This is a genomic window from Pseudoalteromonas luteoviolacea (genome assembly GCF_001696455.1).
Lineage (GTDB): Bacteria > Pseudomonadota > Gammaproteobacteria > Enterobacterales > Alteromonadaceae > Pseudoalteromonas > Pseudoalteromonas luteoviolacea_C.
On record NZ_MAUJ01000001.1, the window covers coordinates 57,672 to 173,014 of the forward strand.

Genomic DNA, 115,343 nt, shown 5'->3' on the forward strand with positions numbered 1-115,343 from the left:
AATTGCCCCAGTACTGTTTGGTCATCTTGCTCATAGAGGCTCATAAGTTCTCTTTGACAGCTCTCTACGAGTGTTTGCGAATGGCTTAATCGATTGTGTTCGGCCTCGATTTGCTCGTACTCACCTTCTTGTAAGGCAAATTCATCAAGCTCTTCAACTTGATACTCTAATAACTGTTTCTTCGCTGCTTGAGCTTGCTGTTGTTTAATTAATTGAGCGTGTTCTTTTTGCAGCTTTTGATAATGGTTATACTGAGCTCTAACAGCATTGAGAAGATTATTGTGGCCTGCATAAGCATCTAACAACCCGAGTTGGTGCTCAGGTTTAAGCAGCAATTGATGAGCGTGTTGGCCGTGAATCGCAATAAGCATTTGCCCAAGTTCTTTTAATTGAGCAGCAGTGACTGAAGAGCCGTTAATGAAGCTTTTACTGCGGCCATTTCGCGTAATTACTCTTCGCAATATGCAGTTTTGCTCATCATCATCCAGCAATAGCTCAGAGAGGAACTTTTGTGCTTGGGGTAAGTTTCGAATATCAAACTGTGCTGAGATTTCAGCTTTATTACTTTGCGGGCGAATGGCATTGGCATCCGCTCTTTCACCCAGACATAAAGACAGGGCGTCAATAGCAATGGATTTACCGGCACCGGTTTCACCGGTAATTGCGGTCATTCCAGATCGCCAATCAATGTTGAGTTCACTGACAATCGCAAAGTTTTTAATTTGCAAACTCGTAAGCATGCTGTATATCCAAACAGTATTTTACTGTTAATTTATACAGCATTCTTTAAAAAAGCAACTTTTTAATTGACAATGTCAGCGGCGTGACGCTGTACCGGAGGGTTATCCTGATCTGAATTTACCTCTTCAATATCCGTTTCATCTTCTTGAGCATCAGCATTTTGATTCGCTGAGTCTGCATCATAGGTGTCGGGTGTTTGAATACGTGAAATTAGTGCAGGTAAGACTTCAGCATAGAAAGTTTTATTATAAGCGATACCCGTGGAAGGCAGTTCTGCTGCAAATAAAAACAGTTGCTCAGACAACAGCTCAAGGTTATCGTTGTTTCTACACTTATTGAGTTCCGATCCAATTTGCATCAGCAAAAGTTCACTTACTTTTTCTAGTCTATCTAGGTTTTCATCATTATGAGACTGGACGACAAAAAAGTTGCTTACAATTGCATTGAACTTAGGCGCATGTTTAGGCCTAATCAGTTTGCAATCGACATATTCAGATATTTTTCGTTTGTATAGACCGGTAATATCTTTAACGCGCTCATTGAAAATGCGTTTCTCGGCATCCCTTGCTTTTTGTCGATTGTTTTCAATAACCATGTAGACGCCAAGGATAGTGATGAGCAACACTATCGACACAATCACTATGTAAGTCATGTTGTATTACTTTTCCCTAATATAGAAAATAAATCAGCCCTATTCTGCTTAACAAATTCGCTTTAGTAAAGCCTACTGCCCCAATTTAGTTTTTCTCTAAGAACATGGTAGTAGGAATAGCTTGTAGGATGAATAAGACGAAGCTTTTGTGACGCTTTTTTGACCACCACTTCGTCGCCAGGCAATAAAGCCAATACGACATGACTATCACAGCTAACTTGTAAGCTCGCGGTATTTTCAGGGCTCAATTTCAATGTAATTTGCTTGTTAGCATCTACAACTAGTGGGCGGCTGGATAAGGTATGCGGAAACATCGGAACCAAGGCGACAGCATTAAGCTCAGGGGTTAAAATAGGGCCTCCTCCTGATAGCGAGTAGGCTGTGGACCCGGTAGGGGTTGTGACGATGAGGCCATCGGAACGCTGAGAGAACACAAACTGATCGTCAATGAAGGCTTCAAATTCGATCATATGTGCCACCTTATCAGCGTGTAAAACCGCTTCATTGACCGCCAAGTTTGCACTTTTCAACTGGGCGTGTCGATACACTTCAACCTCTAATAAAAAGCGGTGTTCCTCAACAAACTTGCCACTTAATACTTGCTCAAGCTCGGGTTCGAAGTCGTGGGGGTTAAGATCAGTTAAAAAGCCAAGATTGCCTCGGTTTACTCCAATGACAGCAACGTCAAATCTAGCGAGCACACGTGCTGCGCCCAACATATTTCCATCGCCACCAACTACAACGGCCAAATCACACTTTTCGCCCAATTCAACAAGCTCTAAAAGTTGGCCATCTTTCAAGCCTGTTAGCTGTTTGCCTGCCCGGCGCTCGACAAAAACTTCATATCCGAGAGCTTGCAAAAATGTATAAAGGCGATGTAAGGTCTGAGCGGCACCGTCATGGTTTGGTTTTCCAATAAGGCCGATGGTGTTAAATGGAGTGCTCATTTTTAACGCATATCCTTGGTATTTAAACTTTCCCAAGATTATCTTAAATTTGAGGCGCTTGAAACTTTGAAATTTGCCCCAACATAAATAATTATGAAATTAAGTGCCCGCGACAAACAAGTTTTTTCAGCTGTGATGAGCCTTTACTGTAATGGTGAAGGGGTGCCTGTAGCGTCCAGTAAAATTGCCAAAATGAAAGGAATGGCGATTTGTTCTGCCACTGTGCGCAATGCAATGGCGCGATTAGAAAACCAAGGTTTGTTGTTTTCACCACATACTTCAGCTGGACGTGTTCCATCAGATATTGGCATAAAGTATTGGCTACAAGAATATTTTGAATTAGACAATATCGCTTCTTATTGGCAACCGGAGCAGGAGCATCTCGTGACGTTGGCGCACTCTTTAAGCCAACAATATCAAGTGTGCTGTGTAGTTGGATTACCTCAAGTCAGCAGCCAAAAGGTATTTAGAGTTGAAGTTTTAGACTTTGATAGAAAGCACTGGCTGGTCTTACTGATTGATAAAGCGGGGCAGTCACAAAATATTTGCATTAATAAACCTGCTGATAATTCGGACGAAATACGTTATCAATTTGCATTGTGGATGAACACAGTATTTAGTCAGCAAACGCTTAAAGAAGGGTTGCACCGGATGCGAGCGATGGCTAATAGCGCCATGCCTAATTGCAGAGAGCTGTTGAAGCAGTGGACACGAGAGCTGAGTTTACAACTGGGAACTGACAACAGTATCGTGGTAGGTGAACGACACATATATAATCGTTTAGAGCAGTCGAATGACTTAAGCCTAGGTGTACCATTTTTACATCAAGTAGAAGATAGACTGGCATTTCGGGATGGGCTGTCTGTTTTATTAGGTTCCGAGGTGGACGAAGCGAACCTGTCACGTTATGTGATATTAAGTGTGCCTTATTTTATGGATCAGGAGTACCAAAGTCGTTTTTGTGTCGTATGTCCGGCGGAGGCGCCAATTGAATCAATAATTGAGGAATTTACTCGAATCGAGCAAAAAGGCCCTTGAAACTAAAAAATCCATCCCCATAATTACGGCAGTTGTAAAGAATCGGAGATATACTTTCATGTCTGAGCAGACAAAAGCACCAGAGCAGGAATTAGAAACTGCACAAGAAGAAGTAGTAGAACAAGCTGCTGAAGCGCAAGCACAAGAAGAAGCGCCACAGGCTGAACAGGCTGAGTTAAGCCCTGAAGAGGAAATTGCTGGTTTATACGCTGAGCTTGAAGCTGCAAAGCAAACAATTGAAGGTCAAAAAGACGGTGTTGTTCGCGCTGCTGCTGAAGTAGAGAACATGCGTCGCCGTGCAGCGCAAGATGTTGAAAAAGCACATAAGCTAGCACTTAAGAAGTTTGCCAACGACTTATTACCAGTAATTGATAACCTAGAGCGTGCAGTAGAGTTTGCAGATAAAGAAAATGAAGCAACTAAATCAGTTCTAGAAGGTGTTGAAATGACGCTTAAAAGCTTCTCAGATGCACTGAACAAATACGGTGTAGAAGCGGTAAACCCGCAAGGCGAGGCTTTTTCTCCTGAATTCCATCAGGCGATGTCTATTCAACCTAGCAATGATGTAGCGCCAAATACAGTGTTAGCTGTTATGCAAAAAGGCTATACATTAAATGGTCACTTACTAAGACCTGCGATGGTGATGGTTTCGAAAGCCGCAGAATAATCTAATTTATGTTTAAAAAGCCCGCTTTGTAGCGGGCTTTTTTGTTATCACTGGTCAAGCTTTAATAATGTAGTTTATTATTTACATATAATCAGCAATAAAAATTGCAAGTCAACAATACGTGGGAAGTATGATGAAAAAAGTAGTAGCGTGTATGTTAGTTGCTTTGGCACTGAGTGGTTGTAAAACATCTCCAACAGGTCGAACTCAAATAATGCTTTACCCAGAGCAGAAAATGGATGAGATGGGCGTCGCGAGCTTTGATCAATTAAAATCAGAACAGACTATTGAAGGCGAAGCGAACAGTAATCAGTATGTGAGTTGCATTGCAGATGCGCTGATTGCCCAGCTGCCAAATAAATACGCCTCACAGAAGTGGGAAGTTGTTGTCTTCAAAGATGACAGTGCAAATGCATTTGCGCTGCCTGGTGGGAAAATCGGCGTGCATACGGGCTTACTGAAAGTGGCAAAAAATCAGCACCAACTGGCGGCTGTAATGGGTCATGAAGTGGGTCATGTTATTGCACAACATGCCAATGAACGTGTTTCTCAAAGCACCTTATTGCAAGCTGGACTCCAAGTAAGTAATGTGGTGATGGAGATGAATAACATCGAATATCGCAACGCAATCATGCAAGGACTTGGCGTTGGTGCCCAAGTAGGTATTGCTTTGCCGTTTAGTCGCAGTCATGAGACTGAGGCTGATATAATTGGGTTAGAGTTGATGGCTAAAGCCGGATTTAAACCAGCTGGCGCTGTGGAGCTTTGGCAAAACATGGAGAAGCTCGGTGGTGAAAGGCCGATGGAGTTTTTATCGACTCACCCATCGCCAGACAACCGTAGTCAGCGGCTAACTGACAAAATGCCAGCGGCCAATAGCCTTTATCAAGCAGCTAAGCAAAAAGGCCTGAACCCTGACTGCAAAATTTGATGATATAAAGATAAGGCAGTGCACTTTTGTGACTGCCTCATGGTTCTTTCAAAAGTGCGAGGGTCTTATAGTTCTTTATAAAAGTTGAGTGCACGCTCATCTAATACAATAAAAAGCCGTAGGTCTAACTCTAGCTGATGATAGTCGGGCTCCATATGGCAGCATAAATTGTAAAACGCTTTATTATGGTCCGCATGCTTAAAGTGTGCGAGTTCATGTACGATCAAGGCCCTAAGAATAGCCTCAGGTGCATACTTTAGTTGATTGTTAAGTGCAATGTCATACCGCGCTTTTAGTTTTTTACCGTGTACTTTTTGTTGATGGGTATGCGTGCCTAGGGTGCCTTTCACCATGTCAGTGTGTTTGTTAAAACTGACGGAATTTAACCGTGGCGTATTCTTGAGAAAGCGCTGTTTTATTTCGGTACTGTATTGATATAAATCTTGTTGATTTTGCAGTTGATGTCCAATTGGGTATTTGCGCTTGAAATACGTTTGCAATTGATTGGTCGTAATTAGTTGGCTAACTTGATCCTGTAGGTTTTCAGGATAGTGCTGAAAGTATTTCAATTCTTGCATTGCGGTCTTTTTTTGAAGTCGTTTCTCGCGTAATCTCTAAGTGGGATTATAACGCAAGGAAAAAGTATATGTACAAGGCAAGCTGTCTATGTAAAGGGGTGGAGTTAGAAATTCATGGACCAATTGAAAGCATTATTCATTGTCATTGCTCACTGTGCAGAAAATCAAGTGGTACAGCGTACGCGACTAATGGTTTTATCGCAACGGATTCGATGAAGATTATCAAAGGTGAAGCACTCATTAAATCTTATGCTTTCAAACCCGGTCGATTGCGTCACTTTTGTAGCAATTGCGCCTCACCATTATTCAGTTCAAATGCAGATTTACCAGAAAAACTTAGGCTACGGTTAGGTTTATTGGACTCTGAAATAGAAGAGCGTCCGATGTCTCATAATTTTATCACGTCTAAAGCGAATTGGGATGATTTAGATGCTGACCTACCTAGATATGATACTTTTGAGCCGAGCCGTCTAAAGAACTGCTTAAAATAATTGTTGAGTGTGAGTGCGTGCACTCACACTGTAGTGCTTATTTTGTTTCCATTGCACAGCAATCAGATGCTCTAGAGTTACCACCAAAAACTTCTTGGTGCGGCAGGTTACAGCAATCAGAAGCACGAGAATTACCACCTGTTCCGCCACCGGCAATGTGCTTTGTTTGTGCTCCAGGCAAACGCGCCGTGTCTTGTGAGAGAGTTTTTACTTGTTTTTTATATAGTTTTAATTTCATTTTTATTCCTTCATTTATATTAAACCCACCACAACACTGTATTAAATTACTATTTTTGTCAAATGCTTACAGAAGACTTCCTTGCTTTGGCTGTTGTTCAGCAGGAAAAGGGTGTAACACTTTGTGGTCAACGCCTAGGTCTTGAGTAAACTGCCGTGCGAGCAGGGGTGAGTCGTAATTATCGGCAGTGTGAAAGAATACCAAGGGTTCCTTGCCCTCCTTTAACCAACCACGGATTTTGTTGAGCCAAGGGTCGTAAAATTGCCTATTCTCTTGAAGGTTAGAGCAGCCAACAAATCTGACCATTGGGCGATTGCCAGTGGCAATGACATTGACCGGGACGCGTGGCTTTTTACGCTGGGCATCTATGATGGCAGGTGTGCTGGCGGGCTCACTAAATAATGGACGAGTGTCCATGATGATACGGTTGATGTTATTTTGCATTAGGTATTGATTGAATCGTTTTTCATTTTCATCTTTTTGAAAAAAGCCTAAATTGCGTACCTCAATACCTACACATAGCTCCTTGGGCAACATCGTCATGAACGCTTCAATACGATTCAAGTGCTCGGGGCCGCAATTAGCGGGTAACTGAACCATAATCATGGCCATTTTGTCGAAGAGGGGAGCAAACAGCTTACACCATTCAAGCGTCTCTTTTTGACAGTTTTGCAGCGCCAGCTCGTGCGTTATGTATTTGGAAACTTTAAATGTGAATCGAAAGTCCGCAGGCACAGCATCTCGCCACTGTAAAATTGTCTCAGGCTTAGGGTTTGCATAAAAGCTAGTGTTGCCTTCAACGCTATTGAAAATACCCGCGTATTCTTTGAGCATGTCTGAGCTTTGACAATGTTGACTAAAAAAGCGGCCCTTCCAGTGAGTAGAGCTCCATTGTGGACAACCTAAATACAGCATAATGACTTTCGTTGATGTTTTTTATAAGTCTAACAAACTGAGAGTACCTAAAAAAACCAACTTTACACATAATGATCATGATTGGAGGATGACAAAGCGGCCTATTTTTATATAATTGGCGATTATTTTTGTTAATTACGATAGCCCGTAGGCGAAACTGCACTTTGAAATGTAAAAGCCTAGGCAAATAGGAACGATATGCGCTCTATATACTGCGGAAAATTAAATAAGGACCACGTAGGTCAGGAAGTCGAACTATGTGGTTGGATCAACAAGCGCCGTGACTTAGGTGGATTAATTTTCGTCGACTTAAGAGATCGCGAAGGCCTAGTACAAGTTGTATTTGACCCTGAAGTAGAAGGGTTAATGGATGTTGCAAACACATTGCGTCAAGAGTTTTGTGTAAAAGTAACTGGTAGTGTGCGTGCAAGGCCTGAAAGCCAAGTAAACAAAGACATGGCAACGGGTGAAGTGGAAATCTTAGGCACTGGCCTTGAGATCATCAACCGTTCTGAGCCGCTACCATTGGACTTCAATCAGCAAAACTCGGAAGAACGTCGCCTTAAGTACCGTTACTTAGATCTTAGACGCTTAGAGATGAGTGACCGTATCAAGCTACGTGCTAAAGCATCAAGTTTTGTTCGTCGCTTCCTAGATACTAATGACTTCCTAGACATTGAAACGCCAGTTTTAACCAAAGCGACTCCGGAAGGCGCACGTGATTACTTAGTGCCTAGTCGTGTACATAAAGGCAGTTTTTACGCTTTGCCTCAGTCTCCACAGTTGTTCAAGCAATTGCTCATGATGTCAGGCTTTGATCGTTACTATCAAATCGTTAAGTGCTTCCGTGATGAAGACTTGCGAGCTGATAGACAACCTGAATTTACACAAATTGATATCGAAACGTCTTTCATGACGTCTGATCAAGTGCGTGAAGTAACGGAGCGTCTGATCCGTGAAATGTGGCAAGACCTGCTAAACGTTGATTTGGGCGAGTTCCCTGCAATGCCATACTCAGAAGCAATGCGTCGTTTTGGTTCTGATAAGCCAGATCTACGTAACCCGCTAGAGCTTGTAGACGTTGCTGATATCGTAAAAGATGTAGAGTTTAAAGTACTAGCCGGACCTGCGAACGATGAAAAAGGTCGTGTCGCAGTACTGACAGTACCGGGTGGTGCAGAGCTATCTCGTAAGCAGATTGATGAATACACGAAGTTTGTTGGCATTTATGGTGCGAAAGGGCTTGCTTGGATGAAGGTTAACGACCGCGATGCAGGTATGGAAGGTGTTCAGTCTCCGATTGCTAAATTCCTTAACGAAGAGGTGATTACTGCACTGCTTGAGCGCACAAACGCGCAAACAGGCGACATCATTCTATTTGGTGCAGATAAGCGTAACGTTGTAAACGAAGCAATGGGTGCGCTTCGTCTTAAAGTTGGCTTGGATAGAGAGATCACTGACCTGAACAAGTGGGCGCCACTTTGGGTTGTTGACTTCCCGATGTTTGAAGAAGACGATGAAGGCAATTTGCATGCAGTACACCACCCGTTCACAGCACCAAAAGACATCAGTGCACAAGAGCTTGAGGCAAACCCAGCTGCAGCAATTTCAGATGCCTACGATATGGTACTGAATGGTTATGAAGTGGGCGGTGGCTCTGTTCGTATCCATAACAACGAAATGCAACAAGCGGCTTTCAGAATCTTGGGTATTGAAGAGCAAGAACAGCAAGACAAGTTTGGTTTCTTGTTAGATGCGCTTAAGTACGGTACACCTCCGCATGCCGGTTTAGCATTTGGCCTAGATCGTCTAGTAATGCTACTGTGCGGCACTGATAATATTCGTGACGTTATTGCATTCCCGAAAACAACACAAGCTTCTTGTCTAATGACAAATGCCCCAAGTGTTGCAAACCCAGATGCATTAACTGAACTTGCAATTGCTGTACAACAGGCACAAAGCGAAGAGCAGTAATTCAAGAACATGATTGAAAAGGCGGCCTTTATGGCCGCCTTTTTTGTTTTGATACTGGTAATCTATACAGTATTTTGGCATGATGTGGAAAAAATTAAGAGAGTAATGCCTTGGCAGTTTTATTGGGTATAGACCCAGGTTCCAGATTTACCGGTTACGGTGTTATTCAACATCAAGGTGCAAAATTCCAGTACCTTGGCAGTGGTTGTATTAAGCTTGCCGATCATGACTTTCCCACGCGATTAAAAATGATCTATCAAGGGGTGAGTCAATTAATCGAGCAGTTTTCGCCAGATAGCTTTGCGATTGAACAAGTTTTTATGGCGCACAACCCCGATTCTGCGTTAAAACTGGGTCAGGCACGAGGTGCAGCGATAGTTGCTGCAACCATGCAAGACATCCCTGTTCATGAATACTCAGCGCGGCAAATAAAGCAGGCGGTAGTTGGAACAGGCGGTGCAAACAAATCTCAAGTACAAGAAATGGTTAAGCGAATTTTAAAGCTACCAGGTACTCCACAGGCTGATGCTGCTGATGCGTTAGCCATTGCGATTTGTCATGCGCACTCTGAACAAAATTTAATTCGATTGGCAGGCAATGCTAAAAAAACAGTTCGTGGAAGGTTAAGATAATTATGATAGGCAAATTAAGCGGAACTTTATTAGAAAAACAACCTCCTGAGATCTTAATTGATGTCAACGGGGTAGGCTATGAAGTGCAAATGCCAATGACTTGCTTTTATGAGCTGCCAAATGTTGGCCAAGCTACGGCAATTTTCACTCATTTTGTTGTTCGCGAAGATGCGCAATTACTGTTTGGCTTTAATCACAAGACCGAACGTGCATTATTTAGAGAATTAATCAAAGCAAATGGTGTTGGACCTAAGTTGGCCTTGGCGATTTTGTCGGGTATGTCTGCCGAGCAATTTGTCCACTGTGTGAATAATGGTGATGCGTCTACGCTAGTTAAAATACCCGGTGTAGGCAAAAAAACGGCGGAACGACTAGTCTTAGAAATGAAAGATAAACTTAAAGACTTTGGCCATGATTTATTTACACCCTATAGTGATAATGCCGTGTTGCCGCCGCAGGAAGATCCAACAGTGGGTGCAGTACCTGCTGATGATGCAATCGCGGCTTTGATGGCGTTGGGCTATAAAGCTGCGCAAGCGCAAAAAGCTGTGAAAGGTGTTAAAGGTGAAGGCTTAGACGCAGAAACCTTAATCAAAGAAGCTCTTAAATCCATGATGTAATTATGATAGAAGCAGATAGACTAATTGAGCCCGAAGTACAGGGCAATGAAGAGCAAATAGACCGTGCTATTCGCCCAAAATTATTAAATGACTATACGGGACAACCTCATGTTAAACAGCAGATGGAGATATTTATTGAAGCTGCGCGTTCACGTGGGGAGGCGCTTGACCATCTATTGATATTTGGCCCGCCAGGGTTGGGTAAAACCACACTTGCTAATATTGTGGCAAATGAGCTCGGTGTAAATATAAAAACCACGTCAGGACCTGTGCTTGAAAAAGCAGGCGATTTGGCAGCAATGCTGACAAACTTGGAAGAAGGTGACGTTTTATTTATTGACGAGATTCATCGCCTCAGCCCTCAGGTAGAAGAAATTCTCTATCCAGCAATGGAAGACTATCAGCTTGATATTATGATAGGTGAGGGACCTGCTGCGCGTTCAATTAAATTGGACTTGCCTCCATTTACTTTAGTCGGCGCTACTACCAGAGCTGGTTCTTTGACTTCACCATTGCGTGATCGGTTTGGTATTGTGCAACGCTTGGAGTTTTATTCTGTAGATGATTTGGCGACAATTGTGAGTCGTTCTGCACATTTTTTGAATCTTGAATCAACAGATGAAGGTGCGAGAGAAGTTGCTAAAAGGGCGAGAGGGACGCCTCGTATTGCGAATCGACTACTACGTCGTGTAAGAGATTTTGCCGATGTGAAAGGTGACGGCAGTGTAGATGCAAATATTGCAAGCCAAGCGCTAGATATGGTCGATGTCGATAAATGTGGCTTTGACTATATGGACAGAAAGTATCTCTTGGCCATTATTGAAAAGTTCACAGGTGGCCCTGTCGGCCTTGATAACCTTGCCGCTGCCATCGGTGAAGAAAAAGAAACCATTGAAGACGTCATCGAGCCTTTCCTAATTCAACAAGGGTTCATTCAACGTACGCCTAGGGGACGTATTGTCTCTGACCGCGCTTATATGCATTTTGACCTAAGTAAAGAAGACTAACCCCTTTTTGCCACAGCTTCCACGGCTGTGGCTTTTCTATTCCTTTTCCCTTCACCTTAAACGTTCTTTGTTAGTCAAAATCTTGCGTGGCAGCGAATTACAGGCAAAAAAAAGCCCGCACATATGTGCGGGCGAAAACAACAAGTTGAAGGAAGTAATCCAGGGAACTGATGAGTCTGTTAAGGTTTTATCCAAAAGTTTCTCATCAAAGTAATAGAACAATCAGACATCTATTACTTAGGTAACTGGCTTTTGCATTGCGTTAAGCAGTGCGCTCAGTACAGGGTGTATATTAAAGACATCCGCCGGCTTTATCAAACTAGAAAAATTATATCTTTCGGATTAAAAAAACTAATGGCAAAGCTTGTTTGTTATTTTTTAATGGTTAATTAATGACTCTATTTACATTGTTATCTGTATGTTTTTATTGGGTTTGTACTAATTATGCGCAGATTGTGAATATTAGATAAATTGTTGTTAATTGGTATTACCAATGGGTTTTTGAGCATTTATTCGTGCAAAGTGAATAAATTCCGTGTTTTATGCATGTTGAGTAAATATTTAGGCTGCTACTGAAGTTGTGGAATAAAAATGTTAATTGCAGATAGGGCACGATAAATAAAATGATTCAATTATTGATATATCCTTAAAGGTCAATAAATAAAGTACATACTGATGATTGTGTCATTTATCGACATTTAAGCTAATTTTATAGCTTTGACGTTGTAAGCCACTATTTGTGTGGTTAAACTACCTGAACCTTTTGTCGTGCTTGAAGTCTATCAGTTGAAAGGCGCCATGCCGGGTACACAATATTATTAGGAGTGTTAAAACGTGGAATCGGGTCTAAATTTCATTGATCTAATCTTAGAAGCCAGTGTGCTTGTTCAACTTGTTATGTTGACTTTAGTGGGTATGTCGATCGCATCTTGGGCGATCATATTCCAGCGTCGTGCGGTAATCGCTGAAGCACAGAGCGATGCAAGAAAGTTTGAGCAGCAGTTTTGGTCAGGAATGGATCTTGGAAAGTTATATAACGAAATCACTGCGCGTTCAGGTAGTTCAAAAGGTCTAGAAGCTTTATTTGTGGCTGGCTTTAAAGAATTTGCCAGACATAAAAAGAACAACACCGGCTCTGCAAACATGATTTTGGATGGGACGCACCGCTCAATGCGTGTTGCGCTATCGCGCGAAGTAGAAAAACTAGAGTCTAGCCTTTCATTTCTTGCAACGGTTGGCTCAATTAGTCCATACATCGGCCTATTTGGTACGGTTTGGGGGATTATGACAGCATTTATTGCGCTTGGTAATGTGAAACAAGCAACACTCCAAATGGTAGCACCCGGTATCGCTGAAGCGTTGATTGCGACAGCAATGGGTCTGTTTGCTGCCATTCCTGCTGTTATGGCGTACAACCGCTTTGCCAAACATGTTGAAAAGCTGGAAGTGAACTATGCCAATTTTATGGAAGAGTTCGCCAATATTTTACATCGTCAAGCTGCCACGTTAGTAGAGGCGAAAAATAATGTATCAGCCTAAGAAAAGACGTCCTGTTGCAGAGATAAACGTCGTACCCTACATCGATGTGATGCTGGTGCTGCTAATTATCTTTATGGCAACAGCACCATTAATTACACATGGTGTAAAAGTTGATCTGCCTCAGATGCAAGAATCAGATTTGGTAGAGACAAAAGATGCGCCGCCTATTATTGCCAGCATTGATGCTGAAGGCCGTTACTTTGTATCGGTAGGAACTGATCCTGAAGCGCCCATGGATGCTGTTGAGGTTGCAGCGGTTATTAAACTTAAATTGCAGCAAAACCCGGATACGCCGGTATTGATTAAGGGCTCTGGTCGCGTGTCATATCAAGAAGTCTTACTGCTGATGGACTTTTTGAAAAATGCGGGTGTGCCCTCTGTAGGACTAATGACTAAATCGTTTGAGGATAACTAATGGATGCGTTGACAAGCGGAATTATCAAGTCGTTTCTGCTTCATTTCGCGTTAGCTGGAATGTTGTTCGCCTCTGCTAATTTGCAGATGTCAAAACCTACCGTGATGCAGGTGCAGCTTAATCCAATCAGTGAGTCTATTGAAGAAGAGAAAGTCGTGTCTGCCATTTCGGTTGATCAACAAGCCGTTGAGCGCAAAGTTGCCGAGTTGAAAAGACAAGAAGATGCCAAAAAGCGAGCAGAAGAAAAGCGCATTCGCGATTTAGAGCGCCGAGCACTTCAAGCTCGTAAAGACCGAGAAGCGGAGGCCAGACGCATCAAAAAGCTTGAGCAACAGCGACAAGCAAAACTTGCTGAAAAACGCAAAGCAGAAGCGCAAGCTAAAAAAGCCCGTGAAGTTGAGAAGAAACAACGTGCCGACGCAGAAAAAGCACGTAAAGAAAAGCTACAAGCAGAGCGAGCGGCAAAAGCAGCAGCGCAAAAGCGTAAGTCAGAAGAAGATCGTTTAAAAGAAGCTGAAGCCAAGCGTAAGCATCAAGAAGAGGAAGCTAAACGTAAAGCCGAAGCAGCTGAGCAGGCGCGTCAAAAAGCACTACAAGAGCAATTGTTACAAGAGCAACTTGCTCAAGAGCAGGCTGCAAGAGCCAAAGTACGCCAACAACAAGTGTTAGGGGAAGTAGATAAGTACAGAGCACTCATTATGCAGCGTATTCAGTCAAACTTACTTATCGATGAGAAAATGAAAGGCAAACAATGCCGCTTGAATATTCGTCTCGGGTTCAATGGACTCGTGACACAAGCAAAATCTCTTGGGGGCGACAAGTTGGTGTGTGAAGCGGCGCTTAGAGCTGTACGTATGGCAGATACCTTACCTGTTTCAAAAGATAAAGATGTCTTTGAACAGCTTAAAAATATTAATTTAACGATTAAACCAAACCTTTAAAGGAAAACCATGTTAAAGCATTTTAAAAACATATTGTTGGTTTTTGCTTTCGGAATGACAGCCCTCGCTAACGCGGCGCTTGAAATTGTCATCACCGAAGGGGTAGACAGTGCAAGACCGATTGGGGTTGTGCCATTTAAATACATAGGTAATGGAGAAGTGCCCTCTGAGATCAGCTCGGTTATCGCAGCTGATTTGATGAGAAGTGGTAAATTTAAGCCCGTAGCAGAGGAACAAATGCCTCAATTGCCCACGACTGATGAAGAAGTGGATTACGATGCTTGGGTTAGCTTAGGTGTCGAAGCGATTCTTGTTGGAACAGTGACGCAGCAGCCCGCCAATCGCTATTTGGTGAAATACGAGCTTATCGACGTATTGCGCGCGCAAATCACTGGCGGCGAAACACGCATGATGAGTAATGGTAAGTTAATGAAGAGTCAGGATCACATTCTAGAGAGTCGTCAGAGTGTAATTGACAGTGATTCATTCCGTTACTATTCACACCAAATCAGTGATGTGGTTTACGAGGCGCTCACTGGTGAACGTGGCGCATTTAGAACCAAGATTGCTTATGTTATCGTTCGTGAAGAGCAAGACAAGCCATATCAGCTTGTTGTAGCGGACTATGACGGCTTTAACGAGCAAGTGTTACTGCGCTCTAAAGAGCCTCTCATGTCACCTGCGTGGTCGCCTGATGGGAATAAATTAGCGTATGTAACATTTGAAAATCGTCAATCTCAGATCTATGTACAAGACATCTATACAGGAAAGCGAGAAAAGATCACCAGCTATAAAGGCATCAATGGAGCACCACAGTTTTCGCCTGATGGCACACAAATGTTAGTGGTGTTGTCAAAAGACAAAGGCGGAGCGACAGAAGTGTACGTTATCGACCTCGAAACTCGCAGCGAAAAGCGCTTAACTAAGCACAGAAGTATAGATACTGAGCCAAGTTGGCATCCAAATGGCAGAGAAATTGTTTATACGTCTGAAAGGGGTGGTAATGCCCAGATATATAAGTTAAATTTAGATACTGGTAGATCTAGACGTGTGACCTTTGATGGCGATATGAACTTAGCGGGTTCTATTACACCAGATGGTAAACAATTAGTAATGGTAAATCGCACGTTAGGTCAGTACCATATTGCTAAGAAAGAATTTGATTCAGGGCTGTTTCAGGTGCTAACTCGTACGAGACTCGACGAATCCCCGAGTATTGCGCCGAACGGCTCTATGATTATTTACAGTACCCTGCATAATAATAAGCAGGTTTTGGCCCTGGTGTCGATGGACGGTCGCTTTAAAGCGAGATTGCCAGTACTTGACGGGCAAGTGAAGGCACCGGCCTGGTCGCCGTTTTTACAGTAAAATTTACTGGTTAGACTTATAAAGATATAGGAATATACTCGATGCAACTTAACAAAACTTTAAAGGCTTTATTGGTAGCGTTGCCTGTAATGACTTTAGCTGCATGTAGCTCATCATCTGGTGATGTTGATGGTGGTGAAGGTCAGCAAACCAATGCTTCTTCTAACAGCAACAACGACGGCGTTGATGTAAACACAATTGATCGTCCAAAAACTGCTGAAGAAAAACTTCAGGAGAAGTATGAAGCGTTGCGTCAAGAGCAGATCGTATACTTCGATTTTGACCGCTCTACTGTTCGCAGCGAGTACGTTGAGTTACTACAAGCACACGCTGACTTCCTAGTTAAAAACCCAAGCGTTAAAGTACTGATTGAAGGTCACGCAGATGAGCGTGGTACGCCTGAGTACAACATCGCACTAGGTGAGAGCCGTGGTAAGTCAGTTGCTAAGTACCTTGAGAGCCTAGGTGTTTCTGATAGCCAAATCTCTGTAGTGAGCTACGGTGAAGAAAAGCCAATGGTTAAGTCGCGCACTGAAGAAGCTTTTGCTAAGAACCGTCGCGCGGTATTGGTATACTAATTTAGACAAGAGATGTTATGAAGCCGAAAACTATTTTGGCAGCCATCATCTTTCTTAGCGGGAGCTCCCAAGTTTGGGCAGCTCCCGCTACTGTTTATGATGCTGCAAATTCACAGAAAACGCTTGAACAGCGCGTTGCTGAACTCGAAAACATGATGAACAATCGCAATCGTGTTCAGGCAGACTTACAATTACAATTGCAGCAATTGCAAGACGAAGTGAGCCAAGTTCGTGGTTTTACCGACGAGCAAAGCTACAAGCTTGAAAAAGTCTTACAACGCCAACGCGAGTTATATCAAGAGATTGAAAATCGCGTCACGCAAGTTTATGAGCAAACTAAATCAGATATTGCAGCAACGACTATCCCCAGTGTTGGAGAGCAGGCTGTAAGTACTAACTTATCTGAAAACGAAGCGTATGATCGCGCTGTGGCACTTATTATGAAAGATAAGCGCTATGATGCGGCAATTCCTGAATTTCAAAACTTTTTGAAGCAGTTCCCCGAATCTGTTTATATTCCAAATGCGCATTATTGGCTAGGCCAGCTACAATCTATTAAGAGTCAGCCAGCAGAAGCAATAAAGCATTTCACCGTGGTTGTTGATCAATTCCCTGACTCCAACAAGCGCCCTGATGCAATGCTCAAGCTGGGTACATTGGCTGCAAACGCTGGCGATAAAGAAAAAGCTAAGCAGTTGTTCAATGACTTGATCAAAGAGTACCCAAGTACAACTGCTGCAAAATTGGCAACAGAGCGCTTAGCTAAGTTATAGTTAGCTGCTTTGTGTACACAGTGGTCTAAAAATAGGCGCTTAGACATAAAATTTAAAAAAAACAGCGTAATTCAGTTGCACTAGAAATTTAAATAAGTATTATAAGCGCCCGCAGCAGGCGATACGGTATCGACTTCTTGCTGCAATGAGTGGGTCATTAGCTCAGTTGGTAGAGCAGTGGACTTTTAATCCATTGGTCGATGGTTCGAGTCCATCATGACCCACCATTCCAAGCGTATTCTTTTATTATTAAATATTCTTTCCTAATCTTGTCATTTACTAGGATTATCTCTGTATTTTTCGTATAATTCGCCTCAATTATGCAATGTGGACTATGTGGTCGAGAGAATGAGTCTAGCAGAACAAATCATGCCCGAGGATTATATATTTCCTCCAAAACCCGCTCCGTTAAATGATGAAGAAAAGGCGCAGTACAAAGCGCGTATTAAGTCATTGTTAAAAGAGAAAAATGCCGTATTGGTTGCCCATTATTACACGGATCCAGAGATCCAAGCATTGGCAGAAGAGACCGGTGGTTGTGTCGCGGACTCACTTGAAATGGCGCGCTTTGGTGCTAAACAAGAAGATGCAGACATTATCATTGTTGCTGGTGTACGTTTCATGGGTGAGACAGCTAAAATCCTCACACCTGAAAAAACAGTTGTGATGCCAACGCTGGCAGCCACGTGTTCACTGGATGTAGGTTGTCCAATCGAAGAGTTTTCTAAATTCTGTGATCAGCACCCAGAAAGAAAGGTTGTTGTATACGCAAATACGTCTACTGCGGTTAAAGCCCGTGCCGATTGGATTGTGACTTCTTCATGTGCACTTGAAATCGTTGAGCACTTAGACTCTGAAGGCGAAACCATCATTTGGGGCCCAGATAAGCATTTAGGGTCATACATCCAGAAGAAAACTGGTGCTGATATGATCATGTGGAATGGTGCGTGTATCGTTCATGATGAATTCAAGACGAAAGCATTGAAAGACATGAAAGCGTTGCATCCAGATGCTGCGGTACTTGTACACCCAGAGTCGCCAGCAGAGATTGTAGATCTTGCTGACGCTGTTGGTTCTACAAGCCAGCTAATCAAAGCAGCGCAAGAGATGGATAATCAAAAGTTCATCGTGGCAACAGATCGCGGTATTTTCTACAAAATGCAGCAACTTTGCCCTGAAAAAGAATTCTTTGAAGCGCCAACTGCAGGCGAAGGTGCAACCTGCCGAAGCTGTGCCCATTGCCCTTGGATGGCGATGAACGGCTTGCAGGCGATTGAAGAAGCGCTGATCAATCCTGAAGGCAAAGAAGTCTTTGTCGATATGGAGCTACGTAAAGGCGCGTTACGTTCACTTAATCGTATGTTAGATTTTTCAGCGAGCTTAAAAGGTTAATACAATATTGACTGTAATCTAGCCAGTTGAGTGAGATTACAAAAAAAGTACTTGCTAAAAGGCGGGGGTTTTCATAGTATTAGCCCCGCATTCAGTGCGGAGAGATGGCTGAGTGGCTTAAGGCGCACGACTGGAACTCGTGTATACGTTTATAGCGTATCGAGGGTTCGACTCCCTCTCTCTCCGCCATTCCTTTCCCTTTAAAATCAATCATTTATAAATTACTTACTCAATTTTGGGGCGATTTTGGGGCGGTCTTCGCCAAATCCTAATTGTTCACTAACGCGTTTTGACATGTCTGGTACTTCGTTGTGCATCCATTTTAAAAAGTACGATACAGCTTTAATGCTTGTTGCCAAACCTTCAAAATAATCATTTTATCGTACTTCCAAAGCATTTTTCGCTGTGGTCTATCAATTCATAGGCTGAGCAAGCGTGGATTTTATCGAAGGGTTATTTAAACCAGTAAATTGACCTTCTATCTACATTCCTTATTATTAATTATATAAATAAGATACAGTATCAGCAGTTTGCATGTATTCTCTTTTTCCAAGGCAGGTTGGCTAAATGGATATTGATAGGTGTTTCTCAAACACATACTTAGAGCCATTAAGGCATATTGCATCCGGCGGAATGGGGGATATTTATCTTGCCAAAGATACCCGCTTAGATAGAGAAGTCGCCGTCAAAGTACTGAAAAGACAGCATGATAATGGTGATGACAAAGAGTTTGATAAAATGTTGAGCGAAGCGCGCCTTATGGCTCGAGTCAATCACCCTAATATAGTGCAACTCTATGACATAATTGAAACAGACGATGGCGTATTACTCGTTATGGAGTATGTCAAAGGACGAACACTGGCGCAGTACCTGAAAGAATCTTTGATATCCTTTAATGACAAAATTGAGCTGCTACGTCAGGTAGCCATCGCAATTCACTACTCCCATCAACAATCCATCGTACACAGTGATATAAAAGCGGGCAATATCCTTATTACTGAACAAAAGGCAGTTAAGATCATCGATTTTGGCATTGCGAGCCTATTTAGCCAGAAGCGCTTAAACGGTGCCGAAGAAGCCCGTAGTTACGGCAGTTATGGTGCTATGTCGCCAGAGCAAATAAGAGGGGAACAACTCACGCAAGCAAGCGATGTATTTTCGTTCGGGATCCTAGCTTATAGGTTTATCTATCTCAAACACCCTTTTGGCGCTGTTAAGGGACCAGAACTCGCTGATGCTATCTTGAATAATAAAGCATTACCGGCTCATAAAATTGAAGGGGATGTGTCAGAGCAATGTCGTGACTTAATCAACGACATGTTAATGAAAGCGCCTCAAGACAGGCCCCAAAATATGCAGCATGTACTTTGTGTTCTAGAGAACGTGTTACAGCAATTGGAGCAAGACCTATCAGAAGAAACTCAGCCGCTGGGCGCTAACCTGCCTGACAAACGAGCAAACTCAATTCGTCCGCTCCGGTGGGGAGTGATCATTACATCCATCTTATTATTGTGTGTTGTATATCCGTTTTCCCTTGTTTTGGAAAACCATGAACGAATTAGATATGTGATTGTTTTGGAGCCTGAAATAGAGACAGAACAAGGTGTAAATGAACATAGCAGACTTACCAAGTTAGCCATCGATAATGTCGTTAGACAGACGGTAATTAACAGCGACAAATTCGAGCTCATAGCACATTCAGAGTACGAGTCCGAAGGTATCAGGCTACCCGACTTGGTTAAGGTGACTGGTGCCGATATTGTGCTTTTACCTGAAGCCAGATGTGAAGGAAAGTACTGTGATGTGAGATTATCTTTTTTAAATAGCGATAAGCTCGTCGTAGAAAAACAGCTATCAGGCAGTGTTCAAAGCAATGATTATGTGGCCATGGATACCATATTCCGCTCGCTTGCAGCCCATGTTCTTGGCAATGACGTACGTGAAGAAATGAGTCAAAGTAATGTAGATCCCATTGCGTACCAACGCTTTATTTCGTTATATGATGAAGTAAGTTTTAATGGCCGATATACCGTTGAAAACTTCAACAAAGCTGTAAATCTACTCGAACAAAACCCGAATCTGTTTTCTCTATATTCATTGCTCAGGGAGTTAGGCCTGGAGCTATACCATGCAAGTTCGGACAAGAATATTTTGACGCGCCTCAACCGACTTTTTCAGTATGCGCCCTCTAGTTATAGGAATTCAAAGGCTTACACTGTTGATATTGCTTACATCGCCATTGAAAGTGGTGATTACCAATTTGCCGATGAACTCATTGCTAAATTGTCCTCGTATGGTGAGTCAGCGTTAAGCTTTCATTTAAAGGGCAATTTAGCATATCAACAGCATAAACTACCGCAGGCTATCGCTCATTATCAAAAAGCTTTGCAGCAAAACCCGAGCTTGATATCAGGCTACAACTTGGCAATCGCACTGTATGACCATTCTCAAATCCAAGCCGCTCAGCAACAGTTTGAGTCACTTATTTCGCGATACCCTTGGTATCTCGAGAGTCATAGATTACTGGCTGATATCTATATGCTTGATGGCAATATTAGTGGTGCAATAGAGTTGTATGAAATGATTGGTTTCGAGAATATGAGTGCGATTGATCACAATAACCTTGCTTTAGGATTTCTGGTTATTGGAGACACTCAAAAAGCATTGAATCATGCAGGAAAAGCAGTCGCCATGAGCCCCGAAAATACGGCGTTCTTGCTCAATCTGGCGGATATCAATCAATTACTCAATAATAGTGATTCAGCCAATGACAACTATGCGAAAGTCATTGCGTTAAACTCAGGAAAGGAAGAACTCACGAAGTATCTTGAAAGCGGTCAGGCTTATGCTCAATTGGGGCATCATAAAAAGGCGCTAGAAGCTTTATACAGTGGTATAAAGTTGTCGACAGACAGTATCAGTTATTCCTACAGTGCTGCTTTGATTTATACCCTCTCTGGAGAGATAAAATCCGGTCTATTACATTTTAAAGACTCAAAAGCAGGTGGTTATACCGCTCAGTGGTTTAATCTACCTTGGTTTATACCTCTCTGTGTTTATGAAGAATTTAGAAAGCCGCTTTTGGAATTAGAGAAGGCAAATATCTGTCAATCTAAACCACGATGACAGTTGCCTTCAATTATTATTTGGCGAGCACTTTAGCCCCTAGTGGGAGGCGAGTGCAAAAGGCCACTACTTTGGTCTTCTCACCACAATAATAGGGTCAATAGCAAAAGAGAATGTATCTAGAGCCATGTTATTGGCTAATGTCGTTGGACGAGCAAAAAAGTTAAAACTCGCTCTAGCATCTTCTTTTGATTCAGTGACTTTTCTGCTGATGGTCAACTCACATGTTTTGTTATTGTTGAGCAACTTATAGCTAAAGTTCATCAGCGGATTTATTATAAGGTCAAATATTGGCGTGGATTCTGAAAAAGATAAGTGAGTGTGTTCGTCAAAAGTAAAGAGTAGCTTGTACTCCCCCGCGTCCGTCGGCTGAATGATAATGGGCGTTTCTACGAAGTTATTCTTTACATTGCCATCCTCTAAATGGATTGTTAACTCTTCTTCACCCCCTGGGGTAGGTAATCCATTTTGAAATACTGGTCTTTCAACAACTTGTTGTGTAATAGTAAATTTTAGCTCATTGGTTGTGTTCATAATGGCGTCCTCTATGAAGCCGTTAGACATGTAAAGTAGCCTATCATAGGTTTTCATTACACAGTATTACACCGTGTTTTAACTTGCCTTTAGAAATAAATGTCGCCTGCTATACTTGGATAAACTACCCTTGTGAATAGCTCAAGAATGAAGTCTTTAACCATTCCTTCTGAACAAATAGGTTCTATACCTCGTTCTGCACAGCTCATTAACGCCTACCAGAGCTATTGTGAAGGCAAGCTTGCATATAGTGTGTTGAATGAAATGGCTGAACATGAAACCTCACAGGTAATGGACGATTTAGAAGCTCTAGGCTGTGAGGTACTGAGTGATGGAGAGCAAAGAAAATTTGATGGGTTTGCCCATTACTGCCTGCATCATTCTCAGCGATTCGGTAAAGAGGGGCTTGTCGTCGACTTCTCTGATGGCCATAAACGTTTGTTTGCGCCTCATCTTAGTAAGCCACCTTTTAAGTATGAGCACACTGCCGATGAGTTTTTGGCCTTTGCACTCAAGCAAACTTCTAAACCAGTTAAACAAGCGGTGATTTCTCCATCTATGCTAAGTTTGGTTTATCCTCCTAAAGGGCTTGAAGGATATAACCATCAACAGTTCATAAATGACCTAATTAAAGAGCATGTTTCAGAGGTAAAGCGGTGTTTAGCACTCGGGGCATATAAAGTGCAGATTGATTTTACTGAAGCGAGACTATCGCTCAAGTTAGATCCCTCGGGGGGCATGCTGCATTCATTTGTTGAACTGATTAATACCTGTCTTGCAGAGTTTAGTGAGCAGGAACGTGAGCGGATTGGTGTGCACACATGCCCAGGTGCCGATATAGACGCGACACATAGTGCAGAAATAGATTATAAACATTTATTGCCCACTTTGTTCAATATTCAGGCTGGTTGCTTTTACGTTGCATTAAAAGGTGAGCGGGAGCCTAAAAAAGTGTTGCGACTCATCGGTAGTATCATTAAACCTTCTCAGCAAGTTTTTATTGGCGTTACGAATCCAATTAACCCTAATATAGAAACTCCAGAAGAAGTCCGAGATCTCATATTGATGGCCACAAATTTCATTCCATTGTCACAGTTAGGAACAACTGATGATTGCGGCTTTTCACCATTCGCTGATGATGTTTCTACAGCTCGAGACATCGCTTATAAAAAAATCAGTGCGCGACTGGCGGGTACTAAGTTGGCTGAACAGACTCTATTGGGTGGGTAATTGACTTGAAAGTGTTGGCTTTTTCGAAAGTTATGGGGGAGGACGAAATTTTGGAGAGCGCTATGTCATATTCGGTGCCAGTTTCCTTCTGTGGTGTCTATGAGTGAATCATTGTTAAGACAACAAATTGAGCGGCTAGAGCAACAGCTGTTAGATTTGGAGATGGAGAACCACGCACTGATGCAAAGGGTCTCCGCTTCAAAGCTTGAAAACTATAAATTGAGAGAGATTCAAAAATTAGCCAAAGTAGGTACGTGGAGTTTAAATCATCTAAGTTACAGCCTGTTTTTATCAAAGGAACTACAATCGCTGCTGTTTGGTGACGTTACCCAGAATAAAGCACTCAGTTGGAATGATTTTCTGGATTTGATTAGCAGTGATAGCGATAAAAATATTGCGCAATCTATCACTGAAGAGGTCGTCTTAGGTGGCAAGAAAAAGGCCTTTGAGCACAGTATTAAAACATCAGATGGGCAGATTAAACATATTCGACACTATTGTGAGACTTTTTACAACTCAATAGGGCAGCCGTTGAATTCGGTTGGCCTTATGCAGGACATCACAGAAGAGAAAGAAAATGCGATGCAGTTGGAATTGTTATCTATTACAGATGATTTGACAGGCCTTTATAACAGGCGAAAGATGAATGAGGTATTAGTCAGCCAGCATGACATTGTTCAGCGCTATCAAAGTGATTGCTCCGTTATTTTATTAGACTTGGATTGTTTTAAATTATTCAATGACTTGTTCGGTCATCAAATGGGAGACATTGTATTGACTACGATTGCCAATACAATGCGCAGCTGCTTGCGCAATGCGGACATTTGCGGTCGCTGGGGAGGCGAAGAGTTTTTAATTGTTTGCCAGAACACAGCTTGTGAATCCGCCGCTGTTGCAGCAGAAAAACTAAGAAGTGCATTTTCAGCTATTGAATTGTCATGTGCGAGAACCGTCACTGCGAGTTTTGGTGTTGCACAACTTGTCAAAGGGGAGGCACTTGGCGCTTTTTTGCAGAGGTTAGATAAGGCTTTGTACCAATCCAAACATGACGGGCGCAACAAAGTCAGCGTTTCTAATTAACCCAGCCAAGCATAAACATATCTGAGATTTCGAGTAACTTTAAGCGATATAGAATTTTCAATTGCCGAACGTTAAAAACTGGCCAATAATTAAGCATGGCGCGGTAAGCGTGATGTTTCACTGAAGCCAGAAGGGCTGGGCAAAGTACATCTTACTTCTGGTTTCGTTTGAGTGCAGACTAGTGGTGTTGAGACTCTGGTTGCGTAAGAGAACAAGTACCTTATGGGCGTGTGATGCAAGAAGAGTTATTAAATTCAGTAATTAGAATTACAAAAACGCGAGATATTGACTCGCTAGAATATAGCTTATTGTCGACGATACAAGAGTTTATAGTGTGTCAAAGTATCTCCGTGTACAAGACTATCAGTGGTAATGGGCCGTGCAATGTAGAGCGCAGCTTGTCTTTGAATGTCCGAGACGTGGGTGAATATGAGTGGCTAGATAGAGAAGTCATCGATATGCCACATGCAGAGTTAAGCTCCTGTTTACAATCCGCGTGTAGCATTACAATGCAAGAGCCCTCAGGTACAGAGCGGCGCTGGTTACCTATTGTGATCCATGATAATCCTGTGGGTGCCATTGAAGTGAAGTGTGAAGGGTTAGACAGTGCACAGCAAGTGATGCTAAATGCCTTTGTGCGTATTTATGAGAACTACTTAACTATCCTTCGTGAAAATGAAAGAGATAAGCTAACGGGGTTATTAAATCGGCAAACTTTTGATAAAAAGCTCAAACAACTGTTAGAAAAGCAAATGATAGAGCAAAATCGCGCGATTAGAGATGGCGCAGATCTGCGCTCTCAACATCAGGGCGCAACGTCTTGGTTAGCAATGATTGACATCGATCACTTCAAAAATGTGAATGACACCTATGGGCATGTATGTGGTGACGAAGTACTTTTGATTTTGGCGCAGCGTATGCAAGACTTTTTTCGTTCTACGGATCTCTTGTTTCGATTTGGTGGAGAGGAGTTTGTTATCGTTTTTGAACCGGCAGATTATGATTCAATCAAAGACAAAATGAGCAAATTTCTTAATTTGATACGCCAAACGCAGTTTCCTTTTGTTAAGAGGTTAACGGTCAGTGTGGGGTTGGCTCGAATAAGCCCTTATGATTTTCCTATTAACGTCTTAGAGAATGCCGATAAGGCACTTTATTTTGCTAAAGAGCATGGTCGGGATCAAGTGAGTTTTTACGAGGAGCTCGTTTCTCGCAAGCAGGTTACAAACCACATAGAGAGCAGTGATATCGACTTGTTCTAATGCGTCGATATCACACTACCCAATACGGGTTATTTGATTATTTTGCTGTTCTATCTTAGACATTTTTTTTAAACTGTTGATCCTTGTCTATTTCCAGCTAAGTTCTTATGTTGCATATAATTCAGTCTAACCGTATGGAAGCGCTGCAAAGTCAATTTAATACGGTAATGAAAACAGCGCCGCTCGACGATCCATTTCAACAAGAGATAGTGCTGGTACAATCGCCCGGTATGTCCCAATGGCTTAAAAATGGCTTGAGCAAAAGCGTGGGCGTTGCTGCACAAATAGACTTTCCTCTACCGCTCAGTTTTATTTGGCGTCTTTATCAGCAGTTTTTACCAGATGTACCTGCAGAATCTCCTTACAACAAAGCGAATATGACGTGGAAGCTGTTTAATGTTCTTCCTACTAAGCTTCAAGAGCCAGATTATTACTCACTGGCCAGTTATTTAGAACTGGACTCAAAAAATGTGCTTGAGTGTGGTAGCGACGAGTTAGATAGCCTAAAGCTGTTTACGCTGTGCGAGAAAATTGCCGATGTTTATGACCAATACTTGATGTATCGGCCTGACTGGCTCGCAATTTGGGAATCAGGAGAGGATAAATTAACCGACGTTGATGTAACCGTTGCAAGTTGGCAGCCCGATCTATGGCGAGCGCTGGTTTTTCACACTCAGCAGTTGGGGCAGAGCACCTACAATCGAGCCAACATGCATGAACAGCTACTTACTGCGCTGACAAATGCGAAAGCTGAAGACTTACCAGAGCGCATTTCAATTTTTGGCTTGTCTGCCATGCCAACCAGTCAACTTGAAGTTTTTCAGGCGCTTGGCTGTAAAACAGAAGTATTGCTGTTCTTCTTTAATCCCAGTGAACATTATTGGGGCGACTTGGTCGATGAGAAAACACAGGCAAAGATAAATGCAAAGTATGCGAAGCGCCCGTCTATAGAAGCTCAAAACGATGAAGAACAAGACTATTATAATATTGGTAACCCGCTGTTATCTTCATGGGGGAAACTAGGGCGAGATTACCTAGAGCAATTGCTACAATTGGACGCGCGATGGCTCGACGGGTTTGTGGAGGACTTTGCAGACAACCTGCTGTCTAAAATACACGATGAAGTGTATCAATTGGCATTTAAGGGGGAGTCTTTACAGGCAGATCCAAACTGGTTTGTTAATGATGAAGGCAAAATTGCCATTGATTTAGAAGACAATAGTATCAGGTTGCAAGATTGCCATACGCCTTTAAGAGAAGTTGAGTGTTTGCACGACCATTTACTAGGGCTGTTCAATCAGCACCCTGACTTAACGCCCAAAGATGTGATTGTAATGATGCCAGATGTTGGGCGTTATAGTCCTTATATTGAGGCGGTATTTGGTAGCGCACAAGAGGCGCGAAAAATCCCATTTGCTTTGGCCGATATGGCAATTGAACAAGAAAAACCTGTATTAACCTCTTTTGTCACGCTGGTTAATTTGCCTTTTAGCCGCTTTGGTGTATCGGATATTTTGGATCTACTTGGTGTCGAGGCTATCGCGAATCGCTTTGAAGTGGAAGATCGAGAATTTGAGCAAATTAAATTTTGGCTTGAGCAGGTCGCGATTAGGTGGGGGCTAGACGCAAAAAATAAAGCGGAGCATGGTTTACCTGAAATACCGCTAAACACATGGTTACACGGTCTGAATCGTTTACTGTTGGGTATTGCAAGTGAGCGAGAAGATATTGCCTATTCCGACGTTTACCCAGCTGACTTAGTCGAGGGAATGGCAATCAATACTTTGAGTAAGCTGATTGCATTTGTTGAAGCACTCAATACGGCTAAAGTAAGCCTGAATAGGCCCGCGAATTTAGCGCAAAAAGCTGAGCTATTAAATCAGCTGATAGGGGAGTTTTATCATCAAGAAGCCGAACAAAGCTGGGATTTAATGTTACTGACGAAACTAACGGAGATATTACAAAAACACTTTGACAACGGTGATATGTTAGGCGATGTAGAACCACGAGTTGTCGCTTATCTGATAAAGCAAGGGATTGGTGAAAAAGGGGTTGGGCAGCGATTTTTAGCCGGAGCTGTCAATTTTTGCACATTGATGCCAATGCGCGCAGTGCCTTTTAAGGTTGTTTGCTTACTTGGTATGAATGATGCCGACTATCCGCGCCAAGTTCAGCCCATTGGCTTTGATCTGGTGCCAAACTCAACACGCCGAAAAGGTGACCGATCACGTAAATTAGATGACAGATATTTGTTTTTAGAAGCGTTGCTCAGTGCGAGATTGCACTTTTACGTGAGCTTTATTGGCAGGTCATGCTTTAATAATGAGATACAAGTGCCTTCAGTATTAGTGAGTGAACTCTTCGAGTATATTGACCGAAGCTTTTACTACCCAGACAGTCATATTAAACCCAGTATACAGCTCAAGCAGAGCGCGCCGCTGCAGCCTTTTAATCCCATTCATTACCAAACGGGCGCACAGCATAGCTATAACCCGAATTGGTTATTACCATTTGACGCGCAAGCAAATTCTTCAGCATCGCCAATTGATTGCATATTACCTGATGAATTAGAAGTTACTCAGTTGATGCGTGCTTGTACCGCGCCTCAAAACTACTTTTATTTGCATTGCTTGGGGGTCAAAATCAATCCTGTAACAGAATATCAGGATGATTCTGAGCCTTTTGCTTTAGATCCACTGACACGCTATCAGTATTTACAGGAAATCGTCGAGTGTAGTTTAAACGGCACACAGATGAAGGTTGAACAAGTGCTTCAAAGAGGTGAGCTTGGACAAGCCTTTATCGGTGAAATCCAGCTAGAGTCGTTACAGCAGCGTGTATTACCTATGATTGGGGTATTGAAGTCGCACTTGATAGGGGTGCGAGAACCTGTTGAAATCGCTTTGGAGATTAATGACGTAAAGTTAGTCGGCTGGTTGGATAAGCTCACCGCCAGTGAACAAGTGTTTTATCGTCCGGCAAGTATAAAAGCAAAAGATAAAATCAGGGCGTTTATTTGTCATTTGTTGGCGAATTTAACTGTCTGTACAATGCCAACAGTGGTTATTGGATTGGATGAGCAGGTCACCTTCGAGCCGATTGATGCCCAAAATGCCGAACAACTTCTTTGTGTGTGGGTGGAGTTCTATAAACAAATTATCACACGCCCTGTTCCTTTTTTCCCAGCCACGAGTTATGCATTTGCCAGCACTGAAGATTTAAGCAAGGCACAAAATAAATTTGCTGGTGGGCAATATATTGGTATTGGTGAGTCAGAAGACCCTTACGTGGCCCTTAACTTTAATACCCTCGAATCATGTTTGGAAGAGTTTATGTCCTTAAGTAAATCTATTTTGGGCCCTATGATTGCACTTGAAAAGGAGTCTCAGCATGGAGATGCTTAATCCGCTTACCATGCCTCTTCACGGTCATAACCTAATTGAAGCAAGTGCCGGTACGGGTAAAACCTATACCATTACAGCGCTGTATTTGCGTTATTTGCTTGGCCTTACTGGAAATAACCAAGATACGATCCTTGGGGTGGAGCAAATTCTGGTCGTGACGTTTACAGAGGCTGCAACGCAGGAAATAAAAGACAGGGTAAGGGCGAGAATCATCGACGCCCGAGACGCTTTGTTGGGGTCTCCTTGTGAAGATCCGATAATCTCAGCGGTGTTATCGCAAGTAGAAGATCCGCAAAAAGCCTTTATGCTTCTTGACGCAGCAGCTAAGTCTATGGATGAGGCGGCTATTTTTACCATACATGGCTTTTGTCAAAGGATGCTAAAGCAACATGCATTTGAGTCTAGGTTGAGCTTTAACTTGGAGTTTATTCTAGATGAAACTGAGCTGATAAAAATGGCCATTGAAGATTATTGGCGTAAGTTTTTATACACCTTGGATAAGGAACAAACAGCACTTGTCTTGGAACAATTTGCTCATCCGCAGAGCTTAATGAAAAAGCTATTGCCACTTTTGAGCAAGTCTAATGCAGTGCTGACGCCACAAGTTAAATTGGAAGATGTCTTAGCAGCCAGAGCGCAATACCAACAGCGTGCGCTACAGTTCAAACTTGCGCTGCGAGAATCAGATTTTATCGGCTGTTTAGAGCAATCGGCACTTGCCAAAAATAAAGCGCCGGGACGAAAAGGCAATATTCAGGCGTTGGCAGATTATATTGCGTCGGATCACTGGTATTTTGAATTTGGGAGCAGTGGCCATTCGTTTGCTTTGTGGGGCAGTGCCCAATTGAGTGACCCTAAAAACTACAAAAAGAATGCGGCGCTTATCAGTCATTCGATGACTGTCCAATTTGATGAGATGGCCAGCTTGCACCACAAAGTTAAGCATCTATTTCCGATAGCGTTGTTACAGCATGCGCTAGAACATGTGAAGGTCATTTTACTAAACCACAAGCAGTTACAAAGTTCGATATCGCCCGATGACTTATTGAGCAATTTATACCAAGCATTACAATCAGAGGTAGGCGAAGATCTCGCGAACAAAATTATTCAGCAATATCCCGTTGCACTGATTGATGAATTTCAGGATACAGACCCAATTCAATACGGCATTTTTAGCTCTATTTATAAAAATGATGAAAGTTGTGGGTTGACGATGATAGGTGATCCAAAGCAAGCAATATACGGCTTTCGAGGCGCGGATATTTTCACCTATATCGGCGCAAAGGGCGCTGTTGCGCAAAATCGACAATTTACATTGGCGAAAAACTATCGTTCCGCTAAAACAGTTGTAGCAAGCGTGAATGCCATTTTTTCTCAGCATGAGAATAGTTTTATCTTTAATGATGCGATTCCATTTTATGCTGTAGATGCGCAGGGAAAACCATCAGAAAAGAGCTTATCAATCGAGGGTGAGGCAGAGAGTGTTTTGCGCTTTTGTGTCTATGGCAACGAGGGGGAAACGGCTAGCAAGGCGCATGCATATCCAGTCTTAGCAGACATATTTGCAAATAAAGTTGCGACCTTGCTCGCAAAATCAAAGCAAGGTCTAGCGTGCATTGGCGACTCGCCTGTTAAGGCCGCTGATATTTGTGTTCTGGTGCGAGATAGAGCAGAAGCTAGAGTGATGAAGCAGGCATTGAAAGCCTGTGGCATAAGCGCTGTGTATTTGGCTAGAGATAGCGTATTTGGGCAACCTATCGCAAGGGCTCTTAGCCAATTTTTACAAGTGCTACATGGTCCTTATGATGAAGCAGCATTGCGAGGTGTGCTCGCAGCGCCACTCTTCTCGCTCGATTATGAGCAAATATTTACTTTGTCTCAAGACGAGGTCCAATGGCAAAGCTATTTGGATTTATTCGCCGAACTGAAACAGATTTGGTACCGCAGTGGGGCGATGGCAATGCTAGAAAAACTGTTAGTACATAATCAGTTAGCAGATACATGGCAGCGATGTGGCCATGAAGTAGAGCGCTGGTTAACTGATTATCGACATTTAGCGGAGCTGTTACAGCACAAGCAAATTGAGTTAGAAGGTACTCAGCGGGTACTAAGATGGCTGAGTATTCAGTGTTCCGAGTTAACGTTAGACGGTGCACAGCTACGCTTGGAAAGTGACGCAAACCTAGTAAAAATTGTCACTATGCATGCATCTAAAGGGCTTGAATATCCGATTGTTTACATGCCATTTGCTACGGGGTATCGAGAGCCTAATGAAACAGTTTACCACTCGAACAATACTTTGGTGGTTGACTTGGAAGCTGATCAAGCCGCACAAGAAAAAGCAGCCAAAGAGCGCTTGGCAGAAGATATTCGCCTATTGTATGTAGCGCTTACACGAGCCGTACATTTTTGTGAATTGGGTATGTACAATTTACCTCTTGGTAGAAGCAAAAAGCTTGGGATAAACCAAACATCGCTAGGTTTTGCTTTGTTTGCCAATACGCAGTTTAAAGATGCACGAGAATGGCATGACGCACTGCACGCTATTTGTGACGCGAATGTTGCTATGTCTGCAGAAATCGTAAATGAAGCCGAGCTGAGCCATTTTCAATCCGATGAGGATGAAAAGGCTGGTGAGCTTTCAGTTAAAACGCAACCTGCGCAGATTGAGTGTGATTGGCGTACAACGAGTTTCAGTCAATTGAGTTACTTATCGCACCATGATGAACGGCCATCTGGTGCTCTGGATGAGCATCATGAACTTGATTTACCAACGCTTAAAAAAACGACCGTTAAGTCGCCTTATACATTTGTAAAGGGGGCTAAAGCAGGTAGTTGCCTACATGAAATATATGAACAAATTGACTTTACCAGTGCACATTCTCCGTTAAGCTCAGACAAGCTACCGCTTCAAGAGTCAGTGACTGCTTGCCTAGAAAAATATCAGCTAGATCAGGCGTGGCTAGAGTCGGTGTGTCATTGGGTTGAGCATAGCCTTAGCACCCCTTTGTCACCCTGTGGTGAACTATCGTTGAGTGTATTAAAACCTCAAGATTGTCTCGTAGAAATGGAGTTTTTCCTGCCACTTAAAAAACTGCAAGCGAGTAGGCTCAATAAAGTCGTGAGTGAAATCACAGGACAGCCCAGCTTTTTGAGATTTGAGGACGTTCAAGGCATGCTCAAAGGTTTCATTGACCTTATTTTTAGATGGCAGGATAAGTATTACATTCTTGATTACAAATCGAATTATTTAGGTGATAAAGCGGATGATTATGATGACGAAAATTTACAATCAGCGATGTCTTCTCACCAATATCATTTGCAATATTTAATCTATACGGTTGCGCTGCATAGACTACTAAAATATCGCCTAAAGAACTACCAGCCACAAACTCACCTCGGGGGCGTGTTTTATTTATTCCTAAGGGCGCTGCCCGATGGAGAGGGAATTTATTTTAATCAGTTAACAGAGTCGCAGTTACTCATGTTAGATAGCTTGTTCGAACAGGAGGGGGAATAATGTCTCAGTTTTCCCTAGACTTCAGCCAAGGTGTATTTGACGATAAGTTGTTTCAAGCAACTTTATTGGAACAAAATAAGGTTAGAGAGGTTGATATTGCACTGGCAAAATTGCTTTGTCAGGGGAATGCGGGGGATGTTTTCTACTTAGTTTTGCTTTTACTACAAGCAGAGCAGAGCCAGCATAGTTGCTTGGTTTTGGCTGAGGTAGATTGGTTTAATCCCTATGGTTTACAAAGTGAGTTACTAGCAGAAGGCGTTGAGTTGACGCCTTTTAAAGACCAAGAACAGACAATAGCGACGCTCCAACGCCACCCGGCTGTCGGGGAAGATAAACCTTTAGTACTTTTTGAAGAGCGACTCTATCTTGCCCGTCTGGCACACTATGAAGCCTACTTGGCGCAGCGTTTCACCGCATTATCAAACCGACCTATTGCGATCGAACAAGAAAAGCTACGCGACTTACTTAACCGCTACTTTCCTGAACAAAGTTCGGAAGATATCGATTGGCAGAAGGTGGCCTGTGCAATCGCCGCTTTAAGTGCCTTTTGCGTAATTACCGGGGGCCCAGGTACAGGTAAAACAACGACGGTGACAAAACTTTTGGCGATTTTACAGTCTTTGTACCAAAGTGCCCCTCTAACAATTAAATTGGTGGCACCGACGGGAAAGGCCGCGGCGCGATTGAGCGAATCTATTATTGGGGCAAAAGGGCGCTTGTCGTTGGACCCCGAGCTCGCAGCTCGTATACCTGAACAGGCTCAAACTATTCACCGCTTGCTAGGCGTGATCCCAAACAGCAATAAGTATAAACATAATGCAGATAATCCATTGCATCTCGATTTGCTGATCGTAGACGAGGCGTCGATGGTGGATCTCTCCTTGATGGCAAAACTGGTTGCTGCGTTGCCTGAAGGTGCAAGGCTGTATTTACTAGGAGACAAGGATCAGCTTGCTTCAGTTGATACCGGGTGTATCCTCAATGATTTATGTGCTGATCTGGTACTCGGGAAAAATCCTACCTATTCACAACCGCGAGCGCAGCTACTCAATGAGGTATGCTTTGATGGATGCTCGCTGCTGAGCGGTGCTAAAAGCGCTTATAAGCTTCAAGATGCGATGGCATTCTTACAAAAAAGCCATCGCTTCAAAAGCGACAGCGGAATCGGCCAATTGGCTTTGGCGGTGAATAATAATGACCAATCGCATTTAGACTGGGTGCTGCAACGTGGCTTTAATGAGTTGAGTATGTTCAACTTGTCGAACGAGGCCTATTTAGATATGGTGGAACGCGCAGCATCCCATTACAGCCGCTATATTCAAGCAATGCAGGCACACCAAAGCCCAGAAGTGATCCATGGTCTTTTCTCCGAGTACCAATTGTTGGCGGCAGTAAGAGAAGGCCCTTACGGAGTGAATGAGCTAAATAAACGAGTAGAGCGCCAATTAGCGCAGCACGGCTTAATATACCCTTATAGTCGCTATTATGCGGGCATGCCCATTATGATCACGCAAAATGATTACCAGCTAAAACTTTTTAATGGGGATATTGGCATAATATTGCCTAGTGAAGGGGGACAATTACAGGCCACTTTTATTGATGAGCAGGGCTTTTTAAGAGTTTTCAATCCGGCTCGATTACCGAGCCATGAGCTTGTTTATGTGATGACAATACACAAATCTCAAGGCTCTGAATTTAACCACACAGCAATGATATTACCCCCAATACAAAGAGCCAGACAGGGTGTCAATAGGCAGCTGGTCTATACGGGTATCACGCGGGCTAAAAATCACTTTGAGCTTGTTTGCCAACCTCAAGTTTTGAGATTGGCTATGAAAAAATCGGTGGGGCGAAGTTCTGGATTAAAAATGAGGCTAAATTAAAGTAAATAACTTGTTTTTTATTTGTTTCATTTTGATATTGGGCTATTGTTATGTGTGAAGCAGGCAGACGACAATTTAACTGCTTTAATATTGCCCAGTGAATGTGCCGCCTAAAGCAGTATGGCGGCCTTTTTTATTGAAATCATTATAGATTACACATTGGCTTGATGCGCTACCCGCTCCTACCGTGGGGTCCTACTCTGATGCATATCCTCCGTACATTATTTGACATTTGTCACTGATTATCGCTAGATTAAGTTTAAAGTAATTACTCTGGACTAGAGCGCATGAAAAGTTTAGAACAACAGCTCGTTCAATACGCAATGTATCACCGAGACAACCGCAATATAAAAACACATTTAGTGGGTGTGCCCCTTATCGTGTTTGCCGTCATCATGATGACTTATGTGCCTTTATTCGACTTTTCAGGGCTGACTGTCACAGTCGCCATGTTACTGATAGCCATGGCTGGTGGGTATTACTTTATCTTGTCACCTACAATTGGCCTTGTAATGGTTTTATTACTGATCCTGGGCTATTTAGGTGCCTTTTCGATATACCAGAACCTGTCTTCAGATATGACCGTTAACTGGGCATTTTATGGCCTTGGCGCAGGGTTGTTTGTTATTGGCTGGATCATTCAGTTTGTCGGGCATTATTTTGAAGGCAAGAAGCCTGCATTTGTAGATGATTTGATTGGACTTTTGATAGGGCCGCTATTTGTACTTACAGAGGTGCTTTTTAAGCTGGGTTTCTTAAAGAATTTAGAGGATAAAATCATTGGTCAAGCTGGGGCATACCGAAATTAATAGGTATGCCCATATACGCTGCCAGTTAGAGGCTAATTCGGGTTTCTAGCTGGGCACCTTTTAAAATTGTAATATCCTGACAATTCATTCGAATTTGGCCGTTGTTAGTTTCTAGAATATAGCCTGCTTCTGGTGCTTTTTCAGGCGATGCTTCACTCAACTGTTTACGTGCTCTGTGCACCATGATGTTCATATGGTTCATTTGAACACCGAGCTGTTTGGCCAAGTCTTCACGGTAAACCCAACCTTGCAGTTCAGGATCAAGACCTGATTGTTTGTCTTCGATGCGTGTTCTGGCAAGAAGTAACAGCAAATAATGGTGGCTACGACTTCCCAAGTCAATTTCTTCCCCTTCAACAAGTAACGACAAGTCTGTTTTTTCTTCGTCCAAGCTGACAGAAAAGTTGAGTGATAAGGGTTTAACCGACGGTTGTTGCTCTAGGTGTTTAGTCATTGTTGATATGCCAGCACAATAGAAGAGCCATTGTTCACCAAATAAGCTTGTGATACCACCATCAATCAATGCTTGCCTATCTGAAGTATTTAAATCCTCCAAAAACCAATAGTTTAGTAATGCATCATAGTAAACAATGTGAGAAGGATCTTGCTCATTTGGAAGGAGCATTTGGTTTTCGATTTCAATCACATTTCTTGGGTTATTTTGAGAGACAAAATACTGACAGTTGGCGTTTAAGCTAGATACAACGAAGGAGTTTTGCCCTGGTGCTGCAAAGTCTATTTTATCGTTTTCAGACAATTGATAAGGTAAATTTTTATCAATTTTTCGATCATTAATCCAGATGCCATTTGTGCTGACATCCCGGATGAGCCAAGTTTCATTTGTATACTCGATGATTGCGTGGTGCCGTGAAATACCGGGTTTGTCTAAAAAGGTGTCTACATTAAATTTAAAACGTCCGAAGGTGTGGTAACTTTTTAGGTATATTTTTTCGAGCTTTTGCTCATCAATCAAGTAAGCCATAGATTTTCCTAGATTTCCGTATTATCGCTAAAGGTTAGCATCACGTATCATTTGCAGAAATTTTACCTGATAAAAGAAGTAGACTACTAGTGAAATGCTTCGTATTCCGTGATTATTTCGCTAGCAGTCACTTTTAATTCTGTGCTTATTGCGAGCGAATAGCCTGCTAGGGGTACCTGTCCTAGTTAAAGCTGTACATTCGTTACCTTAAAAATAGGCCCACCTAAGTGGGCACATATAAAGGGAAATCTGCAAGGTATTCAAACATAAATAGTCAGTTGAATATCATTTAGTAAAGTTTACTAACCTATGTCTGTATTCTACGAAGGATTATTAATTTTATCTATTACAGGGGATTACAGTTTTTTAATATCACGTTGGTAGTACCTTTTATTTTCCTTGCGATTAATCAAACAATGAACCATCCTTTTTAAATAGCAGCAATTTTTAACTCCACAAGAGGTGGTTTATGAGCGAGTTTAAACTTTTGAACACAACTAAGCTGGAAGGGATTTATCAGTTTTGTGAGCACTATGAAGGGAACCCTTTATCAATTTTTAGCCCAGCAGAACAAGTGGTCACTGATTTCACTCGCCGCCACCCGCAAGTGATACTTAAAGATGTTGATATAGACCATGCATTATTTATGATGGTAAATGGTCACGTGCGCTGTAAATTAGTGATAGATCATGATGATACATTTGTAGGTGTAGTCAATTCAAAGGATCTAACTGGACGAAAGGTGCTTACAACGGCACAAAAACGCAGCGTTGCCCGAGCAGATTTGACAGTTGAAGATGTGATGACTAAAAAAAGTGATCTTCACGCTATGTTTTATGAGTGCGTCGAAAACGCTAGGATTGGAGATATATTGGAGACGCTCAAAGAGTTGGGTCACCAGCATGTGTTATTAATGGACGCAAACCAAAACCTTCGCGGTATGATTTCAGCATCTGACATTGCTCGCGCTCTTCATATTCCTGTTAATATTCTACAGAAAGCACATTCTTTCAAAGAAATTTTTGAGATTATTTATGAGCATGGAGAGGTTACGGCCTAGCAAATAAGGCCGTAAAGAGGTTAATTTCGGTTTGATAAGAATGCAATTACACCAAGAATAGACGCAACTTGACCATCATTGCATTCTTCTGAAGTGGTGTTTTGGCTATCAGGGTATACTTCAGTTGTGGTAACAAAAGGTGCGTCTGTCATGCCCATGCAGAGACCAAGCTTCGTACCATCGTAATTTATAACACCAAATTGTTCTAAATCTACACCGATTAGTTGACCGTTTTCATCTGCATCAGCGATATGGGTGACTTTTTTCACCTCGTCGATGATCCTTTTTTGAAACTCCGGCTCGGGCTTTTGTGTATGCCCAACGAGATAAAAGCCATCAGGGATATTCCAATTATGATTTACCTTGCCATCTCTTGCGGCAAGTGCAGGTCTAAACTCACTGTTATCAGTATCTGTGGTTTCATGCAAATCAATATGTGCGATGATATCGCCTTCATATGCAGCAATGTACTCCATAGCCAACCTGGACTCATTCGCTGGGCTGTTTGCATAAAATGAGCGATTTGGATCAATGGCTTCAGGGTTCCACCTGTTGATGGTCTCGAAACCCCAGGGGCTGATACAAGGTAAAATAATAAAGTTATACTGGCTACTGTATTGTTCTAAATAGTGCTCTGCAAACTTAAGTGCCCCCATAACACCGCTTGTTTCATACCCATGTACACCACCGGTTACTAGGATTGTTGGGTGCTGAGGGTTGAAATGCTTATTCTTAAGCGCGAAAAGGCGGTAAGTCCCCGCTTCATATGCCAATACACCATACTCTTCGACTTCACATACACCGTGTAACTCTTCGACCCTGCTAATGACGTTTTCCTGATAGGAGCGTTGGATCTGTTGTTGTTGATACCAAGCTTGTTTTTCGTCAGCGCACCACGGAGTACCTAGCGTGCCAATTGAGTATTGGTTTGACATGTTTCTTCTCTATGTTTTTTGTTTACCTGCGCATCCTAAGCAGTTTAAAACCATATCTCAACCTTTTACGCCAAGTACCCTAATTGCTGTAATGTCTTCTTTTGCTTTTTGGTGATCTTGAATGCCAATAAGGTAATGCGTTTTTCTTTCGTATGGATTTGAATCGTTTTCAACCCTAGGACGCTTTTTGTATTGAGGCTAATAATTTCTTCAGAAGGGATAAATCGTCTGCGACCGAACACATTAAAATGTGACAAACCTTGATTACATATTGTAACGCACTTTTGGCCCGATAATGCGAAAACAAAATGCATAGACGCTGCAAGTGTTGCGATAATTGCAATAAATAATTGAACGGCTGCTATCTGTGATAGTTGCAAATCAAAGAATAATTTCGCAAGACTTAACAGCACGATAGATAGCGTGGCAAGCACGAAGTAAAATAAAATATTAACTTGAAGTCTCAGCTCTTTCATAAAGGGTTCCTATTATCCATTCAGTCTTTTTTCTAATTTGGGGAAAGATATTGGAATAAAATGGATCAAATATGAATCTTGACACGAATATACAAAAATACGATTTTTCTAGGGTATTTCGCGCCATTTATCAACCAAATTGGTTAGAAAGCCACAGTTTCTATATGATTTTTCGATGAATTTTGAGCTTCTGAGTTGTTTTATTCCCAATTCAAGTTCACGGAAAGTTTGTTGACTACGTGGGTGTTTTTTGCTTACAACAAAATGTCTACTATCTTGTAGTGCAACTTTAACACCCTTTATTGCTTCGATTACATAGTCCTCACCGCTGTATCTAAAAAGGGGAGAATTATTGAATGAGACTAGCATAATATCAACCCACCCATGACTCACAAGTTTGGCCATTATTATCCATTCTGATTCATTAAACATCGCCTTGGGGTTCAGCTGCTGTAATGTCTGCCAATCTACAGCCCAGTTTTCGTTACTAACCACAGTGACCTGAGAAAGGTCTGAGCCAATTTTTTTAGCGAGCGCTTGGGTGTTATTGGGGGCAGTGTAGATGCCTGCGTAATATTCACCTTTACGTATAATCGGTGACGAAATGTGGACACTATGAGCGATTGGCTGCACTTGACTGAGCCACATTGTGTCGACGCTCACTAGCAGCAAGCCAGATTTAAGTAAGTTATCCTCTTGCTCTTCATGGTCAATTAACACGAACTTAAACTCGAGTTGTGAGTTGCCTAAAATGAGGGCTTTTTGAATGAGGATCAAGTCGACAATGTCTCTTTGACACAGTGGGTGGTCGAATATGTCAGGTGTTATGTTTTTTAGGCTTTTCCCATTAATGAGCTGTTTGGCATACCTATATATATCTCTATCTATGGGTACTGAAATGACATCTTTCCCAAAGGCAAAGTGGGGCAAAACTAAACAGAGAGTGGCAACAATGACAGAGTGTTTGTACATGACAGAGGCTCTTGCTGACTTAAGTTAAGGGTAGTGTATGTACTTCAACATGTATATTTTTTAAGTGACATTATTGGCGAGGTTTTATATTGTCAAAGATGGCATTGGAAAAACAGCACATACCGTCAATTTAAAGGAGCTACCGATGAAGTTTGAACAATTACTTTCTCACCTCGACAGTGGGGTGTGTGTCGAGCAATTACAAAAAGAGTCTCTGCTGGATATTGCGCTCATGGCGCAATGTGTTTGCGGAGAATTAAAACCTAGCGAGTTAAGTCACGTATTACAATGGGCAAACTCTTTAGAATGGAGCACTACGGTCTCTCTGCATGAATACATTGATGAGTCTTTGGAAAAGTGCCTCACCGCGTTAAGGAGTGATCGCCTAGAGAGCTTTTTGGAGCATAGAATGCAACAAATCGAAGATCAGCCGCTTAAAGAGACTGCACAATTCTTACTGAACAAGATTAGAGCGGTGAAAGACGCCGACATTGAAGCTAGTGTGTAAAAGCTGCATTTAAGCAGCCTTTACACAGCGAAGAACCTTTCTGATAAATTAAATTTAACAGTAACGCGCTAACAGGTGGCTTTTAAAAAACGCAGTATTCAACGGTTCGTTGGTGGCCTTTAACAGCAGCTCCTCAGTTGTATATACTCGCGTTTTGCCAAATATGCTCTTTTAACCAATTGTAAATAGGTGCAAAATCTTCATTTAATATGTGTTGCTCAAGGTCGAGAGAGTGCGACATTGCAGATTTAAATTGAGCGGCATAGATAGCACCTAAGGTATAGCTTGGGAAGTAGCCAAAACTACCATCTGTCCAGTGGATGTCTTGCATACATCCATCTTTGAAATTTCCTTTCGTTGAAATCCCAAGCAGCTCAATCATTTTAGCGTCCCAGAGCTCTGGAATATCATTACTCTGGATATCTCCATTTATCAAAGCTTTTTCAATGTCGTAGCGTAAAATGATGTGTGCAGGGTAAGTTACCTCATCAGCATCCACTCTGATAAGGCTTGGCTTTACTTGTTGTAGCTGAGCTTTTATTTTATCTACAGAAGCAATCTTTGATTGCTCGGGGAAGTAAGCTTGCGCTTTGCGACTCATGAGTTTGATAAACGCATCGCTTCGACCAATTTGCATCTCATAAAACAGTGATTGAGACTCATGGATAGCCATTGAACGTGCTTTTCCCACAGGTAGCGCTAGGTAATCTTGAGGCAGGTTTTGTTCATAACAAGCATGCCCAGTTTCATGTATGACCCCCATCATGGCGTTTAAATATTCGGACGTATCGTAACGTGTCGTAATGCGAGTGTCTTGGCTCGTACCACCACAAAAAGGGTGTACACTGGTGTCTAAGCGACCGTGATTGAAATCAAAGCCCAAAAAAGCCATCAGTTCATTTGCCAACCTTTCTTGGCTTTGAATTGGATAATTTACTGGGATTTGTAATTCGTCCGATGTTCTGGTGCGCTGTATTATTTCAGGAAGCCAAGTGGCTATTTCCCCAAAAAGTGTATCAAGTTGGCTTGATGTCATACCCGGCTCGTAGATGTCTAGCATCGCGTCATAGGGTGTTGAGCCAATTTGTTCAGCACGGATCTGGGCCTCTTCTTGACTCAATGACACAACCGGAGCAAAGTTCTTACAGAAACCTTGCCAATCATTTTGTAGCCGTTGGGTACGCCATTGGTGCTCACACTTTGCGCCTGCAAGGCTTTTTGCTTTGACTAACTCAGCAGGCAGTGCGGTTGCATGTTGCCAAGTCCGCTTCATTTCTCGAACGCTTGCTTTTTGCTGCGCTGTCAGTTGCTCCTCGCCGGCATTATTAAGCAGTTCGGCTAACTGATCTGCCGTGTGCAGCTTATGCAGGTGAACGGCGAGCTCTGCCATGGCTTGTGCTCGACTGTCGGCTCCCCCTGATGGCATATTGGTTGCCTGATCCCAGCTGCAGATCGCTCTTACGTGCTCAAAATTATGAATGGACTGGTAATGCTCCACTAGCTTTTGGTAATTCTTCATAGACGTTATTTAATCTCTTCTGCAATTTCGGCAATTTTTTGACGTAACCAAATATGACTCGCATCGCGATGTAATAAAGGGCTCCAGATCATGTCTAATTCAAATGGCGGTATCGGGAATGGAGGCTCTAGAATTGCGAGTGAAGGATCGTCTTTATATATATTTGCGGCTTTAGAAGGCAATGTTGCAATCAAGTTTTGCTCTTTAGCCAAGTGTATTGCAACATGATAGTTACGCGTAAACGTCGCAATATTCCGGTGCTTCCCGAAATGCGCCAATGCTTCGTCAACCCAGCCTAACTTTTGAACGTCTTCGGGGTCCATCCCCACACCTACACCAAAGCCAGTTTTACTAACCCAGATATGACGTGCCTTTAAGTAGGCATCTAATGTGAAATTGTCTTTGATTGGGTTGCTTGACTTGACCAAACAACAGAAACTATCTTTCCAGATTTGCTTATGATGAAAAGATTGCGGTAAATTCTCAAACCGATTTATGGCCATATCCACTTTGCCATTTTCTACATCATGAAAGGTTACGTCGCTAGGTGTTAATATATCGAGCGTTGTATCTGGTGCTTCATTATGCAGTTTAGCGAGTAGCTTAGGAGCAAGAGTGCTTGCCGCATAATCACTGGCCATTATTCTGAATACGCGTTTACTCTGACCTGCTTCAAATTCTCGATTTGGTGCTAGGGTTTCTTCGAGGGTCATGAGTATCCCTCGAATAACAGGCTGCAGCTCTAACGCGCGCTCTGTTGGTACCATCCCCTCACTTGTGCGGACTAATATGGGGTCATTGAATAAATTTCTAAGTCGCTTGAGTCCATTGCTCATTGCTGGCTGCGTAATGCTAAGCTGGTTGGCTGCTCTGGTGACATTACACTCTCGCAACAAAGTGTCCAAATATACAAGCAGGTTGAGGTCGATTTTACTGATATTCACAGTGATCCTTTATTCTTATTTTGCTGGCCAAACCTCTGATTTTGGGGGTACGGAAATACATGCTTCGTTTTATGCTGCTGAATGTCGCGCTGTGCTTGCTGCCAATAATCAGGTGTCAATAATTCTGGGTGGAGGCGTTCAAATATAGCTTTGAGTTTAGGGTTAGTTAGAACAAAAGTACATAGCTGTTCCGGAAATACGTCATTTGGCGCAAAAGATAGTGCACTTTCTCCACAATATAGGTCATTTAATGACGTTTTCGGGAGGGCTTTGAAATTCATCTCAGTAAGGTATTGTACTTCGTCATAGTCGTAAAAAATGACACGTTTGTGACGACTAACACCGAAATTTTTAAGTAGCATGTCGCCCGGAAAAATATTGACATGCAGCATTTCTTTAATGGCATGGCCATAGTCATCTATGACATATTCAGTTTCTTCGTCAGTCGCATTTTGCAAGTATAAGTTGAGTGGTGTGATCCGACGTTCAATGTATAGGTGCTTGATAACAATAAAGTCAGAGTCTTCGATGATGCTATTGCTAAGTTTTTCTCTCATGAGCTCAAGGAGCTGAGGTTCTATTTGACTCTTTTTGATAACGACGTTTGAGTATTCAAGCGTATCAGCCATTCTGCCAACTCGATCGTGGTTTTTGACTAATTGGTAGCGTGCTAAGACGGTGTTTCTGCCAAACGGTTTACTCTCAGCAAAGTGCTCTTTGATGACTTTAAAAACATAAGGAAAAGTTGGTAATGTAAACACTAACATAACCATACCCGGAGTGCCTGGCGCGATGCAGAATTGCTCCTCATTATGTTTTTGATGATGCAGAAACGCTCGGTAAAACTCGGTTTTTCCGTGTTTGTGGAACCCAATGGAGTTATACAATTCGGCTTGTGTTTTACTCGGCATTAATTGGTTCAAAAAGCTTACTAAAGCCGATGGGGCATGTGTCTCTACCAAGAAGTAAGCACGGGCAAACCCGAATATCAGGCTCATTTGGGTGCCATTGGTGACGAGAGCATCAATTTTTAGCTTACCATTGGGATGATGAAGTACCGCGATTATAAATGGTTGCGTACCTGAACTCGAGATAACTCGGCCCACTATATATGCGCTTTTGTTTCTATAAAATGGTGATTTTAAGATATCGAAGCGCATTTTAAAATGCTGGTGGTGAGTATCCGGCGCTTGTTTAATAAACGCTTTTTGCAAGAGGCGAATATCACCTTCTAAATCGTTAAATTCACATGCAAAATTAATATTTGAAATGATTTTATAAATGGTTGGCTTTAAGCCATCAACAACTGGGAAGTAGCTCCTATACTCTGCTTCAACAGGTAAAGTGGTCGTGTCCTCAATTGAACTTGTCACAAAAATAAAATTGTTATTAAAATAGCTGTGATGAAATAGTTGGCAAAATACAGAGTTATAAAAGGTTTCCGCGAGTTCTGCTTGGGGGTGGAAAGTAAGTAGCTCAATGTAGGCCTGTTTTACTTTAAACCACAGTGCAATATTTACCTGAGATGAATTAAAGTGTAACCGCAGTATCTTGACTGTATCCGCTACTCGTTCGTCGTAGTGGCTTATTCTCGACTTATTTACTTTTTCAATTACATGCCATTGCTGAGTTGCAAATGCGTGGGGAACTTGTGCGGTAATATCTTGAAATAACGAGTAATGTTTTCGGAACCCGGAGATAATCAAAAAAGCAATTTCTTGAGGGTCCATGCAGCCTCCTAGTTAGCTATCTTGCCTATTTTCTCAATTGACGACAACGCAATCTATGTGTTTATTGTTTGATTCAATTAAACTTTTGACTACTCTAGCTTGAAAGCTCGTTAATTAGCAATATGTAGTACTAATTTAACGCAACTATACTGAGAAATGATGACAGAATTTGTAGCTATAACCACCACGCTAGGCAAAGTTGTGAAACTGGGTAAGTGACACTGGAGTCATTCCATCCTTTTCAGTTTTTTCTCGATTTGGGCTATTTCTTTATTTAATACTTTAACTTGTTTTAAATAGTCTTTATTAATCGACTTAAGTTGTTGTTTTACATCTTTAACTGTTGCTTTTCGCTTTTCATCATCCATTAGCCTAGTGACTCGGCGTTGCTGCTCTCTGGCAGCTTCGTCTCTCTTTCTACCAAGGATGGCTGCATGATGTTTTTTGGCACGTAACGCATTTTTTAAGTTACGTACAATTTGACGTCTTTCGAGTTCATTGAGTGTTTTGAAGTGTTGTTCTGACGGCACTTTAGCCTGAGGGTCTGAATGTGTCAGTGTCAACTGTTGTGCAGAGCTAGAACACGGGTGTTGGCTAAATACCGTACTTTTATCGGTAACGCATTTATAATAGGTAACAGTAGACTTGGCGCTACAAAAAAGTGGTAAGAATAATAAAAAAAATAACCTTATTGATGTCATTGCAAAGCTTCCTTGTTGTTACCTGTTTACTAAATATAGTCGACAAATATTAAAAAGGCAGCAATGAATGTAAGGGAGAAATTTACTCCCTTTATACTAAGCATCATATGGGTATTTTAATAAAGCACCTAATCTATAGATTAGATGCTTTACCGGTAAATTGCTTAAGCCGTTTGATACTTTGCACAAGGAAAGGGGTATCTAGCTTTTGCTCTATATGAAAACCTTCTTTTGCAGATATTTGTTTGTGACTGCCATCATGATTTACCAGAATAATTCGATCTTTCTTATAGGCGATTAACACGCCTTGAGAGTAATTAACCCCTTGATTTACTGACTCTGAGCCGATCACATTACCAAGCATCGTTTGTTTTGCTAACTGGCTGCAGCCAAAGTGTTTGTCCAATAAAGTCACCATAATATCATTGCCTTGCATCAAACCGCTGTGATCTGAAAAGTAGGGAAGATTCGTGTGTAAACTTGTTTGGGTTACAATCGACTTCTCATTGCTTTGCTCAATAATGACGTAGTTTTTAGCCTTATCAAGCTCAGGAAGTTTGTCACTGAACACAAAACTTATCTTGCCGTCGTCTATCTCTTGCTCTAAGTAATCAAATGGCACTTTACCAGAGAGAGTTAGTATATTAGCCGTATTCCAAACGGGGGTTAAACGCCGTTCTGTTACTGTTGTTCTGTAGTATGCTGGCAGGCCGTAAACTAAGTTAAAGTACCTATCTAAAGGATTCGTTGGCACAAGAAGCTGCGTTTGGGTATACCATTGTAGGTCTTGAAAAGTGCTTTCATCACTTTGAAGCGACTCAGTCATAACGACTATTTCTACAGGCGCCGCATCAAACTTACATGCAGCCAAGTTAGCAGGCAATTGGTAGTTTGAAGTCGCATTTTCCAGACGAACGGTTCTAGCTTGTTGATACTCGTTCAAGTCAAGAAGCTCATGCCTCGCTAGCAGAGTTTTGGCTGTCGTTGGGTATGAGAGAGGCAGCACATTGTCTTGTTTGGTAATATCAAAGTAGTTATTCGCATCAGCCCAAACATGCATTAGGTGACTAATTGCAAAGCAGCTAACCAGTACCGCTGTTGCGTATTTTGGAAATCGATATGACTTTAATTTGTCTAGGTGTCGCCATGCATGGTTACCAACTACCAGCTCAAACGCTAATATGATGGCGATTAAAAAGATAACAAACAGGGCGGTTGCGATAGACAAGCCGTTTATCATCCCGATTAACAAAGATGCTATTTCAGGTATTGATTGAACGCTTATGTGATAACCCTGCTGATAGTACACAAAGGCATCTAAACATAATGTTAATATCCCTACTGTAGCGATAACCGCAGCCATGCCCCTAATGTGCCTAGGATATGGAAATACTAAGCTTAAGGGAAACACCGTGAGTACAAATGCGCAAAAAGTAATGAAGCTGGTATGACTTAGCCAAGTGACTATCATATAAATCCAGCCGCCAAAACTATTTGGTGCAGAGTCCGCTGCCAAATAGGTTAGCGCTATGATGAGCACTAAACCTATATTGGCAAAGGTAAACCAGTGCCCCCAACTAAGCAGTTGGCTCGCTTTTGACGAGAAAGGACTATGTGGTGTGAGATTCATTCCGTTATTTTACCGATTGAATAAGCGCCTTGGCGAAATTTTCAGCAACTTCCTGTCTTTTAGCTTCTGGCACATGTTCTTTTAAAATGTGCGTGATAGAATTTCCTAAACACATTAGACTCAAATCGACAGGTGTTTTGTGCTCTTGGAGTACATTGATTAAACTATCAACAATTTGTTCTACTTGTTCATTGGAATATTTAGACTGAATTGGCATCGGTTGGTTCAAATTAATAGAGTTACAATTCTTCATATTCTAACACCAGAGGCGTTAAAAACAAAGATGAGCATTGAGGTGAAAAAGCTTGTTGTACATTATGTAGACAAGCGTGACGAAGAAACAGAGATCCATTTGCGTGAAGATGAAATGGTGATTAACGATCGTGTAAATGTTTTTATTGAGCAGCTACACCATGCATATAATGGAAAACCTGGTAAAGGGTATTGTGCATTTGATGGCGACAAAAACAGCACGGTAGCTTCAGCTATGCAAAGCTATCGCAATAGTGAGCTCGGTTTTTGGCATATGACACAGCAAGCAACAGAAGTGTTAAAAGAAGAGCTCAATAAATATGCCTTTCATGAGACAGGGTATTTAGTATTTTGCCATTATCAATATGTGGGGTGCGATTATATGTTAATTGCGCAAATCAGTATTAAAGAGCATTACTCTATTACGTCTGAACTGGATTTAGCGAGCTCAAGACACCTCGATATTTCTCGCATGCAATTGGCTGCGCGTATAGACCTCACTGCATGGGACACGCAAGCGGATGAAAATCGATATATCTCATTTATAAAAGGCAGAGCAGGGCGCAAAGTTGCTGATTTCTTTTTAGACTTTCTTGGCTGTGCTGAAGGTGTGGATCCGAAACAACAGTCACAGACGATGCTGCACGCTGTAGAAGACTATTTGTCTGAACAGCAATTTGAAAAGGCAGAGAAAGATGTTATTCGAAAAGAAGTTTTTGACTATTGTAATGATTGTATAAATAGTGGCGAAGATGCCGATATAGAAGGGCTGTCGGACACCCTATCTAAGTCGTCAGAAGTTCAATTTGAAGACTTTTACAAAGAGCAGGGGTACGAACTTGAAGAGTCATTCCCGCTAGATAAAAAGACTGTAACAGCGATGGTGAAGTTCTCTGGTATGGGTGGCGGTGTGAGCGTTGGGTTTGAGCGTAAGCATTTAGGTGAGCGAGTGATTTATGATCCGGTGAGTGACACACTTACAATCAAAGGCATTCCACCGAATTTAAAAGATCAGTTAGAAAAATATTCCCAAGAGAATTAAAAAAAGGCCTTAATGGCCTTTTTTAATTTAAGATTTGCCTGAAACGACAAATTCGGCCAATTGCTGTCCGAGCTTGTCTGCGAGTTTACCCATCGCATTGCTTTTGGCAGTGTCTTTGAAACTAGAAGCCGCTTTTACTTTTGCATTAAAATGCGCCTTTTCTTCACCAGCTTCTGTGATTACTAAAAAGCTCTCCGCAAGACTATAATAGGTGCCTGACTTCTTCATATCTTGCCAGTCCACACGAAATTGCAGGGCAAAATCAGCGCCTTGGTCGGTAATTTTAATACCTTGGCTGGTCAGGGCACGCGCAAGCAGATCCCTTACTTTGTTATGTCCATCATGGTCAGCTGCAATGCTAAAGCTAATGTTATTGAGTATTTCATCAGCTAGCGCTTGTTTGTTGCGAACAGAGGCTGGCATAGTAACATGAGGTGCCTGTAGCATTTGCAAATATTGATTCAGCTTGTCACGCTTAACAACTAACTCTTTTAATGCGACAGCACGCTTCAAGGTCAGCGTTTTATTTCCTACTTGGCTTAAGTTAAATTGCGAAATTTCGTCATCTAGTCCGTTGATAGAAAGTTCGGTTTGCATAACCGCTTCTGTTCTGTTGAATGCGGCTAGTGCATAAGCTGTTTGCTGTTGTGCATTAAAGAACTCATCCTCAATTTTCACGCCTTGCAGTTGAATGTTTGGCACTTTTGATTGAATTAGCTCGTCAATATGAAAAGTCATAGACTTATCATCAGCTTGTTGCTTAATGGTCGTATTTGCGGAAATAGTGACATTAAGCTGTTTTGCAAGTGCCAGACGTGCGGACTCTTGCGCAGCAAGCTTTGCTTGTTGCTTATCACCAGTATTTTGCGCCGTGCCCACACCATAAACTAGGTAACTTGAAGTGGGCGTTACTGAAGTCCACTGAGGCGCTGCGTTTACTTGCGATTGACTAGCCGAGTTAGATTTACAGCCTGTTAATACGGCGACACTTACCAGTGCCGCCAACAGTGATTTAGAAGCCAAAACGTGAACGTTCCTGCAATTTTTGAATTTTCTTTTGTCCATTCCATACCTCACGGTTTGTTGTCATGTCAATTAGGCGCAAGTCAACTTGATAAAAAGTTACTCTGCTGCCACCTTGCTCATCAACAAATGAATTTATGGTGCCAGAAAGCGCATAGTCAGCTCCTTGCTCTTGCCCCATTTCATTTTGCGTTTCTAAGCTTGAGTTAAGCTCTTGGTCTTTTCGCTCATCACGGATCTCACGTCTAACATCTTTGTTAGCGACAAAGTCAGCTTGGCCACTACGCAGAATTGAACGTTTCAGATCGTTTAAGAACGTGTCTACGGCAATATGTTGATGTGACTTATTGCGTACTGACTGAATGATGATAGCAGGTCTCTGACCTTCTTTTTGTAAGTGATCGTTAACCCAAGGGAAACTTAACATGTCATTGATCATGGCTTCTGCAACGAGTTGAGAGTCCTTTCCATTCCATTTGTCAGATAATGCAACCTCTTGATTTGCATCTACTCGTTGTACTTTAGTTGACGAGCAACCTGATACAGCAAGCGTACATGCGATAACGAGTGGTGTGATTTTTAACAAGGTTTTATTACATTTCATAACATTTTTCCATTATAAAAAAGTTGAATCTGGTGCAGTGACTCGTGACTGCTGTAAAAACGTGCGAGTGTGCCAAAGAGTTATATCGTCCGACACATCTACAGCTTCTGACTGCTCGATCACTCTCCCTGTGGTGAGGTGAGTTTTCAAAGTAATTTCGTAAGTACCCTTTGCTAGCGGTAATTGCACATAATTTATTTGCGCTGGGAGCGACTGCCACTGTCTTAGGTCCGCAGAAGCTGTTACGGCGTTAACAACTGAAGTCGCAAATTTAGCAAAGCCTGCGAATGATTGATCTAAGCCTGTTGCATTGATGGTTTTTTGTGCGGTGATTGCTTTGATCATTTCTCTCGTAAGCGCTACTTGTATTTCTGAATTCGCATTTCTTAGTGCGTCTTGCAGGGTTAGTAGACTGACCGAGTATATCTTATCTAGTTCAGCAGCCTTTTTTCCGTTGACCCAGACCTCAGCACTTTTCACTTGTTGCTGTAAAGGTTCCAAGTATGTGACTGAAATTCGACTGCCGTATTCTAAGGCTTGGATCAAGCCAATATCTTCCGCGTCATCCCAAAGAGGGCCTAATGGTATTCGTTTTGTTAGCGCGCCCATGGCAACGTCACCGATATCGCCCATTGCGTAGTTTTGGACTATGTCAAAAATACTGGTATCGGCAAATAGCATTTGAAACCATCTCATTTGCGCCTTACGTTCTTTGGCAGTACCCCAGAGAATTGGCGTCATTACGAGCGCTTTTGCGTCATGATCCGCTTTTAGAAGTAAGTTAAACTCTTTTCGTTGCGGGCCAATACCAACGTTTTGAATGACATTGAGTATAGGCTTTTTCTCAGTGCGAGTTGTTTTACCAATTTTCTTGTTTAATTTGCGGATTTCGCTTTTATAACCACCCGCTTCAGTCATAACTCGGATTAAATCCGCATAAACTTGCGCAATAATTTTTTTGTTATTCAAGTTATATTGCTCTGCGAAGCCATTTTCAAAAGCACTGGCAGCGCGTTGGTATTGAATTCGAGCGGAGTCTAGTTCGTGGCTTCGCTCAAATAGCATGCCACTAATGTAGTGCGCGAAAGCATCATCTTTGTAGTCAATATTGACGAGCAAATCGTTTGGTGCAAACACGGGTTGGAGCATCCTATATATTTGGTTCGTCAAATCGTCAGATGTCGGTTCTGTATCTGATACTCGATCATAGCCGCCAGTTTTATCTTTTAAATTAGCTAAGTAGGTATCAAGTTGTCTCATCTCTACCATAGCTGAATCTAGGAACTGCTGTTTATTGGGACCCGCTCGGTTCGCTAACGCGTTATAGTTGAGTGCCTTGTAGAGGTTGATCAAGGGTCTGTGATAGACCTTGCCAGCATAAGTGGTATAAGTAGGACCACTTACTAAGGCAACTGCCGATTCAACGACACTTACCGTGTACTGCGCTTCTATGATTTCTTGCGCTTCAGCCAACAGTTCGTTACTGCGTTCGTAGTTACCTTGAAGGTGATTAAGCATTCCCAATTCTAAGTAATGCAAAAGTTTACTTTTCCCTGTAGCAGAGTAATCGCTTCTTATCGCTTGTTTTGCGGATTCGAAATTGCCTTGCTGAGCTAAAAGAATCGCGCTTTTGTTCGCAGGCGTAGCTTGGCAGCCTGTTAAGAGCGCGAGCAGTACTAAGCTAGTCGCGAGAAAAAAATGAGAAATAACACTAGATTGCACGTTGACATCCATGACTTGTAAGAAACATATCGGTGACTATACCAAGTAATTCAGTTATATTGTCCCCAAGTTTAAGATTTTTTTAGTTTTTTTAAAGAACAAAGTTGTAAAAAATCGTTCTTACAATTTATTACTGTAATTGGCTCAGCCTTTTGATAAATTTAAATCATCGCTTTAGGCAATTAATCTGACGAAGGAAACCACCATGAAACTTAAATCGCTACTTACTACAGTGCTTGTTACAGGGATATTGGCAGGGTGTAGCTCAACGCAAGAGCAGTCTGCTTCTCAGTCAAAAGTGAATATTCCTGACTGGGTGTTAAACCCGACAATAGAGAACGGGATTGCAGCCGCAGATTGTGTAAAATTTTCTGGTAACATATCTATTGACCAAAAGAGCTCAGTTGCAAATGCTCGTTTAGCACTTGCGCAACAAATTGAAACACGCATCGAAGGTTTAGACAAAACCTTTGCGAATCGCACAGATGCAAACGATGAAACAACAGTTGGTTCAACGTTTAGCTCGGTATCAAAGCAGCTTACAAAGCAAACACTTCGCGGCTCTCGTGTAAACAAAGCAGACGTAGTTGAGATTGCAGGTAAAGACTATTACTGTTCTTTGGTTGTGTTATCACCACAATTAACACATTCTTTGTTTAAAGATGTGATCAAAGAAAGTAAGAAAGACATTAATCCGCAAGACGAAAAGTTTCTTTATCAAGAATTCAAAGCTTACAAAGCAGAGAAAGATCTTGAAAAAGAAATTGCTAGATTGACTAACTAATAAAACGCGCCTTTGGGTGCGTTTTTTGCTTGTAAGGATTAAAAAGTGAAAAAAGTACTAGCATTAACTGTGTTGTCTCAGTTTTTTATTGGGGCTTCTTACGCTGCCAATGCCTCGCCTTTTGACGAATTATCAAAAGAGATGGAAGGTTATGATAGCAAAGAACAAACTTTCCCTGAAAATGCCGCTACTAGAAGTGAATTTGAGCAGTTTAAAGCTGAGCATTTGGGCGAGTATGAGCAATTTGTGGAGCAACACCTTGCTGAATATGACGCGTTCAGAGATGAATTAATCAAACACTGGGGGGAGGCTAAAGTTGCTTCGCGCAGTGAGTATGTCTCTTATTCAGAAGATAACTTATCAAGGCTTGAGATCGATTTTGAGCATAATGAGTTAACTTTGAGTATTCGCCATGTTGACGGTGGCGCGCCATCAGAGTCTGAAATTAAACGCCAGTTTGAGCGTTTTAGACAAGCAGAAAATGCAGTTCTACAGAGCTTTTTGAACGGTGAGCAAGCTAAGCTTGGTGACGCATCTCAAGACGCGTATGAGATAGATCGAAGTCTCAAAGTGAACGCAATTATTGATGCCAAAGCAAAAATAAAACAGCAGACAATTGAGCAAAAGCAGCTATTAGATAAAAAGGCGGATGAGAAGCTCGCACTGGCCAATAGCGATGAAAGTAAAATTGTTGAAAAGCTCAATGAAGACAAAGCTAAGCTTGAGCAGCTGGAAGTTAAACGAATTCAAAATTTGGCGCAGTCAGTCAGACAAATAGCTGGGCAAAATGATGAGAAGGTGACTAAGGTAACAATTAAGCTTCCGCAAGGGAGTCTAGCCAAAAAGCGTGCATCTCATTATACAGAGCATATTTCAAAACAAAGTAAACGTTTTGAAATTGATTCCAGCTTAGTATTGGCTGTGATGCATACTGAAAGCCATTTTAACCCGCTTGCTAAATCTCATATACCCGCATACGGACTGATGCAAGTAGTGCCTACGAGTGCTGGTGTTGACGTAAATCGCTTCTTATTTAAGATTGATGCCCCGATGAGTGCGCCGTACTTATTTGTTGTAAATAATAACATTGAAGCGGGCACTGCCTATTTGCATTTACTCAATGACCGGTATTTACGTAACATCAAAGATCCAGTGAGCAGGAAGTACTGTATGATTGCCGCTTATAACACTGGGGCTGGCAATGTTGCACGTGTATTTAATAGCGATGGCTCTAGAAACATCAATAAAGCTTCGAAGGTTATTAATTCCATGTCACCAGAGCGGGTTTTAGAGGCACTACAAAGTGGCTTGCCTTATGATGAAACTAAGCATTATTTGAAGAAAGTTTTAAAAACTGAAAAGCTCTACATCTAGCGTGTTAATCACCTTTATCTTTGTGTACAGACTGTACGAAACCTACATGGCGTATAGTCTGACAGCACCTTTCTCTCGACACCTCTTTATACTCTGGCGAAGCTTCTATCGCTAGATAAATGCTTTGGTAAGTATCACAGGGTATCTATATTAACTCGTCATATAAGGGCTTTTGGCACTTTTAACTATCTCGCTTTGGTGTCGATATTTAAAGAGGCTTGTTGCAAATGGGGTGGTTTTAATAACGATTAGGGAAATAAAAAGCCGACCACATTAGTAGTCGGCTTTTTTGTGTTGTAACTTGTAATTAATTACTCATTACTCAACAGGTGCAGGAGATGCCATTTGTGCACTTGCACGTGCTGTTGGTGCTTTTGACCCAGCTCCTAGACTGCTAGAACGAATTATCGTACGCAACTCGTCTGGCATTACACTAGGTGTAACCGTGTTCACAGGTTCTTCGCTAGCACTTGCTTTAGTCATAGGAGATGCTGCACTTCTATTAAAGCGAACACGTTCAGCAGCAGGTACTTCAACTTGCTCAACCGCAACAGGCTCAGCAGCAGGTGCTTCAACTTGTTCAACCGCAACAGGCTCAGCAGCAGGTGCTTCAACTTGTTCAACTGCGACAGGCTCATCAGCTGGTGCGTCAACTTGTTCAACTGCAACAGGTTCAGCAGCAGGCGCTTCAACTTGTTCAACCACAACAGGCTCAGCAGCAGGTGCTTCAACTACTTCAACGTTTGCCGTATCAATAACACCTTGTGCCTCAGCTTCTAAAATATCAGCTTGCGCCACTTCTTGTTGAGGTTGGGTATCAGAGGTACGTTGTTGTGCTTCAAACTCTGCCGCAGCCTGATCTGCAACCGGTACAAAAGCAGGAGTTGAAGAACGGTTTGGCCCATCGCTACGCTTGCGACGTTGTCCCGCAGCTCGTAGGTGACGAGGCGAGCGTCTAGAGCGAGTTTTACCTTCACGCTTATCACCAAGTGCATCCTCTTCATTTTGACCTGATTGTGGCTGGTCATTTGATTCTGGCGCTTCAACTGTAGCAACACTTTCTTCTACTTGAGGCTGAGTCTTAACAGTCTCGTTAGTCGTTTCATGTGCTTGCTTCTCAGCTTGAGTCTCGGTTGCCATCTCAGCAGCAGGCTGCTGTTTTGGTTCGGATACAGGGGCAGCTTCAACAGAGGCAACTTGCTCTTTTTTAGCCGGCGCTTCTGGTTCTGTTACGGTTTGCTTAACATCATCATTAGCTTGAACTTGTTGCTGCTCAGTCTCAACTCTTACTTTTTTACGTAGGTTGCGTCTTTGGCGGCGCTGCTTAACAGGCTTCTCTTTTGCTTCCTGTTGCACGTCATCTTTTTGCTCATTTACCGTTGAGTTCTTTGCTTTATCAGCGTCAGAACGTTTACGATTATTTTGGCGACGACGCTTGTTGCGATTCTCGGAGCGCTCTTGAGTGTCATTACGCTCTTTTGATTCGCTTTTTGATGAATCATCTGATGTGTTCAGGTCTTTTTGTGATTCATTACGTCCTTTGCCTTTACGACGCTGGTTACGGCGTCGGTTATCTTGTTTGCCACGACGCTTATTGTGTGTCTTCTTCTCTTCTTCTTTAGGCTGCTCTTCTTCCGCAGAGAATAGACCTTTCAACCAATTGCCAATGCGTGTTAGCAAACTTGCTTTCGGCTCTGTCTCAGCCTTCTTCGACGGTGTTGCTTTTGAAGTCGGTTTGGTCGTTGGGGCCTGAGCTGTAGGTGCCGGAGTTGAAGGTATTGCAACGCCTTTCAAGGCTGGCTCTTCTTTTTGAACGACAGGTGCCATCTGAATTTCAACAGCTTCAGTTTCTGGCTCTGCTATTTGATCATAACTTGCAAGCTCTGGTACATCATCTTTACGAAGTCGAACTACTTCATAATGCGGTGTTTCCAGATGCTGATTCGGAATGATAACGACGTGGCAGTTGTGACGTTTTTCAATGCGTTGAACAGCTCGACGTTTTTCGTTTAGCAAATACGACCCAACTTTGACAGGTACCTGTGCGTTAACCTGCGCAGTGTTTTCTTTTATTGCTTCTTCTTCTATCAATCTCAAGATAGAAAGTGCAATAGACTCATTTGAGCGGATAGTACCTTGCCCGCTACAACGAGGGCAGGTATGTTGACTAGCTTCACCCAGAGAAGGTCTCAGTCGTTGACGGGACATCTCGAGTAAGCCAAAGCGAGAAATTTTACCAATTTGAACACGGGCTCTGTCGGCTCGTACAGCTTCTTTTAAGCGATTTTCAACTTCTCGTTGATGACGTGGAGGCGTCATGTCGATGAAGTCAATCACGATAAGACCACCCAGATCACGCAGTCTCAGCTGTCTGGCGATTTCGTCAGCGGCTTCTAGATTCGTGTTCAGTGCGGTTTCTTCAATGTCGCCACCTTTGGTCGCTTTTGACGAGTTGATGTCAATTGAAGTCAGTGCTTCTGTAGGGTCAATGACAATTGAACCACCAGATGGAAGTCTTACTTCACGTTGGAATGCAGACTCGATTTGGCTTTCGATTTGATAATGAGTGAACAGTGGTACATCATTTTTGTATAGTTTGACGCGATTGATAAAATCAGGTCTATAGCCTTCAATATGCGCTCTTGCTTCATCAAATACGCGTTGTTTATCGATCAGGATTTCACCGATATCACGGCGCAAGTAATCTCGAATGGCTCTGAAAATAACATTACTTTCTTGATGGATCAAAAATGGCGCTTTTCGACTATCAGCGGCTTCTTGAATATTTTGCCAATGTTTAAGTAATGTATTTAAGTCGTACTCAAGCTCTTCAAAAGACTTACCAACACCCGCTGTACGTACGATAAGGCCCATGCCTTTAGGCAGCTTCAATCGGCTCAAAGCTTCTTTAAGTTCAATCCGCTCATCGCCTTCAATGCGTCTTGAAATCCCGCCTGCACGAGGGTTATTTGGCATCAGTACCAAATAACTACCAGCGACGCTGATGAATGTGGTTAAGGCCGCGCCTTTTTGCCCACGTTCCTCTTTGTCTACCTGAACGATCACTTCTTGACCTTCTTGGATCACATCTTTGATGTTAGGGCGGCCATTGAAGGTATACCCTTCTGGGAAGTAAGTTTTAGCGATTTCTTTTAGAGGAAGGAAGCCATGTCGCTCTGCACCGTAATTAACAAATGCAGCTTCAAGTGAGGGTTCGATTCGAGTGATTTTGCCTTTATAAATATTGGCTTTCTTTTGTTCGTGACCAGGGCTCTCTATATCTAAATCATATAGACGCTGGCCATCAACCAGTGCAACGCGCATTTCTTCTTGCTGCGTCGCATTGATTAGCATGCGTTTCATATTGTTATGTACTCTATTTACTTTATTTACCCACCAATTCTTTACTTTATTTTGGTCAGATAAATTTAACTTACACCATTCTTGTGCGCCAATGCAGGCTGTTTATTTTGTTCCTGTTACTGATGCAGTCTCACGACTGGGGAGAAGGGAACTTAGTCTGTTTTAACACTTACTGCCTGATTCATCTCAAAGGCGGGTTAAAAATTAGCTTTCACTTTGCCTACAGAACTCGCTCGGGTTAAACAAACCCGCAAATCTACACAAGACACGATAATTTTGCTTTTATTTACTGGTATGTCGTGTATGGCCGTACTGGATGAACTGTTACACGCTTCACCTTAAGCCAATCACACGTAATAATTGTCTTGGGTCGGAGATAAAAGCTTTGGAAATATTAGCTCTGATCTGTATGATCCTCCACCCAAGATGTGCATCACGACAGTATATTTGCGATAAAAAGCAACGCTCGCAAAGTTTGCGAGGCGATTATCCCACTAATAACTGTGCGATAGCAACTAAATTATTACTCAAATCAGTGATTAGGCAATGTCAGAAAAGAATGCTTTACAAGTTACCTTCGTAACTATCACCGAAGATCAGTTAGGTCAACGAATTGATAACTTTTTGGTAACTCATTTAAAAGGTGTACCAAAAAGCGCCGTTTATAAGATCTTAAGAAAGGGTGAAGTACGCGTTAATAAGAAGCGGGTAAAACCTGTATACAAGTTACAAATTGACGATGTAGTTAGGATCCCACCCATTAAAACGGCGGAAAAGAATGAGTTTGTACCAAAGAATTTGGATAAGGTAGCAAACCTTGAAGATTGCATATTATATGAAGATAAGTATCTGATTGTAATAAATAAGCCTTCTGGTATGGCGGTGCATGGTGGAAGTGGACTGAGCTATGGTCTTATCGAAGCAATTCGTGCGTTGCGCCCACAAGAAAAGTCTTTAGAGTTGGTTCACCGGTTGGATAGGGACACATCAGGGTGTCTGTTGATTTCTAAAAAACGCGCTGTACTTAAAGGTCTCCATGAGCAATTACGTGAAAAAACAATGGAGAAAAATTATTGGGCTTTGGTGGCTGGAGAGTGGTCTGCTAAGCACAAAAATGTAACAGAACCGCTTAGGAAAAATACCTTAAAATCAGGTGAGCGAGTTGTTCGTGTTGACCATGAAGAAGGGAAGGCTTCGCACACCCGGTTTAGAGTTTTGGAACGGTTCCCCGGTGCTACCTTAGTGCAAGCTTCACCTGTTACTGGTCGTACTCATCAGATCCGTGTACACACTCAATGTAAAGGGCATCCAATAGCTTGTGATGATAAATATGGAGATCAGGCTTTTGATGCGCAAATGCGTAAGAAAGGCTTAGGGCGCTTGTTCTTACACGCACGCGAACTGCGTTTTCTACACCCAAAAACAGAAACTACACTCCATGTCGAAGCGCCTCTGGATAAAGCATTGACGGCATGCTTAAACACGTTAAGAGATACTAATGAAGTATAAACTCGTGATACTAGATTGGGATGGGACTGTGATGGATACAGTTCCAAAGATTGTTAACACGATAAATAGGGTAGCTGATCAGTATGCTATCCCAAGAGAAAGCGAAGATGATACTAAAAGTATCATTGGGCTATCTCTAGAGACTGCGCTTGAAACATTGTTTCCTGCGGATGCACATCGTAGTACAGAATTAGCACAGGCATACAAACACATATATAAAGAAGTAGATTCTACACCAACAAAATTGTTCGACGGGGTAGAAAAAGTACTTAAACAACTGGTTGATCAGGGAGTCAAAATAGCGGTTGCAACAGGTAAAAGTCGGCAGGGGTTAAACCGTTTAATGGTTGAAACTGGTCTAGAGAGTTACTTTATAACAACTCGCACCGCAGATGAAGCAGAATCAAAACCAAGCCCTGATATGTTGAATCAAATTATCACCGAGCTCAGTGTCGCGCCTAAAGATGCGGTTATGATTGGTGACACTACAATTGATATGGAAATGGCGCGCCAAGCAGGTATTGACGCGATAGGTGTGACACTTGGCGTTGCAACGAGTGAGCAACTTGAAGCGACATCAGCAATGTTTATCGCCGATGAGTTTGAGCAACTGATCGAAGGCTTAACCTAAAACATCTATACCAAAGTCCGCCAGCGACTTTGTTAATTCGATAAGGGGAAGGCCAATCAACGTATTTGGGTCCTCTCCTTCAAGCCTTTCAAACAAGCAAATACCCAGCCCCTCACTTTTAAAACTGCCTGCGCAGTTATAAGGCGCTTCTTTGTCTAAATAGTTTGATATTTGAGATTGAGATAGGTGTCTAAAATGTACATGAAACGGGACTACCTTTGTAATGCTTTTATTTTCTTCAATTGAATAGAGACTAAGTCCAGTATAAAAGGTCACAGTTTGTCCACTAAACATGCTTAGCTGCGCTATGGCGTTTTCTTTCGTATGAGGTTTGCCCAAAATCTGGTTATTAAATACAGCAACTTGGTCAGAGCCAATCACTAAGCCTTTATTATATCTAGAAAGTGCAGATCTCGCTTTAACATCACTGAGACGTTTTACTAATTCTAGAGGTGTTTCACCTGCAATGGGGGATTCGTCGATATCCGGTGAAAAATGTTCAAAAATAAGACCGAGTTTTTTTAAAATTTGCTGCCTAAAAGGTGAGCTAGAGGCTAATATAAGGGGTGTGTTCATTTGCCTATTGGACCCTGAAGTAAAGAATTCACACAAGGATAAGCGTTAGTAGGCGAAAAACAATAGGAAAGTTTATTTTTACTTTGACTAAACCACTAACAATCTATATGATGCAGCCCCTATGCAAAAGGTGAAAATTCCCATCACTCTTGATCCAGGCAGGGCAGCACAGCGCCGAGCTAGTTATGACGGCATTGTGAAGCTTGAAGAACTTTCTCGACTGCAGCAAGTTGTGCAGGATCAGGTAGGTGAAATAGCGGTAACTATTCATTGCGATATTGATCAGCAAGGTCTGGTGGTTGTTCGAGGCTCAGCTCGAGCTAAACTGACTACGGTGTGTCAGCGTTGTAATGATGAATTAGGGTTGGATTTGGCTCAAGACTTTGCGTATTCGCCAGTCGGATTAGGTGCAGAGTCGGAAGATCTTCCTGAAAGCTACGATGTGGTGGAGTTAGATGAAGAAGGTGAAATCAATCTTCGACAATTGATTGAAGATGAATTGATTTTAGCGATTCCAATAGTTCCTATGCATGATGAAGCTTCATGTTCTTTTTCCGATAAGCCCGTAAGCTTTGGTGAAATTGAAGCAGAAGAAACTAAACCAAATCCATTTGAGATTTTAAAACAACTTAAGAAAGATTCTTAGGAGAAGGCTAATGGCGGTACAAAAAAGCAAAGTGACACGTTCACGTCGTGGCATGCGTCGTTCACACGATGCTATCAGCGGACCAGCTTTAACTGTAGACCAAGTTTCTGGTGAGACTCATCGTCGTCACCACGTAACTGCTGATGGTTACTACAAAGGCGTTAAAGTAATTTCTAAGTAAGAGATTGCTTGATGCTGACTAATCTAACCATTGCGTTAGATATGATGGGGGGCGATTACGGCCCCCGTTCATCTATTCCAGCGGCGATTCTTGCCGTGCAAAAATATCCCAACTTAACTTTATTACTGTGTGGTAATGAAGATGTCTTGCGCCAAGCATTACAAAAAGAAAACCACCTCGATCACCCTAGACTAATCATCAAGCATAGCGAGCAAGTTGTTACCAACAATTGCGAACCTGCACATGCGTTAAGAAATAAAAGAAATTCTTCAATGCGTATTGCGCTTGATTTAGTTAAATCTGGCCAGGCACAAGCGTGTGTAAGTTCCGGAAATACTGGTGCACTGCTGTCTATGGCGCATTATGTATTGAAAATGCTCCCTGGTATTAAGCGACCTGCACTGATCACCTCAATGCCAACAGAAAAAAAGCAACCTGTGTACTTGTTAGATCTTGGAGCAAATGTTTTGTGTGATCCTGAGACTTTGTTTCAGTTCGCGATAATGGGCTCGATTGTGGCAGGCGAAGCACTAGATAAAGCGCAGCCAAAGGTAAGCTTGTTGAACATAGGTGCTGAAGATATAAAAGGGCACGATGGCATTAAACAAGCGGCAAAATTAATGTGTGAGTGTGAGCACATTAATTATCAAGGATATTGTGAGGGCAGTGATATCTTTTCTGGGAAATCAGATGTTATCGTTTGTGAGGGGTTCGTTGGCAATATCGCACTTAAAACTTGTGAAGGAATTGCCAAACTTATCATGCTAAAATTCACGAATGCACTCAAAAAACACTTTTTTTACAAGGTTCTTGCATTTTTACTACGCCCGGTGATAAAAAAACTCTATAAAAAGGTGAACCCCGACCAGTATAACGGGGCAAGTCTGGTAGGATTGCGTGGTATTGTCGTTAAAAGTCATGGAAATGCTTCGAATAAGGCATTTTTAGCAGCGATCGACGAAGCTGTTAGAGAGGTTAATCGACGCATTCCCGAAAAAATACAGACTGCTTTCGAAAAAATGGCAAAGAAAGAAGAGGCTTCAGCCAGTCAGCATTAATCATAATGACTGCGCCGATGCGCATTGTCGTGAAAGTTGAGTCTTCATAGATAATAGTCTAAACCATACAGCGCATAGTTGCCGCCTGCCTTACCGCGTGCAATTTGGCTGGTATGTAAATTGAAAGAACGAGTTAAAAGAGCATCGTATGTCACAAAAAATAGCTTTACTTTTCCCCGGCCAAGGCTCACAGAGCGTTGGCATGCTGTCAGAGTTATTAGAGTCTTCAGAGGTAGTACAGAAGACTTTTGCTGAAGCGTCAGAGGCGCTTGGATATGATCTACAGGCTTTGGTGTCGAATGGCCCTGAAGAAGAGTTAAATCAAACACACAGAACACAACCTGCTTTGTTAACGGCAAGTGTAGCGATTTTCCGTCATTGGGCGACTAAAAATGTTGATGCTGAGCTAGTATTAGCGGGTCACAGTTTGGGAGAGTATTCGGCGTTGGTATGTGCTGAAGTTATTTCTCTAGCAGAAGCTGTAAAACTAGTTGAAAAACGCGGCATTTATATGCAAGAAGCAGTGCCAGCTGGTACAGGCTCAATGGCTGCGATTATTGGCTTGGATGACGACACAATTGCAAAAGTGTGTAGTGATACAGCCCAAGGCGATGTTGTTTCACCGGTAAACTATAACTCACCAGGTCAAGTTGTGATTGCAGGCCATAAAGCCGCTGTTGATCGTGCAAGTGAAGCTTGCAAAGAAGCTGGTGCGAAGCGTGCGTTACCTTTGGCTGTCAGTGTGCCTTCACACTGCGAGTTGATGAAACCTGCAGCTGAGCGTTTAGCCGCAGACTTAGCATCACTAGAATTCTCAGAGCCTAAATATCCCGTTATTAATAACGTCGATGTTGCAGTAGCTAAAAGCGCAACAGAAATTAAAGATGCACTAGTAAGGCAGCTGTTTAGCCCAGTACGCTGGACTGAAACAGTGCAAAAACTTGCTGCGGATAATGTGACTACTGCTTATGAATTTGGCCCAGGCAAAGTTCTAACAGGGTTAGCGAAACGAATTGATAAATCAGTTAAATGTGCTGCTGCTAATGATATAGCTTCAGTGGATAGTGCGGAATAATAGAGAAGAAAAATGTCAAATATATTTGATTTACAAGGTAAAATTGTTCTAGTTACCGGTGCTAGTAGAGGTATTGGTAAGTCAGTTGCTCAAACACTTGTCGCGCAAGGTGCGACAGTACTAGGCACAGCCACAAGTGATTCTGGTGCAGAAAGAATCAGTGAGTACCTAGGTGAAAACGGTAAAGGTTACAAACTAAATGTGACGGACGTTGAGTCGATTGAAGCTGTATTGAAGCAGATCAAAGCTGATTTTGGTGATATTGATGTACTAGTAAACAACGCTGGCATTACACGTGATAACCTACTTATGCGAATGAAAGACGATGAGTGGACGGATATTATTGACACTAATTTAAGTGCAATCTATCGTTTATCAAAAGCGGTACTTCGCCCGATGATGAAGAAGAAATCTGGTCGTATTATCAATATAGGCTCTGTAGTGGGTACTATGGGTAATGCGGGTCAGGCAAACTATGCAGCAGCGAAAGCAGGTGTTATTGGTTTTTCTAAGTCTTTGGCGCGTGAAGTTGCGTCTCGTGGCATTACAGTTAACGTTATCGCACCAGGTTTTATCAAAACGGACATGACAGACGAGCTAACTGATGAACAAAAAGCGGCAACGCTTGCAAATGTTCCAGCGGGTCGTTTAGGTCAACCGGAAGAGATTGCAGCGGCAGTGGCATACTTAGCTTCAGATGCAGCAGCTTACATCTCTGGTGAAACGTTGCATGTAAATGGTGCGATGTACATGGTTTAAAGATTACAATTTAATTTAATTTTTTGTGATCTTGCCGCAAACAAGCTTGATATTGGCCTTAAAATAGGCGATAAAGTTAAAAAATATTTCGTAACAGGTTTGACCAGATAAAAAAGTCATAGTCAATCCTTGAATCAATACATGATGCGCCGTAAACTACGCCGCAATCTGAAAATTAACGCAAAAGCGTTTTAATAAAGGAAAGAAGAATGAGCGACATCCAAGAACGCGTAAAAAAAATCATCGTTGAACAACTAGGTGTTAAAGAAGAAGAAGTTAAGTCAGAAGCGTCTTTCGTAGACGACCTAGGCGCTGATTCTCTTGATACTGTTGAGCTAGTAATGGCTCTAGAAGAAGAGTTCGACACTGAGATCCCTGATGAAGAAGCTGAGAAAATCACTACTGTTCAGGCAGCGATCGACTACGTTACTGCTCACGCTGAGTAATTAACGGACCTGAAGGGCAGCACTCGCTGCCCTCATTCATTCTACCCCCGCAAAATTTCAAATCCCTTTTTGGAGGAAACCGTGGCTAAACGTCGAGTCGTAGTAACTGGCTTAGGTATGTTGACGCCGCTAGGTAATGATGTGCAGTCAACCTGGCAAGGCCTGTTAGAAGGTCGCAGTGGCATTTCAAATATCACGCATTTTGATACATCGAGTTTTGGAACTAAGTTTGCTGGCTTAGTTAACGACTTTGATGCGACAGAATACATGTCCAAAAAAGACACAAAAAAAATGGACTTGTTTATTCAGTATGGTATCGCAGCTGGTGTCCAAGCATTAAAGGATTCAGGTTTAGAGATAACTGAACAAAACGCTGGCCGTGTCGGTGTGGCAGTTGGTTCAGGTATTGGTGGTCTAACACTTATCGAAGAAAACCACCACAAATTAATTGCAAGCGGTCCTCGCAAGCTTTCACCTTTTTATGTGCCTTCGACAATCATTAATATGATTTCAGGTCATCTATCCATTATGCATGGACTGAGAGGCCCGAATATCTCTATCGTGACGGCTTGTACAACGGGCTTGCATAACATTGGTCATGCGGCACGTATGATTGCTTATGGCGATGCTGATGCAATGGTCGCAGGTGGTGCAGAAAAAGCATCAACCCCAATTGGAATGGGTGGATTTAGTGCAGCTCGTGCGCTTTCTACACGTAATGACGACCCACAAGCAGCTTCTCGTCCTTGGGACAAAGATCGCGATGGTTTTGTGCTAGCAGACGGTGCCGGTGTCATTGTACTGGAAGAGTATGAACATGCGAAAGCACGTGGTGCGAAGATTTATGCAGAACTTGTAGGCTTCGGTATGAGTGGTGATGCGTACCATATGACATCTCCACCAGAAGATGGCTCTGGTGCTGCACTTGCGATGGAAAATGCATTAAACGATGCAGGTGTCAATGCTGAGCAAATTGGTTATATCAACGCTCATGGTACATCAACACCTGCAGGCGATATTGCTGAGACTTCAGCAGTAAAATCAATTTTTGGTGATGCAGCAAATAATGTGATGGTTAGCTCATCCAAATCAATGATGGGTCATCTATTAGGTGCAGCAGGTTCAGTTGAGTCGATTATCAGTATCCTGTCTTTGGTAGATCAGAAGGTTTCTCCGACGATTAACCTAGATAACCCTGATGAAGGCTGTGATTTAGACTATGTTCCGCATACAGCAAGAGATGCAAAGCTAGATTATGCTCTGTGTAACTCGTTTGGTTTTGGTGGAACAAATGGCTCACTGTTATTTAAAAAGATTTAATTAAATAACTTGAATAGAATAAGCCTGGCATTGCCGGGCTTTTTTATTTTTGGGGGACGCATGGATATAAGTCATAGAGACCGTGGTTTAAATTATGGAGATGGTTTCTTTACAACTGTAAAAGTTGACTCAGGTGAACTGTCGCTATGGGACTATCACGTTGCACGGCTCCAAGAGTGCGAGCAAAGGTTGGGTTTTCCACCTTTGGACTACAGGAATTTGACTAATCAATGTATCGAAATTGCTAAGCAACGTGAGTCAGGTTTCTTAAAGGTATTGATTACTAGAGGCTGCGGTGGAAGAGGGTACGGAGTACCTGAAGAGCCATGCCCAGAAATCGTTATTACACAAGGGGGCATTCCTACTCACTACCAAGATTGGCAAATCAAAGGTGTATCACTTGATTACAGCGAGATCCAACTTGGACACCAACCCTTGTTCGCCGGACTTAAAACGCTAAATCGCCTAGAGCAAGTAATGATTAAGCAAGCTGCGCGAAAAAACTCATCTGACGATGTACTGGTTGAAGATATTTCGGGTCATGTGATTGAAAGTTCGGCAAGTAATATTTTGGTTGTTAAAAATGGCATTATGCGTACACCAAAGTTGGATATGTGCGGTATTTCTGGTGTGTATTTACGTCACCTTTGTAATCACAATGAGATATTAGAAGGCAGGCTCAAACGGGCAGATCTTGCTCAGGCAGATGTAATCTTTATATGTAATAGCTTGATGGGGCTGGTGCCTGTAAAGGCGCTAGACAAACAAGTATTTGATGTGCAAACTGCTTTGCAATTAAAAGAAGAGATAGATCCGTCAAAATGATCCGCTATTTGTTGGTTGCCATTGTATTGGTAACATCCATTACGATTTACTCAGGCTATATATTGTTTGATAAAGTGCACAGTGAACCACTATCCCTCGATAAACAATATGTGCAAATAGAAACTGGACAAACATTTAATCGGCTGTGTGCTAAGTGGCAAGCGGAGCAGGCGCTCAGCAGTTGTTGGCCATATAAAATATATAGCAAATTTTACCCCAATAGGTTTACGCTCAAAGCGGGAGTATATGATCTCTCGTCGCAAACGGTGATGTCTGCGATCATCAGAATAAATAGGGGGATTAAAGCTGATTTCACATTTACCATTATTGAGGGGGAAAGTTACAGCGCCATAATAGAAAAGCTGCAAGGGAGTGATTTTCTCATTTTCGATATACCAAATATGGATGTTAACTCTCACTTTCAATTTGGTAATGCCCACCCTGAGGGGTGGTTATTTCCCGAAACGTACCACTATGAAGGTGGGACTAACGCATCCGCATTGATCTCTAGAGCGCATAGTAAAATGAAGCGGCTATTAGATGACGTTTGGACGAAAAGAGCGCCTGAGATCCCGCTTAAAAACAAATATGAGGCGTTAATTCTGGCGTCAATAATCGAAAAAGAATCGGGCAAGGCAGCAGAGCGAGCCACGATTTCTTCTGTATTTCACAATCGTTTAAATAAAGGAATGCGGCTACAAACGGATCCAACCGTCATTTATGGCTTGGGAGAGCGGTATCAGGGAGATATTAAGCGGGTTCATTTAAAAGAACATACGCCTTATAACACGTATCGCATAGATGGACTGCCGCCAACACCTATTGCGATGCCTTCAAAAGACGCCTTACTGGCTGCTGTAAAGCCAAAGGTGACGGACTATTTTTACTTTGTCTCTAAGGGAAATGGTGAACACCACTTTTCTAAATCTTTGCAAGAGCACAATAGAGCTGTACGAAAATATATATTAAATAAGTGATAAAAGCCGCCAACAGGCGGCTTTTTAAATTACTTTTTCGTAAACTCGACGGTGAGCTTTTGATTGGCAGTAAGGTTTTTGAAGGTGTATTCATTAATCGCACCTAAGCTTACGCCATTCACTGTTACACTTTCTATTTTGGCATTTGCCGCAGCTTTAAAGTAGAAAGTTTGTTCTTTATTCGCGTCAAGTAACACATCTCCAAACGTATCACCAGCAGGGGTGACAGAGCCCAAATGTGAAACTTTATTTGCTTGTTCTTTGGTAATTAATTTCCATGGGTCGTAATCAACAGCAAGCGTCCCCGGCGCTGAGTCAGCATACCACTTGGCCTCGTAATATTTACCGTCATAATAGACCTGTGCGCCTTTTTGATAAATATTACCTTGTGTGTAAGTAGGGCTGGCGCCAATGCTCTGCACAGTCACAACTTTACCATTATTCAGTGGTTTGGGATTTCTCATCCACTCAACAATGTCTTTGAATGGGACGATACGTACTACTGATTGCCCATTCACTTTTAAGCTTAGCGCATATTGGATAAACTCTTCGATAGCTTGCTGACGCTCGATGTAAGTGGTCGCTCGCCCGCCTTTGTCATACTCCGGCGCATAAATATTAGCGTGCGCTCCATATAAGAGTGGCGAGCGGTTACCCTCTAGCCTTAAGTGCAGATTGTGTTTCAAAATCGCAAGTACTTCATCTTTACTCATAGCACTGCCAACCCACATATTGGTGTCAAACGCCACCATTTTTCCGCCGAACGGTTTTTCAAAGACATTTGAAGGTAATTGCCATAGACCCGCAAAATTGCCTACATCGGGCTTACCAACGCGCTGGGTGGGTGTGCCATTGTTCATAGTATAGGGCCATGGGTTATTGGTTCCGTTGTATTGATTACCCCAGCCTTCTTCAATGCTGGTGTCGTACACAAAATTACCTTTCACCAACGCTGCGAAAAGGGCGTTATTGTGATTGAGATAAGGAGTTCTAAAACCAATAATTTCGCTTTGAGGTATGCCTGGGCCTGCGGTGTCATTGGCACCGGTATCCAACTCATTCGGGTCAAAAGGCTTACTTAACCAAGTTTGTGTAATATTCAGTTCTTCAGTCCATTCTTGCTCAGAAAAGTTGTTTGTATCAGGGCCGCCATCTCTATGGCTCCATGTATGATTGCCAATTTCATGGCCGTCTAACCATGCTTTTCGCCAAGCATGCTTAACACCGACCGGATCGTTTGCGATCGACTCTATGTAAGATGGTGTGTTGAAAAAACTAAACCTGACCGGTGCACCATCAAATGTCGCAGGGTTATTGGCAGTGTTTGCATTTTTGAGTTGTCGGGTAAAGTTAATGATCCAGTCCATGCCCTCTTTTGAGCCGTTGTCATCAAAACCTATTGATATAAATAGCGGTACTTGCACTGGCCTCAATTGTGATGGCGGCATTTGGCTCCAAGGCTGATTATCAGAGTAATCGTATTGTACGGACTGCAAGGCATTGCTGCCTTGTGAATGCGCCCCTTGCGCAAGTGCGCTTGTGGCAGTAGAAATGCACGCGATAATCCCAAGAGTGACAGAGGTGAGCTTAAACATCTTTATAATTTCCTTAGTTACGACCCTAAGTGCAAATCACATTAAAATTTGCAATAGGGCAATGAGTTTTTGCATTAGTTTTCGGAAATTAATGTACCTAAAAAGACATTTATCATTCTTTGATTGAGCGCATGGAATTGATGGGGGTCTTCGACTGATTTTATTTATAAGTAATAAATTCAGAGTCTTGTATGGATTTGTTTGAGCTTAGTAAAAATATAATAAAGCCTAATGGATTTGCTATTGTTGCTTATTATGTAACACGTATTTATCGGTGTTAAGCTGCGATATAATACTTGTCTCATATAGCTGTATATTGTCTACAAATATGGTATTTCTGTAGCCAAAATATTGTTAAATATACTCTGGAGTAGCTCACATGAAAAAGCTAAATGCACTCGCTTTAGCGGTAATGGTTGGTCTAACAGGATGTGCACAAGAAACCACATCGAATAAAGTTGGCAGTAGTAATGAAGTATCATCGCAGCCATCACTTAGTCGTCAAGACGTTGATAAAGTGGTCGAACAATATACGCGAGCGTTTATTACTCATCAGCCCACGCTGGCAACGTCACTAAAATTAGACAGCACAGATTACGGTGCATACGCAAACAAATTGCCGGATTACTCCGTGGCCGGTATGCAGGCCTTGCAAATTGATATGGCGCGTGCTGCTGAGCAACTTAAACAGCTTCAATCTGCTAAGTTAGCAGATAAGGACTTGTTGCATGTGCAGGTAAACGAGGTTATTGCGCGCTATTATGCAGGTGACAAAGTGTTTGCCGCGGGTTACGTGGATACGTGGGGTGGGCACTTACCCTACATCGTGAACCAGATTTCCGGGCCACTTATGGATGTCCCTGGTGTGCTGCAAAACCAACATGGCGTTGAAAACGAAGCCGATGCGAAGGCTTATGTCGAACGTCTAGCGGCATTTGCGTCTATGGTGGACCAAGTAAAAGAAAAAGTGCTTGCTGACGCGAAACGCGGCGTTATTCTTCCTAAGCCTCTGTTTCCAAATACACTCGCGTATTTAAATAGTTACACTCAGCCTGCAGCAAATGCGCATGTCCTGGTGACCTCCTTTGAGGACAAGTTAGCGGGTCTTGAAGACTTGAGTGAGCAGGCCAAACAAGGTTATGTAAAAGCAGCCTCTAACGTAATGATGGAGAAGGTCTATCCGGCATTCAAACGCATTGCGAGTGAAATGAAAATACTTGAACAACAGGCATCTGACAAGGTAGGTATTTGGGCCCAACCAAATGGTGAAGCGTTTTACCAACATGCCATCACTTATTTGGCTGACTCGGACATGAGCGCTGAGCAAATTCATGAAGTCGGTTTGGCTGAAGTGGAGAGAATATCCGAGAGAATGGATGAAATTTTACGAGCAAATGGTTACACCAAAGGTTCTGTCAGTGAACGTATGCAGCAGCTTAACGAAGAGCCTCGCTTTTTATTTGCAGATAGTGATGAAGGTCGTCAAGAGTTACTCGAATTCTTAAGAGGCGAAATTAAAGTTATCAATGAAAAAGCACCGCAATATTTCTCAACGTTGCCGCCACAAAAAGTCGAAGTGAAACGTATCCCTGTCGAAGTTGAAGCTGGTGCCCCGGGCGGCTACTATTATGGCCCTTCATTAGATGGTAGTCGACCAGGTGTTTTTGCGATCAACCTTAAAGATATGAAAGCGGTCCCGAGTTTTGGTTTGAAAACGCTTACTTACCATGAGGCCGTGCCTGGTCACCATTTCCAAATAGCACTCAATATGCTCCAAACGGACATTGGCCTAATGAGACAAAATGCGTCTTTTAATGGTTATATCGAGGGCTGGGCACTTTATTCAGAGTTATTGGCATACGAAATGGGTATGTACGAAAATGACCCATTTGGAGATTTAGGTCGTTTACAAGCTGAAGCCTATAGAGCGGCGCGCTTGGTCGTTGATACTGGACTGCACTATAAAAAATGGAGTAGAGAAGAAGCTATCGCTTACTTTGCTGAAGCAACGGGCTCAGCAATGAGTGATGTTGTACCAGCCATTGACCGATATATCGCTTGGCCGGGTCAGGCTTTAGGTTACAAGCTTGGTATGTTGAAATTCGAAGAGCTCAGAAAAGACGCACAACAGGCACTGGGTGATAAATTTGATATGACGTCATTCCATGATGAGATTTTGTTAAAAGGCGCTCGTCCGCTCGCTTTGGTTGAAAAAGACATCGCGCGCTGGGTAGAAAAGCGCAAAGCGATGTAAAAACCTTTCTTTTAAAAGGGCCAAAGGCCCTTTTTCTCTAAACCTTCTTGCATTTGGTACAAATTGGTACACTTAGTAAATCGCTGATACGCATTCGTTTTTTGAAATTCCATATACTCAAATTAAAAGAAACAGTGATATGGAATCCAATATGAATCAATTAAAACAGCAAAGCCTTTTGGCAGTTGTTATGCTTGCGCTAAGTGCATGTGGAACAAGCAAGAGTAACAGTACAGATACTAAGCCACTACCAGATACGAAACCTTCACCGCAGCAAGCCGTAAACCCGCCAGATTATCAAGGGCTGATAAATGGCTTAATTTCCAGTGAAGTGCATGGCATTATTTTGCATGTTTCCGCTGCCAATGGGGCATTTACCGGTAGCGCTGGCCTTGCCAATTTAGCGACACGAGAAGTTCTCCAACCAGATGCGGTTTATCACTTAGCAAGTAGCGGAAAAATTTTTACCGCGTTATTGGCGGTACGACTCCATGAGGAAGGACTCCTCGACCTTGATCTGACAATAGACAATTGGTTGTCAAACGAGGTGGCCAGTCAAATTCAATATTCAGATCAAATCACACTGAGGCAATTACTAAATCATAGTAGCGGAATTTATAACTACTCTGATCCACGCAGTAAAGATGCGTATGTTGAGTATGTTATGGCTAACTATAAAAATGGCATTTCTAACGGGGACTTATTGCAATTTGCCTATGGACAACCAGCCTATTTCAAACCTGGTGAGGGAGTAAAGTACTCAAACAGTAACTATGTGCTTGCTGGCATGATAATGGATAGCGTATTGGGCCATCCTAATGCATTGGCAATGCGCGATAAAATCATAGACAGGTTATCGCTCAGTGATACCTTTTCGGTTGGTATTGAGAATCAAGTTGCGCAGATTACCCCCGGCTATGAAAAACAAAATGACGCGTTTATAAATACAGGCCCAATTTTAAGCCAAGTGACCGCCGCTTCAACACCTGTGGCTTCATCAGTCACAGAGGTTGCTAAACTAATGAGAAGTATTTTTAAAGATGATACTTGGCTTTCGCAAGCGGAGCGAGAAGCCTTGCTAGGAGAAGCTAGTCAAGTGAAGGCATCAGCCAATTTAGACTATGTACTAGGACTTTGGAAAGAAGAGTTCAATGGCTATACGGTGTACCATCATAATGGGGGAAATCACGGATACATTTCAAACAATATATATGTACCTGAATTAGATGTAAGTATCGTGTATTTTCTCAATTGTGGGCTAAGTGACCCATGTATAAACGCGTTTAATACGATTGAACAAGCTGTAAAGCAGTATGTTATCGCAAATCAATAAGAAGATGAGCGCGGTGATTAACCGCGCGACAAACATTAATCTTCAATGCCTCTGAATTTTAAGAATTCAGAATAGGTACCTTTAAAATCGGTAATTTTATTGTCTTTTATTTCAAGAATACGTGTTGCAAGAGAGTCTACGAAAACACGGTCGTGAGAGACGAAAAACAGTGTTCCTTTGTATTGCTCAAGTGCCGTGTTCAAGGATTCAATTGACTCCATATCCATATGGTTCGTAGGCTCATCCATTAGTAGAATGTTTGGTTTATGCATCATCAATTTACCAAGCAGCATGCGACCTTGCTCACCACCTGACAGCACTTTTACAGATTTTTTGATACTGTCTTGTGAAAACAACATGCGACCCAAAAAGCTGCGCAGCACTTGTTCGTCATCACCTTCTTGACGCCATTGCCCCATCCACTCCATTAGGTCCATATCTTTTTCGAAGTCTTCAGCATGGTCTTGAGCGTAGTAACCTATATTACTGTTTTCAGACCACTTAAAGGTACCATCACGCTGCTGTAATTGGCCTGCAAGCGTATTGAGCAGTGTTGTTTTACCGACACCGTTTTCACCAATAATGGCCACTCGCTCACCAACTTCGAAAATCCCATTGAATTGACTGAATAAGTCCTCTTCGAAGCCTTGCGATAAGTTTTCAATTTCCAATGCGTTTCTAAATAGTTCTTTAGATTGCTCAAATCGAATAAATGGGTTTTGGCGACTTGAGGCTTTAACTTCGTCAAGTTGGATTTTGTCAATTTGTTTAGCACGTGATGTTGCTTGCTTTGCTTTTGATGCATTCGCAGAGAAACGCGCTACGAAGGTTTGTAATTCAGCAATTTGGGCTTTTTTCTTCGCATTGTCAGCAAGTAGACGTTCTCTTGCTTGTGAAGCTGCCGTCATGTATTCATCATAGTTGCCTGGGTACACACGCAGCTCACCATAATCTAAGTCAGCCATATGCGTACATACACTGTTTAAAAAGTGACGGTCGTGCGAAATGATGATCATCGTGCAGTTTCGTTCGTTCAGTGTGTGTTCCAACCAGCGGATAGTATCAATGTCCAAGTTGTTGGTTGGTTCGTCGAGCAGCATGATATGCGGGTCTGCAAACAGTACTTGCGCCAATAGTACACGCAGTTTCCAGCCCGGTGCGACTTCACTCATTAAACCAAAGTGTTGCTCGGTAGGAATACCAACCGCCAACAATAGCTCACCGGCTTTAGATTCTGCCATGTAGCCATCCATTTCGGCGAACTTAACCTCTAAGTCAGCGACGATCATGCCTTCTTCTTCACTCATTTCAGGTAAAGAGTAAATTCTGTCGCGCTCTTTTTTAACTTCCCAAAGCTCTTTGTAGCCCATGATGACGGTATCGATTACCGTAAATTCTTCATAAGCGAATTGATCCTGATTTAGTTTTGCCACCCGCTCTTGTGGGTCATAGCTCACGTTTCCGCCAGTGGGCTCCAATTCACCACTTAGGATCTTCATAAAAGTTGATTTACCACAGCCATTCGCACCAATAAGGCCGTAGCGATTACCTTCGCCAAACTTGACTGAGATGTTTTCAAAAAGTGGCTTTGAGCCAAACTGCTGCGTGATATTCGCGGTAGAAATCAAAATTTAACACCTTAAATTATTTAAAACGGCGCAACGTTACCCGCTGTTGGCGGTAACTGCAAGCATTGAATGCCAGAAATAGACGATTAGTAATTATATTACAGTTTAAACTGCACAAATATGTAAACAAGCGCTTATTTGCACGTAAGTTTGTTGCTGTTACCTTGCAAAAATTCAATTTAGTGCACTTTTATCTACAAAACTCAAAGCAAAGCACTTTTTATTCGCAAAGCGCAAGATAGTTGACTATATATTGATGTATGAAGTGTTAACAAGATAGACATCAGATGCAATTAACCGTTTCAGCTCGCGTAATGAGTGGATTTACGGCAGTTGTAGTTTTGGCTTGTATTATTTACGCAGTAGCTTTGACAGGGAACATAACTATCGGTGGCTCCGTTCAAAAGGTTTCCAAACAAAGTGTGCCCACTTTGATTGCCGGCAACACCATGCTGCAATCGGTATTACTTTCTCAGCTTTCTTTAGTGCAACTTGAAAAGGCAACAACACTTAGTCAAGTGCAATCAATAAAAGCTGGTTACAGTGAACAGAAAAGCAAAAACCAGGATGCAATACGGCAGCTGCAAGAGCTAACAAAACCGATTGCTGACATCAATCTTACCTTTAAGCAGTCAAGTGAGCTGAATACATCTTTTTTTCATGCCGCTGATAAGGCGTTTGTAGACGTTACTAGGGTCGTCAGCCTCTCTCAGAAAACGACTGAACTTGCCAGTGAATTTGGTGATATGGGTGATGAAACGCTGAGTTATGCCTATGACCTTGATGGTTTGTCAGATGATGATGCTGTATCTGATACAGTAAACAGCTTTATTGAAAACATTGAAAACCTCGTCGATGAAGTGAGTTCCGGCTTACGTTCAAACATTAAGTTTGAAGTGCTAAATGTGCGGTCTGTAGCGAAAGATACGCTCGATGAAATGGACGCGCAGTTTGCTTCTATTAAACAGGCCTCAGGTATTTCGGGCACAGAGCAAATCACTGTGATGGCAGATAATTTCGCGCGTTTTAAAGACGCCTTAGTAGGGCCTGAAAGCGCGTTGACAGCGAGAGTTAATACCCTATCAGAAAAGCAAAAAGTCGGGTCTGAAATACAAAGTGCCAAAGACGCAGCTAACCAGCTGCAAATACAATTAGATGAGTTAAACAAGCGCATTATAGGTTTAACTGACGAAGCCCAACAAGAAGCAAAAACCGCAATAGATGAGAGTCAAACAGTCACAACGGTACTCACCGTATTGATGATAATACTGTCTGTCATAATCGCTTTTTATGTTATCAACAGCATTCGCAAGCCTTTGTACACAATTGTTGATCTGATCAATAAAGCTGCTAAAGGGGACTTAACCGTACAATTTGAGCAATTTCAAAAGGATGAGTTCGGGCAACTGGCCGACAATATGCAAAAGCTAATTTCAAGCCTCGCTACAATTCTGCGTGAAGTAACCAGTAACACGCAGGTGCTAGCGTCAACCGCTGAACAGACTAACAGCATTTCAGAACAGAGCTGTAATAGCGCGTCGCAACAGAGTGAACAAATGAGCGCGATGAGCAGTTCAATCTCGGAAATGAAAGAAACCGTGAGCTCTGTTACAGACAGTATTCATAAAACCTTAGAGCATGTGCAGCAAGCAAGCTCTGAAGCAACATGTGGAGAGCAGCGTTTGCAGGCGAACGTTGCTGAAATCAAAGAGCTTGAAGTTTCGATTGAAAAATCAGCAAACGCCATTTCATTGCTCAGCAGCGAATTAGACAATATTAACTCCGTGCTTGCAGTTATTAGAAGCATAGCCGAGCAGACAAATCTACTTGCTCTAAATGCAGCAATAGAGGCTGCTCGGGCAGGTGAGCAGGGCAGAGGGTTTGCTGTTGTTGCGGACGAGGTTAGGACATTGGCAAGTCGAGCGCAAAATGCCACTGAAGAGATTGAAAAAGCAATTAGTGGATTACAAGAAGGGGCACGAGAGGCCGTAACCACCATGTCCACATCACAAAAAGAAACTCAGACGTGCGTTCAAGGCATAGAGTCAGTCAAAGATACTTTAGTGTCAATCGTAGGCAGTGTGGAAACGATAAAAGACATGAGTCAACAAATCGCAGCGGCTTCCGAAGAGCAAAGCCTTGCGGCCATGAGTCAATATGAAAATGTTCAGCATATGCATGAAATAACAGACTTAACGTCGAATCATGCAAAAGAAAATCAACAGGCCAGTCGACAGCTCGCTGAAATGGCAGAGACGCTTAGAGCCATGATGAGCCAGTTTAAAACTTAGGAGAATGCAATGAAACTACTGTTAGCAATTGGCGCGGTGTCCCTTGTGCTTAGTGCCATGCCTACTGAGGTAAAAGCAGGCACATGCGAGATTAAATACCTGAGAACGGCTTGTCCAGGAAAAGAGAAAATCAGTTATAAAAAGTGTAAAGGTAAGCAGCGCTGCTCTAAATTCAAAGAAGCGGCAACGGCTGCTGAGTGTGGCGAAATGGCGGTGAAGTCTTGCCGAAATAAGCGCTTAACCATTACAAAGTCAAAAGTGATCACTGCGCTGTTTGATGGGCAACAAATCAAAGCAAGCAATGGCAGTGAAGATTTTTGTACTGTGTATGCAAAAGCGTCTGAAGAGTTCAATAAATGTGGTGGGTAAAACCACAGAATATTGAGCTGGGTTCACAATGACTGCTTAACCATTGCTATGTTGTTTTTTGTAAATGATTAAAAAACAACTTGAGCTTCATTGTTTGATTGGGTGTATCGATTTTTTGTTTTCAATATAGCAGTTACTGACCTTTGAGTAAGAGGTTAGTAGCGCTTGTTAAAAATATTCATTGTATATTGTATGCAATGTTGCTAGTGTCATAGATGCAATTATCTTTTAACGAAAAGGAATGGTCTATGAAAATTAAATTAAATAAAAGAAACTCATCAGTTTGTCTGACGACGCAAGTGTATTACCCCAGCAGTTAACACCTCAAATTGCGGGTGGTTACCTTTCTGTACAAATATGTGGGCCGACAATATCTTGTGGCAGGTGTTATGCTAATACGGATAAGGCGCCAGAAGGTCAGCCTTAATTAATGGCAGTGGCTTCGTATTCGCGAAGCCACTGCATGTGTGTTACTTTTCTGCAGAGTATGGGTCTTCAGCCATTAAATAGGCTTTTAAATCCGCTTTTTGTGGGTGTGCAGCTAACCAAGCGCGTATTTCTTTCAGCTTATCGTAATCGGCTTTATCAAATTTATCTGAATAAATATTGGTAAATGATTGAATAGTAGATTGTTCGCGGATCTGGTTTTGCCATTGCTGCGTTGCAATGGCATTGAGTGAATCAGCGACACCTAATTGTTTCAACAATTCCCATTCTCCGGGGTCGAGCCACAGACCGCCGACGGCGACACTGTAATCAACTCTATGCTCTGATTTTTCAGATACCCTAAATTTACGCATTATAGAGCCTGATACTGGGCAAAGTTTTGCACGTTTAGAGTCTTTAGGTGTTAGTTCCATCGATGTGCTGGTAAAACTGAAATTTTTGTTTTTCTCTTTCCATGCAACAAAATCTTCTATTAATATCCAGTGTCCATTGCAATTAGAGCAAGTGTGGGCTCTGAATGCGTCATCAAGAAGGGTTGATTTTAAAGTGCCACTTTCACAGCTTGTACAATTCATTATAAGGTCTCCATGCTTGGCTTTCCGTTTTGACATGATCAATGTTGTCACCATGTGTGGTAACCGATAGTACGATTTATTCAGGTAAAGTCAATTAACAAAGGGGTTCGCACTACCTACAGGCCCCATCTAATCTTTACGTTATTTGGCAGTGAGACCTTGCTATATTTACTGGGTTGGTCCCAATAGTAAGTTAATGATAAACTAACTAAAAATTGATTATTACTCGTGGCAGATTACAAGCCTAAATGGCAGAGTAATTAATGTTGAGAAGTACTTAGAGCCTTGACCCTTAAGGAATATAATTTATATGTGTGAACTGCTAGGCATGTCTGCAAATGTGCCAACAGATATTTGTTTTAGTTTTTCTGGCTTACTCGAGCGTGGGGGGAACACGGGCCCTCACAAAGACGGATGGGGCATTACTTTCTATGAAGGCAAAGGCTGTCGAACTTTTAAGGATCCTGAACCAAGCTGTCGCTCTGAAATAGCAAAGTTAGTAAAGGCTTACCCTATCAAAAGTGTATCTGTGATAAGCCATATAAGGCAGGGTAATCGCGGGCGAACATGTTTAGAAAATACCCACCCATTTACTCGAGAATTATGGGGTCGGGAAATATCATACGCACACAACGGACAGCTATCTAACTATAAAGATCTTAAACCAGAATATTACAAGCCGGTAGGTAATACGGACAGCGAATTAGCATTTTGTTGGTTGTTAGATAAGATTCGCCAAAAGTATCCTAAAAAACCTTCAAATATGGCTAGTGTGTTCCGTTATGCAGCCAAATTGGCCAACCAGTTAAGAGAGAAAGGCGTGTTCAACATGCTATTAACCGATGGTGTTTTTGTGTTGGCATACTGCAGTAATAACTTGCATTGGATCACTAGGCGAGCGCCGTTTGGTAAAGCAACGCTTATAGATGCGGATATGGTGGTGGACTTCCAGAAAGAGACTACTCCTAATGACGTCGTCACTGTCATTGCCACTCGACCACTCACGAATGATGAACAATGGAATAAAATGGAACCTGGTGAGTTTGTGTTGTTTAAGCTCGGAGAAAAAGTTTAGCTAGCAGATGTCTTGATGACATCTGCTAGTTAAAGGGTTAACGGTTATTGTGCTTGTTTTGGGTTTTGTGCAGTCATTTGTATTTGGAACTGCTCAACACCATCTTTGCCTTTCAGCATTTGCACCAACATGTAATCATATTTTGGTGCAAACCAAGCTAAAGCGTGGCGTTTGTTGTTGTCATACAGCCGTTTAACTTTAATAGTTTCAACGTTACCGATAGGGAGCGTAATGGTTTCTTTACCGATTACTTTAAAATTGTATAACCTGACGTTGCCATTTTTATCGATAATTGGGTAACTAAACTGGGTTTTTCCAGCTTTGAGCTCATGCCTTAATTGATTTTGGTAAGACAGTACATCTTGGCGAGACTCATCCCACTCCACTTTTAAAGGGTATTCGTGCTCTTTTGAAAAGAGTTGTTTGTTTTCTCTATCGAACTTAATCCTAAAGCTTTTGTCAGGTCGAGTGCCTTCACGGTTTAAGCTGTAATGGAGTGGTTTTGTTTCTCCATTTTCATATCTGAATAAGCTCTGCTCGGTACGTTTCTCTGTAAAGATCATCCACTTGACGTCCGTTTCGTAGCTTAAAGCATATGTGTTATCAGCAACTTGTGTAAATGCCCTGGTCGCTGTGCCGTGAATTTTTCCTTTTCTTAATACGTTGTATTCGGCTGAGTATTCTGTGAGTGTCGAGGCTTGAAGGGAAGAAGAGAAAACAGCGCTTAAGCCTATTAGCAAAGCGCTGCGTACATATTTTTTAGTTGTAATCGACGCCTTGCGCTGGAAGGGGTTGGTTATCAAAAACTGCATAGTCTGCTTCCATTGTTAGTCTGTGTTCACTGAACCACTTGACCACCAAAGGGTATATGACATGTTCTTGTTTATGTACCCGCTGTGCTAACGCGTCCGCTGTATCGTTGGGCAAAATAGGTACTTTTGCCTGTACTACAACTGGACCTCCGTCTAATTCTTCGGTAACGAAGTGAACACTAGCGCCATGATACTCATCGTTTGCGTCAATTGCTCTTTGGTGGGTGTTCAGCCCTTGATACTTAGGCAACAAAGAAGGATGAATGTTCAACATTTTTCCTTTAAATTTTTGCACTAAGCTAGGAGTTAGAATACGCATAAATCCAGCTAATACAACTAAATCTGGATTACAAGAGTCAATTATTTTCGCAAGTTGTTCATCATAGGCTTCACGACTATCAAACGCTTTATGACTTAAAACTTGAGTTGGGATGTTGGCTCGTTCCGCACGTGTTAGTCCGAAAGCATCCGCTTTGTTACTGATCACAGAGACGATATCACCGTTGATATCGCCGCTTTGACAGTGGTCAATTATGGCTTGCAAATTTGAACCACTACCCGAGATCAAAACAACGATCCGAGTGGGTGCCATTACTGGGCACCACCTAAGATTTCAACTTGTTCTTCGCCTTCAGCGGCATCTTGGATTTCACCGATGTGCCAAGCATTTTCGCCTTGAGCGCTCAGAATTTCTAAGCTTTGTTCAAGCTTTTCTGCTGGCACAACGAGTATCATACCAACACCACAGTTAAACGTACGGTACATTTCATGTGTACTTATGTTGCCGTTTTCTTGGAGCCAGTTGAAAATTGCAGGCCACTCCCAGCTATTACCTTTAACAACTGCTTTTGCAGATTCAGGCAGAACGCGAGGAATGTTTTCCCAGAAGCCACCACCCGTGATGTGTGATAGTGCGTGAACATCTACTTCTTTAAGAAGCTCAAGAATTGGCTTAACATAAATGCGAGTAGGCTCAAGTAAGTGTTCGCCTAGGGGTTTACCCGCATATTCTTCATTTGTGTCAGCACCTGAAACTTCAAGAACTTTACGAATCAAAGAGTAGCCGTTCGAGTGAGGGCCGCTTGAAGCAAGTGCAATCAGTTGATCGCCTGCTTTAACTTTTGTACCGTCGATGATCTTTGACTTTTCTACGACGCCAGTACAGAAACCAGCCATATCGTAATCATCACCTTCGTACATACCTGGCATTTCAGCAGTTTCACCGCCGATTAGGGCACAGCCAGATAGTTCACAACCAGCGCCGATACCGCTTACTACATCAGCAGCTGTATCTACATCTAATTTACCAGTCGCATAGTAATCTAAGAAAAACAGTGGCTCAGCACCTTGAACAATCAAGTCATTAACACACATAGCAACAAGGTCGATACCCACCGTGTCGTGCTTTTTTAAGTCAATGGCTAAACGAAGCTTAGTACCAACACCATCAGTACCAGCTACTAGTACAGGCTCTTTATAGCCTGTCGGTAGTTCGCACAGTGCACCAAAACCACCAATACCGCCCATTACTTCTGGACGGCGTGTTTTTTTCACTACGCCTTTAATGCGCTCAACCAATGCGTTACCAGCATCGATATCAACGCCTGCGTCTTTATAGCTCAGAGACTGTTTTTGTTCGCTCACAGGTTTTCCTCAAAATAACAGTATAGATTTGCTTAGAAACGCGCGTATTTTACAACAATTGCGCGAACGCGGCTAGTTGAAATACGTGGTCGGAGTTTAATGTTTTTTAAAGTCTATGACCTAAAGGAAGTATTTCCCATCATTAGCGCTGATAAGCGCTAATGGGGCGATTTTAGCTTGCGTTAGATCAAAGTGTTACGTCTTGTAAGGCGTACTATCAGGGGGGAGGGAGAATAAAAGTCAGTTTCAATAGCCAGTTACTTGAATGTTTTAGGGTTCGGGTTTGTGTAACTAGGCGGCGTACTGACTTTCACCCCAGTTAAAACCGAGCCCGTTACCGCAGCAGGAAATAGATATGACGATTGGACACGACCGTCTTGTAAAAGAGTTACCTGAGTTTGAGTCTAAAATCTGCGAACTTAAAGAGTGTGACCCCAGTTTTGCTAAGTTACTCAATGACTACAATAAATTAGAAAGTAAAATTGCAAGTATACATAGTGGACTGCATCCGGAGTTAGACAATCTGTTAGTAGAGCTAAAGAAACGTAGTTTAACGCTCAAAGACCGAATGTACATCGTATTGAAAAATACTTGATTTGGGCTTAAAGCTTAGTGGGGTTATAGTCAATGAGAGCGCATATCTAAAATATTAAACTATACTAAAAACAATCTTTCCCCTTGGGTCTTGTTTTTGGAAACATTAAGCCTTTGTTTGATCCTCGTTGGGCTTGCTTTCTTAGTGGTATCGTTTCGTCCCGCTTTGGAAATATGCCGTATTGCTCAATCTCCGGGTTGGCGCGTCCTGTTTGCGTTAATCTGCTTTTTTGTTACTGGTTATGCGGGCTTTGCGATTTATGTCTATGAAAGAGTGGATGCTTCCAATATCACGTTTGGGCTTTCTACAATACTGGTGTTAGGTGGCTTATTTGTTATTGTTGTCGTCAATTTGAGCAAAGCTAGCTTAACTAAGCTACAAAAATCTGTAGATCTAGAGAAATACAACTCCCAACATGATCATCTGACTAAACTACGAAACCGCCCTCAATGTTTTGCTTGTATTGAAAAGCGTCAACGTGTTAATCAGCAATTTTCTGTGGTGCTCTACGACTTATACAATTTAAAGCAAATCAATGATGCGATGGGGCACTTCTTTGGCGATAAACTGTTAATACAGTTTGCCCAAGCAATCTCCAATAGTTTGCTCCCTGGAAGCGAGTTATTTCGCATTGGTGGTGATGAGTTTGTTGTAGTGAGCGAAGCGCGCAACGAATCCGCTTTATTTGCGCAAAATAACGCCATACTCAGTTCTCTCCACAATGGGCTTGTTGTTGAGGAAGTGGCCGTTGATGTGATTTATAGTTCAGGTGCCATCATTAATGTGCCTGAAGAAAGAACTTCTGCTTCGGAACTACTCAAGCGTGCGGACATCGCGATGTATGCAGCAAAACGAAGTAAACAGAGTCTCGTGCTGTTTGATAAAAAATTGCATCAGGGGGTGGTGTCTGAATTCCATATGCTAAATGACTTTAAGAGTGCGTTAGCAAGGGGGGACTTAACGGTTTTTTATCAACCGATTGTGGAGACTGAAAATAGCAAAGTGCATGGTGTCGAGGCGCTTGTGAGGTGGCCCTCTGATGATGGCGCTTTTATCTTGCCAGAACGCTTTATCCCCATAGCTGAAAAAAACAATATGATTAAGTACTTGAGTGCTTATGTGATCAACACTGTATTCAGTGATTTGAGCGTGCTGTTGAAGTTAAATTCGAACCTGTCCGTACATATTAATCTTTCTTGCCAAGATTTGGTGGGTAATAACCTTATTAACGTCTTAAATAGCCAAATTGAAAGCAAAAAGGTCGACCCAAGTAGGATCATCTTTGAACTTACAGAAAGTATGGTGATGACAGATGTTGAGCAAACCAAGCAACTTATTGAAAGATTAATTGATATGGGGTTTGCGGTAAGTATTGATGACTTTGGGACGGGGTTCTCCTCATTTTCTATATTAAAAGAATTGCCGATCTCTCAAATTAAGATAGACAAGTCGTTTGTTACAAAATGTTTAGAGCAAGATAAGGATCGAGCAATCATTGAAACCACACTCTTTTTGGCTAAAAAGCTTGGGTGTTCAGTCGTCGCTGAGGGAGTCGAAAATGATGAAACAACACAATATCTCGCCGAGCAAGGATGTACATATATCCAAGGATTCAACATTAGTGAGCCGCTATCTTTAGGTGAAGTCAAAGGCTGGATAACCAGCAGTGGCTTAGTTCAGACGGCGTTAAGGAAGTATTAAGTTTCGGCCTGTTATCCTCGCCCGCTTTTTTAAACTGAGTGGGTTAAACAGCACAGTAATATTTTGATGACATTTTTCAGTTAGTTTTTATACCTACAGGGCATTGAAAAGTAACCGCAAATTCCTTCTTAATATTTATTTGAATTAGAATTCACACTTGTCTGGTCCATTCTATCAAGCAGAATGTTTCATTCTGTAAAATCCAATACAATTTTTGACAACTTCTGCGATCATATCGTTTTAGCATATTCACCTTAAAAGGTGTGTTTGAGTATGTTGTTAAAGACTCACAATTGAGCCATGTGGGTAGGTTTATTTTATTAAAGAGGAATTGAAATTGAAAAAAGTCGTCAGCTTTTTATTTTTAGTGTTTTGCTCAACGATGGCGATGGCTAATGAGACGCCATACCAACTTATCACACAAGTTGGTGATGGGCTCTTTGCGGACATAAAGAAAGTGAATGCAGGAGGCAAAGCGACACCAAAGGAAATGCGTGGCATTGTGAAAGCGCGTTTAATGCCGCATATAGATACTCGATTTGTATCTAGAAAATTACTGGGTAAGCATATAAAAGGCTTGAAGCGTCAAGAGGCCATCGAATTTATCGGGGCTGTCACCCATTACCTCGAAGTGACTTATGCAAGTGCCTTGATGCAGTATAAAGGCCAGGAGGTGGTTTTTGAGCAGGCCCCAGCGCCAAAAGATAGCAAATATGCGACAGTAAAGGCGATTATCAAAGAAAATGCTGGGCCAGACATTGACCTACACTTTAAATTCCGCAAAGGAAAAGACGGACAGTGGAAGGTATATGATCTCGTGGCAGAAGGGATTTCATTGCTTAGCGCGAAACAAAAAGAAATTGTATCGCGCATTTCGCAAGTAGGGCTCGCACAGGTTACAACTGAGTTAAACGGTAAAGGTTAGAATTAACCTCTAGGAGATAGAAACTTGCCGGTCTCTATCTCCTCGCGCGTTTTTAATGCCAGTTGTTCTAAGACACCAATATTCTTTCCACGAGCTGTCAGTTCATGCTTTATATCAATTAAATCTACCGCCTCAAAGCCGGATAATTGCGCTATTCTGGCGAAAGTGTAGGCATGTTTATACTTTTTTTGTTTGTAAAAAATACTCACAAGTGCTTTATAGACTTCAATATCTGGTGTTTCCCCAGCTTGATTAAGCTCTAATACTCGATAGAGCAGATCTATCGTCTTATCATCATCAAACTTTGCGTAATAAGTTGCTAAAAACATTTGGATTTCGCTATTGTCTCTGACATATGGCTCATCTTGCATTCTCAGCAGCTTATTCATTGCGAACTGGCTGTTGTTTCTTGACCAATGGTAATACAACAACCCAGGGTGGTTTGAACCTCTGGTGTCTTGATAAATGCGATTCATTTCTTTCAAACTGGTCAAGTGTCCTTCGACACGAGAGGTGGTTTTTTCTTTGAGTTTGATATGCTCAATCTTGGCAGCTAAAGAGATACAAGTGTTGTAAGTTTCGAACTTTTTGAGCAATTGATATTTATTGTCGTCATTAGGATCTTTATATTCGATATAACGGCTAATAATGACTGATGCCCTTTCTTCTTTACAATGACTATCTTTATTTAGGTCACTACAAAAACCAGGCGTTTCATCACACACTTTGGCCAGTGTTAAAGGTTCCTCACATCCAGTCATTAATGCGAGCAATGAAGCACTGACAATAGAAAACATCCACCTATTAGCCATTGTTTATCCTAAATAATTTTCACACGGGCACAACATACCATTTTTGCATCTATCGAAACAGCCCTATCATTGGGTATGTTTTATAAGTTTAATCTAGATGGCGCAATTTGTAAGACTATTTTATGAATTTTGACAGGCAGTGAGTTGCCTTGCTACTTATCACCGGGATTAATAATGACGTCGTATAAGTAGAGTAACGGTTGTACCCATTGTAAAAACTTGAGGAAATATCAGGTAAAAGTGGAGAATAATTGCAGATTAAATTAGAATGGCGGTGCCCATTAGGGCTATCCGTTCAAAAAATTGTTTATTAGGCAGAAAAAATGACCTTATCTCACGAGCAAGAATATCAAAATAGCTGGCAGGAGCGCCAAGATTACGCAGAAAATATGCAGCCTATTATTGGCCGTTTATACCGTAACTTAGGTGTTGAAATCGCTGTTTATGGCCGTCCACTTGTAAATACAAGCACAATTGACGTAATCAAAGCTCATAAAACAGTAGCACGTTTTGAAGAGACTAAATTGCGTCTTCGTGAAAGCTTCCCATTCTTAGAAGCTATCAGCAAAATGGAGCTTGCGCCTGGTCGTATCGATTTAGGTAAGCTAGCTTATGCATATATCTATAAAAATGCAGGTGAAGGCCGTTCAATTGAAGAGTACTTGAACAGTGAGCTTGCTGACTTATTAAATAAAGGTACGCGTCCAGAACCTCGTGACGTAGTACTATATGGCTTTGGCCGTATTGGACGTTTATTAGCGCGCCTGCTTATCGAGCGCGGCGGCTCTCACGCTGATTTACGTCTTCGCGCTATCGTTGTTCGCGGTGGCCGTGACGGTGACCTAGAAAAGCGTGCAAGTTTGTTACGCCGTGATTCAATTCATGGTCCTTTCGATGGTTCAATCACAGTTGACCACGAAAAGGGTGCTATTAAAGCAAATGGTAACTACATTCAGATTATTTATGCAAACTCGCCTGAAGAAGTCGATTACACTAAATACGGTATTGAAAACGCGCTTGTTGTCGACAACACCGGTGTTTGGAAAGACGAAGATGGCTTAGGTAAACACCTTAAGTCTGTTGGTGCATCTAAAGTACTTCTGACTGCACCTGCAAAAGGTGACATCAAGAACATCGTTTACGGTGTTAACAACGCAGATATTCTTGGTGAAGATAAGATTGTTTCAGCGGCGAGCTGTACAACGAATGCAATCACGCCAGTATTAAAGGCGCTTAATGATAAGTTTGGTATTAAGAATGGTCACGTTGAAACGGTTCATTCATATACAAACGACCAAAACCTAATTGACAACTACCACAAAGCAGAGCGTCGTGGACGCAGTGCGGCACTGAACATGGTTATTACTTCAACAGGTGCTGCAAAAGCAGTGGCGAAAGCCCTTCCTGAGCTAGCAGGTAAGTTAACGGGTAACGCAATCCGTGTTCCTACGCCTAATGTATCTATGGCTATTTTGAACTTAAACCTAGATTCAGAAACGACTGCTGAAGAGTTAAACGAGTTCCTACGTGAAACTTCACTGTACTCTGACCTTCGCGACCAAATCGATTATACAGCTTCAACAGAAATCGTATCTACTGATTTAGTCGGCAGCCGCTATGCAGGTGTTGTTGATTCACAAGCAACAATTGTTGATGGCGACCGTGTAGTACTATATGTTTGGTACGATAATGAGTTCGGTTACAGCTGTCAGGTTGTTCGCGTAATGCGCGATATGGCTGAAGTAGCCTTCCCAAGTCTACCTTAATAAAGGTCTGACCAATAAAAAAGCCAGCATTAGCTGGCTTTTTTAGTTTTTGATCGGCGTCATGTGTGGTAGGCTTTCCACAGTTTTTAGCTACATCTAGCTAACATGAATAACAACTCATTGTTTTGTTGGAAAGGCGCAATTTAAAGGCAATAATTTTGCCAAGTAATTAGGGTAAATATGAGAATCTCAAGTAATTTTGACAGCGGTAATATCAAGGTAATTTCGGCTGAGCAGCCTCACGATATTCAGCTAGAAATCAACAAAGACAACAACTCTGACTTTTTTCAATGGTTTCACTTTCGTCTAGAGTCTACACCTTTTGTAGAGCACAAATTACATATTAATAAGTTGGCCGAGTCAGCTTACCCAGAAGGGTGGGATGATTATCAGGCTGTTGCCTCATATGACAGACAAACTTGGTTCAGGGTGCCAACTGAATATAAAGATGGGCAGTTAGTCATTAATTTTGAGCCAGAATACAGCCACACATTTTTCGCATATTTTGCACCATATAGTTATGAGCGCCACCTAGACTTGCTATACAGGGCACAAAGCCATGATGCTTGTCAGATCCAAACTTTAGGTCAAACCATTGACGGCAGAGACATGAGTTTGCTTGTTATTGGTGAGCCAAGTGAAACTAAAAAGAAAATTTGGATAACAGCGCGTCAACACCCAGGTGAGACGATGGCTGAGTGGTTTGTTGAAGGGCTGCTAGAAAAGCTACTAGATGATGAAGATCCACATGCAGCTGCTTTATTGTCAAAATCTGTATTTTATATCGTGCCTAATATGAACCCAGATGGCAGTGTAAGGGGTCACTTACGCACGAATGCAAACGGCGTGAATTTGAATCGTGAGTGGCAAACGCCAAGTATCGAAAATTCACCGGAAGTCTATTACGTATTAGAAAAAATGCGTGAAGTCGGTCTAGATATGTATCTAGATATTCATGGTGATGAAGCGCTACCGTATAACTTTGTGGCCGGTAGTGAAGGTATTCCAAGCTATGATGCACGTCTAGAGAGCCTTGAAAACCAGTTTAAAGATGCGCTTTTAACAATAACACCTGATTTCCAAGACGTTTACGGCTACCCTAAAGACGAACCTGGTCAAGCTAACTTAACAGTGGCGTCTTGTGCAGTAGGTGAAGAATTTAAAGCTCTGGCTTACACGATAGAAATGCCGTTTAAAGACAATGCGGATTTACCTGATCCGCATTATGGCTGGTCTGACAGACGTTCATACCAGTTTGGACAAGATACATTAGCTGCAATTGTGAAAGTTGTAGATAATCTAAGATAATCAACAGTAAGGCAGCCTTTTGGGTTGCCTTTTTTATTTATATAACAACAACTAGAAGAGGAAGTGTCGTGGACGTATTAGGAAGTTTTCTTGATAGCCTAGATGCCATGCTTGGAGGCTCGTGGTGGTTTCCATATGTATTATTGGGGGTGGGTTTCTTTTTTACGGTGTATTTGAAGTTCCCGCAAATTCGCTATTTTAAACATGCTTGTCGTGTTGTGACTGGCAAGTACGACAAGAATGCACATGAAGGTGACACAACGCACTTCCAAGCGTTGTCTACGGCATTATCCGGTACGGTCGGTACAGGTAATATTGGCGGGGTAGCGCTGGCAATTTCAATCGGTGGCCCGGCTGCGCTATTTTGGATGTGGATGACTGCATTTTTTGGTATGACAACCAAATTTGTGGAAGTCACACTGTCTCATAAATATCGTGTGAAAACAGCAGACGGCACGATGGCTGGTGGTCCAATGTACTACATGGACAGACGCCTAAACATGAAGTGGTTGGCGGTACTATTTGCTGTTGCAACCGTTATCAGTTCCTTTGGTACTGGCAGCTTGCCGCAGATCAACAACATCGCACAAGGTATGGAAGCCACTTTCGGGTTTGAAAGAATGGCAACGGGTGCCGTATTATCGATCTTACTGGCACTCGTTATATTAGGTGGTATTAAACGCATCGCTGCAATTACGTCTAAAGTCGTGCCGGTCATGGCTGCGGTATACATATTTGGTGCGTTTGCGGTTATTTTCTACAACATCGAAAACATTGGCCCTTCATTTGTTTCTGTATTCACTAATGCATTTTCTGGCTCAGCAGCTGCGGGTGGCTTTTTAGGTGCGTCATTTGCTTATGCATTTAATCGTGGTGTTAACCGAGGTTTATTCTCAAACGAAGCGGGTCAAGGTTCTGCTCCTATCGCCCACGCATCAGCAAAGGCAGATGAACCTGTGTCTGAGGGGATGGTATCTATATTAGAGCCATTCATAGACACCATTATCATTTGTACGTTGACGGGCTTAGTTATTTTATCGTCTGGCGTTTGGACAGAGAAGTTTGACACTGAATTTGAACGTTCCGGCATGACCTTTATTAAAGGCAACTATGACGAAGCAAACGAAGCTGATAGAGAACAACTATACAAGTATTTAAACGGCTATTCAGACCATCAAGTTGAAGAGTATAATGGGGCGATTCAAGTCGTTCAGGGCATTGCGGTCAATAAAGACTTTACGGTGCTGCATTCTCGTTCAATTGGTGAAGATATCCGTTTTGGAATTTCAGACCAACATCAATATACCGGCACGGTTCAAATAGAAGGTGGCACGCCAGCAGATCCAAGCATCACAATTCATGGTAAGTCTTTGGTTCACTCCGCAGAGTTGACAACTAAAGCATTTACTCGCGGCTTCTTTGGAGAAAGTGGCCAGTATATTGTTTCTATCGGGCTATTACTGTTTGCGTTTTCGACAGCGATCGCATGGTCTTATTACGGCGACCGTGCAATGACTTATTTATTGGGGCCGCGCTCGGTTATGCCGTATCGAGTATTTTATGTTGCAGGCTTCTTTTGGGCATCATTTGCAGATACGACTTTAATATGGAAATTAGCTGCTGTGGGCATTGTCGTTATGACGTTACCAAACTTGTTCGGCATATTCGTTTTAAGAAAAGAAATGAAAGAAACCGTTGATGATTATTGGGAAAAGTTTGAAAAAGAAAAAGGTCAAGCTTCTGGAGACGATAAAATCGAAAAATCTCGCGATTTCCAATAAGACAAATTAGCTGAAACCAAGTAGAATAGGGCGCCATCTGGCGCCTTATTTTTTATTCGGAGTAACTAGAGTATGGCAATTGCCCAATGCCCCAGTTGTAATAAATCGATTTCTTCTAAGCATACAGTTTGCCCTCATTGCGATGCGGAAATTGGCAAAATAAGTGAAGACGAATTACGTCGTTTATCTGTAAGAAATCGTATAAAGAAGCAGCAGAGCATTATGAACTATTCTTTTTTAGCTCTGATTTTATTCTTAGGTGGCTTTTTATATTTGTACTGGCAACATCCAGTCGAGGGCAGCATTGAGATGTATGCCGCCAAATCAGCTATCGGAATCGGCATGGTTTGGTATTTAATTAATCGCGTGATCTTAGTAATTTTGAAAAAGAAAAAGTGACGATGAATGTAGAAAACTTGGTAAGTAGCATTACCCCAGAATTATTTGAGCGCTTACAATACGGTGCCTCTACGGGCCGTTGGCCTGATGGCACTGAACTGACCGAAGCGCAAAAAGAGCAGACTGTTCAACTCGTCATGTTGTATCAAGCAAAAGTCGCAAAGTCGAATGAGCAATTTACGATAAATGAAGACGGTGAAATGGTTCAAAAGTCAAAACGAGAATTGCAAAAAGAATTTAAAGCAGAAAACGAAATAGCTAGGTTCACTGAAAATGATCTTTAAACACTTATTTACACCTAAATGGAAGCACCCTAAAGCGCAAGTGCGTTTAGCGGCGGTGGATAAATTAGACATAACCAAGGATGCGGAAGCACTTACAACACTGGCACTAGAGGACGACTCGATACAAATAAGAAAAAAGGTCCTCAACAAAATTGATGATTTGGGCTTATGGTGGAAAGCTTACAAACAAGACCAAGCACTTAAAGAAGTTGCCGAGCAGCATATAAACCAAGCTGTACTTTCTGGCTCACAGATGTTGAGTAATGAAATTAGAGAAGAGTACATCGATAGATATGCACCAGTTAAAACGCTAGAGAAGCTCGCTTTTTCGGATATTGCTTTGACTCAAAGAGTCAAGCTATTGAAAAGAATTGCAAATGCTAAGCTAATTGAAAAAGCGTTCAAAGAGGGTGATGAGTCTTTTCAAGTGGCCCTTATAGACTTGGTGTTCCAGTATGAATTAACTAAGCCCGTCTTTAAAAGTGCGCAAGGAGAGGCGAAAGCTAAAATTGAGGCACATATAGAAACTGCGAGGCTAGCTAAGGTGATGCCTAAGCAAGTTGCTGAGCAAGTGAAGTTGATCTTGGCAAAATTTAACGCATTACGTGAAAAGCTAGACTATCAAGTAGTCGACTCACAATTTAAAGATCTCAGTCAGCAATGGCAAGCTTTAGAGCTAAAGTGGCTAGACGAAGAAACACTGGCTACGCAATCTAGTAAGTATGAAAAACTGACGGAAAAGCTAACGTCACATATCGCTAAGCTAAAAGTGCAGCACGAAGAAAAGCTAGCTGAACAAAAAGCGCAAGCAGATAAACTTCAAGCAATTGAAGAAACCAAAACGCAATGTTGTGAGCTTGAGTCTGTATTGACTGACGCCGTTAAAAAGCTAGATGTAGAGTCGCAGGCACCTTTACAAGCTAAATATGCACAATTGGCAAAACGACTAGAAGAGTCTGCGTATCGAGAAAGTCGTGAATTCCAGACCTTTTTTGAAAAGCTCAAAGAGCTTGAGAAAGTACTGAGCCAACTTCCTGAAATGATTGCCGCCAGTAAAGAGTTTCAGTCATCTCTAGAAGAGCTCGCTAAAATTGAAGCCAGCGAAGACATTGCTCAATTAGATAGCCTACTCATAGAGCAAAAGCGTGCATATCAAGTATGCAACAACGCATTAAAACAGTTGCCTTATGAATTGAAAAAGCAAGCTAAAAAAGAACTTGGGGACGTTTCTAAGTCGTTTTTAACTGCAATGAAGCCGCTAGTAGATAAGCAACAGCAATTATTAAAAGAAGCACGCAAAAAAGCACGTGATGTGCAAAGGCTCATTGAACAAGGCCGCTTTAATATTGCTTTTGGTGTATTCAACGGATTTACAGAGAGCTATGAGCAACTTACTGACGGCCACAAAGAGCAAGTTGCAAAGCAACAAGAATCTCTTCAATCTCAATTAGCAGAAGTGAAAGATTGGCAGCGTTATGCGTCAGCTCCTAAGCGTACCGAACTGCTAGCGCAACTAGACGAAAAGTTAGGTGAATCTGATATTGATCCTAAAACTCGCGCAGCAGACGTTAAAATGTTGCGAGTGCGTTGGAACGAGCTCGGACGTATAGAAAGTGAAGAAGAGAAGCAGCAAGCTAAACAGTTTGATGAGAAAATTGAGCTGTTATTTGCCCCTTGTCGCGCATACTTTGCAGAGCAAGAAGAAGTACGTAAAAAGATTATCGTAGATAGAGAAAAACTGATTGTTGAAATGCAAGCGCTTGTGGACTTCTCAGTTGACGAAGAGGGAAGCTGGCGTAAGTTAGAAAGCCAGTTTAACCGTATTAACAAGCTTTGGCGCGGTGCGGGCAGCTTAGACGCTCAAACTTACCAAGCATTAAATGGAAAATATCGAGATGCCTACGCTCAGACTAGCGAACGTTTGAAGTCTCACCATCAAGACAATGCCCAGCAAAAGCAGTCATTGGTTGATGAAGCGAAAGCGCAAATTGACAATGACAATGTTGCTGATGCGTGTGAAGCACTAAAGTCATTGCAAAAGCAGTGGCAAACCATTGGGTTTGCAGGCAGCAAAAATGAACATGTACTGTGGCAAACCTTCAGAAAACACAATGATGCGGTATTTGCTAAAAGAGAAGAGCTTGTAGCACAGCAAAAACGCGAAAATGCCGAATTGGAAACAGAACAGAGGCAAGTACTTGCTAACTTCGACAGTGCGGTGATTGAAGCAAAAACTCAGTCTGAACTGAGTCAACTGCAAGAAGATATATCTGCATTGGAAGTCCTTGGTGGCCTAAGTAAAATCAAAAAAGCACTGCTTGAACAAGTTAACATTAAATTGAATGAGCTATTCTCTACTCTAAATAGAGAAAAGTTCACCGAGTTATTGAATGCGGTTGCACAGGGCAGCGATATACCAGCGTGCTGGCAGGGTAAAAACTCGCTAGATCTCAATGCTAACAGCCTACTACTGAGGCTAGAAATCCTGACTAATGTAGACTCACCAGCGGGTGAGCAGCAGTCAAGAATGGCAGAGCAAGTCGCGTTGCTGGATGAAAAGCTGCAAGGGGAGTCTCATAAACTCGACTTTTACCTTGTATGTTATTTGGCTCAAACTAATGCTGAGGGCGAAGAGTTAGACTCTGAGCGCTTGCTTAAAGTGCTAAATGCATAAATCAATTTAAAGGCCCGCAGGGGTCTTTTTAATGCTTAGTTGGAATATAAAACTAACCCTTTTCAGTTTTTTATCATCATTAAAAAGGCGGTGATAAATACAGTTGCTAGACGATATAGTGTTTAAATTTGACGACGTCATCTGGTCTGAATTGAAAAAGCCCCAATGTTGGGGCTTTTTGCTTTTGAGTAGGTTTACAGGTTAAGTGTCACAAGGCGGAAACAATGCGGATACATCGATTGAATATGACTGTTCAACTGTTTGTCCATCCACAGTCGCCAATACAGTCACAGGGAACTGCCCAAAAGTCGCTTCGGGTGGTGTCCAAGTTATTCGGTTGCCGTTGAGAGACATACCACTGGGTGCATTCAATAAACGGAATTCGACCGGCTCTTCAGAGTCTACGCTTAACTCATAGATGTATTGTTGCTTGCTATAGGCTTGGGTATCTGGTGTTGAGGTAAATACATGCTGCCTTTGCTCGGTTTCTATGCGCAAGTGCTGCTTGTTGATTTTAGCAATGTTGCCATTAAACCAAGTTTCGACGTAGTCATTGGTTTGTTGTACTACGACCCAAACAGAACCGCTGGGTACATTGCCAACAATCACATTATTCGTATTGTACACGTCAGATTGAGCGATTGCCTCTGCACATATTCCTTGGCTTTGCGACAGGTAGCCTTTTGCGTAGGCCCAGCGAGGCTCGTTATCAAACCACATATTTGCCCAATTACCATTTTGACCTAAAAGCGCATATTGCTCTGTGGCGTGTAAATAACCAACCTTTTCACTGGAGCTTGAATTACTGGCGCGGACGTTCACATTTTTGACCCCTTCCACGATTGCACAGGAGGCCTGATCCAACTCGGAAACTTCAATATCGAAAGATTGCTTAAGTTCACTTTTACTGACATCCATAGCGGCAATTTGAACGGTGTGCTTGCCGACTTGTTGTGCTGTAGGCTTCCAAACTAGCGCGCCTTCATTGAGCGTCATGCCAGCAGGTGATTGAGTCAGTTTAAAAGTGACATTTTGTTGGTTATTTAAGCGTGGATAATATTGAAATGAAGCCCCTACGTATGCTTTACCACTTGGGATGGATTCAAACTGCCAGTTATCGTGAACAGGCAAAAGCTGGCTGTGAGATTTACGAATATAGCCAAGCTGATTTTGCCAGTGGATTTGGTACCAATCATCGACTTCTTGAAGTACTACAAAGTGAGTATCTGGCTGCACCAGAGCGTGTTGATTAGAGTCGATCTCAGCAGAGATATTGACAGGCGTTTCTTTGGTAATTGCAATGCAGCGGCCACCGCCTTGAGTTAAATACCCTTTTGCATATGACCAAGCTTGTTGGCCTTCAAACCAAATGTTTTTCCAATTGCCGTTTTCACCAATTAACGAATACTGCTCTTTTGAGCGAATATAGCCAATTTTTTGTGCGCTTCCATTTGGATGGGCTCTGACATTAACCCCCTTAATACTTTCAACAATTTGGCAGTTTGCTTGCGTCGCTGGTAGTACGGTTAGCGTGTATTCATGCTCTATGATTTGGCCATTCGATGCTGTCCCTCGCCATTTGATAGTGTGACTTCCTAATTCACTTTCCGTAGGTTGCCAAAATAAAGTGTCGCCCTCCAACTGATGGCCAGTAGGGGCAGAAATTAATTGCCAAGTAATGTTTAGGTTAGAGGAAGTAATGGGTTGATAAGAATAGTAAGTACCAACAAATGCGAACTCATTAGAGCGCGACAAAATATTGATATCAATATGATCTAGTTGCTTTTTTAAATAAGCTCTTTGATTAGCAAACCAAACTTCATACCAAACCGGGGTATGGGATTGAATGACCCATTTTGATTCACTGGGTGCAGTGCCATATACTTCACTCGTATCATCTAGGCCAGCATGTACCTGCTGCACCTTGGTCAATGTGGTGCATTCACCTTGCTTTTCTTCTAAGTAACCTTTGCCATAAGACCAGCGCGGCTGTCCGTCATACCAATAGTTATACCAATTTCCGCTTTTTTGAATTAATGCGTATTGTCCACCCTTTGAAAAGTAACCAACCTTAGTCGATGAAGAGTTAGGTTCGGCTCTCACGTTTACGCCTTTGATACTCTCAACAATATCGCAGGTAGCGAACGAAAATGGGGAAAATAAGAGCAGGTTTAGGAGGCCTATTTGGGGTTTCATTACTGCAAGTCCATGTCTAAGTCTGACTAAAAATGGCGCGATAATATATTTGCATTGTTTGGCGGTCAACAAATATATATAAAGTTTTACGAGTTTAATAATATTTTCATATCTAATCGGAGGTGATTTTACTAATTAACGAAACTCTCTTCCGTTGGGCGTTTTTATGTTGTTTTAGTTACATAAAAATAATACTTTTTAATTATTATTCTTGACAGGGATCTTGTTTTTCATATAATTCGTCCGCCGTTCAGGGACGAGATAAAAGGTGTATTAATGGTTCTAAAGCAAAATATTGTCAATTTTAAGGTTAAAATAGTTCTGCTATTTGCTTTATCTTTATTTAATTATTCAGCTTATGCATTATCTCTTGCTGATGTAAGCCGCATTACTCAGCAAGTTAATGCGCTCTCTTCACAACCAGATAAAGGACTTGATCAGATACCACAGCTCGTTACCCAGTTAAACGCGTTAGAAGCCGAATATCAAAATGAACGTTTAAAAGACAATGCTAATTTGGGCGAGCTTGAAAAAGTTAATACTTCGATCTTAAGCACAAAGCTTAGACTTTCTAACCATGTATACGAACAAAGGTTATATTCGGCTTTGCAAAACAGCATGATTGAGTTGGCATCAGAGACAAGCACTGCTGCAATCGCGCATAAAAGCTTTGCACTTAATATATTCATTGCAGGTCCATCATCACAGAGTAAACAGTACTTTACTCGCTACCTTAATGACGAGATGGCTGGCGGGTTCAAGCTGCGCGAAGCGATATTGTATTTCACTTTTCATCCAAATAATGATGTCGAGAAGCATATCAAATTGCTCGCCAGTGAAAAGGTGCATCCAATTTTTAGAGGGCCAGCAAGTTGGGTGTTTGGTAAATTGAGCTCGAAAGACGACTCAGTGGCAATCGCGCAGCTAACACGTGCACTCAATCAATCTATTCTTGATAACTATGGCTTTGAAACCAAGATTTTAGGTGTTTTAGGTTTAGCTGAAGTCGCAAGCCTTGACTACTTTAAAGCGAATTTCACGAGTGTGGGTTTGGACAAAAATCTACAAAATCTAGGTGTCCGATACATTACTTTTAAAAGGGCCAATGCCGTTAAAAAACAAGCGCTAATAGTCAATACCTATGCCTCAGAAATGAATCATTATGAACGCGCAGAGGCAATTGCTTTTATTTTAGAAAATAATCTAAAAGATGTTTTGAAGCAGCTAAAACTGCTGGTTGACTCAGATAAAGGCCTAATTGTAGAGCAAGAGCTGTCGAAGGTAGCGAATATACTAGGTTATTCCATTTCGGGTAGCGCTGATAACCCTATAATTTCTATTAAATAAATGGGCTTAAGGCTTATTTAAAAGGTGTCAGTTATGTTTATGATTTTGCGTATTTTCACATTGATATTGGTGTCATCACTATTAGCCAGTTGTGACTTTTTAGATGACTCCTTTGGCTATCGGGGGCCTATTGAAATCACCATAAAAACCAGCGATGGCAGTAAACCGAATTTTCCTTTTGTCGTCACATCAGGCTACGCAGAAAGCTGCGGACATGGAGGGTGTGGTATTGAATTTGGATATAACCACGTCAAAACCGGATTCGCTGGAGATGCGATTAGATTTCCTAGAGAGCATCTTGATTTACTTCGCCCAAACGCATACGCAAGCATTACTTTTATCGTTATGCACCCCAATTACAAACAAGTTGTATTGAGTCAAGGCTATGCGCCGAGCAAAGCGGATGACCCAATAAAAGTGGACATTGTCGTGACGCCTTTCGAGACATTTATGGCGCAATGGAGCGACATAGCGGTAAAAGCGAAGCTCGACATGGCGCAAGCTGTACCAGACAGCGATGACTATGACAAATTAGAAATTCAATATCGTAACCGTCGATTTGAACTAGGGCGTTCAATTGTATCCCATATTCAAATTATAAAACGGGACTATCTGGTTCAATTTGAGGGCGTTCTAAAACAAAAAATAATAGAGAAATATCGTCCTATTTTTAAGCAGTGGTACTTCAGTGTTCCCGAAACAGATTGTTGGAGTTCTGTTAAGTGTCAAAGACAAATACAAAAACCTAATCGAATAATGGAATATAATGGACTATAGCGTACCTACCACTATAAAAAAGATCATCTTAGTCTCGGCAATTGCCTCTAGTGATTGGTGTTCAGCGCATGACACCAATACGAGTCACCCACGAATTACAGAGGTGATTATCAAATCAATTGAAAGTCAGGACATCGAGGTAAATGCATACCATCAGCTTTACCAGCATCACCCGAAATATCGCACGGCGCAATATGGGGAAGCGCGCTATACAGTTCCTCTAGATTCATCTTATCCCTATTTATGGGGTTATGATCCTAAATTCAGGGATAAGATTCAAAAGGCGATTGACGAAGACGATGATGCTCCAAACTACAAAGCGTTTAGAAAGCTAAGTCTCGATGTGATTGATGGGGTTGTGATGGAGGACACGCCAGACAGCAGAGTAATGTCTCACTTTCAACATGCTTATACGGGCTCTCCATTGTCAATCGATGACTGGTTGGACTCTATTACATATTATGTCGATTGGATTTATGGGACCGTTGAGCCCAGCGAGATTACAGCGGGGCGTTTTTTCAATAAAGCCATTACAACAATGGGCTATATAAACAGCATAACTGATTTAAGAGAAGCGCAACCAGACAAAAGTTGGACTTTGGAACAGCATGGCCGAGAGCTGAGTGGCGCCAAAGCGATGTGGTTATTTGGTCATGCTTTACACCACGCAGAAGATATGATGTCTATTGCTCATGTGCACAATGATGCACATTTAACTCGGTTAAAAGACCAGCTAGGGGAGCCAGATGATTACGAGGCACATTTTATTCCAAGTAAAATATATGAGTTTATAAATAGGCAAGATATAGACAAGTGGTTTGTTGAAGTAGCAAAGCACAAATTAATTACTTCAGCGGACCAAATTTGGTCGCGTAAGACAAGTCCTCAAGGTTATTCGCAGCTCAACACGCTGACTGACCCTAACAATATGTCCAGAGGTATTTACAACACGGCATTATTTCAAGCTGACTTATCTTATGACGTTGAGATGAGAGATACGAGGCTGTTTACCCACCCCATATCCGTACTGATAGAGAATAATATAAAAGCTTGGAATATTGATGTAGAAGCAACGAAAGCGGCTTATCGTGCGGCTAATAAGCTATGCGGAAAGGGTGAGCTAAGCAAAATGTTCTACTTCGGAGCGCTTTCTGATTTTGATAGCGATTTGGGCCCAAAGATAGATGCATGTGGCTTAAAGCTCAATGTTTGGTCCAGATCTTCGCTGCCGCAATATGAGATTATGCATGCTGCTGCAGATAGCTTTGGAGATAGGGGAGACTTCAATGTTCACGAGTTTAAACTTGCCGGAAAGTTAAATAGTTTGTTCGCCGAATGGTGGGAAGCTAGCGCATTTGGTGGACCGCAAGGGTATTACTATATAGAACAAACAATGAAAGGTGTGACCTATGAAGGGGAGGTTGCTGGGCGTCAGATATCGCCCGGAGAGGTTTTACTGAGACCGGTTTATATAAGACAAGATATTACCAAGCCATTTTCAGCCTCAAACCCATTGATAAAAACATGCGATCTTTGGTCAAAGCAGGAGTTAAGGTGTTTTCGAGGTGACAGCCTTTTGGAGCGTTATGCAGAAAAGCTCATCCCGTATTCCATGGAGTTTTTAGTCGGCTACAGCCAGTTTTTTTATGACATTGCTAACTTGCCACCTTATTTGCAGCAGGTTGAGGTTATTCAACAAGAGCGTAAAAGCTATGGTATGAGGTGGTTAGGTGAGGTCAAATCAGATGGGCGCATAGAAATGACGGATGAGCGAGGCCAAGGTAGCCATAGCACAGAATATTTCAGCTATATCTCTGGGCGTTACAAGGTGCAAACAATTCCGCACTTGAGCTTTATGACTCAAGAACAGGATTTAACTGTGCAGCTCAAGTTTAACGAAGTGATTAGACATCCGCAGTTGAAAGACAGTGCATTTTCACTTGGCCTGTCATTCAATGGCAATGAGGCTGTTTTTGACAACAACGATTTATCGTTTTCGATATTACCTTCAGATACTTACAAAGGATGCCAGATACTTGGTGAAGAAGGCAGTGAGACGAGCAATTGCTGGCGAGTGCGTGTGCCCGCGAATGCGCTTAAAAGCCTGTTCAGTGATGACTTAAATGGCCGCGTTACACTGCTGGTGAAAGCCGCAGATGTAAATAATCATAGAGATTCGAAAGGCTTTCCAAGCAATGATTTAAATCACGGTGCACTACTGGACGCGACCCCGCAATCTCCAGCAAGACGTTATGTGACTCGGTCAGGCCCTGAATTCACAATTTTTGATGATGGCAAAAATAAGTTTACCTCTCGAGAAAATCGCTACTTTTGGCACTCTGACACAACGAGCCCGGGTGACATGTTTGGTTTGAGCAGTGAGGAAAAAGGCGCATTTGCATATCACCCAGGTTATGACAAAAACCATGTTTTGCTGTTCGACAGCAGTGCACCTGAAATCAGATTAAATGTTTCTCAGGGCTCAGCAACACCAGAGAAAAAGGAGTTATAAGCCGATGTATTTACGCACTTGGTTAGTATTACTGATGTTTATCAGCAGTTACAAGGCTGGAGCCATTGATCTTACTCAGCAGATACGCGCTGCTGACAATGTGGTGCAAGGTCGAGTTATGTCGAAAAGCAGTGAATGGGTCGACGGTAAGATTGTTACACGCCATCGCATTTTGGTGAGAGATGATTTAGTTGCAAGTACCTATGGGATAGCTGGGAAAAGCGAATTATATATCGTCCAAGCGGGTGGTAGCGCCATGCACCCGACGTTAAATGTCATGATATCTCAGTCTATTTCACATCAAGTTAAATTAAATGTGGCAGATGAAGCGATATTCTTCACCCGTAATACGGTATCTGGTACGCAGCAATTAGTCAGTGGCACAGATTCGGTGCTACGCCTAAGTGGCATTGGCACAGATAAAGTGACTTTGCCAGCTTTAAAGCAACTGAAAGTTGTACCATCTCACAAAATAGATGTGCAAGCACAACAGCCATCTGTTGCTAAGTCCAGCAAAGCTGTGCTTCAGCAAGAAGCGTTAACATTACCCAATGCTAAAAAGCGTATCTGGCAATTGATTAAACAGACTAGAGTAAAGGGAGAAAAGGGCAATGTATAAGCTTATTGTTGTTTTATTACTCACATTTATCGGTATAAAAGCCGCCAATGCCGTACAGCAGTCGAGCGCAGTGCATGCTTTGGATGTCTTGATGCAAACTCAAACGACCGAAGCTCAGCAAACACACCTTTTGCCGATGCAGTCTGTGCCAACAGTGAAAACTAAAGTGCCTGCACAAAATAACGTAAACCGCGCTGAACCCTCTTCAAAAGAGATTCATCTGAACAATAAAAAGATAAAAAAAGTGAATCTAACAAATAAGTTTATTGTTAAGCGTATTAACCCGCAGTCAATTGCATATGGTGCAACCGGTTTACCGAGTTTAAAGCGCCAGCCACAGGTCGTTATTAAAGACAAATCGGTCGAGGGGGCGCGCAAAGACGTGCACGTTGAGTCTGATAAGGAAGGCAACTAAGACATGGAAAAAGTGAGAGTATTGTTTGCGACCATTCTGTCGTTTATCGTGGGAACGGCGCAGGCAGAGTATTTACAATTTAATACGACTGCGCAAACGAGTGAGATCTATTTAAAAACGGCTTTGTCTTTTGAAGGTAGTAAATTGCCTAGTAGGCATCTGCACTTAGGAGTAAAGCAAGCAAATATTGACTCACATATCACTGAGCTTGCCAATCATGGCTTTGAGATTCATTTGCCCAGCCTCGAACAAATGCAATTGAGCGCATCTTTGCCTTATTTGAAAGTGAATAACACAACTTCTGTAGATGGATTGCACTTTTTAGCGGTCCCAGATATTGCAGAGTTTCCACTTGCGGTGAAGGCGCAGTCAAAACACAGCGTATTTCACCTGTCTAATTTTGCATTGCTTGTACCTGTGCAAGCGCTTGATGGCGCACTTGCCATAACCAGTGTTTGGGACCCCAATTACTCAGCGGCAAATATGACTTTGCAATTAGCTCACTTAAATAGCGTGGCGGACAATAACTACGTACTGAACACGTTATGCGAAATTACCTTACCTCAAAAAGTAGGGGTTTCTTTGTTTAAACACACATCACAAGGGCATCTTAAGCAGCTTGCTGTGAGCCACAACTGTATTAACTAATAAAAAGACCAACTTCATGAAAATTGCAAATTGGATTTGCCGACTTTGTACGTTGGCAGCATTTCCTGTGCTTGCTGGTAGCCCTCAGTGGATAATCAACGAGTCAAATCAGATGGTTCCGCTGCGCTGGCACCAAGATCTTTTACCTTATCAATGGCACCTGAACGAAGCGGGGTACGCAGCGGTTGAGTTTGCGACCTTAGAGCAGAGGTTACAGCAAGCTTTTTCGGCTTGGCAGTCACTACCTGACAGCAACGTTGAATTTGTGTATCGAGGCACCACTTTAGAAACTGGTAGAGGGTTGGGAAGCCGCTTGAGTCCATTTATAGATGGCATCAATATCGTGTCATTTAGTAATGGCGAGATGGAGTTTGCTCAAGACGTTCTGGCTGTTTGCGCAACAAGTTGGTTTTATAGTGATATTGTCATCAATGAAGACAATCACGATTTAGATGGTGATGGCAATGGAGATATTCCCCATGGTGTATACCCTGCCGGAACGATTTTTGACGCCGATATTTTCTTTGACGGCGCGAAGGCGTTTTCAGAGCAAAAAATTCATAACGTTGCCCTGCATGAGATAGGGCACTGTTTAGGGTTAGATCACAGCTCTTTTGAATACAGTGTTATGTACCCTGGTAGCGATAACGATCTCGAGCGTGGCGCAAAGCTGAAAATGGATGATATCGCAACGCTGACAAGTTACATGGGCGATGACGATTCGAAGCAGCACTATGGCACCATTCAGGGAAAGGTCGTAGATGGTGTATCTGGTAATACAATTAATGGTGCTCACATCTATGCAATTAACAGCGAGACCTTAGAAAAAGTAGTAGGTACTTACAGCGTTAACGGTGGCGGATATCGTTTACATGTGCCGCTTGGCAAGTATTTCTTAAAGATAGAACCACTGGATGCATCCCACGCGGGGCTCGAAGCTGAACAACTCACCAGTATGATAGGTGTACCAGACTCAACTTTTTTTGAAAGAGAGTATTTTGATGCTGCGGAGTCCTCCTATGAAGCTGGAACAGAAGAGCCTAAGTTATTTGAAGTCACTCCAGGTTCAAAAACCGAAAACATCGATTTTTACATTAATAAAAAGGTGGCCAGTGAATTTGGTTTTTCCTTAAAAAAAGGCTTGAACTACTTTGGTTATCCGCAAAAAGTACCATTTGGCCTCACGTCTCATGATTTGTTGCGACAACTATCTGAATTTATTGGTGTGAATCGTATTGAGCGATTTAACCGTGAAACGGGAGGTTTTGAGTTTGCCTTTATGCTGGATGGTAAACCTCAGGGTATTCAATTTGATATTCAAGAGGGAGAAGGCTATCTGGTTAGCAGTGAAACGGATGGTGAGTTGCTGTTTCCTGGTGAAACCCACTGCCATGCATTTGAACTGCGAAAGGGCTTAAACCTGGTCTCGGTCACTTGTCCACCAGCCAATTTCGACTCTTATCAATTTTTAAGTACATTAGGCCCCAAAACTAAAGTAGAAAGTATTCGCTACTATGATGCTACAACTAAAACGCATCTTGAAACACGTTATCAAGACACACAAGTCATTGGCGATAAATTTGATATTTCTCACGGTATGGCCATTGAAGTTAGGATGCTTTTAGACAGTGGTGTTTTCGAGCTGTCAAAAAAGGAAGTCGCGGCACCAATTATCAACCATATTTCGCCAGGCGTGGCTTTGCCTAATGATTATGTGTTGATATCTGGCCAAGGGTTCATTGCTGATGTCGGTAAAAATGTTGTTCTGCTGGGCGAGCAACGTCTCGCCGTACAAAGTGCATCGCACAATACGTTACTAGCCCAATTACCGAGCGATATAGCGAAGGGAGATTACCAGCTTAGTGTAACAAGCAACGAGTTAACAAGTAATGAAGTAACGCTGGTTGTCGAAAATCAGCATATTAATGAAGCGTCGGATGGCGCAAGCCAACTTCTTTCAGGTATGAAAGTCAATGGCGCAATCCAGACACTTGGCGAGCAAGATGTGTACACTTTCGTTGCGCTGGCAGGCTCGAAACTGAACTTACAGTTGACACCTGTAGACAGCGAACCAAAGTTAAGCTTGCAGCTGATGACGCCAAAAGGCGGGTTGCTACTCAAGCGCGATGCCAACACCCCAGCAAGTACAGTGAGTGTGCAAAACTTTACGCTGCAAGACACGGGTATTTATACCATCGTTGTATCAGCGCAAACCATTGGTAACTATCAACTGAGTTTTGATATTGATGCCCCGCAAGGCGCTGCCCGAACCTCTATTTTACAAGGTGATTTGCAAACGGCGGTAAGAGGCACTGAGCTCCAGCAACCAATATTACTATTACTAACAGACAAACGCGGACAGCCGGTTGCCAACGCAGATGTGGTTATCTCTCAAAAAGCCCCTTCGTCACAGTTAAGTGCCGTGCTTACGCGTGATGGCGTTGCTGCAAGTTCTCACCATGCATTACGTGCGAGTGATTTTTCGGGTGATGTCTATCTTGAAACGCTCAAGTCGGACAACTACGGGATGGTAGCTGTGAACGCGGTAGTTCCTGATTTGGTTGAAAACTTCCAGTTGTTGATTAGTGTTCCAGGTTTTCCAGAGATAAAGCCTGTGCTGATGCATGTCAAAGTCATCAGCGCGCCTGTCGCTAAGGTCTTAATTGATAAAACAGAGCAAAACTGTGGCAGCCTCTGCCCAGTTGGTGCGGAGCTACCGGAGCCGTGGCAAGCCACTTTTCAAGATGCAGACGGTAATGGCATCGAAGGGGTGCCCGTTGAGTGGATTGTCGTTTCTGGTGGTGGGAAACTTGGTGTTGAGTCAGGGAGCACAGATAAAAAGGTTATTCGAACAGAAACTGATGCACAAGGTCAGGTAAAGGTCTATCACAAACTGGGTGAAAAGCTGCATTTAAACGACGATGCCAGTGACCTGTCACAACCTTTGGTTGCAATACCTCAAGTCGTGATGATGTCCGTTCCAGGTCAATCGGCGCCTGTTGTTTACACAGCAGACGCAAGGGCTGGATCAGTTGCGAGTCTAACGCCAAGTCGAATGTCCGAGTTTCAGGTCACATTGCTGACGGTGAACTACAACAGAGTGGGCCTGATTGCAAAAGATGAGTTTGGTAACCCTGTGGCTGATGCTGAAATTAAAGTGATATCACCGAAGTCAGATTCGGGTATTGAGATATTGCCCGGTCGGATTAATGGGGCTCAGTTGAGTGGCAACCGCACTGATGAACGAGGCATTTGGCTAGGCTCTGTGAGTGTAGGTAATGTGATCCCGACAATCGATGAATTTGGTCAAAGAGATACACCGGGGCTTGCACAAACATACAAACTTGTTTTACAAGTCGGCTCACACATGATTGAGTTTGACCTAGATATTGATATGGGGCCAAGGCTGGTGGCTGAGAAGTCAATCATCAATGAATTAGTTGGCCAGCCAGTCAAAGAAGCGCTGTTATTTAAACCACATGCATTCACCCGAGATCTAACTAAGTTACCAGTGACTTCTGACAAAGTATTGTGGGCAGATGTCTATGAGCTAATTGAGGATGGTACGGTCGAGGGCTATCACTGGCAAGGCCCCCAAACCATGTATGTATACAATGATATCAACCGCATACAAGACTTTTCTCAAATTGTGCCCACGGGCCAAAAAGCAGAGGAGATATTCTTTAGTGTATTAAATCAAGAAGAAATCGGCACTGAAATCGAGGCGGTTGATAGTCGATTAGTGTGTACGGAAAATACCAGTAACTTAAGATGCCGAGCACCGCTATACACGCGTTCATACATGCACAGAGCGGGTGCCGTGAAAGTCACCAGTGTGGGTGATTACAATCCTAGAAAACCGATTATTGTCAAGGCTTTGGTGCCAAGCTACACGCATGGCGTGGCTGTAGGTGCATCTCAAGAAAGGCCAAATATTGGTACTTGGATAGATGTGGTCTATGAGCGCACTGTCAAAGACCTAACTGGTTATGTGTATCTTTATCCAGAAGCGGTGAGTTTATCCTTTGTGGCGGAAGATGTTTTTTCTGGAGCTAACCAAGATACAAGCATTTATCCGGGGATTAAAAAAATGAGTGGCATCGACTTGTCCAAGTTAGAAATTACGATGCCAAATGGGGATGTTGTAAACGGTACTAATTTAAAAGATACCATCAAGCTGGCACAAGCGCCTAATTTTGCACAAATCTGGCTAGAGCATCACAAAATAGCAGAGGTAAATGATGCAGTACTCGAAACGAGTCCTCAGCATTTCCAATTAATTTACGAGCCAAAAGCGTCCGAACTTCAATCAGGTAGCAATACCTTTACGCTAAGCATTTCTGATTCAGCTGGTAATGCTACGCAAGAAGTAAGCTGTTCGTTTATTTACCCCACATCGATTCAATGTCAGGAGTAGGGATACGATGAGATTCAAGTTATTAGCTGCGATAGTTTTATATTGGTTGCTGTTTTCAGTTGTATCTGCGGCTGAGTTAGTTAAGTCGAGTGTTAAAACATCTGATGTCAGCACGCGATCTTTTATTGTTGCTTGGTCTGCGCCAAATGATACGCAGGGCACAGTGCACGTGTATTTGGACCCAAAAGGCGAAGTGCCTTATGACCACGCGCATAACGTTCCTCAATTCATCTATGCTGACAATGAACACATCAAACAAGTTATGCAAGCGCAAGGACTGTTTAGAACGCGGGTTCATGGCTTAGCGCCAGATACACACTATTATTTTCGTATTCAACAAGAAAATACTGATGGGACGAGCCAGAGTTTGCCTCAAAATGGGCCTCTTTTTCATGTAAAAACAATGGCACGGGAAAACGTCGTGTTAAATGATACATTAGCGGCGTATATAGAAAGAAAAAGTGAACAAAGCTCACAAGGCAGCTTAGTTTATTTTCAATTTCCAGACGGGGCCTACCCTTTATCCCATATTGTGGGTGACTCATTACCAGAAAATATGGCAGCGGTAAGCTTGTCAAATGTCGCCAATCACGAACAGCACATTCAGTTGCTTCAAAGCAATGTAAAGATCAAGGGACATACCGCCAGTGGTTTGTCTAACGAATCATACACGCTAGCAGAAAACTCACAGGTTGGGCGATTACAGGTTATTCCTTACCCGCTGTTTATTGATGAAGTCAAAGATACTGACTCAGATGGTATTCCAGACTGGTATGAACTGGAAAACGGTTTGAATATACACGTCAATGACGCAGCATTAGATTTGGACAATGATGGCTTATCCAACTACGAAGAGTATACGTTGGGAACAAAATCGAATTCGTCAGACACCGATGGCGATGGACTGAGTGACTATCAAGAGGTAAAGGTTGCTGGCGTGTCTGCAACAAGTGCCGATACAGATAACGACGGCTTGTCTGATTATGAAGAGCTTTCTGTGTATAAAACGGATGCGCTATCAGCGGATACAGATGGAGATGGTTTCTCTGATTCGGATGAAGTTAAGCAAGGGTTTGATCCAAAAAACGCTCAAGAGCACCCACCTTACACGGATGCTGACAATGATGGCGTTGCTGATCGTGTAGACAATTGCCCCGCACTTGCTAACTCAGATCAGCGAAATTCTGATGATGATGTACTAGGGGATGCTTGTGACGATGATGATGACAATGACGGTATAAAAGATTACAAAGATAATGCGCCTTTAATAGCAAACCCTGAGCAAAAGGACAGTGACGCTGACTTAGTGGGGGACATTGTTGACAACTGTCCTCTACATGCTAATCCGCATCAAAATGACAATGACTTAGACGGTTTGGGCGATGAATGTGACACGGACGATGATAATGACACCGTATTAGATTACAAGCAGTTAGGTGAGCCATCAGACCGCGCATTACGCTTGTATGGTTTACGTAGCGTGACAAGTACCAATCTTCGTTTCGCTAAAAATGCCAAGGCTAAGCTGCACTTTGTAAAACAATCGCTGAGTGATAATCAGCAGTTTTTACTTGGTGAGTTTGATTTAAGTCTCCACAAATATAAAACATACCCACTCACACCGGAGCAACAAGCGGTGCAAGGTCAGTTATTGGTGGTGTTAGATGCTGATAATTGTGAATGTGTGATTGTGAATCAGCCCTATAGTCAGCTTACCTTAGAAACATCAGAGCAGACTTTAGCAATTCGACTGCCGAGTCATATACCGACTCAAGGCAAAGTTTTATTTATGACTGCGTCGGATGGCTCAGCGTATTCAGCTTATAGTTCATCGGATCATACTAAGCTGCTTAATCTGTTACTCGCGGGTAGTGCTTTTGTGGCCGATGACAACTGTCAGTTTACGCCCAATCGTGATCAACTTGACAGTGACTCAGACGGTAAAGGTGACGCGTGCGATATATCGCCACAAGACTTAGACGGCGATGGCATTTTAAATGTGAGTGATAACTGTCCAGAAATTCATAATGAAGACCAACATAATATCGATGGTGATGAGTTTGGCGATGCATGTGATAGTGATATGGATGGCGATGGCATAGACAATGACATCGAAATAAATACGTTATTTACCGACCCTAAAAACCCCTATTCTTGGTCGAACACAATAACAGATGGCGAAGCGATTTTGACAATGACGGTGTTAGCAACGCACAAGAGTTGGTACAAGGTAGCGACGCATTAATACCCAATATTCGTTTGGTGAGAGGAAATAACTACGTCTATTTCCCTTTCGAGTTATTACAGCAAGCGAAGGTTTCGGGGCTAAGTCATGTATTACGTGAGCATGGTGATGTGAGCCGAATTGCCACTATTGATATATCAGGAAATATCGAAAAAGAGTATTCCTTTGATGGAGAAAAGTGGGCAGGTGAGGACTTTAATCTCACTATGCATCAGGCGTTAGTCGTGCAAAGTGCTAACCAAGCCTTGATTGAAACTACCAAAGATAATATCTGTCGTCCTGTTGACCTCAAAGCTGGGGTAAATTTTACAGCCTTACCTTGTAGCACAGCGACTTATACAGCTTTTGAGTTTTTAAAGGAATATGGGCCAGATAAAATTAAATCGATCACGTCTATTGATACTGAAACTGGATTACATCAAACCGCATTATTTGTTGATGATGAACCTGCTGGTGAAGATTTCTTCTTAGCTGTGACGGAAGGTTATCAAGTGGAGGTTATATCGCCATTCACGACCAAATCGCATCAGGTAAGTAAGCATGGTGTCAGTATTAACAATCTTGAACAATTGCAGGTCGTTTCTACTTCATCTGTTGAGGTGAGTGGCTACATAGATACCTTGTCAGGGCTTGTGATGATTAACGGAGAAGCCGTTGAAGTGGTGAATGGTCGCTTCAGCTTGCAAGATTTCACCTTACAAGAAGGTGAAAATAGGGTGGTTATCTCAGGGCGAGATCAAAATGGTTCACCGATTTTCTATGAATTTACAATAAAGTATGCAGAGCCACCTCGTATTTCATTGGTATCTCACCAACAAGACCAATTGGTTTTTGCTAAAGCCGTGACGATTGCAGGGCGATATGACAATGCAACGAGTATTACGGTTAATGAGGTACCCGCGAACTTACAAGGAGAGTACTTTGCTGCATATCCAATTGAACTTAAAGCAGGTGACAATACCATTAAAATAGTGGCCACTGGTAAATATGGTGTGCGTTCAGAGCAAGTGATTTCGCTTCGTAGCCAACCTCGTTCTGTGACTTTGCCCGCGGCGACGAATGTGGACCTCGATCTACTTCAGTCGGTCATGTTTGACAGAGTTAAAGAGGCGAAAATTCCGTCTCATGTGACTTTTTATGGTAAAGAACAGACATTAAAAGGTGAATATTCTTCATGGAACAGCATCTACCCAGATATGCAAAAGGTTGGGTATTTGGTTTCGTTTAGACACGTGATTTCAGAGAATGTACCTGGTGTGCGCATTAGTTTTAACACGACCAGCGTGGACCCTAAATATGGTTCTGAACAGTTTGGTGTGCCTATTGAAGTTAACAATGCGTTCGGCACTTTAAAGTACATAGAAGAAGCATGGCTAAATCTAACCACCATAAGAGAAGGTGGCGGTGCTGTGATGGTAGTGACTTCTCATCAAGATGGTGACGATGTCTCTTCTTCGAACACACGGTTCCAAGGCTATGTTATTGAAGCTGAATCATTAATTTATCAGGGAGTCAACGTGCCCCTTGACGATGGGTATTTTGATATACCAATCACCTTGGAAGCGGGCCGTAACTACTTAGAGTTTGAATTGATCCGCCAAGGGAATCGCAGTAAAGAAACGTACAGGCTCGACTATTATCCTCAAAACAGTGTGGACATTAAAGTAACCTCACATGGTCATAATCAGCACGTGTCTGGCAATGAAATCTTTTTGCAAGGGGTGATTTCAGAAGAGGGGGCTGTCGTAAAGGTAAATGGTAAAAACGCGGTGTTGAATGGGAAGCAGTTCTCGATAACCTTACCAATTACTGAAGGAGAAAACTGGCTGACAGTAGTGGCGCAACATCAAGGACAAAGTACGCACTACAAGTTAAAAGTTCATCAAAACGATATCACGGCTCGCTACACCAACTTGATTGATAGAGCGCGTTTATTTACAAATTGGCCAACGATTAACATCGCGACAAATGGTGAATTAAAGCGTGCAAGAATTAACAATGGTCGCTGGATTAATGCCTATGGTGAAAGCGATGTGTCTATTGCTGTCGAGTTTTACAGTGAGATAAAAGAGGGCCGCAACGTACTGACTACGGAATTGGAGTTCACCGATGGGCGAATTCAGAAATTGCTGGGTATTGTGCATTATGATAAGCGAACTTTGAAACTTAAAGTTTTACAACCGGATACTGTACGCGCATCTTTCACGATGGATAATGCGCTTTTTAGTAAAGCAAAAACATTTCGATTTGACCTTGGCTGGGTGCGCAGCAAAAGACGAGGATTGTTTCAGGCGCCTGTACCGGATGGTGCGTCTTCACGCTATGGTGCCTATGGCCACATCAGCAATGGTAAAATCGTAGAAGATCTTGGCGTGGATGAACTCAACCGCCGCACAGTCATTTTGGAGTTTGAATATGAAATATTCCAACGTTTGGTTGAAGTGGGAGATGTCTCAGACGTTGCAAATCCCATTAGTGCCTTTGATGAACAAGACAAGGTACTTCACTACCAAAAGTTCAACTATTTTGCCCAATATGTAGATATTTCAGAACAGCCTAAAGTTTATATCTGGAACCATGCTGAGCAGGGGAACGTATATTCTACGAGTACTTCGGTTGTGGCAAGTGTTGCCAATTTTATCCCCTCAAAAGCAAAACTTAATGGTCGAGGTATCAGGGTACAGCGAAGCACATTAAATAATGGATTCAATGAGTACCTACTGTTATCTGGGCGTGTAGATGCTTCAGAAAAACAGTATAAGCTAGAGGTATTTAACGCAAACGGGGAGTCGATTAGTAAAGAGTTTAGGCTGGAATATACGCCATTTGTTTATACGTTAGCACCGGGCGAAGTTTTTAATAATAACTATTTAGACGAAATTATCACGTACTATGATCCGGGGAATGTATGGTCACAGGCGAGAATCAACAAAAATAATGACACAGTTAACATGTCGTCGTTTATTCAAACGATGTCAGGGCAAGTTAACAACGACGGCATTTTTATCGGTGATGTACGTTATGGTGTAGAAACCAACGCTGGTGGAGCAACGGTCGGTGCACAACGCATACACCACTACCTAAATGTGCCAGATAATCAATCAGTGATACAGCACGACAGACGCTATATTAGCTTTGTTGATGTATTAGCAAATACGCAAGCGGCACCGGAGATTGAGGTTATTTCGCCGCGGCCAAATAGCGAAACGTATTACCCTGTGGTTGATGTACAAGTGAAAACACCAAATGACCACTTTGCAAAGGTGTATATCAATGGCGTGCTTGCAGAGCAAAGTTATAGCGCATTAGCAGTAAGTTATGATGTAGAAACTTATCAATATGTAAAAATGCCTCTTCAACTTGGCGAAAATCAAGTGTCAATCAAAGCGCATTCAACACTCAATGACCAAGTGTCTGAGCGCACCTACCGATTTACTCGTAAAGCTATGCCGTTACCAGTGTTCACAGTAACCAGCCCCCGCCAAAGTGAGGTATTCAAAATTTATCGTGCAGGTGACAAGAACATCGTGATCGAAGGGACGATTGATCAAAGTATTCCTGTGAATGAGCTAACCATAGATGGTGAACGTGTATCTCAAATGAGTAGTGGCCAGTTTTTCCATCACGCTGATTACTCGCAAGGGGAGCATCAAATCGTAATAAGTGCTCGTAATGATGCTGGTAAAACAGAAAAAGTTGTACGATTCTCAATTGAGTATGGAAGCCCTAACCTGACGATTGAGATGCCAGAGTCTCTAAATCAAACCACCACCAATGATTATGTCTTCATCATGGGTTCTGTGGAAGATTTAACTGCGTCGGTGACAGTCAATGGTTCCGCTGTTCAGGTTGACCCAGAGTATGGCAATTTTAGATTGGAGTATGCGCTTAATGAAGGCATGAATGTCATCGAAATCGTTGCTGAAAATGACTTTGGGAAAAGTCAAAAAACCCTCAATGTGAATCGTGTTGTAGCGACTAAGTCTCATATTTCAGTTGCTCGAGATGAATCAGTTGATAGCGAGTTTGATCTTGTCGCTACCGCAGAAGCAATTTCGCAAACATCAAGGTTTAGATTTAGAGAAGCACAAGAAGCGCCTTGGGGTGTGGAAGTCGATTTCAGATACAAAACAATGAAAGGGACGCCCAGAGATACGATTGTGTTTATGTACAATGTGTGGGTACGTGACTTGGTGCAGCCGGGTGTTTACACCGTGCCTATGATTGTAGAATTGCTCAATTCTAGCGGGGAAGTGATCCACACTGGCCGAGTAGATATTGTGGTGTATGTTGAAGTGCCCCGATTAATCTTAGAGCTGGATAATCTAGCGCAAAATCAACAAATTCCTACAGTTCGATTTACCGTTACGGGTTCAGTGAGTGACTCTGGCGCAACTCTGCGGTTCGATGGCTCCTTGGTCGCGCTAGACAGCCAAGGTCGGTTTGAGCATGAGTTACAATTAAATGAAGGGTATAACCAAATTGAGGTTATAGCGACAACACAGCATCAAGAGATTTCGCAAAAGTACCAAGTCAACGTATTGGTTTCAGAATTGAGGTTATCCGTAACAAGCCCTGAGCAGGGGGAGACTCTGTCGAACAACACTGTCACATTTAGCGGGACGGTAAATGACCCTCTTGCAAACGTCACAATCAATGGTTTAGCGGCGCAAGTCTCTGCGCAAGGGCAATTTTCAAAGCAGTTGAAATTCTTTGAAGGCCAACATCAAGCGACGGTTCGTGCCGATAATGGCTATCAGGTTCAATCGCAAGTGATCAACTTTGAAGTGTTACCACAGCCCTTAACTTTAACGGTATCAAGCCCTCAAGATGATAGCTTAAATGAAGATGGGCGTGTCATGGTAGCGGGTCAAGTTTCTCACCCGACAGCAAAAGTCAAAGTCAATGGCCTTGGAGTTAACGTGGATGATACGGGGCATTTTTCGAAGAGGATTAATCTGTTTGCCGGCGAGCATTCTTTGCAAATAAGTGCGACCTATGGGGAGCAAAGCGTGAAGGAATCTCGTTTAGTGCGTGTGAGTTCAGCCACATCTGAAAATGTAGTAGAGGTACTAAAAGGCGGCGAAAGCGTGGTGAGAAGCCTCCATATCGACATGAATGAAGCTCAAATGTCGGCATTGAAATCATATACTTACACATTGTCCAACGAGTATACGGGCATCAACTTCAAAATGGTCAATGTTTACTGCTCGGGCAACGGTGGTGGTTTTGATTTTAAGTTTGAGGTCGCTGAGGATGTGACGGCTGATAGCTATGCAACCGATCTGTCTATCGTGATGAAAGATGGCGCTAATCAAGTTATTTCAACGCTTGTTACGCCAATGACAATCAAGGTGGTTGAAGAGTCTATTGGGTTGGTGGTGTTGACGCCTAAACCGAATGAAGTATTCAACTCAGAGCGTGTCATCGTCACGGGTCAGGTTGATAAGGCCGCTGCATCCGTTTTGGTAAATGGCAATGTTGTGAGTGTAAGTGCAGATGGCTCATTTACGACTGAGCTCACTTTGGCCAATGGTGTGCATTCGGTCATTGTAGAAGCGACATATGGTACGCAGCGCGAAGCGGTTGAAGTACCCATAGAGGTTGATTCAAATGCTTCCGTTGAAGTCGTCAACTTAGCAGTAGGGCAGAGCCAAGCGCTCGCCATTGATGTGAGCGCTGATAGCCAAGTTATGTCACAAGTGCGCAATTTATCCAGTCAATTCTCTCAAATGCCAGCGGGCTTGAGTATACAAACCAGCAATGCCAGCTTTGTCGATCAACATACATTACGTGTGAACTACGAGATCTCAGCTTCTCAAGTGATTTCAAGAGCAGACGTCGACTTCAACATCATTCTGCGTGATTCAGCACAAAACGAGGTGTTTGTGCACCCTGTGACTTTGAGGATTAACCCTTAGTGTTGGAGGTTAACATTGCTTAGTTTTATCAAAAAACGATGTCGTGTCGGCTTGGTCCTCGCAACGTTACTGGTGGTAATTGGGTTCGCCTTATTACGACCGGTAACCTTCAAGCTTACGTCATCGCAAGATTACCAAGGGTATTTGGTTCAAGTCGTGGATAGAGGTGGAAATACGATAGAGTCGCATGTTGTAGACTCAACACTGGAGCTGAACTCTCACCAAGTATTACGTTGGATGATTGAAGGTACAACATTAAATGTAGTCCACCCTTTAGTGCGAGCGCAAACCATTATATTGACGCCAAGCATACTACTTAAAGGCATGAATAATCTAAACCTGAGCTGCTGGTGCGCAGACAAAACATACCCTGTTCAACAAGACTTATTGGTTGTCTATGCACATTTTACCACATTGAAAACTGACTATATTCCCATTGTTGATGTTGCTATACGCACTAAGTCTGTCGAAGGGCATAGCAAAGCACTCTACATGATGACGGCAATAGCCAGTGCAAGAGAAGGGAAGGCGCGTCGCCTTTCAAAAGTCGAGGCAAGAAAGATGCGAGCAGAGATAGGGGAAATCATTTCGCAATTGTACATAAATTGACTAATGAACTAAATGGCATATTGTTTTACATGACGAGACTAATATTAGTTTGGTAAATGGGAATTATTATCATATAAATGCTATTTATACCGCGCATTAACTTTATAAATTAGCGTAACGTAGTGAATCTAGTGTATTTTGCGGCCCAAATAAAAACTAAAAAGTGCTTTTTAGTTAAATGATTACGAGCGCTTTAAAATAGGGTAAAATAACCCTGTTTTATCTATGCGTATTACTGCCTGACGAGGTTTATATGAGTTTGTATAATGAGTACTTGGATGAAATCCAGACCCGTAAAACGGAACAAGGACTAAATCCAAAACCAATTGATAGCGCAGAGCTATTGTCTGAAATTATTGCCCAAATCAAAGACGCTGGGCATGAGCACCGCGAAGATTCTCTTAAATTCTTCATCTACAACACACTTCCAGGCACAACGAGCGCTGCTGGTGTTAAAGCA

Annotated in this window: 93 protein-coding genes, 2 tRNA genes and 2 pseudogenes (2 of these 97 cut by a window edge); 67 read left to right on the forward strand and 30 right to left on the reverse strand. The window is 42.3% G+C overall.

The features are described from left to right. The 3 genes from recN to nadK all read right to left on the reverse strand — a co-directional run. Positions 1-740: the beginning of a DNA repair protein RecN gene (gene recN / locus A7985_RS00270; protein ID WP_065788455.1), read on the reverse strand. The gene continues 940 nt to the left of window position 1, outside the view; 740 of the gene's 1,680 nt are visible here — the first part of the coding sequence; its start codon is at positions 738-740; its stop codon lies beyond the left edge, outside the window. A gap of 62 nt (positions 741-802) precedes the next feature. Continuing rightward, complete coding sequence (locus tag A7985_RS00275) at positions 803-1,393, reverse strand: hypothetical protein (RefSeq protein ID WP_065788456.1); 591 nt, start codon at positions 1,391-1,393, stop codon at positions 803-805. Between the two features lie 62 nt (positions 1,394-1,455). Then, positions 1,456-2,340, reverse strand: coding sequence for an NAD(+) kinase (gene nadK / locus A7985_RS00280; RefSeq protein WP_065788457.1), 885 nt, complete (start codon positions 2,338-2,340; stop codon positions 1,456-1,458). Between the two features lie 93 nt (positions 2,341-2,433). On the opposite strand from nadK, the gene A7985_RS00285 reads away from it, so the two are divergent. The 3 genes from A7985_RS00285 (at position 2,434) to A7985_RS00295 (ending at position 4,976) form a co-directional block, all read left to right on the forward strand. Continuing rightward, a complete protein-coding gene (locus tag A7985_RS00285) occupies positions 2,434-3,378 on the forward strand; it encodes an HrcA family transcriptional regulator (protein WP_065788458.1) in 945 nt (314 codons plus the stop codon). A gap of 58 nt (positions 3,379-3,436) precedes the next feature. Beyond that, complete coding sequence (grpE, locus tag A7985_RS00290; protein WP_065788459.1) at positions 3,437-4,045, forward strand: nucleotide exchange factor GrpE; 609 nt, start codon at positions 3,437-3,439, stop codon at positions 4,043-4,045. A gap of 133 nt (positions 4,046-4,178) precedes the next feature. Beyond that, positions 4,179-4,976, forward strand: a complete 798-nt coding sequence (locus A7985_RS00295; protein ID WP_065788460.1) for a M48 family metallopeptidase — start codon at positions 4,179-4,181, stop codon at positions 4,974-4,976. Positions 4,977-5,041: 65 nt separating this feature from the next. On the opposite strand, the gene A7985_RS00300 is transcribed toward A7985_RS00295, so the two are convergent. Continuing rightward, positions 5,042-5,554 (reverse strand): M48 metallopeptidase family protein, encoded by a 513-nt coding sequence (locus A7985_RS00300; RefSeq protein WP_065788461.1) that lies wholly within the window; start codon positions 5,552-5,554, stop codon positions 5,042-5,044. Between the two features lie 68 nt (positions 5,555-5,622). Between A7985_RS00300 and A7985_RS00305 the strand changes: the two genes are divergently transcribed. Then, positions 5,623-6,045, forward strand: a complete 423-nt coding sequence (locus A7985_RS00305; protein ID WP_065788462.1) for a GFA family protein — start codon at positions 5,623-5,625, stop codon at positions 6,043-6,045. 37 nt (positions 6,046-6,082) lie between these two features. Here A7985_RS00305 and A7985_RS00310 read toward each other — a convergent pair whose 3' ends face one another. After that, positions 6,083-6,283, reverse strand: a complete 201-nt coding sequence (locus A7985_RS00310) for a hypothetical protein (RefSeq protein ID WP_065788463.1) — start codon at positions 6,281-6,283, stop codon at positions 6,083-6,085. Positions 6,284-6,349: 66 nt separating this feature from the next. Further along, positions 6,350-7,198, reverse strand: coding sequence for a DUF72 domain-containing protein (locus A7985_RS00315; RefSeq protein WP_065788464.1), 849 nt, complete (start codon positions 7,196-7,198; stop codon positions 6,350-6,352). A 198-nt stretch (positions 7,199-7,396) separates the two neighbouring features. Here A7985_RS00315 and aspS point away from each other — a divergent pair, with 198 nt between their 5' ends. The 14 genes from aspS to A7985_RS00385 all read left to right on the forward strand — a co-directional run bounded on the left by aspS (position 7,397) and on the right by A7985_RS00385 (position 21,563). Next, complete coding sequence (aspS, locus tag A7985_RS00320) at positions 7,397-9,172, forward strand: aspartate--tRNA ligase (RefSeq protein ID WP_065788465.1); 1,776 nt, start codon at positions 7,397-7,399, stop codon at positions 9,170-9,172. A gap of 110 nt (positions 9,173-9,282) precedes the next feature. Further along, positions 9,283-9,804 carry a crossover junction endodeoxyribonuclease RuvC gene (gene ruvC, locus A7985_RS00325; protein WP_063372970.1) on the forward strand — a complete coding sequence of 174 codons (522 nt, stop codon included), beginning with the start codon at positions 9,283-9,285 and terminating at the stop codon, positions 9,802-9,804. A gap of 2 nt (positions 9,805-9,806) precedes the next feature. Then, positions 9,807-10,424: a Holliday junction branch migration protein RuvA gene (ruvA, locus tag A7985_RS00330; RefSeq protein ID WP_065788466.1), complete on the forward strand. Its 618-nt coding sequence runs from the start codon at positions 9,807-9,809 to the stop codon at positions 10,422-10,424. Between the two features lie 2 nt (positions 10,425-10,426). Further along, positions 10,427-11,431: a Holliday junction branch migration DNA helicase RuvB gene (gene ruvB, locus A7985_RS00335; RefSeq protein WP_063372972.1), complete on the forward strand. Its 1,005-nt coding sequence runs from the start codon at positions 10,427-10,429 to the stop codon at positions 11,429-11,431. Between the two features lie 834 nt (positions 11,432-12,265). After that, positions 12,266-12,970, forward strand: a complete 705-nt coding sequence (tolQ, locus tag A7985_RS00340) for a protein TolQ (RefSeq protein ID WP_063372973.1) — start codon at positions 12,266-12,268, stop codon at positions 12,968-12,970. Further along, positions 12,957-13,385 carry a protein TolR gene (gene tolR, locus A7985_RS00345; RefSeq protein WP_065788467.1) on the forward strand — a complete coding sequence of 143 codons (429 nt, stop codon included), beginning with the start codon at positions 12,957-12,959 and terminating at the stop codon, positions 13,383-13,385. The genes tolQ and tolR overlap by 14 nt, the downstream gene beginning before the upstream one ends. Next, positions 13,385-14,326, forward strand: a complete 942-nt coding sequence (tolA, locus tag A7985_RS00350) for a cell envelope integrity protein TolA (protein ID WP_065788468.1) — start codon at positions 13,385-13,387, stop codon at positions 14,324-14,326. Before tolR ends, tolA begins: the two co-directional genes overlap by 1 nt. Before the next feature lie 9 nt (positions 14,327-14,335). Then, complete coding sequence (gene tolB / locus A7985_RS00355) at positions 14,336-15,694, forward strand: Tol-Pal system beta propeller repeat protein TolB (RefSeq protein ID WP_065788469.1); 1,359 nt, start codon at positions 14,336-14,338, stop codon at positions 15,692-15,694. Between the two features lie 41 nt (positions 15,695-15,735). Then, a complete protein-coding gene (gene pal, locus A7985_RS00360) occupies positions 15,736-16,272 on the forward strand; it encodes a peptidoglycan-associated lipoprotein Pal (RefSeq protein ID WP_063372976.1) in 537 nt (178 codons plus the stop codon). A gap of 17 nt (positions 16,273-16,289) precedes the next feature. After that, complete coding sequence (gene ybgF, locus A7985_RS00365; protein WP_065788470.1) at positions 16,290-17,045, forward strand: tol-pal system protein YbgF; 756 nt, start codon at positions 16,290-16,292, stop codon at positions 17,043-17,045. 151 nt (positions 17,046-17,196) lie between these two features. After that, positions 17,197-17,272 (forward strand) — tRNA-Lys (locus A7985_RS00370). Positions 17,273-17,393: 121 nt separating this feature from the next. Further along, positions 17,394-18,437: a quinolinate synthase NadA gene (gene nadA, locus A7985_RS00375; protein ID WP_065788471.1), complete on the forward strand. Its 1,044-nt coding sequence runs from the start codon at positions 17,394-17,396 to the stop codon at positions 18,435-18,437. Between the two features lie 98 nt (positions 18,438-18,535). Next, positions 18,536-18,626 (forward strand) — tRNA-Ser (locus A7985_RS00380). Positions 18,627-19,004: 378 nt separating this feature from the next. After that, the gene (locus A7985_RS00385) at positions 19,005-21,563 is read left to right on the forward strand and encodes a serine/threonine-protein kinase (RefSeq protein ID WP_065788472.1); all 2,559 of its coding nucleotides are present in this window, start codon (positions 19,005-19,007) and stop codon (positions 21,561-21,563) included. Positions 21,564-21,629: 66 nt separating this feature from the next. Here the strand turns inward: A7985_RS00385 and A7985_RS00390 are convergent, their stop codons facing one another. After that, positions 21,630-22,097, reverse strand: coding sequence for a hypothetical protein (locus A7985_RS00390; protein ID WP_141685233.1), 468 nt, complete (start codon positions 22,095-22,097; stop codon positions 21,630-21,632). 147 nt (positions 22,098-22,244) lie between these two features. Between A7985_RS00390 and A7985_RS00395 the strand changes: the two genes are divergently transcribed. The 7 genes from A7985_RS00395 to A7985_RS00425 all read left to right on the forward strand — a co-directional run bounded on the left by A7985_RS00395 (position 22,245) and on the right by A7985_RS00425 (position 35,285). Continuing rightward, positions 22,245-23,327: a 5-methyltetrahydropteroyltriglutamate--homocysteine methyltransferase gene (locus A7985_RS00395; protein ID WP_065788474.1), complete on the forward strand. Its 1,083-nt coding sequence runs from the start codon at positions 22,245-22,247 to the stop codon at positions 23,325-23,327. Positions 23,328-23,426: 99 nt separating this feature from the next. Next, on the forward strand, positions 23,427-24,407 hold the full coding sequence (locus tag A7985_RS00400) for a sensor domain-containing diguanylate cyclase (protein WP_065788475.1): 981 nt from the start codon (positions 23,427-23,429) through the stop codon (positions 24,405-24,407). A gap of 233 nt (positions 24,408-24,640) precedes the next feature. Further along, on the forward strand, positions 24,641-25,669 hold the full coding sequence (locus tag A7985_RS00405; protein WP_065788476.1) for a GGDEF domain-containing protein: 1,029 nt from the start codon (positions 24,641-24,643) through the stop codon (positions 25,667-25,669). 107 nt (positions 25,670-25,776) lie between these two features. Beyond that, positions 25,777-29,073: an exodeoxyribonuclease V subunit gamma gene (gene recC, locus A7985_RS00410; protein WP_065788477.1), complete on the forward strand. Its 3,297-nt coding sequence runs from the start codon at positions 25,777-25,779 to the stop codon at positions 29,071-29,073. After that, positions 29,060-32,593 (forward strand): exodeoxyribonuclease V subunit beta, encoded by a 3,534-nt coding sequence (gene recB / locus A7985_RS00415; RefSeq protein ID WP_065788478.1) that lies wholly within the window; start codon positions 29,060-29,062, stop codon positions 32,591-32,593. The genes recC and recB overlap by 14 nt, the downstream gene beginning before the upstream one ends. Then, positions 32,593-34,476, forward strand: a complete 1,884-nt coding sequence (gene recD / locus A7985_RS00420; protein WP_065788479.1) for an exodeoxyribonuclease V subunit alpha — start codon at positions 32,593-32,595, stop codon at positions 34,474-34,476. Before recB ends, recD begins: the two co-directional genes overlap by 1 nt. A gap of 287 nt (positions 34,477-34,763) precedes the next feature. Beyond that, positions 34,764-35,285, forward strand: a complete 522-nt coding sequence (locus tag A7985_RS00425; protein ID WP_065788480.1) for an Mpo1 family 2-hydroxy fatty acid dioxygenase — start codon at positions 34,764-34,766, stop codon at positions 35,283-35,285. Positions 35,286-35,310: 25 nt separating this feature from the next. On the opposite strand, the gene A7985_RS00430 is transcribed toward A7985_RS00425, so the two are convergent. Continuing rightward, positions 35,311-36,267, reverse strand: a complete 957-nt coding sequence (locus A7985_RS00430) for an FHA domain-containing protein (protein WP_065788481.1) — start codon at positions 36,265-36,267, stop codon at positions 35,311-35,313. Between the two features lie 469 nt (positions 36,268-36,736). Here A7985_RS00430 and A7985_RS00435 point away from each other — a divergent pair, with 469 nt between their 5' ends. Further along, positions 36,737-37,327 (forward strand): CBS domain-containing protein, encoded by a 591-nt coding sequence (locus A7985_RS00435; protein WP_065788482.1) that lies wholly within the window; start codon positions 36,737-36,739, stop codon positions 37,325-37,327. A 20-nt stretch (positions 37,328-37,347) separates the two neighbouring features. On the opposite strand, the gene A7985_RS00440 is transcribed toward A7985_RS00435, so the two are convergent. The 3 genes from A7985_RS00440 to A7985_RS00450 form a co-directional block, all read right to left on the reverse strand. Beyond that, positions 37,348-38,262, reverse strand: coding sequence for a M14 family metallopeptidase (locus A7985_RS00440; RefSeq protein WP_065788483.1), 915 nt, complete (start codon positions 38,260-38,262; stop codon positions 37,348-37,350). A gap of 65 nt (positions 38,263-38,327) precedes the next feature. Further along, positions 38,328-38,738, reverse strand: coding sequence for a hypothetical protein (locus A7985_RS00445; RefSeq protein ID WP_065788484.1), 411 nt, complete (start codon positions 38,736-38,738; stop codon positions 38,328-38,330). Positions 38,739-38,846: 108 nt separating this feature from the next. After that, positions 38,847-39,710 carry a hypothetical protein gene (locus A7985_RS00450; protein ID WP_081310371.1) on the reverse strand — a complete coding sequence of 288 codons (864 nt, stop codon included), beginning with the start codon at positions 39,708-39,710 and terminating at the stop codon, positions 38,847-38,849. 145 nt (positions 39,711-39,855) lie between these two features. On the opposite strand from A7985_RS00450, the gene A7985_RS00455 reads away from it, so the two are divergent. Then, a complete protein-coding gene (locus A7985_RS00455) occupies positions 39,856-40,218 on the forward strand; it encodes a hypothetical protein (protein ID WP_065788485.1) in 363 nt (120 codons plus the stop codon). 133 nt (positions 40,219-40,351) lie between these two features. Here the strand turns inward: A7985_RS00455 and A7985_RS00460 are convergent, their stop codons facing one another. From A7985_RS00460 to A7985_RS00485, 6 genes are all read right to left on the reverse strand, one after another. After that, a complete protein-coding gene (locus A7985_RS00460; protein WP_370671153.1) occupies positions 40,352-41,737 on the reverse strand; it encodes a carboxypeptidase M32 in 1,386 nt (461 codons plus the stop codon). A 5-nt stretch (positions 41,738-41,742) separates the two neighbouring features. Further along, a complete protein-coding gene (locus A7985_RS00465) occupies positions 41,743-42,681 on the reverse strand; it encodes a LysR family transcriptional regulator (RefSeq protein WP_065788486.1) in 939 nt (312 codons plus the stop codon). Continuing rightward, positions 42,678-44,411, reverse strand: a complete 1,734-nt coding sequence (aceK, locus tag A7985_RS00470) for a bifunctional isocitrate dehydrogenase kinase/phosphatase (protein WP_065788487.1) — start codon at positions 44,409-44,411, stop codon at positions 42,678-42,680. Before aceK ends, A7985_RS00465 begins: the two co-directional genes overlap by 4 nt. A gap of 227 nt (positions 44,412-44,638) precedes the next feature. After that, complete coding sequence (locus tag A7985_RS00475) at positions 44,639-45,112, reverse strand: hypothetical protein (RefSeq protein WP_065788488.1); 474 nt, start codon at positions 45,110-45,112, stop codon at positions 44,639-44,641. A 133-nt stretch (positions 45,113-45,245) separates the two neighbouring features. Beyond that, positions 45,246-46,742 carry a DUF3413 domain-containing protein gene (locus tag A7985_RS00480; RefSeq protein WP_065788489.1) on the reverse strand — a complete coding sequence of 499 codons (1,497 nt, stop codon included), beginning with the start codon at positions 46,740-46,742 and terminating at the stop codon, positions 45,246-45,248. Positions 46,743-46,746: 4 nt separating this feature from the next. Continuing rightward, positions 46,747-46,959: a DUF1414 domain-containing protein gene (locus tag A7985_RS00485; protein ID WP_063371978.1), complete on the reverse strand. Its 213-nt coding sequence runs from the start codon at positions 46,957-46,959 to the stop codon at positions 46,747-46,749. 66 nt (positions 46,960-47,025) lie between these two features. Between A7985_RS00485 and yejK the strand changes: the two genes are divergently transcribed. Beyond that, on the forward strand, positions 47,026-48,036 hold the full coding sequence (gene yejK / locus A7985_RS00490) for a nucleoid-associated protein YejK (RefSeq protein WP_065788491.1): 1,011 nt from the start codon (positions 47,026-47,028) through the stop codon (positions 48,034-48,036). Positions 48,037-48,063: 27 nt separating this feature from the next. On the opposite strand, the gene A7985_RS00495 is transcribed toward yejK, so the two are convergent. Genes A7985_RS00495 through A7985_RS00505 form a run of 3 tightly spaced genes read right to left on the reverse strand, consistent with a single transcriptional unit; the run spans position 48,064 to position 51,385 of the window. Continuing rightward, positions 48,064-49,059: an LPP20 family lipoprotein gene (locus tag A7985_RS00495; protein WP_065788492.1), complete on the reverse strand. Its 996-nt coding sequence runs from the start codon at positions 49,057-49,059 to the stop codon at positions 48,064-48,066. Further along, positions 49,049-49,663 (reverse strand): penicillin-binding protein activator LpoB, encoded by a 615-nt coding sequence (locus tag A7985_RS00500; RefSeq protein ID WP_063382311.1) that lies wholly within the window; start codon positions 49,661-49,663, stop codon positions 49,049-49,051. The genes A7985_RS00495 and A7985_RS00500 overlap by 11 nt, the downstream gene beginning before the upstream one ends. Before the next feature lie 12 nt (positions 49,664-49,675). After that, positions 49,676-51,385, reverse strand: a complete 1,710-nt coding sequence (locus A7985_RS00505; protein WP_256096627.1) for a hypothetical protein — start codon at positions 51,383-51,385, stop codon at positions 49,676-49,678. A gap of 205 nt (positions 51,386-51,590) precedes the next feature. Here A7985_RS00505 and A7985_RS00510 point away from each other — a divergent pair, with 205 nt between their 5' ends. Then, positions 51,591-52,169: an LPP20 family lipoprotein gene (locus A7985_RS00510; protein WP_065788495.1), complete on the forward strand. Its 579-nt coding sequence runs from the start codon at positions 51,591-51,593 to the stop codon at positions 52,167-52,169. 45 nt (positions 52,170-52,214) lie between these two features. After that, complete coding sequence (locus A7985_RS00515) at positions 52,215-53,543, forward strand: murein transglycosylase domain-containing protein (RefSeq protein ID WP_065788496.1); 1,329 nt, start codon at positions 52,215-52,217, stop codon at positions 53,541-53,543. A gap of 318 nt (positions 53,544-53,861) precedes the next feature. Here A7985_RS00515 and rne read toward each other — a convergent pair whose 3' ends face one another. After that, the gene (gene rne / locus A7985_RS00520) at positions 53,862-56,906 is read right to left on the reverse strand and encodes a ribonuclease E (protein ID WP_065788497.1); all 3,045 of its coding nucleotides are present in this window, start codon (positions 56,904-56,906) and stop codon (positions 53,862-53,864) included. A 546-nt stretch (positions 56,907-57,452) separates the two neighbouring features. Between rne and rluC the strand changes: the two genes are divergently transcribed. Together rluC and A7985_RS00530 are read left to right on the forward strand one after the other, a co-directional pair. Then, the gene (rluC, locus tag A7985_RS00525) at positions 57,453-58,415 is read left to right on the forward strand and encodes a 23S rRNA pseudouridine(955/2504/2580) synthase RluC (RefSeq protein ID WP_065788500.1); all 963 of its coding nucleotides are present in this window, start codon (positions 57,453-57,455) and stop codon (positions 58,413-58,415) included. Further along, complete coding sequence (locus tag A7985_RS00530; RefSeq protein WP_065788502.1) at positions 58,405-59,046, forward strand: HAD-IA family hydrolase; 642 nt, start codon at positions 58,405-58,407, stop codon at positions 59,044-59,046. Before rluC ends, A7985_RS00530 begins: the two co-directional genes overlap by 11 nt. Here the strand turns inward: A7985_RS00530 and A7985_RS00535 are convergent. Continuing rightward, positions 59,038-59,622, reverse strand: coding sequence for a Maf family protein (locus A7985_RS00535; RefSeq protein ID WP_065788503.1), 585 nt, complete (start codon positions 59,620-59,622; stop codon positions 59,038-59,040). The genes A7985_RS00530 and A7985_RS00535 overlap by 9 nt on opposite strands. A gap of 121 nt (positions 59,623-59,743) precedes the next feature. On the opposite strand from A7985_RS00535, the gene yceD reads away from it, so the two are divergent. From yceD to mltG, 9 genes are all read left to right on the forward strand, one after another. Then, positions 59,744-60,268 carry a 23S rRNA accumulation protein YceD gene (gene yceD, locus A7985_RS00540; protein WP_065788505.1) on the forward strand — a complete coding sequence of 175 codons (525 nt, stop codon included), beginning with the start codon at positions 59,744-59,746 and terminating at the stop codon, positions 60,266-60,268. A 10-nt stretch (positions 60,269-60,278) separates the two neighbouring features. Further along, positions 60,279-60,449 (forward strand): 50S ribosomal protein L32, encoded by a 171-nt coding sequence (gene rpmF / locus A7985_RS00545; protein ID WP_023400289.1) that lies wholly within the window; start codon positions 60,279-60,281, stop codon positions 60,447-60,449. A gap of 11 nt (positions 60,450-60,460) precedes the next feature. Next, complete coding sequence (gene plsX / locus A7985_RS00550) at positions 60,461-61,507, forward strand: phosphate acyltransferase PlsX (RefSeq protein ID WP_065788506.1); 1,047 nt, start codon at positions 60,461-60,463, stop codon at positions 61,505-61,507. 148 nt (positions 61,508-61,655) lie between these two features. Beyond that, entirely contained in the window at positions 61,656-62,582 is a 927-nt protein-coding gene (fabD, locus tag A7985_RS00555; protein ID WP_065788507.1) for an ACP S-malonyltransferase, read from the forward strand. Between the two features lie 12 nt (positions 62,583-62,594). Then, the gene (gene fabG / locus A7985_RS00560) at positions 62,595-63,341 is read left to right on the forward strand and encodes a 3-oxoacyl-ACP reductase FabG (RefSeq protein WP_081310372.1); all 747 of its coding nucleotides are present in this window, start codon (positions 62,595-62,597) and stop codon (positions 63,339-63,341) included. A gap of 209 nt (positions 63,342-63,550) precedes the next feature. Continuing rightward, positions 63,551-63,787, forward strand: a complete 237-nt coding sequence (acpP, locus tag A7985_RS00565; protein ID WP_010374019.1) for an acyl carrier protein — start codon at positions 63,551-63,553, stop codon at positions 63,785-63,787. Positions 63,788-63,868: 81 nt separating this feature from the next. Further along, a complete protein-coding gene (fabF, locus tag A7985_RS00570; RefSeq protein ID WP_065788509.1) occupies positions 63,869-65,107 on the forward strand; it encodes a beta-ketoacyl-ACP synthase II in 1,239 nt (412 codons plus the stop codon). Between the two features lie 60 nt (positions 65,108-65,167). Beyond that, the gene (gene pabC / locus A7985_RS00575) at positions 65,168-65,932 is read left to right on the forward strand and encodes an aminodeoxychorismate lyase (RefSeq protein WP_065788510.1); all 765 of its coding nucleotides are present in this window, start codon (positions 65,168-65,170) and stop codon (positions 65,930-65,932) included. Continuing rightward, a complete protein-coding gene (mltG, locus tag A7985_RS00580; protein ID WP_065788512.1) occupies positions 65,929-66,909 on the forward strand; it encodes an endolytic transglycosylase MltG in 981 nt (326 codons plus the stop codon). The genes pabC and mltG overlap by 4 nt, the downstream gene beginning before the upstream one ends. A 29-nt stretch (positions 66,910-66,938) precedes the next feature. Here the strand turns inward: mltG and A7985_RS00585 are convergent, their stop codons facing one another. Beyond that, the gene (locus A7985_RS00585; protein ID WP_065788513.1) at positions 66,939-68,504 is read right to left on the reverse strand and encodes a polysaccharide deacetylase family protein; all 1,566 of its coding nucleotides are present in this window, start codon (positions 68,502-68,504) and stop codon (positions 66,939-66,941) included. Between the two features lie 379 nt (positions 68,505-68,883). Between A7985_RS00585 and A7985_RS00590 the strand changes: the two genes are divergently transcribed. Together A7985_RS00590 and A7985_RS00595 are read left to right on the forward strand one after the other, a co-directional pair. Beyond that, a complete protein-coding gene (locus tag A7985_RS00590; protein ID WP_065788515.1) occupies positions 68,884-70,758 on the forward strand; it encodes a DUF885 domain-containing protein in 1,875 nt (624 codons plus the stop codon). Between the two features lie 151 nt (positions 70,759-70,909). Further along, positions 70,910-72,091, forward strand: coding sequence for a serine hydrolase domain-containing protein (locus tag A7985_RS00595; protein ID WP_065788516.1), 1,182 nt, complete (start codon positions 70,910-70,912; stop codon positions 72,089-72,091). A 35-nt stretch (positions 72,092-72,126) separates the two neighbouring features. Here the strand turns inward: A7985_RS00595 and A7985_RS00600 are convergent, their stop codons facing one another. Continuing rightward, the gene (locus tag A7985_RS00600) at positions 72,127-73,719 is read right to left on the reverse strand and encodes an ABC-F family ATPase (protein WP_063374890.1); all 1,593 of its coding nucleotides are present in this window, start codon (positions 73,717-73,719) and stop codon (positions 72,127-72,129) included. Between the two features lie 287 nt (positions 73,720-74,006). Here A7985_RS00600 and A7985_RS00605 point away from each other — a divergent pair, with 287 nt between their 5' ends. Both A7985_RS00605 and A7985_RS00610 read left to right on the forward strand, forming a co-directional pair. Then, on the forward strand, positions 74,007-76,010 hold the full coding sequence (locus A7985_RS00605; RefSeq protein ID WP_065788517.1) for a methyl-accepting chemotaxis protein: 2,004 nt from the start codon (positions 74,007-74,009) through the stop codon (positions 76,008-76,010). Between the two features lie 9 nt (positions 76,011-76,019). Beyond that, a complete protein-coding gene (locus tag A7985_RS00610; protein WP_065788518.1) occupies positions 76,020-76,379 on the forward strand; it encodes a hypothetical protein in 360 nt (119 codons plus the stop codon). 470 nt (positions 76,380-76,849) lie between these two features. Here the strand turns inward: A7985_RS00610 and A7985_RS00615 are convergent, their stop codons facing one another. Then, positions 76,850-77,401, reverse strand: a complete 552-nt coding sequence (locus A7985_RS00615; RefSeq protein ID WP_065788519.1) for a zf-TFIIB domain-containing protein — start codon at positions 77,399-77,401, stop codon at positions 76,850-76,852. Positions 77,402-77,711: 310 nt separating this feature from the next. On the opposite strand from A7985_RS00615, the gene A7985_RS00620 reads away from it, so the two are divergent. Continuing rightward, the gene (locus tag A7985_RS00620) at positions 77,712-78,476 is read left to right on the forward strand and encodes a class II glutamine amidotransferase (RefSeq protein ID WP_065788520.1); all 765 of its coding nucleotides are present in this window, start codon (positions 77,712-77,714) and stop codon (positions 78,474-78,476) included. Positions 78,477-78,520: 44 nt separating this feature from the next. On the opposite strand, the gene A7985_RS00625 is transcribed toward A7985_RS00620, so the two are convergent. The 3 genes from A7985_RS00625 to purM are packed head-to-tail and all read right to left on the reverse strand — an operon-like array spanning position 78,521 to position 80,932. Continuing rightward, on the reverse strand, positions 78,521-79,288 hold the full coding sequence (locus tag A7985_RS00625; RefSeq protein ID WP_176716668.1) for a DUF3108 domain-containing protein: 768 nt from the start codon (positions 79,286-79,288) through the stop codon (positions 78,521-78,523). Then, positions 79,236-79,880: a phosphoribosylglycinamide formyltransferase gene (gene purN / locus A7985_RS00630; RefSeq protein ID WP_065788521.1), complete on the reverse strand. Its 645-nt coding sequence runs from the start codon at positions 79,878-79,880 to the stop codon at positions 79,236-79,238. Before purN ends, A7985_RS00625 begins: the two co-directional genes overlap by 53 nt. Then, entirely contained in the window at positions 79,880-80,932 is a 1,053-nt protein-coding gene (gene purM, locus A7985_RS00635) for a phosphoribosylformylglycinamidine cyclo-ligase (RefSeq protein WP_065788522.1), read from the reverse strand. The genes purN and purM overlap by 1 nt, the downstream gene beginning before the upstream one ends. A 355-nt stretch (positions 80,933-81,287) precedes the next feature. On the opposite strand from purM, the gene A7985_RS00640 reads away from it, so the two are divergent. The 3 genes from A7985_RS00640 to A7985_RS00650 all read left to right on the forward strand — a co-directional run bounded on the left by A7985_RS00640 (position 81,288) and on the right by A7985_RS00650 (position 84,153). Next, positions 81,288-81,527 carry a YdcH family protein gene (locus A7985_RS00640; protein WP_065788523.1) on the forward strand — a complete coding sequence of 80 codons (240 nt, stop codon included), beginning with the start codon at positions 81,288-81,290 and terminating at the stop codon, positions 81,525-81,527. A 96-nt stretch (positions 81,528-81,623) separates the two neighbouring features. Further along, positions 81,624-83,228, forward strand: a complete 1,605-nt coding sequence (locus A7985_RS00645) for a putative bifunctional diguanylate cyclase/phosphodiesterase (RefSeq protein ID WP_081310374.1) — start codon at positions 81,624-81,626, stop codon at positions 83,226-83,228. A gap of 331 nt (positions 83,229-83,559) precedes the next feature. Then, positions 83,560-84,153 (forward strand): MlaC/ttg2D family ABC transporter substrate-binding protein, encoded by a 594-nt coding sequence (locus tag A7985_RS00650; protein ID WP_370671154.1) that lies wholly within the window; start codon positions 83,560-83,562, stop codon positions 84,151-84,153. A gap of 2 nt (positions 84,154-84,155) precedes the next feature. Here the strand turns inward: A7985_RS00650 and A7985_RS00655 are convergent, their stop codons facing one another. Beyond that, the gene (locus A7985_RS00655; protein ID WP_256096628.1) at positions 84,156-84,965 is read right to left on the reverse strand and encodes a DUF2989 domain-containing protein; all 810 of its coding nucleotides are present in this window, start codon (positions 84,963-84,965) and stop codon (positions 84,156-84,158) included. 323 nt (positions 84,966-85,288) lie between these two features. On the opposite strand from A7985_RS00655, the gene A7985_RS00660 reads away from it, so the two are divergent. The 6 genes from A7985_RS00660 to A7985_RS00685 all read left to right on the forward strand — a co-directional run bounded on the left by A7985_RS00660 (position 85,289) and on the right by A7985_RS00685 (position 93,177). Then, positions 85,289-86,731, forward strand: coding sequence for a glyceraldehyde-3-phosphate dehydrogenase (locus A7985_RS00660; RefSeq protein ID WP_065788525.1), 1,443 nt, complete (start codon positions 85,289-85,291; stop codon positions 86,729-86,731). 180 nt (positions 86,732-86,911) lie between these two features. Further along, the gene (locus A7985_RS00665; RefSeq protein ID WP_065788526.1) at positions 86,912-88,039 is read left to right on the forward strand and encodes a M14 family metallopeptidase; all 1,128 of its coding nucleotides are present in this window, start codon (positions 86,912-86,914) and stop codon (positions 88,037-88,039) included. Positions 88,040-88,107: 68 nt separating this feature from the next. After that, positions 88,108-89,820, forward strand: a complete 1,713-nt coding sequence (locus tag A7985_RS00670; RefSeq protein WP_065788527.1) for an alanine/glycine:cation symporter family protein — start codon at positions 88,108-88,110, stop codon at positions 89,818-89,820. A 72-nt stretch (positions 89,821-89,892) separates the two neighbouring features. Then, on the forward strand, positions 89,893-90,219 hold the full coding sequence (locus A7985_RS00675; RefSeq protein WP_065788528.1) for a hypothetical protein: 327 nt from the start codon (positions 89,893-89,895) through the stop codon (positions 90,217-90,219). Positions 90,220-90,221: 2 nt separating this feature from the next. Then, positions 90,222-90,503, forward strand: a complete 282-nt coding sequence (locus A7985_RS00680; protein WP_063358365.1) for a YeaC family protein — start codon at positions 90,222-90,224, stop codon at positions 90,501-90,503. Next, positions 90,493-93,177: a DUF349 domain-containing protein gene (locus A7985_RS00685; RefSeq protein ID WP_065788529.1), complete on the forward strand. Its 2,685-nt coding sequence runs from the start codon at positions 90,493-90,495 to the stop codon at positions 93,175-93,177. The genes A7985_RS00680 and A7985_RS00685 overlap by 11 nt, the downstream gene beginning before the upstream one ends. Before the next feature lie 201 nt (positions 93,178-93,378). Here A7985_RS00685 and A7985_RS00690 read toward each other — a convergent pair whose 3' ends face one another. After that, positions 93,379-95,373 carry a putative Ig domain-containing protein gene (locus A7985_RS00690; RefSeq protein WP_141685234.1) on the reverse strand — a complete coding sequence of 665 codons (1,995 nt, stop codon included), beginning with the start codon at positions 95,371-95,373 and terminating at the stop codon, positions 93,379-93,381. 276 nt (positions 95,374-95,649) lie between these two features. Here A7985_RS00690 and A7985_RS00695 point away from each other — a divergent pair, with 276 nt between their 5' ends. The 12 genes and pseudogenes from A7985_RS00695 to A7985_RS00745 form a co-directional block, all read left to right on the forward strand. Further along, complete coding sequence (locus tag A7985_RS00695) at positions 95,650-96,720, forward strand: hypothetical protein (RefSeq protein WP_065788531.1); 1,071 nt, start codon at positions 95,650-95,652, stop codon at positions 96,718-96,720. 33 nt (positions 96,721-96,753) lie between these two features. After that, on the forward strand, positions 96,754-97,497 hold the full coding sequence (locus A7985_RS00700) for a hypothetical protein (protein WP_065788532.1): 744 nt from the start codon (positions 96,754-96,756) through the stop codon (positions 97,495-97,497). After that, the gene (locus A7985_RS00705; protein ID WP_065788533.1) at positions 97,487-100,009 is read left to right on the forward strand and encodes a hypothetical protein; all 2,523 of its coding nucleotides are present in this window, start codon (positions 97,487-97,489) and stop codon (positions 100,007-100,009) included. Before A7985_RS00700 ends, A7985_RS00705 begins: the two co-directional genes overlap by 11 nt. 4 nt (positions 100,010-100,013) lie before the next feature. Beyond that, the gene (locus A7985_RS00710; RefSeq protein ID WP_065788534.1) at positions 100,014-100,628 is read left to right on the forward strand and encodes a hypothetical protein; all 615 of its coding nucleotides are present in this window, start codon (positions 100,014-100,016) and stop codon (positions 100,626-100,628) included. Continuing rightward, the gene (locus A7985_RS00715) at positions 100,621-101,043 is read left to right on the forward strand and encodes a hypothetical protein (RefSeq protein ID WP_065788535.1); all 423 of its coding nucleotides are present in this window, start codon (positions 100,621-100,623) and stop codon (positions 101,041-101,043) included. Before A7985_RS00710 ends, A7985_RS00715 begins: the two co-directional genes overlap by 8 nt. A gap of 3 nt (positions 101,044-101,046) precedes the next feature. Further along, positions 101,047-101,691, forward strand: a complete 645-nt coding sequence (locus A7985_RS00720) for a hypothetical protein (RefSeq protein ID WP_065788536.1) — start codon at positions 101,047-101,049, stop codon at positions 101,689-101,691. Between the two features lie 16 nt (positions 101,692-101,707). Further along, entirely contained in the window at positions 101,708-106,108 is a 4,401-nt protein-coding gene (locus tag A7985_RS26335; RefSeq protein ID WP_065788537.1) for a matrixin family metalloprotease, read from the forward strand. 7 nt (positions 106,109-106,115) lie between these two features. Continuing rightward, positions 106,116-107,450: pseudogene (locus tag A7985_RS27215) on the forward strand (thrombospondin type 3 repeat-containing protein); the annotation flags it as partial. A 594-nt stretch (positions 107,451-108,044) separates the two neighbouring features. Then, positions 108,045-108,353: pseudogene (locus tag A7985_RS27115) on the forward strand (thrombospondin type 3 repeat-containing protein); the annotation flags it as partial. Then, complete coding sequence (locus A7985_RS00735) at positions 108,263-114,274, forward strand: cadherin-like beta sandwich domain-containing protein (RefSeq protein WP_141685235.1); 6,012 nt, start codon at positions 108,263-108,265, stop codon at positions 114,272-114,274. The pseudogene A7985_RS27115 and the gene A7985_RS00735, both read left to right, overlap by 91 nt. Before the next feature lie 15 nt (positions 114,275-114,289). Next, the gene (locus A7985_RS00740; protein ID WP_065788540.1) at positions 114,290-114,883 is read left to right on the forward strand and encodes a hypothetical protein; all 594 of its coding nucleotides are present in this window, start codon (positions 114,290-114,292) and stop codon (positions 114,881-114,883) included. A 253-nt stretch (positions 114,884-115,136) separates the two neighbouring features. Beyond that, positions 115,137-115,343, forward strand: the 5' end (the start) of a protein-coding gene (locus A7985_RS00745; RefSeq protein ID WP_081310375.1) for a bifunctional aconitate hydratase 2/2-methylisocitrate dehydratase. The gene runs 2,604 nt beyond the window's last position; the window shows 207 of its 2,811 coding nt (coding positions 1-207); its start codon is at positions 115,137-115,139; its stop codon lies off the right edge, out of view.

Bases quoted from the DNA above. Each gene is read 5' to 3' on its own strand.
- A7985_RS00500 (WP_063382311.1), bottom strand. From the start codon at position 49,663: ATGAAATGTAATAAAACCTTGTTAAAAATCACACCACTCGTTATCGCA.
- nadK (WP_065788457.1), bottom strand. From the start codon at position 2,340: ATGAGCACTCCATTTAACACCATCGGCCTTATTGGAAAACCAAACCAT.
- yceD (WP_065788505.1), top strand. From the start codon at position 59,744: ATGCAAAAGGTGAAAATTCCCATCACTCTTGATCCAGGCAGGGCAGCA.
- A7985_RS00445 (WP_065788484.1), bottom strand. From the start codon at position 38,738: ATGAAAGAGCTGAGACTTCAAGTTAATATTTTATTTTACTTCGTGCTT.
- A7985_RS26335 (WP_065788537.1), top strand. From the start codon at position 101,708: ATGAAAATTGCAAATTGGATTTGCCGACTTTGTACGTTGGCAGCATTT.
- mltG (WP_065788512.1), top strand. From the start codon at position 65,929: ATGATCCGCTATTTGTTGGTTGCCATTGTATTGGTAACATCCATTACG.
- A7985_RS00690 (WP_141685234.1), bottom strand. From the start codon at position 95,373: ATGAAACCCCAAATAGGCCTCCTAAACCTGCTCTTATTTTCCCCATTT.
- ybgF (WP_065788470.1), top strand. From the start codon at position 16,290: ATGAAGCCGAAAACTATTTTGGCAGCCATCATCTTTCTTAGCGGGAGC.
- A7985_RS00665 (WP_065788526.1), top strand. From the start codon at position 86,912: ATGAGAATCTCAAGTAATTTTGACAGCGGTAATATCAAGGTAATTTCG.
- A7985_RS00430 (WP_065788481.1), bottom strand. From the start codon at position 36,267: ATGGCTTACTTGATTGATGAGCAAAAGCTCGAAAAAATATACCTAAAA.
- A7985_RS00530 (WP_065788502.1), top strand. From the start codon at position 58,405: ATGAAGTATAAACTCGTGATACTAGATTGGGATGGGACTGTGATGGAT.
- A7985_RS00440 (WP_065788483.1), bottom strand. From the start codon at position 38,262: ATGTCAAACCAATACTCAATTGGCACGCTAGGTACTCCGTGGTGCGCT.
- A7985_RS00435 (WP_065788482.1), top strand. From the start codon at position 36,737: ATGAGCGAGTTTAAACTTTTGAACACAACTAAGCTGGAAGGGATTTAT.
- pal (WP_063372976.1), top strand. From the start codon at position 15,736: ATGCAACTTAACAAAACTTTAAAGGCTTTATTGGTAGCGTTGCCTGTA.
- ruvA (WP_065788466.1), top strand. From the start codon at position 9,807: ATGATAGGCAAATTAAGCGGAACTTTATTAGAAAAACAACCTCCTGAG.
- A7985_RS00310 (WP_065788463.1), bottom strand. From the start codon at position 6,283: ATGAAATTAAAACTATATAAAAAACAAGTAAAAACTCTCTCACAAGAC.
- A7985_RS00315 (WP_065788464.1), bottom strand. From the start codon at position 7,198: ATGCTGTATTTAGGTTGTCCACAATGGAGCTCTACTCACTGGAAGGGC.
- A7985_RS00615 (WP_065788519.1), bottom strand. From the start codon at position 77,401: ATGAATTGTACAAGCTGTGAAAGTGGCACTTTAAAATCAACCCTTCTT.
- aceK (WP_065788487.1), bottom strand. From the start codon at position 44,411: ATGGACCCTCAAGAAATTGCTTTTTTGATTATCTCCGGGTTCCGAAAA.
- A7985_RS00450 (WP_081310371.1), bottom strand. From the start codon at position 39,710: ATGTACAAACACTCTGTCATTGTTGCCACTCTCTGTTTAGTTTTGCCC.
- A7985_RS00590 (WP_065788515.1), top strand. From the start codon at position 68,884: ATGAAAAAGCTAAATGCACTCGCTTTAGCGGTAATGGTTGGTCTAACA.
- recD (WP_065788479.1), top strand. From the start codon at position 32,593: ATGTCTCAGTTTTCCCTAGACTTCAGCCAAGGTGTATTTGACGATAAG.
- A7985_RS00305 (WP_065788462.1), top strand. From the start codon at position 5,623: ATGTACAAGGCAAGCTGTCTATGTAAAGGGGTGGAGTTAGAAATTCAT.
- pabC (WP_065788510.1), top strand. From the start codon at position 65,168: ATGGATATAAGTCATAGAGACCGTGGTTTAAATTATGGAGATGGTTTC.
- A7985_RS00715 (WP_065788535.1), top strand. From the start codon at position 100,621: ATGTATAAGCTTATTGTTGTTTTATTACTCACATTTATCGGTATAAAA.
- rluC (WP_065788500.1), top strand. From the start codon at position 57,453: ATGTCAGAAAAGAATGCTTTACAAGTTACCTTCGTAACTATCACCGAA.
- A7985_RS00485 (WP_063371978.1), bottom strand. From the start codon at position 46,959: ATGCCAATTCAGTCTAAATATTCCAATGAACAAGTAGAACAAATTGTT.
- grpE (WP_065788459.1), top strand. From the start codon at position 3,437: ATGTCTGAGCAGACAAAAGCACCAGAGCAGGAATTAGAAACTGCACAA.
- A7985_RS00610 (WP_065788518.1), top strand. From the start codon at position 76,020: ATGAAACTACTGTTAGCAATTGGCGCGGTGTCCCTTGTGCTTAGTGCC.
- A7985_RS00455 (WP_065788485.1), top strand. From the start codon at position 39,856: ATGAAGTTTGAACAATTACTTTCTCACCTCGACAGTGGGGTGTGTGTC.
- A7985_RS00655 (WP_256096628.1), bottom strand. From the start codon at position 84,965: ATGGCTAATAGGTGGATGTTTTCTATTGTCAGTGCTTCATTGCTCGCA.
- purN (WP_065788521.1), bottom strand. From the start codon at position 79,880: ATGGCACCCACTCGGATCGTTGTTTTGATCTCGGGTAGTGGTTCAAAT.
- A7985_RS00400 (WP_065788475.1), top strand. From the start codon at position 23,427: ATGAGTGAATCATTGTTAAGACAACAAATTGAGCGGCTAGAGCAACAG.
- A7985_RS00300 (WP_065788461.1), bottom strand. From the start codon at position 5,554: ATGCAAGAATTGAAATACTTTCAGCACTATCCTGAAAACCTACAGGAT.
- A7985_RS00605 (WP_065788517.1), top strand. From the start codon at position 74,007: ATGCAATTAACCGTTTCAGCTCGCGTAATGAGTGGATTTACGGCAGTT.
- A7985_RS00295 (WP_065788460.1), top strand. From the start codon at position 4,179: ATGAAAAAAGTAGTAGCGTGTATGTTAGTTGCTTTGGCACTGAGTGGT.
- A7985_RS00460 (WP_370671153.1), bottom strand. From the start codon at position 41,737: ATGAAGAATTACCAAAAGCTAGTGGAGCATTACCAGTCCATTCATAAT.
- A7985_RS00620 (WP_065788520.1), top strand. From the start codon at position 77,712: ATGTGTGAACTGCTAGGCATGTCTGCAAATGTGCCAACAGATATTTGT.
- tolB (WP_065788469.1), top strand. From the start codon at position 14,336: ATGTTAAAGCATTTTAAAAACATATTGTTGGTTTTTGCTTTCGGAATG.
- A7985_RS00660 (WP_065788525.1), top strand. From the start codon at position 85,289: ATGACCTTATCTCACGAGCAAGAATATCAAAATAGCTGGCAGGAGCGC.
- A7985_RS00480 (WP_065788489.1), bottom strand. From the start codon at position 46,742: ATGAATCTCACACCACATAGTCCTTTCTCGTCAAAAGCGAGCCAACTG.
- A7985_RS00705 (WP_065788533.1), top strand. From the start codon at position 97,487: ATGGACTATAGCGTACCTACCACTATAAAAAAGATCATCTTAGTCTCG.
- fabD (WP_065788507.1), top strand. From the start codon at position 61,656: ATGTCACAAAAAATAGCTTTACTTTTCCCCGGCCAAGGCTCACAGAGC.
- recC (WP_065788477.1), top strand. From the start codon at position 25,777: ATGTTGCATATAATTCAGTCTAACCGTATGGAAGCGCTGCAAAGTCAA.
- rne (WP_065788497.1), bottom strand. From the start codon at position 56,906: ATGAAACGCATGCTAATCAATGCGACGCAGCAAGAAGAAATGCGCGTT.
- tolA (WP_065788468.1), top strand. From the start codon at position 13,385: ATGGATGCGTTGACAAGCGGAATTATCAAGTCGTTTCTGCTTCATTTC.
- A7985_RS00695 (WP_065788531.1), top strand. From the start codon at position 95,650: ATGGTTCTAAAGCAAAATATTGTCAATTTTAAGGTTAAAATAGTTCTG.
- A7985_RS00625 (WP_176716668.1), bottom strand. From the start codon at position 79,288: ATGCAGTTTTTGATAACCAACCCCTTCCAGCGCAAGGCGTCGATTACA.
- rpmF (WP_023400289.1), top strand. From the start codon at position 60,279: ATGGCGGTACAAAAAAGCAAAGTGACACGTTCACGTCGTGGCATGCGT.
- A7985_RS00285 (WP_065788458.1), top strand. From the start codon at position 2,434: ATGAAATTAAGTGCCCGCGACAAACAAGTTTTTTCAGCTGTGATGAGC.
- A7985_RS00685 (WP_065788529.1), top strand. From the start codon at position 90,493: ATGATCTTTAAACACTTATTTACACCTAAATGGAAGCACCCTAAAGCG.
- A7985_RS00510 (WP_065788495.1), top strand. From the start codon at position 51,591: ATGAAACTTAAATCGCTACTTACTACAGTGCTTGTTACAGGGATATTG.
- A7985_RS00710 (WP_065788534.1), top strand. From the start codon at position 100,014: ATGTATTTACGCACTTGGTTAGTATTACTGATGTTTATCAGCAGTTAC.
- A7985_RS00385 (WP_065788472.1), top strand. From the start codon at position 19,005: ATGGATATTGATAGGTGTTTCTCAAACACATACTTAGAGCCATTAAGG.
- A7985_RS00700 (WP_065788532.1), top strand. From the start codon at position 96,754: ATGTTTATGATTTTGCGTATTTTCACATTGATATTGGTGTCATCACTA.
- tolR (WP_065788467.1), top strand. From the start codon at position 12,957: ATGTATCAGCCTAAGAAAAGACGTCCTGTTGCAGAGATAAACGTCGTA.
- A7985_RS00425 (WP_065788480.1), top strand. From the start codon at position 34,764: ATGAAAAGTTTAGAACAACAGCTCGTTCAATACGCAATGTATCACCGA.
- ruvB (WP_063372972.1), top strand. From the start codon at position 10,427: ATGATAGAAGCAGATAGACTAATTGAGCCCGAAGTACAGGGCAATGAA.
- A7985_RS00395 (WP_065788474.1), top strand. From the start codon at position 22,245: ATGAAGTCTTTAACCATTCCTTCTGAACAAATAGGTTCTATACCTCGT.
- plsX (WP_065788506.1), top strand. From the start codon at position 60,461: ATGCTGACTAATCTAACCATTGCGTTAGATATGATGGGGGGCGATTAC.
- A7985_RS00585 (WP_065788513.1), bottom strand. From the start codon at position 68,504: ATGTTTAAGCTCACCTCTGTCACTCTTGGGATTATCGCGTGCATTTCT.
- A7985_RS00475 (WP_065788488.1), bottom strand. From the start codon at position 45,112: ATGACATCAATAAGGTTATTTTTTTTATTATTCTTACCACTTTTTTGT.
- nadA (WP_065788471.1), top strand. From the start codon at position 17,394: ATGAGTCTAGCAGAACAAATCATGCCCGAGGATTATATATTTCCTCCA.
- acpP (WP_010374019.1), top strand. From the start codon at position 63,551: ATGAGCGACATCCAAGAACGCGTAAAAAAAATCATCGTTGAACAACTA.
- yejK (WP_065788491.1), top strand. From the start codon at position 47,026: ATGAGCATTGAGGTGAAAAAGCTTGTTGTACATTATGTAGACAAGCGT.
- A7985_RS00640 (WP_065788523.1), top strand. From the start codon at position 81,288: ATGACGATTGGACACGACCGTCTTGTAAAAGAGTTACCTGAGTTTGAG.
- recB (WP_065788478.1), top strand. From the start codon at position 29,060: ATGGAGATGCTTAATCCGCTTACCATGCCTCTTCACGGTCATAACCTA.
- A7985_RS00535 (WP_065788503.1), bottom strand. From the start codon at position 59,622: ATGAACACACCCCTTATATTAGCCTCTAGCTCACCTTTTAGGCAGCAA.
- aspS (WP_065788465.1), top strand. From the start codon at position 7,397: ATGCGCTCTATATACTGCGGAAAATTAAATAAGGACCACGTAGGTCAG.
- A7985_RS00390 (WP_141685233.1), bottom strand. From the start codon at position 22,097: ATGAACACAACCAATGAGCTAAAATTTACTATTACACAACAAGTTGTT.
- A7985_RS00720 (WP_065788536.1), top strand. From the start codon at position 101,047: ATGGAAAAAGTGAGAGTATTGTTTGCGACCATTCTGTCGTTTATCGTG.
- A7985_RS00680 (WP_063358365.1), top strand. From the start codon at position 90,222: ATGAATGTAGAAAACTTGGTAAGTAGCATTACCCCAGAATTATTTGAG.
- A7985_RS00675 (WP_065788528.1), top strand. From the start codon at position 89,893: ATGGCAATTGCCCAATGCCCCAGTTGTAATAAATCGATTTCTTCTAAG.
- A7985_RS00275 (WP_065788456.1), bottom strand. From the start codon at position 1,393: ATGACTTACATAGTGATTGTGTCGATAGTGTTGCTCATCACTATCCTT.
- A7985_RS00405 (WP_065788476.1), top strand. From the start codon at position 24,641: ATGCAAGAAGAGTTATTAAATTCAGTAATTAGAATTACAAAAACGCGA.
- A7985_RS00595 (WP_065788516.1), top strand. From the start codon at position 70,910: ATGAATCAATTAAAACAGCAAAGCCTTTTGGCAGTTGTTATGCTTGCG.
- fabG (WP_081310372.1), top strand. From the start codon at position 62,595: ATGTCAAATATATTTGATTTACAAGGTAAAATTGTTCTAGTTACCGGT.